The sequence below is a fragment of the Pelagicoccus sp. SDUM812005 genome, assembly GCF_031127875.1.
In the GTDB taxonomy this organism is placed as follows: Bacteria; Verrucomicrobiota; Verrucomicrobiia; order Opitutales; family Opitutaceae; genus Pelagicoccus.
Genome location: NZ_JARXIA010000004.1, coordinates 1 through 115,343 on the forward strand (window position 1 = coordinate 1; position 115,343 = coordinate 115,343).

The 115,343-nt window shown below is 53.4% G+C and carries 66 protein-coding genes and 1 pseudogene (1 of these 67 running past the window's edge); 43 read left to right on the forward strand and 24 right to left on the reverse strand.

Annotated features, from left to right (window positions below; genetic code table 11):
- Positions 1-570 (forward strand): helix-turn-helix transcriptional regulator (locus tag QEH57_RS06505; protein ID WP_309005887.1); only part of this gene is annotated, 570 nt, incomplete at its 5' end.
- Positions 571-760: 190 nt separating this feature from the next.
- A pseudogene (locus QEH57_RS06510) lies at positions 761-970 on the forward strand (transposase); the annotation flags it as partial.
- 200 nt (positions 971-1,170) lie between these two features.
- Here the strand turns inward: QEH57_RS06510 and QEH57_RS06515 are convergent.
- On the reverse strand, positions 1,171-2,082 hold the full coding sequence (locus QEH57_RS06515; RefSeq protein WP_309005888.1) for an IclR family transcriptional regulator C-terminal domain-containing protein: 912 nt from the start codon (positions 2,080-2,082) through the stop codon (positions 1,171-1,173).
- 383 nt (positions 2,083-2,465) lie between these two features.
- Here QEH57_RS06515 and QEH57_RS06520 point away from each other — a divergent pair, with 383 nt between their 5' ends.
- From QEH57_RS06520 to QEH57_RS06615, 20 genes are all read left to right on the forward strand, one after another.
- A complete protein-coding gene (locus QEH57_RS06520; RefSeq protein ID WP_309005889.1) occupies positions 2,466-3,611 on the forward strand; it encodes a mandelate racemase/muconate lactonizing enzyme family protein in 1,146 nt (381 codons plus the stop codon).
- A 2-nt stretch (positions 3,612-3,613) separates the two neighbouring features.
- Complete coding sequence (locus tag QEH57_RS06525; RefSeq protein ID WP_309005890.1) at positions 3,614-5,041, forward strand: aldehyde dehydrogenase family protein; 1,428 nt, start codon at positions 3,614-3,616, stop codon at positions 5,039-5,041.
- A 210-nt stretch (positions 5,042-5,251) separates the two neighbouring features.
- A complete protein-coding gene (locus QEH57_RS06530) occupies positions 5,252-6,700 on the forward strand; it encodes a sulfatase-like hydrolase/transferase (RefSeq protein WP_309005891.1) in 1,449 nt (482 codons plus the stop codon).
- 28 nt (positions 6,701-6,728) lie between these two features.
- A complete protein-coding gene (locus tag QEH57_RS06535) occupies positions 6,729-8,159 on the forward strand; it encodes a sulfatase-like hydrolase/transferase (protein ID WP_309005892.1) in 1,431 nt (476 codons plus the stop codon).
- A 200-nt stretch (positions 8,160-8,359) separates the two neighbouring features.
- Positions 8,360-9,928, forward strand: coding sequence for an MFS transporter (locus QEH57_RS06540; RefSeq protein WP_309005893.1), 1,569 nt, complete (start codon positions 8,360-8,362; stop codon positions 9,926-9,928).
- A gap of 24 nt (positions 9,929-9,952) precedes the next feature.
- Positions 9,953-11,929, forward strand: a complete 1,977-nt coding sequence (locus QEH57_RS06545) for a beta-L-arabinofuranosidase domain-containing protein (protein WP_309005894.1) — start codon at positions 9,953-9,955, stop codon at positions 11,927-11,929.
- Between the two features lie 497 nt (positions 11,930-12,426).
- Positions 12,427-16,188 carry a TonB-dependent receptor plug domain-containing protein gene (locus QEH57_RS06550; RefSeq protein ID WP_309005895.1) on the forward strand — a complete coding sequence of 1,254 codons (3,762 nt, stop codon included), beginning with the start codon at positions 12,427-12,429 and terminating at the stop codon, positions 16,186-16,188.
- Positions 16,189-16,314: 126 nt separating this feature from the next.
- Positions 16,315-17,961 carry a sulfatase gene (locus QEH57_RS06555; protein WP_309005896.1) on the forward strand — a complete coding sequence of 549 codons (1,647 nt, stop codon included), beginning with the start codon at positions 16,315-16,317 and terminating at the stop codon, positions 17,959-17,961.
- Positions 17,962-18,343: 382 nt separating this feature from the next.
- Positions 18,344-18,997 carry a bifunctional 4-hydroxy-2-oxoglutarate aldolase/2-dehydro-3-deoxy-phosphogluconate aldolase gene (eda, locus tag QEH57_RS06560; RefSeq protein ID WP_309005897.1) on the forward strand — a complete coding sequence of 218 codons (654 nt, stop codon included), beginning with the start codon at positions 18,344-18,346 and terminating at the stop codon, positions 18,995-18,997.
- A gap of 3 nt (positions 18,998-19,000) precedes the next feature.
- Complete coding sequence (locus tag QEH57_RS06565; RefSeq protein ID WP_309005898.1) at positions 19,001-20,092, forward strand: sugar kinase; 1,092 nt, start codon at positions 19,001-19,003, stop codon at positions 20,090-20,092.
- A 94-nt stretch (positions 20,093-20,186) separates the two neighbouring features.
- Entirely contained in the window at positions 20,187-21,761 is a 1,575-nt protein-coding gene (locus QEH57_RS06570; RefSeq protein ID WP_309005899.1) for an arylsulfatase, read from the forward strand.
- Positions 21,762-22,351: 590 nt separating this feature from the next.
- Positions 22,352-28,306, forward strand: a complete 5,955-nt coding sequence (locus tag QEH57_RS06575) for a putative Ig domain-containing protein (RefSeq protein WP_309005900.1) — start codon at positions 22,352-22,354, stop codon at positions 28,304-28,306.
- 41 nt (positions 28,307-28,347) lie between these two features.
- Positions 28,348-28,950, forward strand: coding sequence for a hypothetical protein (locus QEH57_RS06580; protein WP_309005901.1), 603 nt, complete (start codon positions 28,348-28,350; stop codon positions 28,948-28,950).
- 426 nt (positions 28,951-29,376) lie between these two features.
- Positions 29,377-30,663, forward strand: coding sequence for an alpha-L-fucosidase (locus tag QEH57_RS06585; protein ID WP_309005902.1), 1,287 nt, complete (start codon positions 29,377-29,379; stop codon positions 30,661-30,663).
- A gap of 381 nt (positions 30,664-31,044) precedes the next feature.
- Positions 31,045-32,526 (forward strand): sulfatase-like hydrolase/transferase, encoded by a 1,482-nt coding sequence (locus QEH57_RS06590; RefSeq protein WP_309005903.1) that lies wholly within the window; start codon positions 31,045-31,047, stop codon positions 32,524-32,526.
- Between the two features lie 184 nt (positions 32,527-32,710).
- A complete protein-coding gene (locus QEH57_RS06595; RefSeq protein ID WP_309005904.1) occupies positions 32,711-34,408 on the forward strand; it encodes a VCBS repeat-containing protein in 1,698 nt (565 codons plus the stop codon).
- A 60-nt stretch (positions 34,409-34,468) separates the two neighbouring features.
- Positions 34,469-35,518: an SMP-30/gluconolactonase/LRE family protein gene (locus QEH57_RS06600; RefSeq protein ID WP_309005905.1), complete on the forward strand. Its 1,050-nt coding sequence runs from the start codon at positions 34,469-34,471 to the stop codon at positions 35,516-35,518.
- Positions 35,519-35,531: 13 nt separating this feature from the next.
- The gene (locus tag QEH57_RS06605; protein ID WP_309005906.1) at positions 35,532-37,388 is read left to right on the forward strand and encodes a CRTAC1 family protein; all 1,857 of its coding nucleotides are present in this window, start codon (positions 35,532-35,534) and stop codon (positions 37,386-37,388) included.
- Between the two features lie 136 nt (positions 37,389-37,524).
- On the forward strand, positions 37,525-39,831 hold the full coding sequence (locus QEH57_RS06610) for a hypothetical protein (RefSeq protein ID WP_309005907.1): 2,307 nt from the start codon (positions 37,525-37,527) through the stop codon (positions 39,829-39,831).
- Positions 39,832-39,897: 66 nt separating this feature from the next.
- Positions 39,898-42,267, forward strand: coding sequence for a beta-galactosidase (locus tag QEH57_RS06615; RefSeq protein WP_309005908.1), 2,370 nt, complete (start codon positions 39,898-39,900; stop codon positions 42,265-42,267).
- Between the two features lie 461 nt (positions 42,268-42,728).
- Here QEH57_RS06615 and QEH57_RS06620 read toward each other — a convergent pair whose 3' ends face one another.
- The 3 genes from QEH57_RS06620 to QEH57_RS06630 all read right to left on the reverse strand — a co-directional run bounded on the left by QEH57_RS06620 (position 42,729) and on the right by QEH57_RS06630 (position 47,179).
- On the reverse strand, positions 42,729-42,917 hold the full coding sequence (locus QEH57_RS06620; protein WP_309005909.1) for a hypothetical protein: 189 nt from the start codon (positions 42,915-42,917) through the stop codon (positions 42,729-42,731).
- 311 nt (positions 42,918-43,228) lie between these two features.
- Positions 43,229-44,914 (reverse strand): glycoside hydrolase family 32 protein, encoded by a 1,686-nt coding sequence (locus QEH57_RS06625; RefSeq protein WP_309005910.1) that lies wholly within the window; start codon positions 44,912-44,914, stop codon positions 43,229-43,231.
- Positions 44,915-45,004: 90 nt separating this feature from the next.
- The gene (locus tag QEH57_RS06630) at positions 45,005-47,179 is read right to left on the reverse strand and encodes a sulfatase-like hydrolase/transferase (RefSeq protein ID WP_309005911.1); all 2,175 of its coding nucleotides are present in this window, start codon (positions 47,177-47,179) and stop codon (positions 45,005-45,007) included.
- 84 nt (positions 47,180-47,263) lie between these two features.
- On the opposite strand from QEH57_RS06630, the gene QEH57_RS06635 reads away from it, so the two are divergent.
- From QEH57_RS06635 to QEH57_RS06645, 3 genes are all read left to right on the forward strand, one after another.
- Complete coding sequence (locus QEH57_RS06635) at positions 47,264-48,280, forward strand: LacI family DNA-binding transcriptional regulator (protein WP_309005912.1); 1,017 nt, start codon at positions 47,264-47,266, stop codon at positions 48,278-48,280.
- A 334-nt stretch (positions 48,281-48,614) separates the two neighbouring features.
- Positions 48,615-50,195: a sulfatase gene (locus tag QEH57_RS06640; RefSeq protein WP_309005913.1), complete on the forward strand. Its 1,581-nt coding sequence runs from the start codon at positions 48,615-48,617 to the stop codon at positions 50,193-50,195.
- Positions 50,196-50,218: 23 nt separating this feature from the next.
- Entirely contained in the window at positions 50,219-51,811 is a 1,593-nt protein-coding gene (locus QEH57_RS06645) for a sulfatase-like hydrolase/transferase (RefSeq protein WP_309005914.1), read from the forward strand.
- Here QEH57_RS06645 and QEH57_RS06650 read toward each other — a convergent pair.
- Positions 51,801-53,018 (reverse strand): XylR family transcriptional regulator, encoded by a 1,218-nt coding sequence (locus QEH57_RS06650; protein WP_309005916.1) that lies wholly within the window; start codon positions 53,016-53,018, stop codon positions 51,801-51,803. The two genes, QEH57_RS06645 and QEH57_RS06650, sit on opposite strands and share 11 nt — an antisense overlap.
- 367 nt (positions 53,019-53,385) lie before the next feature.
- On the opposite strand from QEH57_RS06650, the gene QEH57_RS06655 reads away from it, so the two are divergent.
- From QEH57_RS06655 to QEH57_RS06680, 6 genes are all read left to right on the forward strand, one after another.
- Entirely contained in the window at positions 53,386-57,009 is a 3,624-nt protein-coding gene (locus tag QEH57_RS06655) for a TonB-dependent receptor plug domain-containing protein (RefSeq protein ID WP_309005917.1), read from the forward strand.
- A 168-nt stretch (positions 57,010-57,177) separates the two neighbouring features.
- A complete protein-coding gene (locus tag QEH57_RS06660) occupies positions 57,178-58,659 on the forward strand; it encodes a glycoside hydrolase family 5 protein (RefSeq protein WP_309005918.1) in 1,482 nt (493 codons plus the stop codon).
- Between the two features lie 516 nt (positions 58,660-59,175).
- A complete protein-coding gene (locus QEH57_RS06665; protein WP_309005919.1) occupies positions 59,176-60,228 on the forward strand; it encodes a hydroxyacid dehydrogenase in 1,053 nt (350 codons plus the stop codon).
- 58 nt (positions 60,229-60,286) lie between these two features.
- The gene (locus tag QEH57_RS06670) at positions 60,287-62,119 is read left to right on the forward strand and encodes a hypothetical protein (protein WP_309005920.1); all 1,833 of its coding nucleotides are present in this window, start codon (positions 60,287-60,289) and stop codon (positions 62,117-62,119) included.
- Positions 62,120-62,166: 47 nt separating this feature from the next.
- A complete protein-coding gene (locus QEH57_RS06675) occupies positions 62,167-63,672 on the forward strand; it encodes a DUF4955 domain-containing protein (protein WP_309005921.1) in 1,506 nt (501 codons plus the stop codon).
- A 34-nt stretch (positions 63,673-63,706) separates the two neighbouring features.
- Complete coding sequence (locus QEH57_RS06680) at positions 63,707-65,197, forward strand: sulfatase (protein ID WP_309005922.1); 1,491 nt, start codon at positions 63,707-63,709, stop codon at positions 65,195-65,197.
- A 132-nt stretch (positions 65,198-65,329) separates the two neighbouring features.
- On the opposite strand, the gene QEH57_RS06685 is transcribed toward QEH57_RS06680, so the two are convergent.
- Both QEH57_RS06685 and QEH57_RS06690 read right to left on the reverse strand, forming a co-directional pair.
- A complete protein-coding gene (locus QEH57_RS06685) occupies positions 65,330-65,881 on the reverse strand; it encodes an RbsD/FucU domain-containing protein (protein ID WP_309005923.1) in 552 nt (183 codons plus the stop codon).
- Positions 65,882-65,885: 4 nt separating this feature from the next.
- Entirely contained in the window at positions 65,886-69,038 is a 3,153-nt protein-coding gene (locus QEH57_RS06690) for a GH116 family glycosyl-hydrolase (RefSeq protein ID WP_309005924.1), read from the reverse strand.
- Positions 69,039-69,139: 101 nt separating this feature from the next.
- Here QEH57_RS06690 and QEH57_RS06695 point away from each other — a divergent pair, with 101 nt between their 5' ends.
- The 7 genes from QEH57_RS06695 (at position 69,140) to QEH57_RS06725 (ending at position 82,970) form a co-directional block, all read left to right on the forward strand.
- Positions 69,140-70,012 (forward strand): helix-turn-helix domain-containing protein, encoded by an 873-nt coding sequence (locus QEH57_RS06695; protein ID WP_309005925.1) that lies wholly within the window; start codon positions 69,140-69,142, stop codon positions 70,010-70,012.
- Positions 70,013-70,544: 532 nt separating this feature from the next.
- Complete coding sequence (locus tag QEH57_RS06700) at positions 70,545-72,761, forward strand: right-handed parallel beta-helix repeat-containing protein (RefSeq protein WP_309005926.1); 2,217 nt, start codon at positions 70,545-70,547, stop codon at positions 72,759-72,761.
- 26 nt (positions 72,762-72,787) lie between these two features.
- The gene (locus tag QEH57_RS06705; RefSeq protein ID WP_309005927.1) at positions 72,788-74,320 is read left to right on the forward strand and encodes an alpha-L-fucosidase; all 1,533 of its coding nucleotides are present in this window, start codon (positions 72,788-72,790) and stop codon (positions 74,318-74,320) included.
- 50 nt (positions 74,321-74,370) lie between these two features.
- Entirely contained in the window at positions 74,371-76,086 is a 1,716-nt protein-coding gene (locus QEH57_RS06710; RefSeq protein ID WP_309005928.1) for a sulfatase, read from the forward strand.
- Positions 76,061-77,767 (forward strand): DUF4955 domain-containing protein, encoded by a 1,707-nt coding sequence (locus QEH57_RS06715; protein WP_309005929.1) that lies wholly within the window; start codon positions 76,061-76,063, stop codon positions 77,765-77,767. The genes QEH57_RS06710 and QEH57_RS06715 overlap by 26 nt, the downstream gene beginning before the upstream one ends.
- Before the next feature lie 266 nt (positions 77,768-78,033).
- Positions 78,034-81,522, forward strand: coding sequence for a TonB-dependent receptor plug domain-containing protein (locus tag QEH57_RS06720; RefSeq protein ID WP_309005930.1), 3,489 nt, complete (start codon positions 78,034-78,036; stop codon positions 81,520-81,522).
- Positions 81,523-81,848: 326 nt separating this feature from the next.
- The gene (locus tag QEH57_RS06725; RefSeq protein WP_309005931.1) at positions 81,849-82,970 is read left to right on the forward strand and encodes a LacI family DNA-binding transcriptional regulator; all 1,122 of its coding nucleotides are present in this window, start codon (positions 81,849-81,851) and stop codon (positions 82,968-82,970) included.
- A 229-nt stretch (positions 82,971-83,199) separates the two neighbouring features.
- Here the strand turns inward: QEH57_RS06725 and QEH57_RS06730 are convergent, their stop codons facing one another.
- On the reverse strand, positions 83,200-84,474 hold the full coding sequence (locus tag QEH57_RS06730; protein WP_309005932.1) for a LacI family DNA-binding transcriptional regulator: 1,275 nt from the start codon (positions 84,472-84,474) through the stop codon (positions 83,200-83,202).
- A gap of 154 nt (positions 84,475-84,628) precedes the next feature.
- Between QEH57_RS06730 and QEH57_RS06735 the strand changes: the two genes are divergently transcribed.
- Both QEH57_RS06735 and QEH57_RS06740 read left to right on the forward strand, forming a co-directional pair.
- Positions 84,629-87,754 (forward strand): hypothetical protein, encoded by a 3,126-nt coding sequence (locus tag QEH57_RS06735; protein ID WP_309005933.1) that lies wholly within the window; start codon positions 84,629-84,631, stop codon positions 87,752-87,754.
- An 840-nt stretch (positions 87,755-88,594) separates the two neighbouring features.
- Positions 88,595-89,563 (forward strand): tetratricopeptide repeat protein, encoded by a 969-nt coding sequence (locus QEH57_RS06740; RefSeq protein ID WP_309005934.1) that lies wholly within the window; start codon positions 88,595-88,597, stop codon positions 89,561-89,563.
- Here the strand turns inward: QEH57_RS06740 and QEH57_RS06745 are convergent.
- The 8 genes from QEH57_RS06745 to QEH57_RS06780 form a co-directional block, all read right to left on the reverse strand.
- Complete coding sequence (locus QEH57_RS06745) at positions 89,560-90,852, reverse strand: VCBS repeat-containing protein (protein WP_309005935.1); 1,293 nt, start codon at positions 90,850-90,852, stop codon at positions 89,560-89,562. The two genes, QEH57_RS06740 and QEH57_RS06745, sit on opposite strands and share 4 nt — an antisense overlap.
- 412 nt (positions 90,853-91,264) lie before the next feature.
- Positions 91,265-93,133 (reverse strand): FAD-dependent oxidoreductase, encoded by a 1,869-nt coding sequence (locus QEH57_RS06750; RefSeq protein ID WP_309005936.1) that lies wholly within the window; start codon positions 93,131-93,133, stop codon positions 91,265-91,267.
- A 52-nt stretch (positions 93,134-93,185) separates the two neighbouring features.
- A complete protein-coding gene (locus tag QEH57_RS06755; protein ID WP_309005937.1) occupies positions 93,186-94,898 on the reverse strand; it encodes a hypothetical protein in 1,713 nt (570 codons plus the stop codon).
- Positions 94,899-94,976: 78 nt separating this feature from the next.
- Positions 94,977-98,321: a sulfatase-like hydrolase/transferase gene (locus tag QEH57_RS06760; protein ID WP_309005938.1), complete on the reverse strand. Its 3,345-nt coding sequence runs from the start codon at positions 98,319-98,321 to the stop codon at positions 94,977-94,979.
- Between the two features lie 448 nt (positions 98,322-98,769).
- Positions 98,770-99,711 carry a family 16 glycosylhydrolase gene (locus QEH57_RS06765; protein ID WP_343224763.1) on the reverse strand — a complete coding sequence of 314 codons (942 nt, stop codon included), beginning with the start codon at positions 99,709-99,711 and terminating at the stop codon, positions 98,770-98,772.
- A gap of 101 nt (positions 99,712-99,812) precedes the next feature.
- Positions 99,813-102,191 (reverse strand): hypothetical protein, encoded by a 2,379-nt coding sequence (locus tag QEH57_RS06770; protein ID WP_309005940.1) that lies wholly within the window; start codon positions 102,189-102,191, stop codon positions 99,813-99,815.
- A 587-nt stretch (positions 102,192-102,778) separates the two neighbouring features.
- Positions 102,779-103,309, reverse strand: a complete 531-nt coding sequence (locus QEH57_RS06775) for a hypothetical protein (RefSeq protein ID WP_309005941.1) — start codon at positions 103,307-103,309, stop codon at positions 102,779-102,781.
- Positions 103,302-103,850, reverse strand: coding sequence for a hypothetical protein (locus QEH57_RS06780; protein ID WP_309005942.1), 549 nt, complete (start codon positions 103,848-103,850; stop codon positions 103,302-103,304). Before QEH57_RS06780 ends, QEH57_RS06775 begins: the two co-directional genes overlap by 8 nt.
- Positions 103,851-104,685: 835 nt before the next feature.
- On the opposite strand from QEH57_RS06780, the gene QEH57_RS06785 reads away from it, so the two are divergent.
- Complete coding sequence (locus tag QEH57_RS06785; RefSeq protein ID WP_309005943.1) at positions 104,686-105,009, forward strand: hypothetical protein; 324 nt, start codon at positions 104,686-104,688, stop codon at positions 105,007-105,009.
- A 30-nt stretch (positions 105,010-105,039) separates the two neighbouring features.
- Here the strand turns inward: QEH57_RS06785 and QEH57_RS06790 are convergent, their stop codons facing one another.
- On the reverse strand, positions 105,040-105,582 hold the full coding sequence (locus tag QEH57_RS06790; RefSeq protein ID WP_309005944.1) for a hypothetical protein: 543 nt from the start codon (positions 105,580-105,582) through the stop codon (positions 105,040-105,042).
- Positions 105,583-105,791: 209 nt separating this feature from the next.
- Here QEH57_RS06790 and QEH57_RS06795 point away from each other — a divergent pair, with 209 nt between their 5' ends.
- Both QEH57_RS06795 and QEH57_RS06800 read left to right on the forward strand, forming a co-directional pair.
- Entirely contained in the window at positions 105,792-106,151 is a 360-nt protein-coding gene (locus QEH57_RS06795; protein WP_309005945.1) for a CHC2 zinc finger domain-containing protein, read from the forward strand.
- Positions 106,152-106,221: 70 nt separating this feature from the next.
- Complete coding sequence (locus QEH57_RS06800; RefSeq protein WP_309005946.1) at positions 106,222-106,845, forward strand: metallophosphoesterase; 624 nt, start codon at positions 106,222-106,224, stop codon at positions 106,843-106,845.
- Between the two features lie 794 nt (positions 106,846-107,639).
- Here QEH57_RS06800 and QEH57_RS06805 read toward each other — a convergent pair.
- From QEH57_RS06805 to QEH57_RS06835, 7 genes are all read right to left on the reverse strand, one after another.
- Entirely contained in the window at positions 107,640-108,356 is a 717-nt protein-coding gene (locus QEH57_RS06805) for a SprT family zinc-dependent metalloprotease (RefSeq protein ID WP_309005947.1), read from the reverse strand.
- Positions 108,356-111,475, reverse strand: a complete 3,120-nt coding sequence (locus QEH57_RS06810; RefSeq protein ID WP_309005948.1) for an HsdR family type I site-specific deoxyribonuclease — start codon at positions 111,473-111,475, stop codon at positions 108,356-108,358. The genes QEH57_RS06805 and QEH57_RS06810 overlap by 1 nt, the downstream gene beginning before the upstream one ends.
- Before the next feature lie 50 nt (positions 111,476-111,525).
- Positions 111,526-112,659: a Fic family protein gene (locus tag QEH57_RS06815; protein ID WP_309005950.1), complete on the reverse strand. Its 1,134-nt coding sequence runs from the start codon at positions 112,657-112,659 to the stop codon at positions 111,526-111,528.
- Positions 112,660-113,059: 400 nt separating this feature from the next.
- Positions 113,060-113,632: a hypothetical protein gene (locus QEH57_RS06820; RefSeq protein WP_309005951.1), complete on the reverse strand. Its 573-nt coding sequence runs from the start codon at positions 113,630-113,632 to the stop codon at positions 113,060-113,062.
- 8 nt (positions 113,633-113,640) lie between these two features.
- Entirely contained in the window at positions 113,641-113,970 is a 330-nt protein-coding gene (locus QEH57_RS06825; RefSeq protein WP_309005952.1) for a hypothetical protein, read from the reverse strand.
- A gap of 86 nt (positions 113,971-114,056) precedes the next feature.
- Positions 114,057-114,611: a DUF1643 domain-containing protein gene (locus QEH57_RS06830; protein ID WP_309005953.1), complete on the reverse strand. Its 555-nt coding sequence runs from the start codon at positions 114,609-114,611 to the stop codon at positions 114,057-114,059.
- An 8-nt stretch (positions 114,612-114,619) separates the two neighbouring features.
- Positions 114,620-115,343 carry the 3' portion of a hypothetical protein gene (locus QEH57_RS06835; RefSeq protein WP_309005954.1) on the reverse strand. 170 nt of this gene lie beyond the right edge of the window, so 724 of the gene's 894 nt are visible here — the last part of the coding sequence; its start codon lies beyond the right edge, outside the window; it ends in the stop codon at positions 114,620-114,622.

Genomic DNA, 115,343 nt, shown 5'->3' on the forward strand with positions numbered 1-115,343 from the left:
AAATACTTTGTCGACCTGCACGGGAGCGCGGCGGAGGCGCTTTTCGAGCGGAGCCCGCTGGGGGACTTGAGCGTGCTCGACTTTTCGGGAGTCCGGTGGGTGGAGGAAACGTTTCGGCAAATGGTGATGTTCGGCGCGCGCGCGGGAGCGAAGGCGCAGCGGTCCTGTTGCTTGCTGGCCGAGCTGCTGCTTTTGCAGCTCGAGGATTCGAAAGAGGGTGAGGGAGGAGGCGGGGCTGGGGCGTACCAGAGCTATCGAAAGTGTCGGGACTTGCTGGAGAAGGCCTATGTCCGACTCGATTCGATGGCCGAGCTGGCGGAGGAGGTGAAGCTCGACCAGGCCTACATCTCGCGGCTTTTCGCCCGCTACGACGAGGAGGCCCCTTACAAGAAGCTCATGCGCTTGAAGATGAACCATGCGGCCCGTCTGCTGTTTCGGGAGAACGTTCTCGTCAAGAATGCTGCGGCCGCGGTGGGCTTCGAGGACGCGGCCCATTTTTCGCGGGTCTTCAAAAAGTGCTACGGCGTGTCGCCGTTGAAGTTCGCGTCCTCGGTCGGCCGCAGCAGTTAGAGCTTACGGGGAGTGTCAGGGGAGCGGAACCGATCTCGCTGACATTTTGGCTGCGGCTCGCTGGTTGACCTGCTTCGGCGGGCGTGAGTGGGGTGGCGCGATGAAGGGAATGGAAGCGAAAGGCGAGAGGCGCGGCCATGAGGTTTGTTGCGAGCGCTTTGGGATATCCATGAGCGGGCGGAGCTGCCTGAAGTCCGGGCTGAAGCCCCTGCTGGCCTTCGCCCGCAAGCTGCTGCCCGACCTCAGGGGTATCCTGGCCTCGGCCAAGTATCCGCTAAACATCAGCGTGCCGGAGAGTGTGAACAACAGGATAAAGGTGATCAAGCGGATGGCCTACGGGTATCGGGACACCGAATACTTCTTCCTTAAGATAAGGCACGTGTTCCCCGCAAAATGGTGATGAACCTTTTTTTTGAGAATTGGCGGTTTGGTTAGGGCGACTTTGACCAGATTTCTTGGCGATGAATTGTCTTCAGGTTGTGAGCCTGTTTGGGTATATAGATGATCAGGTGGTTACAGAATGAGATTCTGAAACTTGGGCATCAGTTGGGTTTAGTTCGCAAGGGGAAGTGACAAATTCTCTGTGCGACTGAATTTTCGTTAACCCCCTGTTCGATATCTTTCTCGATACTGGATGGGGGAGACGCCTTCTTGGTTTTTGAAGGCGCGGGAAAAGTAGTTTTGGGTTTCGTAGTTCAACTGGAAGGCGATCTCCTTAATGCTGAGATTGGTTTTGGAGATAAGCTTGCGGGCGCGTTCGTGCAGCAGCTCTTGGCGGTACTTCATGGGGGCGATACCGTACTTGTCGCGGAAGAGCTTGCGGAACCAGCTGTAGCTTAGGCTGAGCCCGTCGAAGTAGTCTTGGATCTTTTCCGCGTTCACGTAGTGCAGCTCGATGAATTTCTTGGCTTCCTCGACGATGACATTGGCGTGGAAGTTTGGGTCTTCCTGAGCATTTTGCAGGCGCAGTTCCATGTCTTTCGCCGCACGAAGCACGGTTTGGGTGAACTCGCCGAGGCGATTGGTGGGCAGGTCGATGGAGAGAGCCGTGATCCAAACGGCGGCGAGCGGGGTGCCGTCGGGCGCGTGCACGCAACTGGCGGCGCAATTCACTCCGTCGACGTACTCTCCGACGTCGGTGGAAAAGCCTTGGGCATTTTCCTTCTTCAGGAGGGTGATGAAATCTTCCGTATTGGAAACGGTTTTTGAAGTGAAGGGTGTGTACTCGATCAGGTTGGCGATGCGTCGGCGCTCTGCCCTCGGTTGTGAGGCGAGCAAGGCTTTGCCTGGAGCCGTGGCATGGAGCTGGAAGTGGGAGCCGACGCGGGGAACGTAGCAGTGGTCGCTTGAACCGCCAAGGGATGCGAGGACGATTCCTTCGGTCTTGCTCTTGCTGAGCATGGCTACGGCGGAGGTCATGCCGGTGGAGTCGCGCAGGTTGGCGAGAATGTCGAGCGTGTTCTCCACGAGCAGAGATTGGTACTCAGGGTCTTGGATATCGATGTTTGGCACGTCTAGTGGGATAGGGGGGGTAAAAGTCGAAAAGTGTAGATCGACCGGGTTTGAAGCACTTGGTTGCTGAATGTACGCTACCCGCTTCCCTCGCTATTTAAAGTCGAAAAGTGCAAATCTTAGACAGATCCCTTAGACGGGCGGAGGAAGTGAGGTGGATTTACGAGTTCTGGGAAGCGTCCGCCGTATATTGCACATGCACGATTGAAAAGTGCATAGGAAGCGAGACGGACTTGTGATATTTTGTTACCACTCGGCGAGCGGTACCGTCCCGTCGAGGTGAATTACCCTATGGACCCTAACGAGCTGAAGCCGCGTAAGTGGAGGGAGGCTTTGACGACTGAAATGTATCACTTCAATAACTACGCAACCGCCCTGCCGCGATGATCGAGCGAATCCGCACTTACCGTCTCCAGCACAAGCTCGAGGAGTCCTTCGGATTTTCCCAGTGGCATTACGATACGCGCAATGCCCTTCTGGTGGAGCTCGTCGACAGTTCGGGAGCCAGCGGCTGGGGCGAGTGTTATGGCCCGGCTGAGGTGACGCAGTCCGCTATCAGCTCCTTTTATGCTCCTTTGCTCAAGGGGTGGGATCCTCTGAAAAACGAGGCGGCTTGGCAGCATTGCTGGCGAGCGTCCCTCGATTTTGCACGCAAGGGGGTCATGATGGGAGCCGTCTCCGGTTTGGACATGGCTATGCTAGACTTGAAAGGCAAGCTGCTGGGAGTTTCCGTTTCGGAGCTTATGGGGGGGCGGCAGCGTGACCGCGTTTTCTGCTATGCTACCGGCATGTACTTTCGAAAGGTTTCGGAGGAAGCGCTTTTGGAGATGATTTTGGAGGAGGCTTCGGGCTACGTAGATCGCGGCTTTGGAGCTCTTAAGATAAAGGTGGGCAAAAATTTAAAATTCGATGAGCTTCAGGTTCGATCGATGCGTAACCGTTTCTCGGATACGCAGTTGATGGCGGATTCTAATCACGCCTACGATCTGCCCGAGGCCGTGCGCATGGGCCGTGTTCTGGACGAGTGCGGATACGCTTGGTTCGAAGAGCCTTTGTCGCCTCAGCATGCGAGCCTTTTCCGGCAGTTGTCGGAGAAGGTGGATGTTCCGATCGCGACCGGAGAATGCGAGCAAACGCGCTGGGGATTCCAGGACTTGCTGTCGCTGGGCGGTGTCAACATTGCCCAACCGGATTTGGCGTACTGTGGCGGTCCGACGGAAGCTTTGAAGATTCGCGCGATCGCCTCCTCACATGGCGTGAACACGGTACCGCATGCTTGGGGCACGATGTTGAACCTTGCGAGCGCGACTCACTTTTTGGCCAGCGCCTACGTGGAGCCAGGAAGAGCGGAGCCGGCAGAGCCTCTGCTCGAGGTGGACAATACCCCGAACCCGATGCGCGACGAGATGTACGAGGTCGCCTTGGAAATTTCGAACGGAGTTGCCGTTGTCCCGGATGCTCCGGGTCTCGGCGTGAAACCCGACCTGAAGGCGATGGAAGCCTTCTGTGTCTACAAAACTGAATTATAGAGATGTCTGATATTACACTTCCAGAAACCAACACAATCTTCCCTGCTGTTATCGACGGACAGAAGGTGCAAGCGGAATCTTACTTCGATGTCGTCAACCCGCGTACAGGCAGGGCCTTTGCCTCCGTGCCCGATTTGAGCGCGGAGCAGATGCGGGGCAGCCTTTCGGCTGCGGAAAAAGGCTTCGAGCTCTGGTCCGCGACCTCGCCTGCCGAGCGCAAGGAGACGATTCTTTGTTACGCGGACATATTGGAGCAGAACCGGGAGCGATTAATCGCTCTGTTGATGGAAGAGACCGGCAAGCCTCGCGACAACGCTGAGTACGACTTCGGCATGTTGACGACCTGTTTGCGTTTTTTCGTGGAAGAGTTCGAACGATTGGACCAACCGGTGTTGCACGACCCTGAAGGTCGCTTCTTGCACTACGTGCAGCGTCAACCCCTTGGAGTGGTAGTTGGATTTCTCGCCTGGAACTTCCCGTTGTTGAATATTGGATACAAGATTGGTCCGGCTCTGGCAGCTGGATGTAGCGTGATCATCAAGCCGGCAGCCCTCACTCCACTGGCCTCCTTGGAGGTTGCCTACCTCGCAAAGGAAGCGGGAATTCCGGATGGGGTAGTGAATGTGGTAACGGCGAGTAATCACGTGGTGACCGAGGAGCTGCTCAAGAGTGATATTCCTTCTTTAGTGACGATGATTGGATCCACTCGTGGAGGCTTGGAGGTGATGAGCTCCTCCTGTACCAGCATCAAGCACTTCTCGGTGGAATTGGGCGGAAACGCTCCGGTAGTAGTGTATCCAGACGCTGACATACGCGACGCTGCGAACAAGGTCGTGGACTTGAAGTTCTCGAATAGCGGTCAGGTATGCGTCAGCCCTAATCGCTGTTTCGTACATGAGTCCGTCTACGAGAAATTTATCGAGTTTGCGAGGGAGCGTGCGGCCTCGGTGGAAATGGGACCGCTCATTTCGGATCGCGAAAGGGCTCGGGTTCTCGGTCTAGTGGAAGGTGCCTTGCAGGAAGGGGCCATGGCTGTCTGTGGCGGCGAAGCGGTCGAGGGAGAGGGGTTCTTTATGGAGCCAACGATTCTCGCAGGCGTTACCTCGGGAATGACGATCGCGAACACCGAGATCTTCGGACCTGTCTTGCCGGTGATTTCGTATTCGGACGACGATGACGAGATCGCTCTCGCGAACGGAACTGAGTTTGGCTTGGCCGCTTACGTGTTCACCAACAATCTCTCCAAGGGCTTGAAGGCAGCGAGGGATATCAAGTCAGGGAGCGTGTGCGTCAACGAGCCCCACTATTCCGTGCAGTTGCCGCATGGTGGGCTGAAGCAGAGCGGAACGGGCAAGGATTGTTCGCGCTACAGCTTGCAGGAGTACCTGACCTTGAAACGGATTTCGGTTTGCTTGGAAAGCGAGGATTGAGCGGCTGGTTTTGTTGATTTGACCAAACAGGTTAGGCGTCGCTTTCGCGACTACCGTATTGCCGATTTCAATAACCGGCGGCTCTCGCTGGAGAACAGGTCAAGGCTTCGTCTCTGATCCGGAGATCGAAGCTGCCAATTGATTTAGAATTAACTTTGATTAAGAATAGTGCCCGGTTGGAGGAGGAGTGGCCTCCTGCTCCTAGTTGAGATGAGACCCATTATTTCCAAAACCCTGATTTACCTCATTTCTGTCTGCGGTGTGGCCTGCTCAGCCGAGGAGCGACCCAACATTGTGGTCATTCTGTGCGATGACCTTGGATACGCCGATGTCGGTTTCAATGGGTCCACGGACATCCAGACCCCGGAGTTGGACGAATTGGCGGCAGCCGGAACTCGATTCTCGTCGGCTTACGTATCGCATCCGTTTTGCGGACCCAGCCGCATGTCGCTGCTCTCGGGGCGTTACCCGCATCCGATGGGAACTCCCTACAACCTTGCTCCCTTGAGTTACGACTTTCCTGAATCTTCCACCTTGGGCATCCCGGAGAGTGAAGTGCTCATTAGCAAAGTGCTTCAACAATCTGGATACAGAACCGGCATTGTTGGAAAGTGGCACTTGGGCTTCGAACCGCAATATCATCCCAACGTGCGCGGCTTCGACGACTTCTACGGATTTTTAGGAGGCGGGCATTTCTATTTTCCAGAGAAGTACAAGCCTATCTACGAGCGGCAAAAGAAGGCTGGGAAGAGTCCAATCGAGGAGTACCTGCTTCCGCTCGAACATAATGGCAAGGAGGTCGACGAAACCGAGTACATCACCGATGGATTGTCCCGCGAGGCGGTCCGCTTCGTAAAGGAGTCAGCGGAAATGGAGCAGCCCTTTTTCCTCTATCTGTCCTACAATGCCCCACATAGCCCGTTGGAAGCCAAGGAAGAAGACATGGAGCCGTATCGGCACATCAAGGACATCAAGCGTCGGAAGTACGCGGGCATGGTTGCGGCGGTGGACCGCGGCGTGGGCGAGCTGGTGGATGCCTTGCGGGAAGCAGGCGTGTTTGAAAATACTTTGATCGTTTTCACCAGTGACAATGGCGGTAAGACAACGCTTGGAGCGAACAACGCTCCGCTCAAGAAAGGCAAGGGGAGCGTATCGGAAGGGGGGATACGAGTTCCGATGTTTTTCCATTGGCCCAAGGTGGTCCCGAGCGGGCAACTGTTCGAGCATCCCGTGTCCACTTTGGACTTCTACCCGACTTTCGCGGATCTAGCTAGAGCTGAGATTCCAGCCGGCAAACTTCTCGATGGGGTGGCGCTCTTGGATGCAGTCAAGAAAAGAGAGTCTCCACGTCGCGGGGACATGGTTTATGCGGTGCGCCATCGGGATGGCTTCAGCGAGATCAGCGGACGTCGTGACAGCTGGAAAGCGATCTGGGACACGAAAGGTGGCAGCTGGCGCTTGTACAATGTCGACAAGGACATGGCCGAGAAGAACGATCTCAGCGCTCAGTATCCTGAACGCTTGGAAGAATTGAAGGCAGGGATTCGTCGTTGGACGGCTACCCACACCCAACCCCTCTGGTTCCATTCGGTCCAAGAGATGGAGGGATGGAAAGAGAACGAAATGCCGCGTTACGATGACGCCTTCGGCGCGAACTAAGAAACTTTGGAAAGGGAACGAACAAGCTATGAATCTTAATCGTATTTTTGGAACGAGTACAATCTGCAGTAGGTGGATCGCCCTGCTAGCCAGTATTCTAGGAAGCTCGCTGGCCCATGCTGCAGAGCAGCCGAACATCGTCCTGCTTTTCGCGGACGATGCTGGTTATGGAGACTTCGGTTTTCATGGCAGCCAGCACTTCAAGACGCCGCATCTAGACCGTTTGGCGGAGTCCGGCGTGCGGCTGACCAACTTTTACGTGACGGGAGCGACTTGCGGCCCCTCTCGAGCTGGCATGCTTGCGGGCAGGTACCAGCAGCGCTTCGGTTTCGAGGAGATCAACGTTCCGGGGATCATGAGCGAGAACGGCAAGCTCACTGGCGACGAGATGGGGTTGCCCACGGATTTCAAGACCATGGGCGATTACATGCAGGACCTGGGCTACCGAACCGCGATCTTTGGCAAATGGCACATGGGGGTGGCGGACCGTTACCACCCTTTGAAGCGTGGTTTCGATGAATTCTATGGATTCAGGGGCGGAGCCCGCGACTTTTGGCCCTACAAGAACACCAAGCGAATTGCCCACGAAAATTGGATCGAGCGAAACTTCGAGGAGTATGCGGAACACGAAGGCTACTTGACCGATGTGATTGCGGACGAAACCTGCGACTTTATCGAGCGGCACAAAGACCAGCCATTTTTCGCCTATGTATCCTTCACGGCAGTACACACTCCCATGCAGGCGGATCCGCAGGATGCGGACGAGTTCCCGCAGCTGGAAGGGGATCGTCGTACAGTGGCTCAGATGACCTTGTCGATGGATCGTGCTTGCGGGAAGATCATGGACAAGCTCGAGGAGCTGGGACTAGCGGAAAACACGATTGTGATTTTCAGCAACGACAATGGCGGTCCCATGGACAAGAATGGCTCGAGCAATTATCCGTTTAGTGGGGTGAAGGGAACTCAACTGGAAGGCGGTATCCGAGTGCCTGGCTTGATCTCATGGCCGGCGAAGCTGCCCAAAGGGGCGACCTACGACATGCCTATGATCACCTTGGACTTTATTCCTACCTTCATCAAGGCCGCTGGCGGCGATCCAGAAGCGATCGTGGAGCTGGATGGAGTCGATATGGTTCCGTACCTCACTGGCGAGGCGAAGGGGCGTCCTCACCAGACCTTGCACTGGAAGATGGAGACGCGTGGAGCGATTCGCGACGGAGATTGGAAGCTGCTGCGTTTCCCGGACCGTCCGGCAGAGCTCTTCAATTTGGCGGAGGATCCAGGCGAGCAGAACAATCTCGCAGGCGAGCATCCTTATTTGGTGAAGGAGCTCTTTCGCAAGCAGTTTGCTTGGGAGATGGAGCTGGAGCGTCCTCTGTTCTTGCTCAGGCGAGCGGAGGAAGCCTGGTCGTCGCGTCGAGCAGACCAATTTCGGAGCCCGCCCGCTGCCGATTATTGAATAGGAACGGCAGATTCTCTCCTTTCGAATATGAAACGGAGAGAATCAAAAAGTGCATAGGAAGCGATTTCGGATTCTGCTAAGCTATGTCCCCTAGGTCAGTGGAATGCGCCGTACGGTTGGCATTTCCGGAATATTCGCTTTACCCCTAACACTTCAAATTCCTCGCTGAGCGGTTGCCGGCGTTTCCCCAAAACACTATGAGTCCCTATCAGAAAAACGCGTTCCTTTACTCAACGATCGTGGCAATGGGAGGCCTGATTTTCGGCCTCGATGCCGCGTTGATCGCCGGAACGGTCGATGCGATCACCAAAGAGTTCTCGCTGAGCTCCCTTGAGTTAGGAACGGCCGTGAGCGCTCCTGCCTGGGGCGTGTTGGTGGCTTTGCCTTTTATGGGGATCATCTGCAACAATTTCGGTCGCAAGAAGGCGATTCTCTTGATCGCGATTCTCTATGTCGTTTCCGCGGTGGCCTCGGCCTTCGCTCCGAGCTACTGGGTGTTGGTGGCGGCTCGCTTTCTGGGGGGCCTCGCGTTCAGTTCGATCTCTCTCGCCTCGATGTATATCGGTGAAATCGCTCCCCCGAAGTTTCGCGGAAAGCTGGTATCCATGATTCAGATCAACATCGTGATCGGTCTCTCCGGTGCCTATTTCATCAACTACCTGATCTTCAGTTGGGCGAACTCGGGAGCAGACTGGACGGTTTCAATGGGGCTTGCGGACAACACATGGCGTTGGATGCTCGGTTCTGAAATTCCGTTTGCCCTGCTGTGGTTTTTCTTGCTCCTCGGGATCCCTGAAAGCCCTTCCTGGTTGTTCTTGAGAGGACGCGTCGAAGACGCGAAAGTAACCTTGCGCAACATTCTACCGGAAAACCAGGTCGAGCCGCACATAGCCGAGATGACGGCCAGTGTTCAGAAAAGCTCCAAAGATCATTCGATCCTTTCACAGCTGCTCGACTTGTTCAGCAAACGTATGCGTCTCATCTTCGTGATCGCGTTCGCCCTTGGCATCGCCCAGCAAACGACGGGGATCAACGCCATTCTCTTCTACGCTCAAACGGTCTTTAAGCAGCTCGGCATAGGTGAGAACGCCGCCTTTGCCCAATCGGTTTGGGTTGGTTTGACCAGTATTGTATTCACAGTTTTGGGACTGATGCTGGTGGATAAGTTCGGTCGTCGTCCGCTGATCATTTGGGGCATGGTTTGGATCATCGCGAGTCTGGGTGTTTGCTCCTATGCCTTCAAGCAAGCCCGCTACACGATTTCTCAAGAGACCATAGCTGAGATGTCTGAAGTGCCTAACATCGAAAAACTCAGCGCCATAGCCGGGATCGAGTACGCCAACGATATTGCATTCAAGAAAGCGGTGAAAGCGGCGCTCGGCGAAGAGGGGGCAGCTGCCCATATGGCGGGACTGCAGCAGTCGTCGACCGAGATGAATGCCGTTTTGGTCTTGATCGGTATCCTGAGCTTTGTCGCAGCGTTCCACTTTTCGGTAGGGCCGGTGATGTGGGTGCTCTTTTCGGAGATCTTTCCGATTTCGGTGCGAGCGATCGCAATTCCGTTTTTCACCATAATCACGAGCGTCACCAGCGCGGTGGTGCAGTGGTTCTTCCCCTGGCAGTTGGACAACATGGGGATGAGCTCAATTTTCCTGTTTTACGGGGCGACTGTCTTTGTTGGCCTCTTGGTCATGTTCTTTACGCTGATGGAGACCAAGGGCATGTCTATCGAAGAAATTGAAGCTTCCTACACGAACGCAGGTTAATAACCCCTAGCTCTGAATTTTGTCATGAATACTGTGTATCCAAAAACCAAAGCCGCGGTGGACAATCGTGAAAGCCCGCATGTCAAGTTGAAGAACATCGGTTTTAGCGACTGTCGCTGGACCGAGGGTTTCTGGGCGGATAAGTACAAGCTTTGCGAAGAAGTGATGGTGCCTCACATGGGCACCCTGTTGAAGGGCGACATCGGTCACGGCCTCAACAACTTTAAGATTGCTGCTGGTCTCAAAGAAGGGGAGCACCAGGGAGAGTTCTGGCATGATGCGGACTTTCTGAAGTGGGTAGAAGCTGCGGTTTACGTTTACGCAGGAAACAAGGACGAGACATTGCTGAAGGAACTGGATGCAATCATTGAGGTGATTGGCCAAGCCCAAGAGGAAGACGGGTACCTGCATACCTACATCCAAACCAAAGGGATCGAACACTTTTCGAACCGCAAGTACCATGAGATGTACAACTGCGGTCACCTCTACACCACGGCCTGCGTGCACCACCGTTTGACAGGTAAGACCAACCTTTTGCAGATCGCCCTGAAAAACGCGGAGCTGCTCTACAAGGTGTTCCAGCCGCAGGCCAAGCGCTACTGCCGTTTCGGTTTCAACCAGACTCAGATCATGGGCTTAGTTGAGTTGTATCGGACAACCCGGGACACGCGTTTCTTAGAACTAGCGGAGATCTTCATCAACAACCGCGGCAAGTCGCCGGTGGTAGAGGATTCAACGACCGAAGGCTACCCCATCGGCGACATGGTGCAGGAGCGAGTTCCATTGCGCGAAGAGGACGAAGCGGTAGGGCATGCGGTGCTGGCTCTCTACTACTACGCAGGGGCGGCTGACGTGTATGCGGAAACGGGCGAGCAAGCCTTGATCGATGCGTTGGACAGGCTTTGGGACAACGTGGTCAACAAGAAGATGTACGTGACCGGCGCGGTAGGGCAGACCCACTACGGCGCTTCCAGTCGTCACGATAAGATCGAGGAGGGCTTCCTCGACGAGTACATGATGCCGAACTTGACGGCTTACAACGAGACCTGCGCCAACATTTGCAATTCCATGTTCAGCTTCCGGATGCTCGGCTTGCGAGGAGAGTCGAAATTCGCGGATGTCATGGAGCTGGTCCTGCACAACAGTGGGTTGTCAGGGATTAGTATCGACGGTACGCACTACTGTTACGCGAATCCGCTGCGCAAGATCCATGGAGCTCGCGACTACTCCAAGATGAACACGGAAAGCCCCGATCGCTTGCCGTATCTCTACTGCTTTTGCTGTCCTCCTAATCTAGTTCGCACCGTAGCCCAGTCGGCCTCTTGGGCTTACAGTCTCTCCGAAAACGGTGTGTCCGTAAATTTGTATGGTGGAAACGAGCTTTCCACTGAGCTTTTAGATGGAACGGAACTCAAGTTGAAGCAATCGACCCAGTATCCATGGAATGGTGACGTTAAGATCAAAGTTGAGGCCTGCAAGGCTGAACCATTTGAGCTGTTGTTGCGCATTCCTGATTGGGCTGTCGGCAGTTCGGTCAAAGTGAATGGCGAAGAGGCTGGAGTTGCGGTCCAGCCGGGAAGCTTCTGCAGGATCGAGCGGACTTGGGCTGCGGGTGATATGGTCGAGTTGAGCATGCCAATGGAAATCGCTTTGATGGAAGGGCATCCTCGTATTGAGGAGGTGCGCAACCAGGCTGCCATCAAGCGTGGTCCCATCGTCTACTGCGTAGAGTCTCCCGACCTTCCGGAGGGTACCAGCATCACGGATGTGCACCTTCCTCTGGAAGGTGATCGGAAATTTGAATACAAACCTGATTTCCTTGGTGGCTTAGGTACCATCGAAACAGAAGTGGCGCTCCGCACCAACGTTTCCAATGGAATGTATCGCACCTTGAACAAACCCGCTTGGAAAAAGGATAAGGTCCAATTCGTTCCCTACTATGCGTGGAGCAATCGCGGAGATGCGGAAATGACAGTTTTCGTGCCGATCATTTGGCATTGAGTGAGATTGGAATTTGTCTCCCGGTCAGAGGGGGGAGTTTTCCGTCTCGAGACAAGGTCCGACCCATTCGTGAGTCGGGCCTTTTTTGTTGCAGCTCTCGGGGATTGTGCAATTTAAGCAACTTAGGGTTTCTTTTGATATGGTGTAAGTGGCTGATGGATAGGGGGAAGCGGGCGTATGTCGAAATCGATTCCGAATCAAAAAGTGCACTGCCCCAGTTGAAAGTTGCATAGCTAATCGTGGAGAGAAGTTCTATACTTGTGGCAGATTAGGAAAGTTCCCCTCTGAGCGTCGAGCCGACGCATTCTAGCCTAACTACCCTGTTAAATGAATTACCACACCCGACTCGGATGGATTGCCCCACTTGGCTTTTGTGCTATCCTTGCAAGCTGTCAGCTCGCATAAACGAGGTTCAGATTGTATCTCCAAATTGCAAGGCAGTGTAGCTGTTCGGTCGAGATGTTTACTAAAACCCATAAGCTACAATCCCAAGAATAATGAATAACAAACCAATTGATTTCAGCGGACTCAGAAAGTGGTCCCTGTTTGCGGCGGGGCTCTTGAGCGCTCTGCCTTTGGCGTATTCGCAAGACGAAGATGAGGAGATATTTGAATTGTCTCCCTTCACAGTCAGTGCAGATGACGATCAAGGTTATCGCGCGTCCCAAACTCTTGCTGGCGGACGTACTACGACCAACATCAAAGACGTTGGCACTTCGATCGAAGTCGTCACCAAAGACTTCTTAAACGACGTCGGTGCCAACAACGTCGAAGAGTTCCTGCAATACACGACTGGCGGCGAAGTGGGCGGGAGCCAAGGTAACTTCGTGGGCTTCAGCCAGGGAAGCGCGGACGGAAACGCCGACAGCACTGCGGCACGTCGCGCTCCCCATCAAAACACCCGTTTGCGCGGAATTGGCCGTCCGGACTACGTTCGTAACTACTACAAGACGAATATCCCGATGGACTCCTACAACACGGAGCGGGTGGACATCAACCGCGGGGCGAATTCCTTTCTCTTCGGCTTGGGATCGCCAGCTGGCTTGATCAACTCTAGCTACCAGCGGGCTGCCATGTCCGACACTTCCAAGGTGGACGTAGAGGTCAGCAACGAGGGTACCTTCCGGACTGCGTTCAATTTCAATCGTGAGTTGATCGAAGACAAGCTCGCGATCCGAGTGGCCGCTTTGATGGACTATTCCAAGTACCGCCAAAAACCCTCTTATCGCGATGACAACCGCTTGTATGGAGCGATCACCTACAAGCCCTTTGAGAAGACCACGATTCGCGCTCACTTCGAAGACGGGGAAGTTATGGGTAACGCCCCAGACACCTTGCTGCCGACGCAGGCCTTCGATACTTTCTTGCAGTACCGCACGCCGGTAGACCTGTACTACAATATGCAGCATTTCGGCGATTCGGAAGGTCCGGATGCGGCGCAGTGGGCTGCCCTGTCTCCTGAAGAGCAAGCAATGTTCGTGAACCGCGACAGCGGTCAAGGTTCTGCTTTGCACAATGGCGCGATGTGGGGTTACGCCATGGTCTACGATGGCAGCAACGGCGGCGATCCATCTTTTGGTTTCCAGCCAGAGGTAGCCAACAACCAGTATGAAGTTAATGGAGACCTGCCAGGCGATCCTTTCTGGGATCCAGCAGTGCTCGCAGATGGTTCTCCTGGCGGGATGGCCGATGGCGCGGCCCAGATGATCTTCTACCGCAACTCGGCCTACTCGGATGGTCGTTCCGGTGGCGCGCCTGCCCAGGGATTCACCAACTTGGATACCTTCGACTTCTCGCGTCAGAACTTTGGCGGCAACACCGACTACTACCTGCACGACTTCCAGACCTACAACGCTTCTATCGAGCAGCTGTTCTGGGAAAACCAAGCAGGTATCGAAATCGGTTTCGACCGCGAAACGCTCAACAACGACGCCGTTACCAACTTTAACGGCTGGAAGGGCGAGTTCCTCATCGACATCAACAAGACCTTGCCGCTACCCGCATTGAACGCGGACGGTTCGTTTAAGACCGACAGCAACGGAAATGTGGTTGCCGAAGCGATGGCCAATCCGAATTTCGGGCGTCCGTTCTACGTAACAGAGCCGACACGTTCGACAGACTACGAAGAGCGGGAAACGCTGCGCGCCACGGCCTTCGTCAAGTATGACTTCGCCGACAAGCACTCCGACTCGGTGCTCAAGTGGCTGGGCTCGCACACCCTGACTTTCCTAGGTGACAAGTACACCGAGCGTCGCCGTACAATGAATACGAGCCATCAAGCCTACTCCAACGACTTTAATCTGGGGTGGCAAGTAGGCAGCGATCAAGGTGACGATCCTGCGAGCGGATACCGCCGCCTTTCGAAGATGGTTTACATGGGACCAGCTATTCAGTCCTACATCGACGATCCGTTTAATCCCAATACGCCAATCAGCATGAGCGACATCCGAATCGACGCTTCGACGGCGAATCTGCTCAACGCGAATCCGCAAGCGCTCACCACATTCTGGAACCTCGGACCGGATGCGGAAGGCTCTGACTGGACGACCGTTGGCTACACCGATGCGGAGAGGCAAGTCCTTTTCACCAACACCAACTACGCGGACCCGCATTCCAACAACTTCGGCACCGAGCCGGATTGGTACACGGGTGACCGTCGCGAGTATTGGGATCGGGGAGTAGTGGACGCCCGTTGGACGCCGATGAACAACAACAGTACCCGCGAGACGGTAGTCGAATCCTATGCGGTTAACCTGCAGTCCATGTTCTTCAACGATCATCTTGTCGCCAATCTCGGTTACCGTGAAGACGTAGTTGAGAATTGGCTCAACACTTTGGCCCGCGAACGCCACCAGCTCGCACTCGCTGGGGAATTGCCGGACTCCTACCTTGGCGACCGCACCCTGGTTCTCGATCCGGAGTTCTTCGATCCAAAGGATGAAGAGCGGGCGATCCTTACGGAAATCGACAAAGGCCCAACCGGCGAAGGTTCCTTCGGCTACGGCGGTGTTTTCCACATGCCAAAGGATCTTGGTTTCATGCGTTTGCCAGAGGGTACCGGGTTGTCCTTCCACTACAACTACTCGAAGAACTTCGTACCGGATGCGAGCCGTAACACCTTCATTACTGGGGAGAACTACAGCTTCGAGGCGCTTTCTTCGCCGATCGGCGAGGGTGAGGATGTCGGCTTCACGCTCAACCTTGCGGACAACAAGTTCAGCGCTCGCTTCAACTGGTTCGAGTCTTCCATCCAGAACAACACTGCGACTGGCCTAGGCAATACGCTCAACCAGCTCGTAAACTGGGGTATTCGCGCTCGCCACTGGGCCTTGCAGGACATCGCTTCTGACGACCCGGATGGGAACGGTATCATTGATGTCAACGCGAATGGCGGTACACATCCTCGTGCCAACAACCCGCGCTTTGACATCTCCCGCACCTACAACGTGCTAGAAGCCACGCAATTCATCGTAGACGACGGCTGGGAGCAGGGTAAGCTCGACAACGGGCTAATGGCTATGCTCCCCAACGGAATCCAACAGTTCCAGCAATGGTATCCAGGTTTGGAGGACACTGAGGACCGTGTCGCGACTGGTTTCGAAACGAACCTGACCTATAACCCGACTCGGAACTGGCGCATCGCCGTTAACGCGACGAAGATCGAGTCCGTATCCAGCAACGTAGGACCATTGACCGAGCAGTTGATGAATTCCTTCTTTCCTCACTATAATACGATCAAGGACTACACGCTCTGGCAGTCGCACGACACCAATGGCGGCGCGCCATTCAGCAACTGGTTCGAGCCGCACGTCATGAACTACTTCCAGAAGAAGCTGCAAGAAGGTTCGGCAACCAATGAAACCCGCGAGTGGAGCGCGAACTTCGTTACCAACTACCGTTTCACCGATGGCAAGTACAAGGGCTTCTCGATCGGCGGCGCTGTTCGTTGGCAAAGTTCGGGAGCAATTGGGTATCCACTGATGGACTACGAAGTGTCGGAAGGCGTTATTCTGCAGGTGCCCGACGTATCTCGTCCTTGGGAGGGTAGCGACGCTCTGTACGTCGACCTCAATGCCGGTTTCACCAAGAAGATCGCCAACGACAAGGTTCGTTACAACGCGCGTCTGCACCTCAAGAATATCAACAACCTCGGTAGCGACAACCTAACTACGGTCCGTGCCGCTTGGGATGGTACCCCAGCGACGGTTCGTTGGGATCCGCCATTCGAAGTCTCTCTCTCAAACTCCTTCGAGTTTTAGAGTCTAGGGTATTATCACATTAACTTGGGCGTATCTGGTTTTCGTACCGGATACGCCCTTTAAGGTGTAAGCTGCCTCTCTTTAGAGCGGTGCAAGTGAAACCTTACCAGATGGGTTCCTGATTTTATGGTTAACAAGATTCGTTTTTCGCTAGTGCTCTCGGCCCTTGTCGGAATCGCTGCGACCTCCCAATCCGTCGGCGCCGAACGGCCGAACGTGCTCTTCATCGCGATCGACGACCTTCGTCCCGAGCTTGGCTGCTACGGATCTCCGGTAGCGATTTCTCCGCATCTCGACAAGTTAGCGAGCGAAGGGCTGCTATTCGAGCGGGCCTACTGTCAGCAGGCGATTTGCGGTCCCTCCCGGGCCAGCGTGATGGCTGGTGCCCGCCCGGACACGATAGGAGTGGTAGAAAATTCTGCGAAACTCCGCGAAGCGAGCCCGGATATCCTGACTCTCTCTCAGCATTTCATTGCCAATGGTTACGAAGCCGTGCAAGTGGGCAAGATCTACCATAACCTGGATCACTCGGATCGGGAGTTTTCTTGGAGTAGGGAACCCGCGCTTGATCGCTTGAATTTGAAGAAACCCTACTACCCCTATGCCCTGCCCGAGAACCGGGCTATTCAGCAAAAGAACAAGAAGGAACTGGAGGCCAAATACGGAGTTGGCATCGCCCGCACCGGGTTGGTGCAAGGTCCCGCTTACGAGTCGGCAGATGTAGAGGATTATGAATACAGGGATGGCTATAATGCCTTGTTGGCCATCGAGACGATGAAGGACATGTTGGAGGAGAACCCGGACAAGCCATTCTTCCTCGGTATGGGCTTCTACAAGCCTCATCTCGACTTGATCGCTCCCAAGAAATACTGGGATCTGTACGACCCTGCGGATATCAAGCTAGCAGCCCAGACTGAGGGGCCGGAAGGAGGCGCGGCGATGGGCTTGCACGCGTCTTTCGAGATGCGAGTGCGCGATGGCATTCCCAAGGAAGGCGATTTCGACGAGGATTTGGCCCGCACCCTCAAGCATGCCTACCTCGCATGCGTGAGCTACATCGACGCTCAGATTGGGCTGGTCATAGAGGCCTTGGAAGAGCAGGGACTACGCGACAACACGATCATCATCGTTTGGGGCGACCATGGCTGGCACCTGGGTGATATGGGAGTGTGGTGCAAAGCAACCAATTATGAGGTAGCGACCCGCGTGCCTATGATGATTTGGACTCCGGACATGGCTCCTGGTAGTCGCGGAAAAACTACAGATGCCCTGGTTGAACTGGTCGACATGTATCCCACGCTCTGTGAGCTTGCTGGCTTGCCGTTGCCGGATCACTTGGAGGGAACAAGTTTCAAGCCATTGCTGAAGAATCCCGATCAGCCATGGGAAACGGCTGCCTTTAGCCAATTCCCCAATCCCGCTCTGCGCGAGTGGGCGGCGAATCCTCTTTCGAAGGGTATGCGCGAGACTTTTTTCGGGCCGCTTATCGAAGAGGTCGAAGCTCGTGTCATCGCACAGCAGGGAGAAAAGTGGGATCGCGATCTCTTCGAGAACGATCTTATGGGCTACGCGATGCGGACGGATCGCTACCGACTTGTACTGTGGAAGGACGTGAAGCGTCCGGAGGCGGAACCCATCGATATCGAACTCTACGATTATCAGGACGGCGAGATGGAAACGAAGAACATTGCCGACGAGAATCCCGAGTTAGTGGCCGAGCTTATCGAGCAGTTCAATGTAGGTTGGCAGGGAAACCGCCCCCCATCGCTTTAAGCAGATCAAAGCGTAGCCGTATGCCGGTCATAATTGAAGAGTCCACATGGGCGCCCCTCGCAAGTGGGGCGCTTTTGTTTTAACTGGTTCATTTCCAATGGGATTCGATAAAGGGGCTCCCTTACCTGTGGCTATTGTGTTGAAGTCAGATTCTGCACACCTTCGGCCGTAAAGTGCATATCCACAGGGCTAGGTGTGATGCTATGATGGTTCACAGTTCCCCGTTTACCCATGAATATTTTTTCCCAGCTCCTTCTCTTGCTCCTGATTTCGGGACTCTTGCTCAGAGCAGCCGATTTGCTCCTGTCGCGCCAGCGAGCTCGCGTTCCCTCGCGATTGGAGGCGGGGAAAAGGTGGAAGGTGTAGTTAAGTTAAAAATACAATGAAACCATTTCCTGATGCTCTCCTCGACCGTTTGGCCCGATCTCGCGTGGTCGCCGGTTTTACGATTGAGAATGCCTCGCACGCCGTCCCGCTTTGCCGAGCCTTATTGGCTGGTGGCATTGATACTATCGAGTTAACGTTGCGTTCGTCGGCGGCGATGGGTGCAGTACGCAGGATTGCCGAAGAGGTTCCGGAGATTTGCTTGGGAGTGGGGACTATCCTGACTCCGGAGCAGGTTCTTGAGGTTAAGGAAGCGGGAGCCGCGTTTGGAGTTGCGCCTGGATTGAATTCTCGGGTGGTTAAGACGGCAGCTGAAGCCGGGTTGCCCTTTGCGCCTGGTGTTTGCACGCCTTCGGAATTGGAAGGCGCGATCGCATTAGGCTGCCGCTTCGTTAAGTTCTTTCCAGCGGAGGCGTCCGGAGGATTGAAGTATTTGAGAAGCATGGCTGCACCTTATCAGCACTTGGGGATCCAGTATTTCCCGCTGGGTGGCTTGAACGCTGTAAACATGCTGGATTACTTGCGTGAGCAGAACGTGCCCACCATCGGCGGCTCTTGGATCGTGCAAAGCGATCTAGTTGCCAATGGCGACTGGGCGGCTTTCACGCAGCGAGCGGCCGAAGTGGTGAAAACTTTAAATCAAGGAAACTGAGACATGGGCAATATCGTTGTAACATTTGGTGAGATCATGGGTCGCATGGCGGCCCCACAAAACTTGCGCCTGCGCCAGACGCGGGAGCTCGAGGTTACCTACGCGGGCGCGGAAGCCAGTGTGGCGGCTTCGATCTGCAACTTCGGAGGAACGGCTCGCTATGTGACGGCTCTGCCGAAGCACGCTTTGGCGGAAGCGACGATGGATGCGGTGCGTTCCGTGGGGATCGATACACGCTACGTGCTGCGCACAGATGAAGGTCGACTTGGTATCTATTATCTGGAGACGGGTGCGAATCAGCGTCCCAGTAACGTCATTTATGATCGGGCCGATTCTGCGATTTCGATCACCCCTGCTAACAAGTATGATTGGGAGTCGATATTTGAGGGTGCAGGCTGGCTGCATCTAAGCGGCATTACTCCTGCTCTTTCCAAAAATGCGGCGGAAGCCACTTTGGTAGCAGCCATGAAGGCCAAGGATGCGGGATGCCAAGTGTCGATAGATCTGAATTTCCGCGGGAAGCTCTGGAATTGGGACGCGGCGAAGTCTTCCCGTGAACTGGCTCAAGAAACGATGCGGACCATTCTGCCCTTTGTGGACGTGGTCATTGCGAACGAAGAGGATTGCCATGACGTGCTTGGTATACGAGCTGGGGATACGGATGTGCATTCCGGCGCTCTCGAGGTGGGACGTTATCCGGACGTCGCTTCCCAGGTTGTGGCGCAGTTTCCAAACATCAGCAAGGTGGCGATCACGCTACGTGAAAGCCTGTCGGCTACCCATAACAACTGGGGAGCCATGCTTTACAATGCTTCGACCGAAGAAGCCTTTTTCGCACCGCTAGACTCCGAGGGCAATTACCAGTCCTACGAGATCAAGAACATCGTGGACCGTGTGGGTGGCGGGGATTCCTTCGCGGGTGGGCTGATCTTTGCCCTGACGACCCCTGAGCTGAGCGCGCCGCAAACGGCGGTTAAGTACGCGGTCGCGGCCTCATGCTTGAAGCACTCGATCAAGGGCGACTTCAACTTCTCCACGCGAAGTGAGGTGGAAGCGCTCATGGGCGGTTCGGCTTCGGGACGGGTTGTGCGGTAGCTGCTTTTAAGGTGTTCCAAGGAACGGTCGGTCGCGATATTTCGCGGCTGCCCGCCGCCCTTTTTTCATAAGCCTTTCTAGCCCCCATTATAGAATGCTTTGCCAAAATTCCCATTTTTTCTCGATTCGATTTATCGCTTGCTCGATTTTCGCGATTGCCTTCGCAATCAGCGTTCGCGGAGCTGAACGCCCCAACATTGTCATTATTTATGGAGACGATGTCGGATTCGCTGACGTGAGCGTTAATGTTGATGATCAGGGCGACGCTTCGCTTCCCAGGATAGAGACCCCTAACTTAGATAAGTTAGCTGGAGAGGGGTTGAACTTCACGGATGCCCATTGTTCTGCCTCGACCTGCACCCCTTCGCGCTACTCTTTGCTAACGGGGGTGCACGCCTTCCGTAAGGGAGTGTCCATCGCTCCTCCGAACGCTCCTTCGCTGATTACGACGGATATGTTGACCTTGCCGGCTATGTTGAAGCGAGCGGACTATCGTACGGGCTTGGTTGGAAAGTGGCATCTCGGTCTCGGGGAAGAGGGGGTTGGCCCTGATTGGAATGGCATGCTGAAGCCCGGGCCGCTAGAGTTGGGGTTTGATTCGGCTTACATTTTGCCGACGACAAACGACAGAGTTCCTTGTGTGTATGTGGATGGTCACTACGTAGAGAATCTTGATCTTAATGATCCGATTTACGTGGGAGATACTCTGGCTGAAGTGGAAAAGCCGGGTAGTACCCAGTATCCTGATGCCCGCGCCCTCAATCCAGAGGAGAAGTTTTATAAGAGCATCGTCAATGAAATCGGTCGTATTGGATACATGTCGGGAGGAAAGGTGGCCTTGTGGGACGATTATACTTCGACTGAGGTTTTTGTAGGAAAGGCTCTCGATTTTATCGATGAAAACAAAGGAGAGCCGTTTTTTCTTCTCTACTCTGCTCAGGATATACACATTCCGAATGCCCCGAATGAGCGTTTCCAAGGTAAGACCACATTGGGGGATCGTGGTGATGCGATGGTGCAACTCGATTGGGCAGTGGGCGAGATCGTTGAAAGCCTGGAGCGAAATGGCCTACGGGAAAACACTATTCTGATTTTTACCAGTGACAACGGTCCGACCCACCATGCTGATACGTATCCGCAAACTGACATTATTTCGTTGTATTCGCCACATGCGGGAAATGGCCATGATGCATCTGGCAAATGGCGAGGCGGCAAGTATGAGATATACGAAGGTGGAACTCGGGTACCGCTAATGATCCGTTGGCCAGGACGTATTGAGGCGAGTACTACAGATGCGATGGTTAATCAGATCGATTTTCTCGCATCGTTCGCAAGGCTTCTGGGTGTTGATCTAGAGGATCACGAAGCGGGCGACAGCCGCGATACGCTGAATGCCTTCTTGGGGGAGGATTCCAAAGGCCTAACCTATATGTTGGAAGAAGCTCGTGGGCTTGCGTTGCGTTTTAACGATTGGAAATACATACCGACGATTGGGATGAAGGGGAACAAGGGATTCTGGCCAGAGGAAGAGAGCTTGTTTAACCTAAGCGAAGACCCTGGAGAGCAAGTAAATGTAATAAGTCAGTTTCCGGAAATTGGTGGCGAGATGGCGACGCGATTGAATGAGATCAGAAAGTCAAAGAGTGTGCGCTCTCTCGACATACCGTAGGTTTCGTGTTCGCTTCGGTACCTAATATGGGTTCCTCGATGACTCTGATTATAGATGAAGTATCGCTACCTAAGAACACTAGTGATCCTTCAAGTTGAAAAAGCCGATTGGTTCTGGATTCACTATCAGAATACAGATTTGAGATTGGTTGGAGAGTCGCTCTACTTTAATTTCACTACGATTCGAAGAGACTGTGCAATAAGTCGGTTTTTGTAGGGGTGGATCTTGGTCCGGACCGCTTCGTGCTGTGAAAGGGATTACGCTGTGGTCTGCAGCAGACTGCGACCCTGCCCGGGGGAGGGGTGTATGTTTTGTTGGACTTTCTCTAGAGGGTATCTGGGCGAAAATGCCATCTCGTTATCTGCAATCGAAATGTTACGGTATCCGAGCACTCATCGCGGGTGCGGGGGCACCAAGGTAGAGAAATCAAAAAATGGTAAAGGTGAGTTGGTAAGTGCATATACCTTCAAGGTCTTGTCTCATATTCTCTGTCTACCCACTACTGACGTCCAAAGGACGTGATTGAATAACGGTTACATACCGTTTTCTGGCATTCCCAATTGTACCTGTATATCCCCAACCCAATGTATATGAAGAATACGCTAATCGGCATTTCCGTCGGCTTGTGCCTGACGTTAACCCCATCTACTCCGCTGTTTGCGGATTCGGTCTACGATGGACCCACGACAGACGAAGTTTTCCAGCAATTACTCTCCGATGTCGACGTGCGTGCAAGCATACTGGCGGACAAGATTGCCCAGGCTCGGGCGGCTGGCTTGAGCACCGACTACGCTCGTGTGTCGCAAATAACAATAGATAACTATCGCCACGGTATCTCCCTTTGGGACAGGGAGAACAACGAGGTCGTCCAAGAAGCGTATGCACGGCTTGGCGGTAGTCAAAATGATCCGGTCGGTCCGGTCGGATTGCCTTTCGATCAGTTGGCCGATGCGGTTAAGTTGGCGGACGACGCCATCGCAGAACTCGATAGGCAGCTCAGTGGCGAAATCTTCTTAAGGCGCCCTAAAGACTTATCTGAATCGTCCGCTAAATTCGTAGGGCCGCTTCTCGTGCAGGACGGGCAGCCAATCTATCAGAGCAAGTTCTTTTGGGGAAAGAATGGCGATTCCGAAGGTGACTTTCATGAAGCCTACGGCTATATGGGGGAGCACTACTTGGCGGTCATCGATCTACTAGATCCCAATTCGGAAGAGCCAACGAACCCGACGGCTATTGCCCCGTGGCGTGAGAGTTTTCTCAGGAATTCATTCGAAACGGTGATCGACCAGAAACGCGCGCCGATCCAGGTATTTCTTGGGCATGTCGTTCCGAACAATCACTTCTTGCGCGAGGATTTTCCGGAAGCGTTCGAGGCTGGAGATCGCCTTTTCACGGAGTATGACTTTGACAATCCGAATGTGCGTGAGTGGTTGGATACGCTGCTGACGAATCAGTTGGCCACAGCGCGCGAGGTTGCTGGCGATGACGTCGAAATAATGACGATGCTCGCCAACGAGCCCAACTACGCGATTAGTCAAGGAGGGCGTTATGTCGGATCCGGTGTCTCGTCGTACACGATGGAAAAATACGCTGCGTGGTTGGAAGCCAAATACGGTAGCATTGCGGGGCTGAACGCAGTCTACGGCACTTCCCACGCTGATTTCGAAGAGGTCAAAGCGACCTACACCATTCCTCTGCGGACGAGCTATCGTGGCGGGCCCGTGTGGTATGATTGGATGCGATTCAATATGGACCGGACCAACGAATGGTTTCAGTTTTTGCACGATACTGCCAAAGAAGCAGATCCGCTCAACAAGACCCATATCAAAATGTGGGGCGAAGGGGCTATGTTCACAGACTTCGCGGACGAGGGTATCGATTTCGAGTATGTCATCAACATGGTGGACGTCCCCGGTTTCGACAATCATGCTGTTCCTTTTGGTGCAGAGTGGGACGTTCGTTTCGATCAAGCGTGGCGTGGCCGATACATCATGGATTGGCGTGCCCAGTCGCTAAACATCGAATTCACGAAGTCCTTGGCTCCCGACAAACCGTTTTTCGATTCCGAATACCATGGTTTCACCGGTGGACGCTTTATCGATTTCCACGCGGAGCCCGAATATGTCAGGGCGGCCTTGTGGGGATCCGCTCTTGATGGCGTCAACCTTTTGAATGCATGGCTCTACAACCGGGAATATGGAAGCGATGCGATTCGCACTACAGCCTACGTCGGTACCTCTGATTCGCAGCCGATTCAGATGGATGCGTTCGGTCGCACGTTCAAAGAGCTCAACGCTTTCGGCGCGGAAGTTTCTCAGCTCGTACCGAACGAGCGTTACAACTTAGTCTACTACAGCCGTGATGCATCGATTCAAGACGGCGAGTATCCCGAAAAGATGGCTGATACATGGGAAGCGGTTCGCATCCTGAATATACCTTCAGGTTTCGTAACCGCGAATACGTTGCCGAATGTCGGTACTGCCCAAACCGTGATCGTTCCGCCGACTGCTCACATTTCGGATGAGGATCTGGCGGCGTTGGAGGCGTTCAATTCCTCTGGCGGCAGCGTTGTGGTTGTCGATCCGGACCATACGTTTGCCTTCGATGAAATGGGTTATCCTCAGGATGGCATTGCTGGCCTGACGCCGCTTGCAACTGTCGAGTACGGCGAAGTCTTCGACATGGCGGATGCCCTCGCTCCTGTGCTCGAGAGCCGAGCTCCGGCGATGCCTCTCGACATAACGATCGAGGATGCATTCTACGACGAGTCCTATGGTGTCCTCACTTACCAGTACGAGGATGTGGATACAGGTGAAGCAGTTGTTGCTCTGCTCAATGTCAGCCAAGGCAAGCGCTGGGCAATCCTTCGCCAGGAAGATGGCGTTCCGCAACGGGTCGATGACTTGATTTCCGGCAATTCAGCCAGCCATTTGATTGAAATGAAGCCTTATGACATGCGTCTCTTGCGGGCTTCCGTCGCTACAGTCGAGGAACCCGCGGATCCGGGTAACCGCGGCGGTGGAGAGCTGAATCCGCCCATCGAATTCACCTACGACTTTTCGGAAGCTCCCTACCTCGACGGCCCAATTGACGGGCAGGATGGTTGGGCTGGCCGCCATTTCGTTGATGGAGATTCGCTTCTCCTCGACCAGTCCGGCAACTTCCTCTTCGCTCGACAGTCACAGGGGCTAAATGCGAGCGAGTACGATGAATTCTGCGTATCGACAGTATTCTCGTTCTCCGAGGACGGTGCCTGGAGAAACAATCGCCAGTTTTACAGCATCGTGCTGAGTGATGAAGCCGGTGGCGGTGATCAAATTCGGGCACGCATCAGTCGCTCTGCGGATGATAGTTACCAAGTTTCCATTTTCACGGCTCCGGGAGCGCCTCAGGTCGCATTCAGCAATTTTAGTGACAGCCTTCTAGGGTTCGATGGAGCCGCGAATACGATCGTTGATAGCGACCTTCTGGAGATGTCGCTCACGCTTACGCGTGGGGCGACGGCCGCAGATTGGACGTACACCTTTAGAATCGATAACCTGACTGTAGGGGAAAATGCCTTCTTGTCCTCTGGAACCTTGGTCTCGACTCAAGGCTTCTACGATTCGGATTTCTACTATGGCGGAATCACCAACGCCCAGGACAATGTGGCGATCAACAATGTTCGTGTCTATGAAACCAAGTTGTGTGGTGCTCAGACGACGATTGTCGACCCAGATAACCAAGCTCCCTATTGGACATTCTCTGAACTGACAAAACTAAATGCGAATGTCGATTCGGACTATTCAGGCTATATCGCAGTTGATGCTCGCGACCCAGAATCCGACGCCCTGAATTTCAGGAAACTGTCCGGTCCAGACTGGTTGGTCCTTGAGCCGAATGGTACGCTCTCTGGCACGCCAAGCGTCGACGATCTCGGTCTCAATGTCTTCCAGGTGGAGGTATCGGCGACTGGTGGAAATGATATTGCGACGCTTAACATCACGGTTGATGAGGCATTACCGCCTGAACCCGATCACGATTACGGTACGGCACCAGCTATGTTATATGATTTTGGCGACACCGATGTGTACTCTGATGGTGCAGTTGCGGGCCAGGACGGTTGGATCGGAGGCAATCTCCACCTTATCGACGATGGCAAGCTGCGTCTCACGCAAGGTACGGACTGGGTCTATTCCTTCCAAGGCGAGGGAGTGGGTACAGCTGGAAAGAACGCATTCACTGTGTCTGTCGCCTTTGGCTTTGCTGAAGAGGGTGGATTCGTGAACGCGAAACAGTTCATGAATGTCGTGCTGAACGATGAAAACAACAACAGCAACTCGCAGATCAGGGCTGCTTTCAGACGAGCTTCGAACAACGACTACGCGATTAGCTTGTTCAATGAATTGGGTGCAGTCGGAGATAGCTACATTCCTTTCAAGGCCGACCTAATCGGATTGGACATCGACAGCAACCAGGACCTATACAGCGACATCTTGATCTTGTCCCTGACCGTAGTGAAGGGGGCGACTCCGGAAGATTGGGTTTACCTCATCGAGGTTGATAATGCCACTACGGGTGAAAATGTAGCAAGACGTACTGGATCCATGGCTACGGGCGAGGACTTGTTCAACGCTTCTAGGCTCTATGGTGGCATCAACGGTGGTCAAATCGTCGATGCCGGAGTCGAAGAGCGTGTTGTCTTTGGTGTGACAGTCGAAGCGGATACGCTGAATGCCCCTCCGACCTTTTTGGCGGATCCGATCTACGGTGCGGATGCGACGGAAGTGACGGATTACGTCGGATCTTTGGCGGGCACCGCACAAGATCCAGACGGAGACGACCTGACCTACAGCAAGGTCTCTGGTCCGGACTGGCTTCAAGTCGCTCCTGACGGTACGCTCTCGGGATTGCCGGTCTGCGATGATGTGGGTGAAAACGAATTCGTAGTGCGGGTTGAAGCAACCGGCGGCAGCTCTACTGCGACCCTAAACATTACCGTGGGATCGTTGCCCTTTGCGCCTTATATGACCTACGACTTTTCGACTGGCTATGATGATGGTCCGCTGGAAGGACAACGGTGTTGGGAAGGCGTTCGCGGCACCCATGCGATCGATTCAGGCGTTCTCGTGATGAGCGATGCGAATAACGGCATCTCGAACTTTCAGTCGCGGGGACTCTCCTCAGCAGTTTACGATAGCTACTTCCTTTCCGCGCAGTTCAGCTTCTCGGAAACAGGTGACTATCGCCTTAGGAAACAGTTCTTCAGTATCTTGCTGAACGATGGCATTACCAATGGTACTCCATTCCGTATTCGCTACTTCCGTATCAATGATAATGAGTACGAAATGCTTCTCGGGAATGACCTTCAGGACACGGTCGGAAATATTAGATTCAGCGCCGCTGAACTTGGTCTTGATGTAGACGCAAACGACGACCTGGATAGTGATGTCTTGGAGATGATGCTGGAACTGAAGAAAGCGGGTATCACAGATACGCCAACGGGACCTGTCTATAACTGGACCTTCGAAATGGCGATGTATAATGTCTCCCAGGGTGGAGTGCTTGTCGCGAAGTCCACTGGTGAAATCACTTCTGGGGAAGGCTTATATAATGCACCCGTTCTCTACGGAGGAATCCAAGGTACCCAAGTCGACACGACACAGGTCGTAAACCGCAAGGTCTACAGCGTGACGATCGGTGGAGACATCGATTCCGACGGTGACGGTGTGCCTGACGCGGAAGACGCATTCCCGAACGATCCGTCAGAGACTCAGGATACAGACAGCGACGGCGTGGGCGACAATGCGGACGCCTTTCCCAACGATCCCACGGAAACGACGGATACGGATGGTGACGGAGTTGGCGACAACAGCGACGCCTTCCCGAATGATCCGAACGAAAGCGTTGACACCGACGAAGATGGGATCGGCGACAATGCGGATAACTGTCCGACCATTGCCAACGATGCTCAGATCGACGTTAATGGAGACGGTTATGGCGACGACTGTGTCGGCACCGACCTGAAGGTGGCAGAAGGCGTTGTGATTGGCTACGCTCCCGTTATCGGCCAGGGCGTTTCAATCCACAAAAACACCATAATCGGTGACCATGTCGTTCTCGCCGATGGCGTGTCGATCCACAAGGATGTTACTACTGGCGATTTCCTAACAGTGGGCGAGGGCACGACCATCAAAAAGGACGTCGTTCTAGGCGATGGCGTCGTCATAGGTGACGATACCTCGATCGAGCACGGTGTTTTGATCGGCTCCGAGGTGCTCATCGGAAGCGGCGTCAAGATCGGTCACGGCAGTGTGATTGAGAGCGGCGCCAAGATCGGCGATGGAGTACAGATCGCTCCAAATACAACAGTACCCGCGGGTATACCAGGCGACGTATCTGGGGATGGTGTAGTCGATAGAGCTGACCTTAATGTGGTGCGTGGCGCCCTCGGAAGCAGGGTGGGCGATGCGAACTACATTGCCGAAATCGACTACGATGAAGACGGCGTGGTTACCCGTGGTGACTACGCGACCTGGTACCGAATCGCTCGGAGAAGCCTATGAGGATAGCCAAGCGAGAAATGGAGCAAAACAATATGACTAAAATGAAACTTGATATGATAACGAAATTTGGTTCGCGTGCATTCTTAGGTGCAGCTTCGTTATTCTGTGTGTCGACGGCGCAAGCGATCTCCTATAGCTTCACCATTCAGGAGTCCGATATAAAGGTTGGGGAAACTTTCGACGTAGCCTTCACGGCGACCTTTGACGCCGACTATTTCCTCGACTACTTCGCGTTCGATGTCGGAGTCGATCCTGTCACCCTGACAAGCTCAAGTGGCATGGTTCGATACCTAGGCGCGTCAGTAAACGGTTCGCTATTCGATACCTCCTTCCTGTCTGAGGTCAGTGCTCTGGGGGATACGCCGGCGTTCGCAGGAGGTACGGATCTACTGCTGGCGACCCTTAGTTTTGAAGCTCTTGCTCCGGGCTCCGAGAGTGTCTCGCTTTCGGGGGCGTTGAATGACTTCGCCGGCATCGTCGTTTCCAAGGAAGCTGGGCCAGGCCTGTTCGATTTCAACGTTATCGAATCCGATATCGAGGCTCGTTTGGACGTACGGGTAAGCGCGGTGCCTGACTCTCCGCTGTACGGCGCCGTGCCCGTTCTGCTGATCGGAATGCTTGCCTTTCATCGGAAGCGATCTTAGGCCGCGATTGACTTGATACAGTCGATATAACTTAAGACCGGTCCACTCGAAAGGGTGGACCGGTTTTTTTAGAGATTCTTCGAGTGTGCTTAGCTTAAAAACGAGAGAACCGGGCAATAAATACCCCTCCGAACTCGAGAATGCAGCTATGCGATTCTTATACTTTTGAAAAAGTTACTCCCGTCACTTCGTTGATTGGTGGATGGAGCTGCTTGTCAGCTCCTCCAGCCGGCGGCCAAAGGTATCTTATATCGTTGCGACGATTTCATGCATAGGAAAGGTCAAAATGTGCATAGCTAGTTGTTGTGAGGGTGGCTATGATAGACGGGTATGTTTAAAGCCAAATCGTCTTATGTACGACTACGAGATCTGTCCTTGGTTGCAGTCTTGGCGGTTGTTTGTACCCAGTCCCTCGCGCGTAGAGCCATGGCCAACGATGTTGTACGTGACTTTCTGAACCTGAAGTTCGGCATGTTCATTCATTACAATATGGGCACCTATCATGCGGAGCAATGGGCCAATCCGGGGCATGATCCCAAATCTTTTGCGCCCGCCGGTTTGGATTGTTCTCAATGGGCGAAGGCGGCCAAGTCGGCGAAGATGAACTATGCGGTCTTTACTACCAAGCATCATGACGGGTTTTGCCTTTGGGATACTGAGGTGACTAACTACGACATCGCGAGTAGCGCCTATTCAGGCGACATCGTGCAGGAGTATGCGGATGCATTTCGAGCGGAGGGGATCGCGGTTGGTTTGTACTTCTCGGTTTGGGATCGTCAGCACCAGATCGAGCATGGTGCGATTACGCCTGAGAAGGTTGAATTTACGAAGCGCCAGCTAACCGAACTGCTTACGAACTACGGCGAAATCGTTTGTATTGTGATCGATGGCTGGGGGTCGCGTTGGGGCCGTGGACCCAACTTCGAGGAATTGCCGTTTGAGGTGCTCGCTGACCACATTCAATCGATTCAGCCGGATTGCCTGGTCATTAACCACAGCTGCCGGGCGGATTTGGCCTTCACGGACGTCGTTCATTACGAAGCGACGCATGGGCAGCATATTCCATACGATAATACCTTCCCCTCCCAGCAGGGGCCAACGCTGCAACCCTCTTGGTTCTGGGAGAAGCACTTCGCGGATCTCGAACTGAAGTCAGTCGAGTCGGTTCTGCAGGAGCTGAAGTTTTCGAACTCGCACTTGAGTAACTACTTGTTGAACGCGGCGCCAAATGACGAAGGTCTGATGGATGAGAATGTGCTTCGTCGACTGGCGGAAATAGGAGAAGCGATTGAGTTCACGCCACCATTGCAGTCTCTTCCTGAGCTGCAGCCGACGAATAAGAATGTAACGGCGAGGGTTTCGAGTCGATCGAATGGAACAGCTACGGATCCTGCGAATGTTTTGGACAGTAACCTATTCACTGGCTGGAAGGCATCCGCGGAGGATGATTCTGCTTGGATCGAGCTCGATTTCTCCAAGCCAGAACGTTTCAACTTTCTGTCCATGCACGGTGGATACAAAAAGGCTATCCAGAGATATGTTGTGGAAGCTTTGATCGAAGGCGAGTGGAAGGAGCTTTACAGAGCAGGTCCGATTACCTTCCACGAGAAGCATCACTTCGGAGACGTGACCGCTCAGAAGTATCGGCTGCGAGTTCTCGAAAAGGCGGGGACACCTGAAATCGTGGAGATGACCTTCGTGCGTTACGAGTAGGGTAGCGCAAATTGTGCAAGTGAAAGCTCTTGAAAATCTTCGGCTGATCCAGCGTCCTTCGTGGGAGGTGGGTATTCGCGTTCGTCCGACAGTTCTTATCCCCCTTGAGTGCGCCAACGATTCTCGTATCTGATTCGCAGGTACACGGATCTGTGCATACTCGCGGTCCGGATCGTGAATGAAAAAACGACTTGCCTATAAAGTGCGAGGGAGCGAACGCGTTTTTGAGAAGTCGTTTTCTGAATAAGCAAGAGCGTAAAGTGCATAGCGTAAAGCGCGTCAGTTCTGCTAGTATACCATGCCCCAAAAGCCCGCGCCTCCGCAAACGCCATACCGCGTCGATGAACTGCGGCGCTTGCGGTCGAGTGGTCCGTTGACAAGATGAAAGTTCCTGCAGTTTTTTTTACCAGATCCCTCGCTAAGCTCTTGATTGGGCTTGTTGTTCTTTCGATCGCGGCTGTCTCGAGATTGTACGGCGAGGAGCGGCCGAATATCTTGCTTATCCTCGCCGACGACCTTGGCTATGGAGATGTAGGCTTCAACGGATCGGAAGACATTGTAACGCCAGAGTTGGACCGGCTCGCGAAAGAGGGCACTGTATTCTCCTCCGCGTATGCGGTGCACCCGTTTTGCGGGCCGAGTCGGATGGCCCTTTTGACAGGCCGTTATCCTCACGCAATCGGAGTACCATACAATCTTCCGAGCTACAGTTCGGGACGTCACAGGGACAAAGGTGTCCCGACGGCTGAGGTCTTACTGAGTTCCGTTTTGAAGAACGCCGGCTATGCGACAGGCCTAATGGGCAAATGGCACCTAGGACATGCTCCCGAGTTTCATCCGAACCAGCGAGGGTTTGACGAATTCTATGGCTTTCTAGGTGGGGGTATTCTCTATTTCGGTCCGTATCAGGCTCAGAACGAGGAAGGTACAGTTTGGGATTATCGCGTGTATCCAGAATACAATGGCGTTTCTGATAAAACCCTCGGCAAGGACGACTACATGACGGATATCTTGAGCGATAAGGGCGTCGAATTCATTCGCAAACAGTCGAAAAGTGATGCCCCGTTCTTCCTATTCATGTCCTACAACGCTCCGCACACGCTGCTCGCAGCGAAGCAGGATGACTTGGATCGTTTTCCAGCGCTGGAGGGAAAGCGAAAGATCTATGCCGCGATGGTGTATGCTCTCGATCGCGGGGTGGGGCGCTTAGTCGACGCTCTGGAGGAAACCAAGGAACTAGAGAATACCCTGATCGTGTTCTTCAGCGACAATGGGGGGCGTCTCGACCAAGGCGCTTCGAATGGAGAGTTGAGGGGTGCAAAGGGTGATGTGCAGGAAGGTGGCTTTCGGACGCCGATGTTCATGCATTGGCCTGAGGGAATCGAGCGTCGCCAGATCATAGATACACCAGTCAGCGCTTTGGATTTGTTTCCGAGCTTCGCACGGATTGCGAATGCAGAACTCGCTGAAAACGAAATCTTGGATGGGGTCGATATCTTGCCTCTGCTGCGTGGAGAGCCTTCTGAGGCTGATGATAGGGCGATCTTTGCGGCTCGACACCGGATGGTTCATACCGAGGTCAGCGGACGCAACGATCGTTGGAAGCTGATTTGGGAAAGCGAGGAAGGTCCGTGGCGGCTCTACGATCTTGAAACGGATATTTCCGAACAACATGACCTGAGCGATGTGTATCCAGCTCAAGTAAGTGCCCTCCTCGATGACATCGGCAGTTGGTTGTCAGAACATATTGAACCGCTCTGGTTTTATTCTGAAGAGGAAGCGGAAGCTTGGGCTCGCGAAGACATGCCGAAATATGAAGAAATGCTATCCGGTGATTCGGATGCGTCGGAAGTTGCCCATTAGTATTAGATTTATGTTAACCCCATTTTATCAAATCGCTAAACTGGCGGTACTTTGCTGTGCCCCTTTTACCTTGAACAGTCAGTGTTCTGCGTCCGGTGCTGTCCCTGGAAATACGTCTTTCGTTTCCGCGGGAAATGACTTTCCGAGAGTCGAAAAGAACCTGCGTAAATGGGAATCACCCATTGTGGCCGACCTCGACCAGGATGGTTGGGTTGACATGATTCTAAACGAGCATGGCTATGCCATTCAGATCGTTTGGAATAATGAGGGGACTTATGCAAAGCCTTGGGACCTGCTAATGGGCGATGCTCATGGCATTACGGTCGGTGACTACGATCAGGACGGCTTGTACGAGATGGTCGTTTCTCGCGGTGGAGGTTCTGGCAGCAATGCCCGCAATTCGATCGTCTACAAGGTTGGCAAGGATCGGAGCTTTGAGCGATTGCCTGAGTTTGACGAACCGCTGGCATTCATGAGGGGGCGCACCGTCGTTTTTCTGGATGGTGACAAAGACGGAGATTTGGATCTTTTGAACTTCGCTTTTCCTTCCCGGGAGAAGAAAGGCTCGAGCGAGAATTACGTGTACGGAAACGATGGTGTCGGAGGACTGACGGTTCGATCAATGTTGCCGTTCACGCCCCGAAATGGACAAAAAGTAGCGGTTACGGATTTCGACAGCGATGCCATCGATGATCTGGTATTGTACGGGGATGGACCAATTCGCGCTTTTCAGGGAAAAGGAAATTTGAGCTACGAGGAAGTGGGGGATCGTGTATTTGACGGAAAGATACATGATGTTACCGGTATTGTCGAAATCGACTACGATAACGACGGAGACTTCGACCTGTTCTTGTCTCGTGGGAAAGAGTTCGAATCGGGAAGCACCTTCTACGATCCCGAAGGTCAGGTTTGGGGCTTTTACGCGCTGCGGGAAAACGTCTGGTTCGATGAGCTAACGATCGGGGATGTATTGTTCCTCGAGAACTACCAGTCGCCGTGGCCCAACAAGAAAATTTTCACGGGCGAGCCTGCCCATTCGTACGAGTTCGAGGGCGAGACGCATTCGGGTAAAGACATACGTTTTGTGAACAGCGATACACTCGGCTGGCCTGACCACCTTACGCACCGAGGGTTGTATCTTGGTTTTGTGGGCAACGAAAAATGGCGCTTCGTCGCTCAAGCCGGTTCTCCAATGTCAGCAGTGGTACATGGTGTGAAGAACCTGCCTGCTTCATTAGGTGAGGAAGGACCAGAAGATATTTTGTTGGAGAATCGCGATGGCAAATACGTCGATGTGAGCCGAGACGCTGGCCTATCTATTCAAGGGCACTCGTTTGGTGTTGCGGCGGGTGATTTCGACAACAACGGATTTCAAGACCTCTTGGTGATCCGTCGTGGAAACTTGGTGACAGCGAACGAGTCCGTTCTTTGGTTGAATCAAGGTGACGGCAAGTTCAAGCAATCAAGTTCGCATGGCGTGATTTCTCCCGAGCTGGGAGCGATCGGATTCGGGGCGATCGCCTACGATTACAATAAGGATGGGAAACTCGATATCCTGCTCGGAAACGAGCGCGGCAAGTGGCATCTGTTTCGCAACGAAGCTCTCGTGGTTGGCAATTACCTGACTGTCGATGTCGGAGCACCAGGCAAGGGTAGAGCCACGGCGCTCGGAGCAATCGTTACCGTAGAGGCAGGCGACCTCGTGCAAAGCAAAAGAGTCGGTTCCGATGGAGCTCCGTATTCAAGAGGCTACGACAGGTACGTGTATTTCGGATTGGGGGCCTTCGAGGGCTCTGCGAAGGTAACGGTTACGCTCAGTAACGGAGAAACGTTCGAACGAGTCGTTAAATCCGGGAACCGGACTGTGGAGATCGAGCGGTAAGCGATTTCGTTTTGGTGGACTGTTTTCAATTAGGATAAATAAAAACCCATAGACTTCGTTATGCGCGGATTATTGCGGCCTTTTCTTCAAGGTGCCCTTCATCTTGTAATACTTACTTGCATACATGCTTCGCACGCCAATGCGCAGCCGCAGCCCGCCCGGCTCTTTGTCGAGCTTCCCGAGTATTGTCCAACGCCAGACGCCTTCGACATCGCTCCGGACGGGAGCCTTACGCTTTCTTGTCCCAATTTCGCAGACCGCGATTCGCCCAGCGTGCTCATGCGGATCACCCCCGATGGAACTGTATCCAAAATCTGCGAGATTCCCGGATTGTCCGAAGGTCAAAAGGGTATCGCCATGGGGATCGCCTACGGCCCGGAGGGCGAACTCTACGTGTGCAATCCCAAGGGTGGCGACCGTGGGAGGATCTTGCGAATGACCTTTACCAGGGACGGATCTTTGGCCCGGACGGAGGTCGTGGCTGAGGGCATGGCCTGTCCTAACGGGATTCGCTATCACGAGGGCGCGGTTTACGTTACTCAACCGCAGTTGCCGAAGTTTGGAACCGAGAAGAACACCGGCGGGCTGTATCGTTTTTTGGTTACCGATCGCAATGTACAGGTCAATAACGACGCCAGTGATACGAACCTGGTTTTCACCGCTGAAACGCAGAATCCGGAAAAGCAATTCGGCTTGGATGGTCTGGTATTTACGGCCGCTGGAAGTCTGTTGGTGGGGGATCTCGGTGATGGAACGATCTACGAACTGAAATTCGAGGCAGACGGTTCGCTCGACAGCTCAAGCTTGTACGCCCAGCTGCCGCGTGACGCTGGGATCGATGGGATTCATATTGATGACAAGGGGAACGTCTACGCGGCTGGCCTTCGCCAGAACCAGATCCTAAAAGTGGATACGAAAGGGCAGGTCCATGTGATTGCCCAGTATCCGGATAACGACGGATCCAATGGTCAGATCGACCAGCCTTCAGATCTCTTTGTCTACGGGAACAAGCTGGTTATAGCCAACTTCGATTTGATGACGGGTGCTGATATGGTGAATACAAAACACGAGGCACCGTTCACGCTATCGTATATCGAACTAGAGGATTAGAGGCTATCAAACTATGATCGCTAAGTCTCTCTCCCTTCTTTGCCTCGCCCCATTTGTCGGTTTCGAATTGATGGCTGACGATGCGATCTCATTTTTGGAAGCCTCGAACGAAATCATTCCTTTGGAGGATCGTTCGCGGCGGAAATGGGACACGCCGATCCTCGCCGATCTGGATCAGGACGGGCTGATGGATATTATTCTCACCGACCATTCCTATCGAGTGAACCTGCATTGGAACTTGGGCGGACGGTTTTCGGAAGCCGTCGTGGTCGAGGCGGGCGATATCCACGGAGCGACCGCGGGCGACTACGATCGCGATGGCAAGCTGGACTTGGTCATCTATCCCGGTGGCGGCAACGGCAGCAATCCACGCCAGCCCAAAGTGTTCCACTTCGACGGTCGTCAGATAGAGGAGGGCAAGACGTTCGATACGATGGTGCCGACGCGTGGACGGGTGGTGAAGCTGGTCGACTTTAATCAGGATGGGCAGCTCGAGCTGCTGGCCAATGGCTTCGGGCAGGCCAAGACCGATCAGATTCAGAAAGGGGCCAATTTCGTCTACGCGCTTAACGAGGTCGGCGAGTTCCAGCTCGCGGCGCGGCTGACCCATAGCGACCGGCTCACCTATCGCATGTTGGTCACCGACACCAACAACGATCGCGAGTTCGATGTCGTGATCTACGGCGGGCGGGGACCGGTGGCCTTGGCCCATGGTGGCGTGGGCTTGGCGTTTTCAGCCGCGAGCGATGAGACGCTAGGCGATTTGAAGGCATTGTCCGACGCCTCCGCTATCGTCGAAATCGATTTTGACAACGATGGCGACCTCGACCTGTTCGTAACCCGATCCGAGCACCCCTTCCACAACCATAGCTACCTCGATGAAGAATGTGGTTGTTTCGCCTTTTTCTCCCGTTTCAATCCCTTGGAAATCGAGGAGCTGAAGATCGAAGGCGACATGGTCTTCGAGAATCTGCAGATGGCGTTTCCGCACTTCGATGTATTGGTGGGCGAGGAGAAACGTTTGCTCGAGTTCGAGGTGGATAGGCACGGACACAAGGACTTCCGTTTGACTCCTGAGGAAGCGGCAGGCTGGCCGGAGGAACGGGACCGCAAGGCCTTGTATATCGGTTATCTCGGAGAGCAGAATTGGCGTATCCTCTCCGATACGAATTCGCCCACCTCCGGTGTCATTCGCAACGTGATATCCATGCCTGATACGCTGCCTCCCGAGCCGATGCCAGCGGCTTTGCTGGAAAATCGTGACGGAACGTTTGTCGACGTATCGGAAGCGATGGGAATTTCCATCGCGGAGCAAACCACAGGCTGCGCGGTTGGGGATTTCGACAATGATGGTTGGTCCGACCTTTTCATTGTTCGCTACGGGAACTCAGCTTCTACGAACGAGCAGCTCTTGTATCGAAATAATGGAGGTAAAGGCTTCGAACGGGTTGAGAGTCATGGAATCGTGTCGCAGGAGCTAGGAGCCACCGGTATGGCGGCGGAAGCCTTCGACTACGATATGGATGGCGATCTCGATATCATGTACAGCAACGAGCGCGGCCGCTGGCACTTGTTCACCAACGAGCTGGAGCCAAGCGGAAACCGCTTCCTCAAAGTCAGCGTGGGCGATTCGCCATCGGGCGCGGCCACCGCTTTGGGCGCTGAATTGGAGGTCCGCGTTGGCGACAAGATCTATAAGCGCCGCGTCGGCCAAACCTCTTCGTCCTATGGACAGCCGCTTAATACCGTCTTGCACGTAGGTCTAGGAGCGGTCGAGAGCGTCGATGCGGCGACTGTGCGGTGGACCAACGGCGAGACCCAAACGCTCAAGGTAGAGAGCCTCGACGTCGTGGTGAATGCCGGCGAATAGCAAACTCAACTTCAACCTTCCCCTTTTTATGGAATCCCTAGTTAAGGCTCTCTCAGCATTGCTGCTGACACTCACTTTTGTTGCTTGCTCGCATGGGCCAGCCGCAAGCACTGCTTTATCTTTACCGGGAACGGAAATGAGCGACTACGAACGGAAAGCTCGGGTGAAGCAGCAGACTCTGCTGGGGATGATGGAGGAGGCGAAGGCCAAGGGGGTAGACGTGACGCGAGAGGAGACGGTGGTCTGGTTTTCGGAGCAGTTTCTGAAGTTCGCGAATTGGGATGAAGAGAACGTGGAAGCGGTTGAAAGGCTTTTTGGATACGAACGCTATTATGCTCAGGACAAGGAGCGGCTTGCTGCGGAGCTGCCTGACTTTGAGCGAAAGAAGGTTATCGAGATTCTGGAGAAGGGGATCGAGACGCTGGGCAAAGAGTTGCGGGGCGAGATCAAGCGACGGCCCGTGAACAAGGTCGATTGGCAGAACACAGTCGCGGGGGATAACATGTTCGTCAGCAATGGTAAGCCCATCTTTCCCTACGACTATTTTTCCAAAACGGTAGGGCAGCCGCTGACCAACACCGATATCTACAACGACCACTTGGGCGCGATCTACCACGGCGGCGAGAATCTGTATCCAGTGGATCACGACCGAGCGATCAATTCGTTTCTGCTGAAGGAAGACGGCACCTTCGATGAAGAGTTGCTGAAAGAGCTGACCGGAATTCCGGATACGAATATCGGTTTTCTGATCTATTGGAAGATGGGGATCCCGAAGTGGGTGGAAGAGCGTGAACCTGAGGTGCGTAAAGGGCGCTCTCTCTTCACTGGTTTCGACATTGATAACCCGTTGGTTCGGGAAGTATGGGGAAAGATTATCCGTCATACTGGCGAGCTCACCAAAGGGAAGAAGGTCACCGAATTGGGCTATATCTTTTCCAATGAACCACACTGGTTCGCAGAAAAGGGTGGCCCGTTCGAGCGTCAAGACGAGATGACCTCCCTTTCGTCCTACACGATCAGGAAATTCCAGGATTGGCTGAGGAAAAAGTATCAGGGCGACATCGACGCTTTGAATGCGAATTGGGAGCGTTCGTTCGAAGACTTCTCCGATGTCGAGATCGAGATACGCATGGACACGGCTTTGCGTGGAAAACCGATTTGGTATGACTTCTGTCGATACAATATGGACCGCAGCACCGAGTGGTTCACGTTTGTGCAGGATGAGCTGCATTCGGTGAATCCTGAAGCCGATACCCATATCAAGATCTGGCCGCGCTCGTTCATTGAGGACTGGCGTTCGCACGGTATCGATGTGGAAGCGCTCACCGAGCTGACAACCATGATCGGACACGACGCGAAGGCTTTGGGTAGTCCGAGTATTAGGCCTAGGTTTTCCTCAGAGTGGAACGAAAAATACGCTTATTACTGGTCGGGCATGGGCTTCCTGCACGATTTCCTCGAATCGGTCTCGCCTGATAAGATCAATGTAAACTCCGAGTCGCACTTTCTGTCTTCCGGCATGTGGCGCGACATGGATCCTCGCACGAGCTACGTACGCAGTGTCTACTGGCTGGCGACGCTGCAAGGCATGGACGCCAACATGGGTTGGTTTTGGGCCCGCGATCCAGACGGCTCTCCGGAAGATCGACTGGAGGGCGAACTCAACTTTTTCGATCCCGGCCTAGGTGGAGCCTTTGCAGGGTCGAACAACCAGCAACCGCATGTGGCCAACGAAGTGACTCAGGTGATGTTCGACTTGAACAGTTTCTCGGAAGAAATCATTGCCTTGCGTGAACAGCGTCGCCCGCTGCGTCTCTTTTATTCGGAGACGTCGGCTATCAACATGCCGGACTATGTAACCAAGACCAAGAAACTCTACGACGAGTGCTTCTTCGAGGGCTTCCCGCTCGGCTTCGTTACGAAGAAAATCCTCCAGAAGCAGGATCATGAAAACTGGGATGTGGTTGTTGTATCCAATAATAAATACGTTACGGATGCCGAGTTTGCGACATTGCAGTCCTATTTGGATGAGGGAGGCACCGTTGTCCTAGCTGGTAAGGAGAGCTTGTCGCTCAACGAATATGGCCAGCCGCGCTCAAAGAAACTGGTGGCTGGCGCGGGAAAGCTGGTACAGCTGGAATCAGGTTCTGACCTGAGGCGCATCAGGCAGGCAGCCCTTGAGGAAGTCGTTGAGATGCCCGCGGTGATGATCACCGAAAAGAACGGCAAACCATTCAAGACCGTCACGTGGCGCGTGATTGAGCAGCCCAAGGGCAACTATCTCGTGAACATCTTCAACCTCGGTCACGATGCTGCTCAGCTGCGCTTGTCGCTCGAAGGTGAGGCGCCTTCGAAGATCACCGACCTGATGACGAGCAATCTGATCGACGCTGACTTCGAATTGGAGAGCGAAGGGGTGTTGCTGCTCGAGGTGAAACGCTAAGCTGGCTTCGCTCTAAACAGTGATTTGTGCACTGAAGCCCTGCGTGGCTGTCTTTCGAGAAACGATATGAATTTCAAGAAAACCGTACTTCTTGTTCCGTGGCTAACGGCGATCAAACCCTGTTTGGTTTTCGCTCAAGCACACATCAGCGCGTTTGCGGCATCGGATGATCTCGAAGAGTTAGCGAGCCAACGAATCGCTGAACTCGAGGCCTTGATGCGTACTGCCGAAAGTCGATCTTTTGATGTGACTCGTGAGGAGACGATCCTTTGGTTCGCGAAGAATTTTTTGAAGTTCGCGGACTGGGATGAGGCGCATAAGCCCAAGGTTCGAGTTTTTTTTGAAAACTACAGGCCGTTTGCGGAAGAGGCAGAATTGTACGCTGAGAATCTGCCAAGTTTTCAGCGACAGAAAGTGATCGATATCCTCGAAGGGGGGATCGGTAACTTGAAGGATGTGATAGAGGGTGATATCATTCGTAGGCCGGTCTCCAAAGTGGATTGGGAAGGTATTGATGTCGGGGAAAACTACTTTTTGAGTCACGGTAAACCAGTTTTCTTGTACGACTATTTTTCGAAGTCGATGGGCATTCCCCGAACGGATGAAAGTATCTACAATGACCACCTCGGCAATATTGTGTCTTTGCCCAGCGTGAATCCTTTCTGGGTTAAATCCGATGGTGAGCTTCGCAGTGACCTGCTCGATTCGATTCGCGAGATGGATGACGCCCGAGTCGGATACGCTCTTTTGTGGAATAGTAATGTTCCTGATTGGGTCAAGGAGGAGGAACCAGAGGTTGAGAAAGGGCGTTCCCTCTTTACCGGATTCGATGTAGATAACCCTTTGATGCGCGATATCTGGGGCGAGATCGTGAGGAAAGTCGGAGAAGTATCAAAGGGGATGAATGCCATCAAGATGGGCTTTATCCTTTCGAACGAGCCGCACTGGTTCTCGGAGAAGGGGCATTGGACGCAGGGGTTTAGGGAAATGACGGAAATCTCGTCCTACACGGTAGCCAAGTTTCGTAGATGGCTTGAGGCGAAGTACGGTGGAGATCTCTCGGAGGTGAACCTGAACTGGCGAACCGACTTTGACTCGTTTTCGGCGATCACGGTTGAGATACCCCTCGACCCTGAGATACGCGGCGAGCCGCTCTGGTATGACTGGTGTCGGTTCAATATGGACCGGGGAATTGATTGGTTCACCTATTTGCAGGGCGAGCTCTTGAGAGGGAATCCGCAAGCGGATACCAGCATCAAGATCATGCCTGACCTGTTCACGGAAAACAATCGTTCTCATGGCATTGACCTGGAGGCGTTGACGGAATTGACGACGATGATTGGCGATGATGCGAAGACCCGGGGGAGAGATTTGCGTCGAAGTCAGCCTGAAGAGTGGGAGGAACGATACGCGTATTTCTGGGAAGAACTAGCGGTGAGCTACGACTTCATGGAGTCGGTCGCTCCGGACAAAATTCATATCAATTCCGAAACTCATTTCCTATCAAGTTCGTGGTGGCGTGAGTTGGATACTTCGGTGGACTATGTACGGAGCAGTTTCTGGTTGGCAACCTTGATGGGGATGGACGCGGGGCTGACTTGGTTTTGGGCCCGGGATCCGGATGGCTCACCCGAGGATCGTCTGGAGGGAGACTTGGATTTCTTCGATCCTGCGATGGCGGGGGCGTATGCGGCATCAACGGCGATGCAGCCGCAAGTAGCTAACGAGCTAACTCAAGTGATGTTCGACCTAAACAGTTTCTCGGAAGAGATCGTCGCCCTGCGGGAACAGCGTCGCCCCCTGCGCTTCTTCTATTCGGAGACCTCGGCCATCAATACCAGAGACTACATGACGAAGCTCAACAAGCTCTACGAAGAGTGCTTCTTCGAAGGCTTCCCGCTCGGTTTCGTTACCGAGAACATACTTAAGAAGCAGGACCAAAGCAGCTGGGATGTGGTGGTTGTCTCCAACAATAAATACGTGACGGATGCCGAGTTCGCAGCCTTGCAGTCCTATTTGGATGAAGGGGGCACCGTTGTGCTCGCGGACAGGGAGAGCTTGTCGCTCAACGAATATGGTCATCCGCGCTCAGAGAAATTGTTGGTCGGTAGTGGAAAACTGGTACAGCTGGAAGCAGGATCTGACTTGAGGCGCATCAAACAGGCGGCCCTCGAGGAAGTCGCCGAGATGCCGACGGTGATTATCACCGAAAAGAACGGCAAGCCCTTCAAGACCGTCACTTGGCGCGTCGTGCAACAGCCCAACGGCAACTACCTGGTGAATCTCTTAAACCTCGGTCACACTGAAACTCAGCTGCACTTGTCTGTCAAAGGCGGTACCACCGCACTGATTACCGACCTGATGACAAGTAATGCGGTCGATGCTAATTTCAAATTGGAGCCTTTAGGCGTGCTGCTGCTTGAGGTGAAAGAGTAGACGATGCTCTAGAATACAGGATATACTTTAAGAGTAGCGATAACTCTTTTAGTTGGTCTGCTTTGCTACCTGTTAATAGTAGCTAGGTCTAGCTGTACGAAGGTATGGGACAGCTTCTGTTTCGTTAGGGAAGGGGAGAGGTTTGTTTGCTGGAGCGTCCGATGTCCAGTTTGCTTGAACTTGCAAACGTGGGTGAGGGTTGAATACGTTTGTCGCATGAAGTGTGGCGCGGGGCAGCCTTTTTCTCTACCTCGCGAACACATTGCAGCATCTACTGCTATTCGCTTCGGCGAAAGTTGCGCGGTGAGCGTACTTCGGAGCTTTGGGAGATCGTTCGAAGGGGTCGTTTTCCGCACTGCCCGGATCACTCGTCTTTTGTCTGTCTGGCAGAATCGTATGCCTCTTTGCTCGGGCAGATTTTCGAGAAGATTCTGTAGCGCGAAGTAAGCGGGTTTGGCGTTTTAGTCTCGCTTGAAGAAGACAACCTTGGAGGTTCTCGTCGCTTCGCCAGGCGTCGGCGTCGCTGATATCCAGACGTTCCAGCCCACGGCGCCGTTCTCCCGATGCTCGAGCAAGGTTGTTAAAACCGCTGCGAAGGTCTCAGCTTGCTGCTCTAGGTCTTCGTTTTCCTCGGTGAGCCACGCGTTCATCTCGGTGACGTGGAAGGAAAGCTCGTTGGCGTGAGCCTATTCGATGAGATCGTGTAGACGCTCAAGGTTTTCGGAGTTATGTAGTTGAACTCGATTCAGAATGACGCCTGGTTTGCGTGATATTCGTTCCCAGCCTGTTGTATCACCGATGTGAATACGATAATCAGTGTATTTGTCAGCCATGATTTCGCGAATACGGCGACCTTCCGGTTCGGAGAGTCTCGAGAAGTCGCTGCAAGCTGACGCAAGTAGCGACATCATAGGAATAGAGGCAGCTTTTTTGTTGGGAGTAGAGGGATTGCGACCGGAGTCTATTTCCAGATGGAATTCATTTCGTAAATCTCCAGCTTGCGTAGGAGGTTCTGCGAATCGTTTGACCAATCGGGAGAGCGGGAGAAGGCTTTTACGTGCAGATTTTCCGTATCCGATATGTGGTGATCTACAATGTAGGCACGCCCGTCGTTGCCGAAAATTTCTATGCTGGTTCGGTCAACGATGACCTCAAGGGTTATCTTGTTGTCGATGGGCCGAAGGTAGGCGTTTTGTAGGTAGTAATCGAGGGCATTGTACTTCAGCTCGTATCCGTTTATGACGAGTCCGAAATCGAAGTCGCCAAGGAGCTCAAACTCCGCCTTTATGTGTAGTTCTCTCGCTTGGACGCCGGTATCGAGAGGGATTCCTGTTTTCAGGACTTGGTTTGTCCAAGTGTGCTTTTTGCCATGCAGCAATTCGATCTCCTCGATGGGGCGAGGCAGCATGCGGATGCCATCTGGAGTCGTGACGAGCCTCAGTTCACATGGAAAGAGCATGAGCTGGTTGAAGGGCATTCCTGGCGAAGCGATCCCGCGTCCCCATGCGACCTGGATACGGCGTCCGTCGGGCGTGTTGTTGTAGGTTTGGGAAGCGTGGAATTTTCCTTTGAAGAAGAGCTGGCGCTCCGTTTGTGGAGTAAAGGTCTTTCCGTCAAAGGCGCCGAGACGGTATTGACCGTTTCCTCCGTATATAACCCAGAGCTTGTGGTTCGGGTCGTTGTCGACCGCTAGTTCAAACAGTTCAGGGCACTCGAAGAACTCGGAGACTTTGGATTGGTATTGCCAGCTCTTGAGGTCGGAGGAGGTGTAGATCTGCAGGGCGCGGTCGTGGTGGTCGTAGCCATCTGAGGTTTGTTTCAAGGTCTCGTCGTAGAGGACCATGACCCAGTGTTGGCCCTGCTCGTACCAAAAAATCTTGGGGTCACGCCCTTGGTGTTCGATGACGGGGTTGCCTTCGTATTGCTGAAAAGTAATGCCGCCATCGAGGCTGTAAGCGATGCATTCGCCTCTGCCGGTGCTGGTGTAGGCGATGACGAGCGGCGGGTTGTCGGGGGATCCGAAGCCGGAGGTATTCTTTTTGTCGATGACCGCAGCTCCAGAATACGCCATGTCTCCGTATGTGGGAGGGGATAGAGCGATGGGGAGTTCCTCCCAGTGTATCAGGTCTTTGCTCACTGCATGCCCCCAATGCATGTTGCCCCAATTCCATCCATAGGGGTTGTGCTGGTAGTAGAGGTGGTAGGTGCCGTCTTGATACACCAGTCCATTAGGGTCATTGAGCCAGCCCCGTTTGGAAGTGAAGTGGAGCTGGGGTCGAAGGCTTTCGCTATAGACTGTATCCGCATTTTGGATCTCTTGGGAAAGGTAAGGTTTTGCGTGTTCCTGCTGCAGCGTTTTTTCGAAGAAGATCTCGAGGGTTTTTCCTTGGTGGCCCGACAGGTCGTAGGGGACCCAAAAATCAGGTTCAGTGGATCCCATCTGTATATCGAACTCGCTGAGCGTTGTCCCCTCCACTTCGAGTCGAACGCGTTGGGTCGGAAGCTCGTTGTCGACAGGGAGGTTGACGATGGGGTGGTCTATTGAATAGGTTAGTTTTTCTTGAGCCGTAAGCGTTCCAGTGAGGACCGCTGCAAAGAGAATGAAAGCTCGATTCCGTGTTTGTGGGACATTGCGAGAACGAAACATGTTGAGATCTATTGAGGTTGGTGTTGGTGGCTCGGAACGGGCTTTGTTGCCTGTCTCGCGTCGCCTCTCTGCCGACTGCGATCAGCCGGATCAATTTGTAGCAATTAGTTCGATACGAGAGGTGCTGGTTGAGCCGGTTTCACTGATAAACTCGAGGGTTAGGGAATGGCGGCCGGGAGTGTTGATGTCGAAGGTAGTGGGGGCGAGGTCTCTTGAGGTTTGAATAAGGTCGAAACCGAGCCAGATCTTGAGTTGGGCGACGCTTTCTGGATTGGCGGCGTAAGGGGAGATTTCGAGGGGATATCCGGTTTTGATCTGTCCGGTGGGAATGGTGTCGCTTGAGCGGAGAAATTCGCGGGTTTCAAAGGTTTGTTCGCCTAGGGCAATCTCTTGACCGTTCTTTGACGAGGATAGGGTGAAGCCAATTTCGCGGGGAATGTCAGGCGTATCTAAGTTTGGAATGCGGTGGACGACGAGAAGCCTGAGCCACTCCAGCGGTGCTTCATCGTTTCCTGGGTCGGTTAGAGTGAGGCGTAGCGTTTGAAGCCCTGCTTGCAAGGAAGCTGGGGTGGAGAGTGATTGGGTTCCGGAGGTAATTTGGCAGGTAGAAACGGCGTCGCCGGCGGCAATCTCGAAGCGAGAGCCGGCGTTGTCAGGAGAGTGATCGAGCTCGAAGCGATATGTGCCTGCTTCTATGACGTCGATATTGAAGTGAAGGGCGTTGCCGACTTGGGTCCAGCCGGTGAAGTGGAAGCCGGATCCGGGGCGTTGCAGGGAGCCGACTATTTTGGTGGTGGCGTCGAGGTTGATGGGAGTAGCAGTTTCATTCCAATTGCCGACTGGAAATACGGTTTCTTGAAAGCCTCGACCGCTCACTAGGATGGATGTGAACCACAGTTCGGTGCTGGTTTTGAGCAGTCCGGCGATGTCGGGATGCGCGTCGAAGCAGTTGTTGGATTCCGTGGGATCGGTATCCAGATTATAGAGTTTGTGGGTGAACGCGTCCTTGCCGCCGTGGATGTATTGGTCTTCGCGGATATATTTCCAGTTTTTGTAGTGAGCGGAAAGCTGGCGGATGCGCGGTTGGCCGTCCTTGAACGAACGCTCTCTTTCTAAGAGGTAGAGGTTTGTACCATCAAAGAGAATACGATCTGGCTTGGGATTTTGTTTACCTAGAAGGCTCGGCTTCAAGCTCGTCCCGCGAAGGGGAAGTTGGCTTTCTGGATACGGGATGGCGGCGATATCGGCTAGGGTTGGATAGATGTCTATGATGCTGGAGAGGGCATCGGATGAGCTGCCGGGTTCTATCACTCCGGGCCAGCGGGCGTAGAACGGACTTATTTGCCCTCCTTCCCAGATGTTGGCTTTGGTGCCGCGGAGCTCGCGGGCCCAGCCTTGGCGTCTTTCCGATTGTTCCGCTTTGTTCATGCGTCGGGTCTGGTAGCTATTCAGAAAGCCGGGCGAACTGCCGTCATCGACGAGGAACAACACCAGTGTGTTTTCCGTCAGGCCAAGCGAATCGATGGTGTCCAGGAGCTGGCCAACGTTGTTGTCGAGCACTTCGATCATACCATAAAGGGCGGCGACGTGATTGCTGTATCCTAGGTCCTTGTACTTCTCGAAGAGCGGCTCAGGGCAGTTGAAGGATTCGTGTACGGCTTGGAAGGGCACGTAGCAGAAGAAGGGCTGGTCTGCGTTGGATGCGATGAAGGCTGCGGCGCGATCACCGACGACATCAGTGATCGGACGATCCACTGTGACGAGTCGCCGGTCGGCGAGAATGCGATTTTCGTGGTATTGGTAAAGTTCGGTGTGGACGCTGGTATCGAATCCGCGCGACCAGCCAAAGTAGGCGTCGGTCTTGCCGCTGTGCCACTTTCCGAATACGCCGGTGCGGTAGCCGGCGGAATGCATGAGGTCGCCTAAGGTGTGCTCGTCGCGGTTCAGGAAATCGCGTCCCCAATGCACGCCCCAAACGCCCGTTTCGTAATAGTAGCGTCCCGTCAGTAGGGAGGCTCGGGTGGGGGCGCAGGCTCCGGCGCTTTGGTAGAAGCGGGAGAAGCGCATGCCTTCGTGAGCGATGCGGTCGATGTTGGGGGTTGCTATTTGAGTGTTCCCTTCGGCGCTGATGTCCGCGTAGCCGTAGTCGTCGACTAGGATGAGAAGCACGTTAGGCTTTTCGCTGGCCGCTAGCGAGGAGACAAGGGCTAGTATTGCGAGAGCGAAGCTTGGTAGGCGAACGAGGGGCTGTATGGAGTTTAGCATAGGGGGCGATGTTGATTTTGGGAATGGAGGAGAACGGAATTCCAGTCTCGCCACGACCCGTGCTTTACGCACACAGTTGCATTAATGAGCGGAGAAAGAGGCGAACGCGTGACGTTGCGAGATGTGGCGAAAGCAGCTGGTGTTTCGCATTCGACGGTCTCGCGTGCTTTGCGGGGATCTGAAATCATTAGCAACCAGGTCCGCGATCGGATCAGGGAGGTGGCGGACAGCTTGGGGTATCGTCCGGATCCCATGCTTTCAGCGCTCGCCAAGTACCGTAGCGACAAGCAAACGCGGGCCCAGGCTTCGCAGCTAGCCTTGGTGGTCGGACCTCACCTGAAGCGCCGCTATGCAGCGTTCGCAGAGGCGGCGGAGCGGCATTCGCTGGCCTTGGGCTACGGGTTTGAAGTTTATGTCTGGGATTCCGATATTTCCGCCCGGCGGCACTCTCAGATCCTGAAGTCGAGAGGCGTGCGAGGTCTTGTCTTGGGTCCGTTGATACAGCAGTTAGAAGTGTCGCATCCGGAATTAGAATGGGATGCCTTCTCGCTTATTACTTTTGGGCGGTTCTCGGCTCAGCCGAAACTCGATAGCGTATCCGAAAACCAATTTCAGGCGGTGCGGTTGTGTCTCGCAAAAGCGTATGAGAATGGCTACAAACGTCCAGGTTTGGTGACTCTGGAGCGAACGAACACGCGCGTGGGCGACCGCTACAGGGCAGCTTTCGATTCTCACATGGTTACTCTACCTAGAGCGGATCGGGTTCGGGCCTTGATTGCGGAGCAGAACATTGCGGTGAAAGCAGAGAGGTGGATCGAGGACGAGCGGGTCGACGCGGTGATCGGGCATGAGTTTTTCGGAGATGCCTTGAAGGCGAACGGTTTTCGATTTCCGGAGGATCTCGCTTTTTTGGCCCTCGATAAGCAAGGCTCTGATGTCGGATTGACGAGCTACGCTGGCGCGACGCATGATGACCATGAAATTGCTCGTCTGGCCATTGTCTCGCTGAACGATCAAATTACCAACGGTTTGAGTGGTGTACCTGTTTCGCCCAAGACCGTGCTCCTCGACACGTATTGGACGAATGGTGACACTCTATGATACTATCTAACTGCAACTAACCCCAACAAGGTCGGAGAGGGGGATGTCGCTGTGCTAAGCATCGCCACCATGTAGGGTTTTGCGGTCGAACAGGATGAGTCCTAGGTTTAACCCCCGAGAAAGTTCACTCTTTTCGAATCGTTGACGGATAGGTCGCAACAGGCTTATGTGTCTGTCGCGATTGTGTATAGACAGTAGTTCGACGGACGAATTGGTCTGAGGTTTGTGTTCTGAAGGTGGTCCAGCGCGAAATATATCTCAATCGCTTGGTTAGGGATCCCCTTGCGTGAATCGGGAGGTTACGATAATTTAAAGGGGCGTCTATTGATTTAGGATGAACCGTAACACAGATACCCCTTTGCTCTTTGTCCGCCTCGTCGGGCTTTTTCTTGTTTTGTTCACTAGCCCGCTGCGGGGGGTGGTGCCAGTGCCGGAGACCGTCGAGGTGAGGCCGGTGGAAGGAGCGAAGAAGCGGAATGTAGTATTCATTTTGTCCGACGACCATCGCTATGACGCGATGAGTTTTATGGGGCATCCTTTTGCCGAAACGCCGCATATGGACAGCCTCGCGCAAAACGGCGTGCACTTGAAGAACGCCTTTGTTACGACATCGCTTTGTTCCCCGAGTCGAGCCTCCATCCTGACAGGACTTTATACCTTTCGCCATCGGGTGATTGACAACCAGCGACAAGTGCCGGAAGGGACGCTCTATTTTCCGCAGTATCTGCAAAAAGCGGGTTATGCGACTGGTTTCGTCGGTAAGTGGCATATGGGGGACGACAACGACGACCCGCGGCCTGGCTTCGACCACTGGGTGAGTTTCCGGGGGCAGGGCGTCTATCTTCCTCCCGATCCAGACTACACGCTCAATGTGAACGGAAAGCGGGTGAAGCAGAGAGGATACATCACGAGCGAACTGACTGACTACGCCCTTGAGTTTCTCGAGCAACAGGAAGGCAGTGAGAAGCCATTCTTCCTTTATTTGTCGCACAAGGCGGTGCACTCGAATTTTACGCCGGAAGAGCGCTACGACGGGGCATTTCGCGACAAAGCTTTTGTAAAGCCGGCCAGCGAGGAGGCGGTAGAAGGAAATGACTTGAATCGTCCCCGATGGCTTCTCGACCAGAGAAACAGCTGGCATGGCGTTGACTTTCCGTATCACAGCGATCGTGACCTAGAGTATCTCTACAAACGCTACTGCGAAGCCTTGAGTTCGGTGGACGATAGTATCGGAGCGGTTCTCGGTCGCCTGAAGGAGATGGGGGTCTACGACGAGACCTTGGTGATCTACATGGGCGACAACGGCTTTATGTTTGGAGAGCATGGTTTGATCGACAAGCGAGTGGCATACGAGACCTCGATCCGAGTTCCTATGCTGATGCAGTGCCCGGAGTTGTTCGAAGGGGGACAGGTGGTCGAGGAGGTCGTAGCGAATATCGATATTGCTCCCACGGTGATGCAGGCGATGGGCCTGGAGGCACCGGACCACTTTGACGGGGCTAGTTTTATTCCCTTGGCTCAAGGTGAGGAGGTTCCGTGGCGCGACTATTTTCTCTATGTCTATTATTGGGAAAAGAATTTCCCTCAGTCGCCTACGCAATTTGCACTGCGTGGTGATCGCTTCAAGTACATCACGTACTATGGTCTCTGGGATACTGACGAGTTTTTTGACATCCATTCGGATCCGATGGAGCAGAACAACCTGATAAATGACCCTGCGTATCGGGAAAAGGTCCAAGAGATGGAAGACCGTCTCTACTCGATGATGGCCGACATGGGAGGGGAGTATATTCCTTTAGTCCAGCCAAAGAACCGGTTTCATAATAAGCGCTTGCGTTCCAAAGGAGGTGACCGGGCAGCAGATTTCCCTGCTTCTATGGTACTTGACGAGCCGGAACATCGTGAAGCGAAGTAGAGTTAATGTATTTGATTGTGAAAATGAATTATCGTAGTAAGAGTCTAGTAACCCTGTTTGTACTGTTTGGCCTCACCCTTGCACGGGGTACTGAAGGTCAGCCCCCGAATATCATCTTTTTTATCGCGGACGATATGTATAAGGAGATGTTCAACTGCTTGAATGAAGAAGTGGATCAATATCTAACTCCCAATATCGATCGCTTAGCACGTGAAGGGACTGTGATGGTCAATCAGAACGTCGTTTCACCGGTTTGCACTCCAAGTCGTTATAACTGCATGGCCGGCCAGTATGCGAGCCGCGCAGTTAATCGGGAATTTATCAATCGGACAGCGACCGAAGGCAATCAGACTGTGATACAATGGAACACCTTCATCGTGCCAGGTCAGAAGATCTTGCCTCACTATTTGAAAGAGGCGGGCTACACAACTGGGATGGTTGGAAAAAACCACGTGATCGAGGCAAAGGGGTTGTATCAGTTTGAGGACTACTGGGCGGATTCGCGTAATCCTGCGATAGTCGAAAAAGTACAGGAAAACTACCGTAAGACTGAGGATGCGATCCGAAACGCAGGTTTCGACTACGCTGGTAGCATTTATTTCGATAATCCTAACTTCATTGGGCTCGGAGAGTTGGCGGTACAGAATATGGATTGGATCGCGGAGAGCGGATTGGAGTTCATCGAGCAAAACGCGGAAAATCCCTTTTTTCTCTATTTTGCGACCACCTTGCCACATGCTCCGAATCAGCCGGAACGCTCCTGGAAAGCGGATCCGCTGATAACGGCGAATGGCTACTTGGAGTCGCCACCGAAAGGACTGCCAGCTCGAGAAACTTTGCCTGAGCGCGTCCGGAAGGCCGGTGTCAAGGGGCGAAATGCGGAGAACGTGCTGTGGTTGGACGACGCCCTAGGTGCCCTGATTAGTAAGCTGGAAGAAAAGGGAGTCTTGGACAACACGGTCATTTTCTTTTTCAACGATCATGGCCAGCGTGCGAAGGGTACTCTCTATCGTGGGGGTACGGAGACGCCGGTGATCGTGTGGAAGCAAGGCGGCTTTGAGGTCGGAAATCGCAGTGAAGCCTACGTGCAGAATATCGACTTCGCCCCGACTATTCTCGATTTCGCTGGGGCTTCTTACAAGGAGCAGGACTTTGATGGAAGATCTTTCAAAAAAGTGCTGCAGGCCGAGACTAATCAGTCTCGAAAGTCGACGTACCATGAACTGGGATACGCACGAGCTGTCGTAATGGATGGATTTAAATACTATGCGATTCGTTACCCGGAGTATGCCGAGAATTGGTCTTGGGAAGAAAGGGGCGCTGCTCTAGAAGCGTACAACGAAGGACGACGGATGCGTAAGATGAATGTGGTCAATGAGGATCCTGCAGCTCCCTTTAGTCACTTCTCCAACGTGCCTGGGGGTGAGGCGGCAGAGCATGAAAGCTACGGGAAACTGCCTTTCTACTTTGATCGAGACCAGCTTTACGATTTGGAGAATGATCCGGGAGAAACCAAGAACCTAGCCGAAGATCCGCGCTTTGCGAAGAAACTGTGGAGGCTCAAAAAGGAGTTGCGGCGTTACATCAACGATCTCCCCGGGGAGTTTAAGTTGTAGCTTGTTGGCTTGCATTATGCACTGTGTCCGAAGTCCGGATACGGAATTGACCTGGGGTTTCTCCGGTTAGCTTTTTGAATACAACGTTCATGTATTCCGGGTGCTTGAAGCCGGTGACCGTAGCAATTTCGTTTATGGGCAGGTTCGTTGTTAACAGGAGTTCCTTCACGTATGCGGATTGTGCGAGGCGTATTTCGGTTTGCGGCGAATGACCGAGGTGCTTGCGGAAGCCACGTTCCAATTGGCTGCGGGAGCTATGAACCTGTTTCGCTAATCCAGGCACGTCGACCTCGATGCCATGGCGATTCCGAATGAGGAGAGTTGCCCTTGCTATGGTAGGATCGGAGATTGCTAGCGCGTCCGAAGACTGGCGTGTTACGACATCGAGCGGTTCTACTCTTTTCTCCACAAACGGAACGGCGTTGCCTGCTATGAGGCCGTTCATGGTGTCGACGGTGAGCTTGGCCATCGCCTTGGCGTTGATGGGTATGCTTGAGATGGAAGGCTGTCGGAGTTCGCAACGAAGCGTATTGTCATTCGCGCCTACAATAGCGATGTCGTTGGGTACGTTTATGCCCAATTCGCTGCAGGCGTCTATAAGTTGAGTTGCTCGATGATCGTTGGCCGCCATGATTGCAATGGGTTGAGGGAGTGCTTTAAGCCATTGCTTGATCCTTTCCCGTTCTTGATGCTCCCAATCGGGTACGAGGTCGGGATGCAGCGTCTTGTGTTCATCTCGGTATATTGTTTCAAAGTCGAAACACTTGTACCCCAGTAGGGTCACCGCCTCTATGAAGCCGCGCTTTCTCTCTTCGGACCAGTGTTGATCGGAGAAGCCGCAGAAGGCGAAGCGGCGGTAGCCGCGTTCTTTGTAGTGCTCTGCTACGAGGTGTCCCATCGCTTCGTTGTCCGGACGAATTTTCGGTACGCCGGGGACGATGTCGGATTCGTCGTTGAGATCGATGCAGGGGATGCCTCGCTGCTTGCAACCCAAGACGATGGATGGATCGAATATGTTGACTAGGATGCCATCCCATTGCTTTGAAAACAGCCAGGCTTGGTTGTTTACGGAGCGAAGGTCGTCATCGACGAGAATGCTCCAGGGCTGGGATTGGTTGCAGTAGGCGCCAATGGATCTCAAGAGGCGACGTGAATCTTCGCTGCGGGTGGAGGTGATTGCGATAATCTGTTTGGGAGACGAAGGCATGTTGTATTCGGGGAATTGATGAATGCGAAAATGAAAAACAGCAAGCGTGTGGAATGGTATCGAGCTGAGGTTCAGCCGCTTTTCGTAGACTAGCCCCCTCGGCTGGGATCTGCCTGTGGCTATTTGTATGGGAGTTCTTGATTTAGCTGTAAATCGTTTTCCAGCGGAAAGGTGGTGCGAAAATAGTTTAAATTATAGGGCAATCAGCCTCATTGATTGAAGCCTTTTGAATTGATAAAGTGGATACGAGTCCCTTGCCGTACCCCCAAAAATACGCGTCTTCAAGCAGAAGAGTTTCGGTTTCTTTGTGTTTAGTCGCTGTTCCTCAGCTTGGAGAAGGACTGTCAAACTAGAATCAAACCCATCTATGAATAGATCTACCCTCCCCAATCGCTGCAAGAGCAGTGCGTGGATTGAAAGCGTTCGCTCGCTTCCCATCCTTTCTGCTCTTTTTCTGACTCCACTACTCTCCTCGCAAGATTCGAACGAAGAGGAGGTTTTCGAGCTTTCACCGTTTACGGTAGACGGCTCTCAAGATGATGGGTACCGTGCTACCAGTACCTTGGCCGGTTCCCGTATTCGCACTGAATTGAAAGACGTCGGAGCTGCGGTCACTGTAATTACCAAGGAGTTCCTCGAGGACCTCGGAGCGGTCGACAACGAAACCTTGCTCGCTTACACGCCGAGCATGGAAGTGGGTGGAACCTTTGGAAACTTTAGCGGCGCCAGCGGTGACAGTAGTCTCAGCGAACGCGATACTTTTAACAATCCAAATGGCAACACGCGTGTGCGCGGCTTAGCACAGGCGGACAATACGAGAAACTTCTTTCTCTCTGACGTTCCGTGGGATGGATACGTCGTTGATCGTGTAGATATGTCTCGAGGCCCGAGCGCTATCCTGTTCGGTCTTGGAAGTCCGGCTGGTGTCATCAATGCGACTACTCAGGACGCGACCTTCAACGACGAAAGGAAGCTTGAAATCAGGGTTGGCAGCTACGGGAGCATGAGAGCCGTGGCCAAGGCCAATGTCGTTTTGATCGAGGATCAACTCGCTACCAAGGTCGCGGTGGTAAGCGATCGTCAGAAGTTTCGGCAAGACCCTGCGTTCGATGATCGCGAACGCATTTATCTCGCCGCAAAGTGGAAGCCGAAGTTCCTAAATGGCGAAGGGAAGCGGTTTACTTTCAATGCCAACTTTGAACACGGCAATGTGAGAAGTAACCGTCCGCGCGTGCTGACGCCGAGGGATAATATCACTCCGTTCTTCAATCCGGTCGGTCGCGACGAGAACGGTAATTACCCGGAGGTTCGAGGGATTGGAAAAGGTACCTTCGATCCTGCGATCGTTCGCCTGGGCGAGTTTGACGAGCTTGGTCTAGGTGGCCAGCTGAACAAAAACCTTACCATTGACGGCGTGCAGGGAGTTCCGAATCCGCTGTGGACGCCGGCTCTCGGAAATTTTGCCCAAGTCTTCGGAGGTCCTATCTTCGTGTATGGTTCTGGTAATGGAGGGCTTGATCGCGTAATCCTGACGGAGCCGCATTTTGAAGGAGCTCTCGGAGTCGATGATGACACTGGTGAGGTTGTAGTTGATAACGCTTTCGACAACTATCCGTATACACGGATGACCTCTATTGGTGGTTTCGTAGGCTATGCAAATGCAATCAAGCTGCCGGGACACGAATTTGGTCTCTACAAGGACAAGCATTTGACTGATTCTTCTATATTCAATTTCTACGACAAATTGATTGATGGTGACAACAAGAACGAGTGGGCTGATTGGGATGCGCTCAACATTTCTATCGAGCAAACGTTTCTGAACGATAAGATTGGTTTTGAGGTCTCGTATTACGATCAGCAGTATTCGTCGGGTCAGGTGAGCCTGTTTGTGAACGACGCGATTTATGTGGATACCAATAGTCATCTTGCGGATGGCAATGTGAATCCGAATGCGGGACGACCGTTTGTCTCTGATGCATTTCAGAGTGGAAACAATTTCTCTGTAAGGGATCGCGATTCCTACCGCGTTAGTGCTTTCGCTGAATACGACTTCCGCGATCGCTCTGAAGGGATGCTTGCTCGTGTATTCGGCAAGCATCGAGTAAATCTTGTTAGCTCTGAGGAAAATCTATTCGTAGATGGACGTGGCTTCCACCGTTTTCGTATGGAAAATGCCTACGCTGATTACACGGGGGCTGAACGATATTCTGATAACGCCAATCAACCTAACTTCGTGCATTATATTGGGCCGGCTCTGTTCGACTATGATTCTGCTGCGGGCTTGAACCTCTCGAACCTTGCTCCTTTGGGGCTTCTGCCAAGCACTGCAGATGTCCGTTACTTCGACACGACCTGGACTGCCACTGGCGTAGATCCAGCTGCCGAGTGGATCAATGCAGATGGCGATGTGAGCACTCAGTCTGAAAACTGGGATAACTACCTTGGTTGGACAACTCGAAGCTTTAATGTACTCGATGCGCTTGAAGGTGACAACATGGACCAAATGAGCGGTAGCGGTAATTTGTCGGACCTTAACATCCAATCCAAAGCGGCCGTTTGGCAGGGATGGTTTCTAGACGATTCTATCGTCGGAATGTATGGTGTTCGGGAAGACTCTGCTCAGAACTATGTCGCGGTGGCTCAAAGAATCGAACCGGATTCTGAGTACGCCCTCGAAGGAGGGCCTACTGGTTACGTTGATGTCAGGCCTTCGACGTATAAGCTGCCTACGGAACCGAACTTGGATATCACTGAATCGTCGACCAGCTACAGCGTCGTTGCTCACCTTGACGCGCTTCCCGGTATGGACTGGATGCCCTTGAATGTGAGCGTCAGCTACAACGAGTCAGAGAATTTCATGCCTGCGGGATATCGGGCCGACATGTTCGGTCACCAGCTTGATCTTCCCACGGGTGAAACCGTGGATAGGGCGATCAGCATCTCCACCAAAGACAAGAAATACTCTTTGAAGATTACGGACTACGAGACCTCGTCTAACCTGTCCGATTCATCTTACATCCCTGGAACTTGGATGGTAGGCCGTTTTGTTGCTTGGGGCGAAAACTGGAAAAACGTCTACAAGCATCAACTAGCTAGTGGTTGGGATCTGAGCGGCGTGGGAGACCACAACAGCTGGCGTTGGACCATGAAGGATCCAGATGGGAACAACAATCCAGAGTTCATGCAAAAGGCGGTCTCTGACTGGGAGGATTTCGTATCCGCGATTCATGAGACGTTCCCAGATTACGGCGCTGCATGGAGCCTAGATGATGTAGGTGGTGAGCCCAAGTTCTACAACACCATCGACCCAGCTGGTCTCACTTATACCCAAGACGCGGTTTCTAAGGGAAGAGAGTATGAGTTTTACGGCCGGATCACTGAGAATTGGAATCTGACTTTCAATGCTGCCCAGACCCATGCCGTTCGTAGTAATGTGGGTGGTGAAGCAATGATCCAGTGGGTTGAGTTCGTAGACAAGTGGTTCAACACAACCAATGCAGGCGACATCCGTATTTGGTCTGGAGGTGGTCCAACCATCAATGAGACTTGGCAGGGCGCTTTCCGTTCAAACTACGCTCTAACAGAACTCCTCGAGTCGACTGCCAGCTCCGAGTTGCGGGAATGGCGTTTTAATGCGGTCACGCGGTATGCCTTCAAGGACGGTCGATTTAAGGGGTTGAATCTCGGTGGAGCTGTTCGCTGGGGAGATGAAGCTATCCTCGGATATCCGCCGATAGTGTTAGAGGACGGTAGCTTGAGCTACGATTTGGATAACCCGTACTTAGGACCGGACGATACTCAGTTCGACTTCTTTGCCAACTACACGAGGAAGCTGGGGAACGGCACCAGGTGGAAGATACAGCTCAACGTGCGAGACCTGTTCGCAGACGACGATCTGATTCCATTGAACGTGCAACCGGACGGAACGCCGGCTGGTTACCGGATTCCTTCGGATCGCACCTGGTCGATTACCAATTCGTTTGAGTTCTAGCCCTTATCGTCAGCCTGATGCCCAAGTTCATTTTGGGTTGTTATAAAATCAGGCCGCCTCGGAATGGGGGCGGCCTGTTAACGTTTTAGGAGATTTTTGTAAGGTGCGAGTGATTCTCCGCTTAGCCTTGTTCGTATCCTGTTTCTTTAGGGAGCTTTTTGTGATGCTATGATGAAGCGTTTCGTGTGTGCTATAACTTTTGTAGTTGGATTGCTTAATGCTGTTTTGGTTGAGGCTGGAAGACCTAGGTCTCCTGAGCCGATGCGTGGCTTAACGCCTCAAGAGGTTGTTGACGAGATGGGGATCGGAATAAACCTCGGCAATACCCTCGATGTCAGGAACGTCAACAAGACGTACTGGGGTAACCCCGAGACAACTGAGGAGATTGTAGACGGTATATTATCGGCTGGTTTTACTACTTTGCGGTTGCCGGTGACGTGGTATCCAAACATGGGGGAGGGGCCTGATTATGTTGTCGATACGGAATACCTAAAACGGGTTGAGGAAATCGTAAGCTGGGCTTTGGATAGAGGCGTCTATGTAATTCTCAACACCCATCACGAAGGGCACTGGGTCATTCCGAACTACGAGAATATCGATGCGACGAGCGAACGGCTTGAAAAGGTTTGGACCCAAATCGCGAACCACTTCAAGAACTACGGCGATCGCTTAATTTTTGAAACGCTCAACGAGCCGCGAGTTGAAGGCGGTGGGACGCTATGGGGTGAATGGAGTGGGGGCACTGCTGAAACGAGGGATTGTGTCAATCGGGCGAACAAAGCTTGTGTAAGTGCCATTCGAGCGACCGGTAGCAACAATTCTGTCCGCATGCTAATGGTCCCGACCCACGCAGCGAGCGCCGATGTGAAGGCGATGGCTGACTGGGAGGCTCCTAACAACGACCCTAACGTTATCGTTTCGGTTCACGCTTATGCGCCCTATCAATTCTGCCTGACGAACCAGGATGCGGATTGGGGAACCGATACGGACAAGCGGGCCCTGGATAACCTTTTTGAACAGATCCACGAAACGATTGTGGTAGGTATGGGGCGTGCGGTCGTAATGGGAGAATGGGGTTCTCAAAATAATGGGCTCGGCAACGAGTTAGACCGAATACGGCATGCCGACTACTATGCCAATCGTTGTGTTGATTACGGCATCAGCCCGGTTGTGTGGGATGACGGAGGGAAGTTTAAGTTGTTTGATCGTCGCGAACTGAATTGGTCGTCTCGCGTCCAAGCCGACACCGTTTTGGTTCCTCTCTTTGGACAGAGTTTCGCTCTTTTTCAGGAAACTGCTTCGCTTTCCACGGGGGCGGAAGGAGATGAAGATGGAGATGGGCAAGCCAATATCCTAGAGTATGCGTTTGGAAGTGACCCGAATGACGCGGGTGATTTGTCCCTTATGCCTAGACTGGAAGTGGTGGGTGGTTCGTTAACGATCGTTTCGCAACGCGCTGATGTGAATGTGCAGTACATTGTAGAGTGCTCTGAAAATTTGGCGAGCGATTCGTGGAGGTCGCTTTTACCGATTGCCTTGAAAACGAGTGTGTTGTCTGGGATTGGGGGGCGCAATGAAGTCAGGCAAGAAATTGAGGTCGATAAGGAGCAAAGCTATAGCACATTCCTGCGGCTCCGTATTGAAGACTAAGTCCGTCGCGATTAGAGGCGAGAGTTCGGTTGTAATGTTCAAGGTGAGGATCTGGGAATTGTTGGGAAGGCGAAAAGGATAATACCTTTACTAGCAATCCCCAGAGAACGTGGCGCGTCGAGCAGGCAGTCAGGTGTTTACACGTTTTTATTTGAACAAACTGTATATGCTTCGATTTGGCGTTTAGCGCCGCTTCGTTCGGAGTTGATTTTGGATCCCGGCTTGAGGGTTCCTGATCTGCTTGTGAGGAGCCAGTATTCTTGTCGTAGGCTCTATTCCGCTTGCAGGATTAAATTAAAGGACCAGCGCCTAGGCGCTCGTGTCCACAGAATGTCCGAAAAGGTTTCTCTGCGATTTTTGAGCCGCATTGATCGACGAAGGATTTGTTTGGCGAACTGTTCGACCCTGGATATCTTGGGCTATGGGACTGGGCTTAGGAGAGTCGGTAAGTGCCGACTCCCTTACTTGGGGGTGAAGTGGTTTCCTTTCGGGCGGCGCTTGTTTTTACCTTAGGCGATGAAAAAGAGTTACCCCACTGCAATGAACGGCGGACGAGAAAGGCCGCTCAAGGCTGCCCTGATAGGCGAGAAATCGGAGCGGATGGTCGACGCTGTGTATGGCGAGGAGGCGAGGCGCCGCATTGAGGAAAGCTTCGACCTGTTGCCTTATACTCTGACTGCGGAGCAACTTCGAGCGAATCCTGAAATCGCACGGGGGATCGACGTTCTGTTTGGTACTTGGGGCTTCCCTGTTCTCGACGAGAGGGAAGTTGCTTGGTTCGAGAACCTGAAGCATATTTTCTACGCGGCTGGGTCGGTGCGTTCCTTTGCCTTGCCTTTCCTCAAGGCGGGAGTGCCGATTTCGTCGTCCAAGCTGACGAATGCTCGTGTGGTGGCGGACTTTTGTCTCGGGCAGATCCTTTTGAGCGCCAAGCGATTCTTTCAAAACGTATCCCAATTTCGGAACTTCGGTCCTGCAGTGTCACCGGTTGACCCCCGCTTCTGTTTCGACGGCTATGCCGGAACCAAGGTGGGCCTTATTGGTTGTGGGCGGGTAAGTCGGCGCCTGATCGATTTGCTGCGTCCGCGTGGGTTCGAAATCCTCGTTGTAGATCCTTACCTCTCCTTAGCGGATTGCGAAGCGATGGGAGTGGCCAAGGCGGAGTTGGGGGAGGTGTTTGCTACTTGCGACATTGTGTCTAACCATCTGCCGAATCTACCAGAGCTTGAGCATTGCATCGGCGAAGCTCAGTTTGAGAGGATGCGGCAAGGGGCAACGTTCCTCAATACCGGACGGGGCGCCCAGGTTGACGAGGAGGGGCTTGTATCCATTTTAACGAGACGGAGCGACATTGTTGCCCTTTTGGATGTGACGGATCCGGAACCACCGACGGATGGGTCCGCTCTCTACTGTTTGCCGAACGTTTGGCTGAGCTCGCACATCGCAGGATGCGTGGGGGGAGAGGTTAAGCTGCTGGTCGAGGAGGCAATCGCTTCGGCCGAGCGTTGGTTGAAGGGCGAACCGCTAGAAAATTTGGAAGACCTTTTGTTATTCGAGCAAATGGCCTAGGGATTTGTTTTCTTCCGTCTGTGGAGCGTCCCTTGTTTTGACCTTTTGAGTTTCAGATATGTTATACCCCATTCTTTTGGCCTCGGCCCCCCACAATCTTACTGCCTTCGTTGTTATAGGAGTCTATTTTTGCTTCCTAATTGGAGTAGGTGTTGTATTCGGACGGTTGGTACGAAATAGCGAAGACTATTTCAAGGCTGGCGGGCAGGCGAGCTGGTGGCTAGTGGGACTGAGCATTTTCATGAGCGGCATCAGCACCTACACGTTCGTGGGGAACGCGGCTGGCATCTTCAAGTCCGGCTGGAGCCCGATGGCGATTTACGCTGCGAATGTGGCATCCTCGGTGGTGTGCGCCTTGTTCATGGCAGCATGGTACCGCCAGATGAGAGTGGTTACGGTCGCGGAGGCGATTCGGGTGCGTTTCGGCAAGCGGTCGGAGATCGTCTTGGCCTCGCTCATGGTGCTAAACGGCTTGGTTTGGACGGGGGCCGTTTTGTATGGGCTTTCCGTGTTCTTTACGCTGCTGCTTCCCGGGGTGCCACAAACCATGGTTATCCTATCGGTAGGGGTGGTAGTGATCGGCTATTGTACGATCGGTGGAAACTGGGCGGTAATGGCGAACGATTTTGTGCAAGGGCTAATCCTTGTCTCAGTCACGGTCTTGATCACTGTCTTGTGCTTTCAAGAGGCTGGTGGCGTTGCCGCGTTTTTTGAGGCGATTGCCGCAAGCTCTGCGGCGGAGGAGTTGCAGTTCGTAACTCCTCTTGCAGAAGGCGTCGACTCGATGGAATCGCCCTATGGCTTGAGTTGGATCGTAGTGACCTTCGTGGTGCAGTTTTTCAATATGATCAGCCTTTTTCAGGGGATCCGTTACTTCTCGGCAAAGGATGGGATGGAAGCAGTGAAGGCGTCATGGTTATCGGCGGGGTTGATGGTTGTGGGTTGTCTCGTGTTTTTTGTGCCTCCCATCTTCAGTCGAATTTTTATGTATGAGGAGGTGATGGCGATGCATGCCGACCCCGCGAAGGCGCCAGAGTTTGCCTTCGCGGTTGTGAGCCAGAAGCTGCTGCCAGCAGGGGCCTTTAGTCTAATGCTGGTATCCATGCTGGCTGCTGCGATCAGTTCTTTGGATACGGGGTTGAACCGTAATTCCGGCTTGATCGTGCGGGATCTATTGCCCGCGTTTTTGCGTGCGATTCGAGCTCCTCAGATCCCGCAAGGAAGAGAGGTGCTCGCTGGTAAGGTCGCAACGATGCTGATGGGAGTGATGATCGTAGGTTTTGCTTTGTTCTACGCGCAACTTCAAGGAGTCACGCTGTTCGACTTGATGTTGAGCATAGGCAATATGCTGATGCTGCCGCAGTTTATTCCGCTGGTGCTGTTTCTTTTTATTCGAAACGTCCCGGGATGGTCCGCCCTCGCGTCGATGTTTGCCGGGTTTGTACCGAGCTTCGTCGATTTGGCGTTTGGTCTCGGCTGGTCCTATCAAGAGAAGTCTTTGGCTATCGTGAGCAGTAGTACTCTAGTCTTTGTGCTTTCCACTTTCTTCTACCGCTTTGTATCCAACGAGGAACGTCAGGCTCATGCGGACTTTTACGCGACGATGCTGCGGAAGATCGATTATGCTGCGGAGGTGGGCGCGAACAGCGATGCCTTTCAGAAGAAGCAGATCGGAGTCTTCTCTATCGCTTTGGGTTGTTTGGTTTTGCTGCTCCTGTTCTTGGACAATCCCTTGAGCGGCCGTATCAGCATTTTGGTAATCGCCGCCTTCGTGCTAAGTGTCGGGTTCTTGATGTATTGGCTTTCCCAGCGCGACCAAAAGGAGGAGCTGGTCGAGGTGAATGACTCCACTGTCCTGGAGTACGAGCGAGAGAAGAAAGAACACGCGTAGCGTCGTTAGCCAGAGCTTAACGTTTCACCTTTTACCCCTTTTATCCTATGAGAACCCTGTTTGCCTTTGCCGTCATCTGTTCCCAGTGCTCGCTCCTTCTTGGGGCGAGCGAGATCGAGAAGCTGGAGCAGTCGTTGTCGCTGCCTGATTATTCCTATGCGGGCTACCATCGTTCGGAGCGTCCCATCCCGCATGTGGAGGGGCCGGTGTTTGACGTGGTAGCCTATGGAGCCGTACCCGACGACGAAAAGTCCGACCGCGCCGCGATCCAGGCTGCGGTGGACGCGGCTCAAGAGGCCGGGGGCGGGGTCGTGCTTTTTCCTCCCGGTCGCTTCGAGCTCAATGCCATCGGGGATGTGGATAGCCTGCGTGTGAGCGGTAGCAAGATCGTGTTCCGTGGCGCTGGGGCGGAGAAGGGCGGCAGCATATTGTCAATGAAGGAGGCGATGCCCCCGCCTCCGCCGATGAAGCTATGGATGAGTCCTTACGCCATCGAGGTCGGCGATCGGAGCGAAGACGAGCGGATCGGCAAGATTCTCGCGAATGCAGAGGCCGGCGAACGTCGCATCCAAGTCGAGAATGCATCCGCTTTGCGGGTGGGGGATTGGATAGCACTGAGGCTGTTGGAGAACGATCCGGATTTCGTGCGTAGCGAGCTCTCGGGCTTCGACCATCCCGAGACGCGTTGGACAAGCATCTGGCAAAACGGCGTATCCATTTGGGAGAGACATCAGGTCGAGTCGGTTGCCGGAAATGAGGTGGTTCTGACGAGTCCGATCTTCAAGCCGATCGACAGTCGTTACGATTGGTCGGTAGTGCGGTTGTATCCGCTTTCCGAAATCGGATTCGAGTCCTTGCGCTTTGAGGGCTCCTGGACGGAACCCTTCGATCACCACCGGTCCTGGCTGGACGATGGCGGGTATTCCATCCTGAAGCTGAACAATGTGGCTAACTCGTGGATACGCGATTGCGTGTTCGTGAACCTGAACCGAGTCTGTGTCATCGTTAACTCCGTGCAGGTGACGGTAGCGGACTGTCGCCTTGAGGGTAACCCCGGTCACAATGCGATCAACTTCCAGAGAAGTTCGTTTTGCTTTATGACTAGGACGCAGGATCTGGCTTCGCATTGGCACAGTCTGGGGGTGTCGAACGAATCGATCGCGAACGTGTTTCTCGACTGTTTTTGGAATTCGGATACTTGTTTCGAGTCACACTCGTCCCAACCCCGCTACACTCTATTCGACTCCTGTTTTGGCGGATTCATGAAGGGAAGGGGCGGAGGCGCGGCCTTCAATTTGCCCACCCACATGGAGGGGCTGCTGCTGTGGAACCATCTCAAGACGAATCCAGGCTTGGAGGACTTCCAGTTCGAGCCTTACGGAGAGACCTACTGGAGAGTTCTGCAGCCAACGATCGTGGGCATGCATGGAACGCCGATCTCCTTTCGGGAGGGACAAGGAGTCGTGGCGGCGCACGGAGCTCCGGTGGATGGGGGGGCGTTGTTCGAATACCAGTTGGCCCGAAGGCTCGGGCAGAGCGCCGAGCGTGATTGAAGAGCGAAGTGTATAGAAAGGTAGGATACGTGAGATGAATCGACGAGGTTTCATAAGTAGCGCGGGCGCCTTGACTGCATTGGGCGCGGTATCGACATTGCCGCAACCCGTGGTGGCGGATCAGGAAAAGGGCAAACGTCGACCTAATCTCGTGTACGTCTTTCCGGACCAGATGCGCCGTCATGCGATGGGTTTCATGAAGCAGGATCCGGTTCAGACGCCGAATCTCGATGCCTTCGCCAAGCGCAGCGTGGTGTTGAGCAACGCCTGCAGCACCTATCCCGTGTGCAGCCCCCATCGCGCGTCTCTGCTAACGGGACAGTATCCGCAAACGACCGGGTTCTATACGAATTGTCGAGGGGATCGCCCTGACCTTTATTTGAAGCCTGAATCGAGATGTCTGACGGATGTCTTGCACGATAGCGGGTACCATGTCGGTTATATCGGAAAGTGGCACCTGGAGCGGGGCGCTCCGGGCATGGGCTATGCGTCGCCCTGGGTATCCAAGGGGCGGAGACATAGCATCGACTTTTGGCACAGCTGGTGCGACATGCATAGGAATGAAGCCGGCGAACGGATTCCTTGGGAAACCTCGCATTTCCATTTTGGTTACTGGACGAACGAAGCGGGGCCGGAGGACAGGCTGTTTCCGGGGCCGATCTGGTCGCCCATTTACGAGACCAACGTGGCGATCGACTACATCAACAACCGCAACGGCGAGCGCGACCCGAGCAAGCCTTTTGCCTTGTTCGTGTCGTGGAATCCTCCCCATAACCCCTACGACAGCGTGCCGAAAAACTATGTCGACAAGTATGACGGGGCGACGATCGAGGAACTGCTGAATCGTCCCAACGTTCGTTTCGAAGGGGCAGGCGCGGATAGCCTCAAATATGCCAAGAGCTATTTCGCATCGGTGACCGGCGTCGACGATCAGTTCGGGCGCATTTTGAAGGCGATCGAGAAAGCGGGGATCGAGGAGGAGACGGTGATCGTTTTCACCTCGGATCATGGTGAGATGATGGGGAGCCACGGCGAGATGGGGAAACCCTACTTCTGGGAGGAGGCCTATGGCGTGCCTTTCATGATTTCGTGGAAAGGGCAGCTGCAGCCGCGCGAGGAAAAGCTGTTGCTTGGAACCCCGGACATCATGCCGACCTTGCTCGGCTTGTTGGGCTTGGGCGGCGCGATTCCGGATTCGGTAGAAGGCTCCAATTATGTAGACGCCTTGTTTGATCGGCCCCAAGCGGCGCGGCCGGAGTTCGCCTGGTACTACAATGCCTGGAACGCCCGTGGTGTCAGAACGGATACGGAGTGCTGCTATTTTTATCGTGGTCAAGGTAGAGGGAATCAGGACCTGTTCTTCGACCTGAAAAATGACCCTTTCCAGCTGGAAAATCTCTCGGCAAAGAACCTCAATCGCATGCGCGAACTGGGAAGGGAAACGAAAGCCTGGTTAGCAGGTCTGGACGATCGTTTCGTAGATCGGAAAACGGGCCTCAGCTATTTCGACAGCATTCCCGGCTGAGGATTCAGCGTGGCTTAATCCTGTCGAGGGCTGGGCCATCGTGCCGATCGCCGTTGAGCAACGTAACTTTTTTGCGCATCCGGGACAGAGACGAAGCTATGAAGAGCTCCAAAAGCAATGGGACGATTCGATTCACTTCCTCATGCTTTTGCCGGAAAGTTCTCGCAGGTCTGCTTCGCGTTTTTTGTCCCAGTACCCGCAGTCGAGTTCCAAGAAAACTGAGGTATAGGGGATCGTGAGATCTGTCTTGAGAAGTAAGACGTTGAAGCGTTCCGATGCTCTATCGAGTTGGGCGATGATTTCGTCATGTGGCATTGCGTTTACAGGGCGACTGCCCAGTAGCTGCTTCAACTGGGCTCGATATTCCTCTACTCCTGGCGAAGCTGATTCGGTAACCAGGTCGAGCTCTTCGTCGAGCATCGTTACGGCTTGAATGTGCTCAGCTTGGTCGATCTTTTCTAAAACAAATCGAAGGACCTCGATTTGGCCTTCATGGGTGTGAATGGTTTCAATTCCCGCCGCGCTTTGTTTCGGGTAAGCGGAATCAGCAACGACGATCCAGTTTCGGTGACCGAATTCGTGAAGTCGTTCACCGAATTCGCTTTTCCAGTCAGGGCTTTGGGGTTCGTTGCAACCGGAAAGCGTTAGCAGGCTGAGGATAACAACGGGAATGAATCGTCTCATTTGTTTAAAGTTTGATGGTTACGTTTAGGGACTGCTCTGCCGAAAAGGAAAGTGTCTTGTCTAGCGCGATGAAAACCCGTTCGCCTTCTTGCGTGTATGAGAAGGGAACACTTTTTTTATCGAGGCGGACTGTAACTGATTTCGCTTTCCGATTTTTGGATACATCAAAGGCAAGCGACTGAACCTCTAGTTTGCCGTGAACAATGCTTAGGGTTTCGCTTTGTTCGGAATCGCCCACGTTTTGCGAGAAACTCCCCCATGCTCCTGCGGTTACGAAAGGGGCTTTGAAATTGGAAGGAGTGACCTTTGGCGAAAATGCGATGTAGTTTCGGGGACCGTGGTATTCGAACCCGGATACGCCTACAAAGTGACCGTAGCTTGCCATGGAGCGAGAGTAGTGGATTCCCCATTCTACTTCTGACCAAGGGTTTCTTTTTGAGCCATGGTAGCGGTTGTTATGCATGTACCAAATGTGAGCTAGGGACCGGTATGGCATGTCATGCCACATCATCAAGGAGGAGAGTGCGTATTCGTAGCCATTTTGTGACTCGTTGTTATATGCGGCAAAACGCGGATCCCCGTGCTCGAGCACTTCCGAGCCTCCGTTTGGCCAGGTACATGCGATAAATCCTCCTTCGCCCGGCATGGCGTACCAACGTCCGCTTTCATGAACTTCTCGAAAGGGCCCGACGTCGGTAGTGAAGTTGTATTTCCAGAGTGAGTCGAGAGCTGCCGTTGCTTTCTTAGGGTCGATGATCTCTCCCATGCCGACATGGTAGGCCCAGCTTTGCCCGAGGAGTTGGCTGTATTCGTTTCCTGAGAACACACCGGGTGAGTTCGGGTGATCTGGGTCCGGCTCGTGAATGAAATACTCGCCATTGAAGAGTTCGTTTTCGATGTAGTCTCGGCCTCTGTCGGCAATTTCGCGGCAGAAAGAAGCGTATTCGCGGTCTCCCATTTCGTCGGCCATTTCGGCCATGGCCCGTAGCGAAGCTCCGTAGTAGAGGCTGAGCCAAGTGATCTTTCCGTACCACTTTGCGTCGAGTGTGTTGTGTTGCGGCCCAGTTAGGATGCCGTCGTGGTCGGCGTCGTTGAGTTGGGTCAAGCCTTGCATCGCCTTTTTGAGCCCGCCGTAGTTGGCTATCAGGAAGCTGTTGTCTTTGGACATTTGGTGGGCGAGGTAACTGCGAAAAATAATGCCCGCTTGCCCGTCGACTGCGAGGCCATGTTTAAACCATCGGTACTTGATCGTTCCGTCTTCCTGGAGGGCGCCGCCTTGGGAGACTGGGAGCAGGTCCGTTTTTTCGCGGAGGTTAATCTCAAGCTCCGGGAAGAGACGCCCCATTGCCTGTACGTAGCTCCAAACGTGCGTACAGGTGCCTTCCCCTTGGTACCCTCCTTCGAACCCGTAGAAGTGGCGTCCTTCCAAAAGGTGTGAGGTGCTGCTTGCGAGGATCGATGTGTTTAAGAACGTGCGGTCGAGAAACCAGTAGGGCAGGGTCGAATCGTACCACGTGTCCCTCCAGAGATTCGTTTTGGTTGAAAGCTCTTCGTAGTTGTCGATTACATACTGTGAAACCTCTCTCGCATCCTTGAATTTTTCCGCGTAGTGACGCGTTTGTCCAGCTATGTCGAGAACGGCGGTCGTGGGGAAGTGCCAGCTCAGCACGAATGTGATTTCTTTCTCTTGGCCTGGCTCAAGCTGGATAGAGCTCGTGAGGCTCCCGATGAGTTGAGCGTCGGACGCGAGGTCTACCTTAGCTTCGCTTTGGGGCGAAGATTGAGGCGACTTTGCAGGGAGGGCTGCTTGAGCGTCGCCTTGTGCTTTGCCTCCAATAACGGTGAGGGCCATGCTGCCGTTGTCTCCGACCCGCGTGCGGTCTTCGCCTCTATCGGTAAATGTTATGTCATCGACTGAGATGTAGGTCCCCCAAGTGTTTGAAAGCTTGTCGTAAATCTCTATATGAGCTTCCTTCCCTTGGTAGGCTCTCAAGTCGAGCCAGACGGGTTTTAGCGATGAGGTGGAGGATCCTCCCGCTGCATCGACGGTTTTGCCATCAACGACGGCCCGGATGCCAACGCTTTGAGGATCGGTGTACCCTCCCGTATTTGCTCGAATGTACTTACGTTCAACGAGGAAGGGCTGGGAGACGAGGGATCCTGTTGGTTCGCCTTGTTTTAGCTCAGGGCCTTCTCCATCGTACCGACGGGAGTCTGCAAGGCGTTCACCGCCTAGATGGCGGATGTAGCTGTCCCAATAATTGTAATACGGCTTGCCCTCGTGCCCAAACGCTCGGCCTGAGCGCGTCCAACCCGCGTAGCCGTCTTCAAAATCTTCGAAAAGGATGTCGGGGCGAGGCGAATCGTCTTCGACACTTTGCTCGATTTCTGCGTAGCTGACCAGTCGAGTGGCTACTTTATCCAAATTTTCGATACGATTTACGAGTTTTCCTGAGATTGGATTCTTGGAGCGTTTACGAGATTCAGTGAGCACTGCGTTTTCAAGCCAGCCAGCCAGTTCGACCTCGGTTGGATGGGAAGAGCGGTTGTGGATCTTGAAATTGAGTATGGTGGCTGGAAGCATCGACTGATCAAGATTCAGCGGGACAAAGGGCGAGTAGGCTTGCAGGTCGACATCGACTGGAAGCTCTGGATCGCGGTATCGAACTTCCCCGATTGGGTATTGCCCAAGGAACTCGATGTGTTCGATTCCGTTGCGATCAAGGATCCTGCTGACGGTTTTTCCGCCACCTCGTGTTTGAACGCGAAAGCCATGCTCGACCATGCGAGCGCCCTTCTCGTTCGGTTTACTGCGGACGTAGGGGAACTCATAGGCTTCTTCCCCTTTTAATTGCCCCATCTTAAAGTTGAGATTGAATATGTCCCAGAACCAGAGTTTGCCGTCGCCCCCGAGGTAGAGCTGGCCCGCAGCGATCCCGCCTACAGGCATGCCGATGTATTCGAAGTTCTTCGAGTTCTCCTTGGTGTAAATCAGCGGAGCGCCGCGATCGATAAGAGTTTGGGCGAAGCCCTCTGGGAAGTGTTTGACGGTCTCGGTTTTGTTGCTGTCGAGCTTGAGTCGTTCCATAATGTCGACTTGGGGTTCGGCAACGATTTCCGATGCGAGCATCAGGGACGCGAAAAGCAGTGATTTCATTTTGGATTGTTGAGTGAGGCGTAGGGGAATCCTGCTAGTAAATCACAGATTTGGTGTTTTGTCTTGTTGGATTATGGAGCGTAGGATAGTGCACAATCTTCATGTTGAAGACACACCATGCGCATCTTGCTCTTTGGGGGCAGGAGCTTGCAATGCCGATGATCACCCACATGGGAACCAACAATTATCGCCATGCGGTAAAACTGGAGGAGCATTCGCACGTCGGTTTCGAGCTGGTCTTTGCCTTGAAAGGATCGTTGGCGTATGAGTTGGCGAGTGGAGAATGCATCGAAATTCGTGGCGGCCAGTTTTCCTTTATGCCCCCCAGCGTTGCTCACAGGGGGAGGGGCGGCTACGAGGCTCCTTGCCAATTTTGTTGGATGATTTTTAACCCGAGACACAGGCAGGCCATAAAAGGGACTCCGTTTACGCGAGAGGAGCTAGGCGAGATTCAGCGGAGGTATTCGTCGTTCGAAACATCAGTGGTCGATTACTCGACTAATACGCGAAATGCGCTGCACCGCTTCCGCATGGCGTTTTATGATCATTTCGCGCCGACCCGATCAGCCTTGTCACTTCCCTTGTTACGTTCGCTGGCGTGCGAGCTGATTATAGATTCATCGCGTCATCTGGAGCAATTCAGCGTGTCCAAAAAGTCCGAATACGGAAAGGCTGCCGCAGAGTATGTGGAAGCGAGGCTTTTTGAACCGGTTTCAGTCAATGAAATTGCCGCGTACTTGGGGTTTAGTGTCAGCCGTACGCATGAGCTTTTTAAGGATTATACGGGGCAATCTCCAATCGATTACCATATGCGCCTCCGAGTCCGGGCGGCGCAGAAACGATTGCTCGCCGAATCGGTTGCTGTCACGCGGATTGCCCATGAATGCGGATTCAGCAGCAGCCAATATTTTTCCAGAATATTTCGACGGTACGTGGGGTTGAGCCCGAGGGAGTACAGGCGGCAAGGGGATTGACTTTGTTCTAAAAGACTGTCCAACAAGTCGAATTCTTGTTGGGTTGGACCTTGGTCCAGTCCGCGTCGTGCTGACAAGCGGTTTGCACGCTTGACGAGGTCCTGAAACAGTGGATTCCACTTCGCCATGCTTATGGGATATGTTGTGGCGAAATGCTGTCCGCCAATGTTCGATTTGTCCTGAAGGTGGATCTGCTATTTGACCTACCCAAGGCTGGTTGGGAGTGGATGGGGCATACGTAATCCTGCGGTAGAAGGCTACTTTCAAGCTTTGTCATACTGGCAATTCCAGCTGGAACAGCTTCCAGTTTTGTGGCGTTGTTCTGGAGCGAGCGGTTTGATTGGGTGGCCATTGTTCGGAGATTTTCGTTGAGCTGGGCTGTTGCTTATATCGGTGTTCCAGTTCTGCAAAAATCGGAAGCCGGAAGAATGCAACGAGCTGAATCAGGATATGAAGTACTCATTACAGTTTATGATATGAGAGCACAGCAGCTATGGCTGTTTTCGGAGCGTCGAAAGAGTCGATTACGCTAATGAAGAAGATATATGTTTCGCAAGATGGGTGTGACGAAAACCGGGGTACTTCTCTCGCTGAGGCTTTTGCGACTCTGGAAAGAGCAAAGCTCGAGGCTCGAAGATTTCCGGAAGCGGATGTCACCGTCCTCGTTTCTGGTGGTTTGTACCAAGTAGAAAAAACCTTGCTTTTTTCGCTTAGAGATTCGCGTGAAAAAGGGAGGCTGATATTCAAGTCAATGGAGGGGGAAACCGCAATTATAAGTAGCGGAAAAGCGGTTGCCGGATGGGAACGTGTAAGGACTTTGCCAGCGGGTATGTCTTCCGATCTGATTGGAAAGCTTTGGATGGCTCCGATACCTGATGGAATAGGTGATTTTAAGGTAATGTTTCGTGACGGAAAACGTTTAAGGCGAGCGAGGGGGGCAGGCTTTGATCCATTGCCCTATTCGGGGGATCACGCTTCGGAGTCTTACTATGAATGGAGGAAGCAGAATTTTTACTATCCAGAGGGCGTTCTTCGTGAATGGAAGAACTTGCGTGATGTCGAGATAATCGTTCGCCCGCGATTTCACTGGATGATGAATCTGTTGACTTTGTCGCACGTTGATGAACAGCGAGGTGTAGCAAGAACCCAAGTGAAAGCGACTTATGACATGCAAGCGATTCGCAACGGGCCTTCAATGTGGATAGAAAACGCACCAGAGTGTTTGACAGATCCAGGTGAGTGGATCGTGGATACGGAGACTCGGACAATATACTATTATCCGGAAGACGAAATCGGATTGGAGGGAAGCGTGACTGTCCCTTCGCTTCGCGTTCTGGTGAAAGTAGAAGGTAGCGTCGATCTCGATGGGCCAAGTGACAAGCCGGTGAAGGGGATCGTCTTCGATGGAATCGAGTTTACGCAAGCGGATCGGGGGATGTGGCGAGAGGGGGATCTGGGAATGCAGCATGATTGGGAGATGCTCGATGCAGATGATTCTCTCTTGCGTTTTCGTGGTGTTGAGGGCTGCAAGGTTCTCAACTGCAAGTTCTACGAGACTGGCGGGTCTGCTGTGCGCTTTGATCTTCATGCAAGGAAAAACCTCGTTCAAGGAAACGAGATTCGCGATATTGGCGGTGCAGGTATTGCTTTTATTGGATACGGTCCTGGAAAGAAGGATCTAAACCAGAGAAATACTGTTTGCAATAATCACATATTCCGGATCGGTCAGATTATGTGGCACTCGCATGGCGTAATTCTCTGGCAGAGCGGGGATAATAAGGTGTTCAATAACCTGATCCATGATGTGCCGCGAAAAGCGGTCTGCATGAGTGGAGTTAGGCTATGGTTCTTCGACAAGGAGGACCGGAGAAGTTCGTGGCGCGAGTGTGGCCAGACAATCCGCTGGCATGAAATCGATGGCCCCACTCGAACTTGGGCAGATGTGCTGCCGTATTTGCACACGCGGAACAACATCGTGGAAAACAACGAAGCCTATCATTGTCTCTCGTTGCTCGGAGATGGTGGTGTCATGAACATATCTGGTGCGGGAAGAGGAAATGTCATACGGCGCAACTTTATCCATGATATTGAAACCAAGGAGTGGACCGATGGCACGATTCGCACCGACGATTATCAGGAAGGATCGGTGATCGAGGAGAATATCGTGTGGCGTACCGACAACAGCGGACTCGTATTGAAAGGGGAGAACGTTGCGCGAAACAACTATTTTATCGATGTGGCAAGACGCGAGAACGCGGCGATTCGTATATGCGAGAACAATAAAAAGGCAAGGGTATGCAGAAATGTGATTATCAAGGGCGAAACGCTTGCGGATGTACGAGATGAATTTCATAATCAATATGGATGGGCAAACCTGCTCTATGCCCCGATCGCTCCAGCTGGAACGAAGGATCTTGCATGCCCGACGCTTGAGGCTCTGAAGGATTGCTGTTTGGATTTTAATCTATTCTACAGCTATGCTGAGGGAGGCATGACTTCTGAGATGGTTGACTATCTGGCAGCTGGGCACGAGTCGAATAGCGAATTCAGTCTTCCCCTGTTTGAACATTGGGAGAAAGGGGACTTTCGGACAAGAGAAGGGTCGCCTGTTTACAGCTTGGGAATAAGACCGCTAACGATAGAGGAGGTGGGGCTGACGGAAGATTTTCCAGTTTGGTTCCGTGCTTATTCTTATTCTAGGCGTTGGCGAGACAATCTAGGTATGCTTCAAGGTTCTTTTGCTGTTTAATAAAAATAAACGAATAATGTTAAAATATGTTTGTAGATATTCTAAAAAATAGAAAACCCCGTTTTGCGTTTTTCGCCATTGCACTGTCGAGCGCTCAGTTTTTCGATGCTAGTATGGTAGAAGGTGGTGACGAACGCTATGAGCCGAATTGGTCCTCGCTTTCCAGGCATAATGATGAGCCGGAATGGCTGTCCGATGCAAAGCTTGGAATCTATTTCCACTGGGGCGTCTATACTGTCCCCGCCTATGGTAGCGAGTGGTATCCGTTTCACATGTACCGACCAGGCACTAACGACGTAAAGGAATACCATCGAACGAACTACGGGGACCCTTCGGAATTCAATTACCATGATTTTGTACCTATGTTCACTGGCGAGCATTTTGATGCGGATGAATGGGCACAGCTCTTCAAGGAAAGTGGCGCTCGGTTTGCGGGGCCTTGCGCTCAGCATCACGACGGATTTGCGATGTGGAAGAGCTCTGTGAATCCGTGGAATTCGTTCGATAAGGGGCCGAAGAAAGACATTACGGGAGAGTTGGGAACAGCGTTGCGGAAACGTGGGATGAAGCTTATTACGACCTTTCACCATGCCCGTAATAGGCAACGGCATGATGGGAATGAGGAACTGTGGCACAACTTCGGCAGTCACTATACCTATCATCCTGATTATGCGACCTCATCGGAGGACCCTGAGTTGGCGAAACTCTATGGGAACCTTGGGGAAGACGAGTTTAACGAGTATTGGCACGAGCAGCTCGTGGAGGTGATAGATCAATATTCCCCAGATATTATGTGGTTTGACTCTTGGTTGAACTATATTCCGGAGAGCAAGCGTCAGGAGTTTGTCGCCTATTATTTGAATGAAGCGAAAAAGAAAGGGCAGGACGTTGTTTTGGCTTATAAGCACAATGACCTGCCAGATGAGCTGGGTGTTTTAGACATCGAGCAAGGCGGAAAAAAGGATTTGTCGGAATCCGTGTGGATGACTGACGTGACTCTAAGTCTAAAGTCTTGGAGTTACATAGAAGGGCAAAAATATAAAACGGCAGACATGGTCGTTCGCAATATGATCGATGTCTGGAGCAAGAACGGAATTGTCTTGCTTAATATCTCTCCCACTGCCCGTGGGGAGATTAACGCGGAGCAGAGAGACGTTTTGCGCGAAATTGGAGCGTGGATGAAAAAGCACGCAGAAGCGGTTTATGAAACGCGTCCTTTCGAGTTTATGGGGTTTGGCGACGCGGTTGCAGGCGAGGGCAAATATGGAGGGCAGACTGCGACGGTGCGGTATTCTGCGTCCGACGGGAGGTTGCTTCAGTCCAAGGATGGAAAGACGCTGTATTTGTTCCTTTTAGGGAAACCAGAGGTTGGACGTCAATATGCCTTGAAGAAGCTCGGGCGCCACAGCTTTTATCCTAAGGAAGGTGTTAAGAGAGTAACGATTTTAGGCTCCGAGGTGGAAGTGCCTTGGAAACTCGGTTTCAGAGATTTCGAGTTTACGATTCCAGATGCCGAGCTGGATGAGATCGCTACAGTTTTGAAGTTGGAGCTGAACTAGTCCGCTGAGCGTTTTTCGTAGCGTCAATAACTTCAGGAATGTGCAGATTTATGAAAATGAATGTATCCGAAAACTGGGGATTAGAAACGAAGGGTTGGCTTCTGACGTTCCTGTTCGTCTTTCTCGTTGATGCTTCGACTATAAATGCAAGCGGGAAACCTAATGTGTTGTTCATTATGTCGGACGACCATACGTCGCAGGCAGTTGGGGCGTATGGTAGTCGTTTGGCGAAGCTGAACCCCACCCCGACTCTCGATGCGCTCGCGGAGGAAGGTGTCGTAATGCTGAACGCGTTCTGCCAAAACGCGATTTGCACTCCTAGCCGTGCGTCCATTATGACGGGGCAAAGCAGCGCCACGAACGGTGTTCCTACTTTGTGGGAGGGCTTGCCGCCCGAGCGTCAGTATCTTGCCTTGGAAATGAAGAAAGCCGGTTATCAAACAGCAGTGATCGGAAAGTGGCACCTCAAGAAGCTCCCACTAGCGTTTGACTACTACAAAGTTTTAGATGGTCAGGGGGATTATTTTGATCCCATTTTCTACGAAACCGGGGCGAAGGAGACGCAGTCGCGTTATTACAACAAGTGGGGGCGCGAGTGGACTCAGGAATTCGAAGGTGCTGTAATGATGAAGGGGCATTCGAGTGATTGCATCGCTGACTCTGCGCTCGAGTGGTTTCGAGAGAAAAGGGATCCGAACAAGCCATTCTTTCTCAAGCTTCATTTCAAGGCGCCGCACGACTATTTTGAATACGCTCCACGCTACGAATCCTATCTAGCGGGTGTGGAAATTCCAGAGCCTGAAAATATGTGGGATCGCAAGAACAACGGGTCCCTGGCGACTCGGGGTGTCGATGATAGCTTGGCGCCCTATATCGGCACTTCAGTGGGTGGAAGGAATCTGAGGAGAAACTATGTGAACGACGAAGAAACCCCGTGGGCTGGGAGGATTGACCCAAGTTTAAGCGAGGTAGAGCAGAAGCGGCAGGCGTATCAATTGTACCTGAAGGCGTACTTGAGATGTGTAAAGGGCGTGGACGACAACCTCGCTCGCGTCTTTGCCTATTTGAAGGAGGAGGGACTGCTCGATAACACGGTCGTCGTTTACACCGGCGATCAAGGGTTTTATCTGGGGGAGCACGACTACATTGATAAACGCTGGGCCTACGAGGAATCGATGCGGATGCCGTTGATTATCCGTTATCCAGATACAGTCAAAAAGGGGGCTCGAATAGATTCGATCGTTGAAAACGTGGATTTCGCGCCAACTCTGCTCGACTTTGCAGGCGTGGATACCCCCGTATACATGCAAGGGGCTTCCTTCAGGGAAATCTTGGAAACGGGGAGGGAGCCGACAGATTGGAAGCAGGCGGCGTACTACCACTATTGGATGCATATGAAACATCACGACAATCCCGCTCACATCGCGATACGGACAAAGCGGTACAAATTGATCTTGTTTTACGGTACGGGATGGCAAGGGGAGACGGAGCCGACGACTCCTCCAGCCTGGGAACTGTACGACCTTAAGCTCGATCCGAGTGAGGATCGAAACGTGTATGGAAATCCAGAATACAAGGAAGTTGTCGCCTGCCTAAAAGAGCAGCTCAGGGAGCTCAGAAGTAAGTACGGAGAAAACGATTCCAAGTTTGCGTTTAACAAGGCGATAGAGGCGTTTTGGGACTACGATGAGAATGCGAGGTTGCAAGCGATTGAAATCTCGGTTGACTTGCTGAACGCTTATGAAAACGGGAAAGCGGTTCATTGATGTGGCTCTCGTTTCGGACAAAATGAATGAACTACCGATGAAGAATGTCTTCTCTCTGTTAATTGCCTTTTTGATTTCCTCCACCGGCGCGACTGCCAGGAAGGTAGCCCCTATTTGGGAGGAACAGTTGGCGGCGGTGGAGAATGGGGAACCAGCTCCATTGGTCGATTATTCGTATGCAGGTTACAGGTATGGGACGACAGCAATCCCGCAAAGCTTTGATTTGCCGGTATTCAAAGTAGATGACTTCGGGGCTGTGCCTGATGATGGGAAGTCCGACCGAGCTGCCATCGAGGCCGCTATCGCTAAGGCGAGCCAGGAAAAGGGCGGGATCGTCCTGTTCTCTTCGGGGAGGTACTTGTTGAACGAGAAGCCGGGATCCAATCGAGGAATCCGCATTGGAGAATCGAATATTATTCTCAAAGGCCAAGGAGCTGGACCCGGAGGAACCCGACTGTTCATGAGGCACTACTTGCATCCGGAAGATCCTGAAAGGGGATGGACGGTGCCGTTCATGTTTACTTTTGCGCCCGGGGATTTCGAAGCAAACAGCAAAGCTGTACTAGATGACAGGGGGGGAGCTAAAGAACGAGTCGTCGGGACTGGCGCGGGTGGTTCGTTCAGCTTAGAGGTTGAGGACGCTTCGGGTTTTAAAGTGGGGGAAGTCGTGACGCTTGCGGCAGAGTCGAAAGCGCTTGTCCCGGAGATTGTAGGGGAAAGGAAGCTCCGTACGCTCTGGAGTCGTATCCACCAAAGAGGGGTGGCAGTCTCAGAGAAACTAGAGATTGCCCGCATCGATGGCAACCGACTTACGTTCAAAGCTCCGTTTCTCAACAACGTGACCGAAAATGTTGAATGGTGGGTTATCCATTATCCGGTTTTGGAGAATTGTGGTTTCGAAGATATTCATTTCGAAGGGAATTTTCGAGATGAGTTCGTACATCACAAGAACAGGGAGCATAGTACTGGATATAGCGCGGTTAGAATGCTCGCTTGTAAGGACTCCTGGGTGAGGCGATGCCTGATGACGAACACTGGTTGCGCGGTTTCTTTGACGGGTTCAATCAGTTCGACCGCGATGATGGTCGTGATTGGCGGAAATCGCAGTCACAATGGAATGGCGATTACGTTTGGCTCCCGTAATCTTGTAGGGCTGACGAGGGACGTTGCAGGGCAGTTTCATGGTCCGGCGATGTCTCACTTGGCAGTAGGCAATGTGTATTGGAGAAACGTTACAAGTAAGCCGTCTGGTCCCGATTTTCATGGGACCTTCGTTAGTCATTCGCTCTATGATCTGAATACGGCCGCATCCCTAAGTAATCACGGCGCGAATTTCCGCGACTTGCCGAATCATTTAGCTGGCGCGGTTTTTTGGAATTTTCACTACACGGGTGTTGGGGAGGTCGGTAGGAACTACTGGGATTTGTTGCCAGATGAGCCAGATCGCAACTATGGTCAAATGGCAGTGATCGATCCGGTGATCGTTGGATTGCATGGTGGAGAAGTCTCCTTCGTTGAGTCCTCGGTCGGACGCTTGGAACTCAAGGGTGAGAAAGTGTATCCAGAATCATTGTACGAAGCTCAGTTGGAGTTGCGTCTCAAAAGACGTCCACGGTGGATCGAGGAAGCCCAGGAAGAATGGGTTAACTTTCAGAAAATGCTTGGTCTAGAGTTGAACTAGGTCATTTCCAGTTGTTCTTGTTGCTTTCGGGTATTCCGATCGGCTTGGGATTCGAGCAAGAGGGGATGGAACAGGTTCCGGTTCGGCGGTGTGGCGTGTCCAGGGAGATTGGGTGATCCTTCTGGAAGCATTGATTATCACCCCATTCAATGGCTACCCCAGGTACCCTGCAGTGCAGGGGCCTGTACCTGCGCCTGAGTCGCGAGGCTACTTGATTGGCGGATGATAGTCCCTCTGCAAACAGATGAACAAACTCAAATATCCCTATGAAAAACCAACCCGCGAAAGCGTTTAAGGGTCGGCCGCATTTTATTGCGATGCTGACCTTGGGCACATTGACAACTGCCCCGTCGATCTTCTCTCAAGGTGCTCAAGCCAATGGTGGAGAAGAAGATCTTTTTGAAGTGAGCCCGTTTGAGGTGAAGGCGGAAGAGAATAATGGATACAGAGCAACCAGCACACTTGCTGGCACGCGTATCAAGACAAACCTAAAGGACGTCGGCTCTGCTATCTCCGTTGTTACCACCGAGATGATGCGTGATCTTGGTGCCAACAACAGTGAAGAGCTCCTTGTTTACACCCTCGGTACCGAAGTCGGTGGAGCAGTGGGCAACTTCGGCGGAGCTGCAATCGCTGCTGGTGATGAGAGCGGAAACCGCGACGCGAGAGCGAATCCGGAATCAAACAACCGAGTGCGTGGACTCAGTCGAGCTCAGTCGACTCGAGACTACTTCCTTACGGCCTTTGGCTTCGATTCCTACAACTCGACGGGAGTGACAGTTAGTCGTGGACCAAACTCGATTCTGTTCGGAATTGGCGAGCCCGGGGGGATCATCGAGAACTCGCTCAAGAAGGCTCAGCTGAATGAAGACGAAGGCGAAGTCAGTCTTCGCTTCGGAAAGCGTGATTCGCATCGAGAAACCTTCGATTACAACAAGGTCCTTGTTGAGGGCCGTCTCGCTATTCGTTTGATGGGGGTTAACGAGACCGTTAACTTTAAGCAACAGCCGACCTTCGAGGATGACCAGAGATTTACGGTCGCAGCGACTTGGAAGGCCCTCAAGAACGAGAACGTTTCTTGGCTGAATCCGACCTTGATTCGCGCCAATTATGAAGAAGCCGAGATACGTTCTACTCCGCCTAACACGATGCCTCCGGGTGACGCGTTTCATTATTGGTGGCATCCCGAAGCGAGTGTGGCGGCTGATAGCATCATTGGCGAAGACCGGACCGAATATCGAGAGGATTACGCCCCGCAGTGGGTGATCGACGACATGTTTCGTCAAGACACGACTTCAGGCACTAAGCGCGTGGGTCGTGCGGGCGTTTGGAATACCTACGCGTTTGTTTTTCCTGATATTGCAACAGGCTCTGCAGGTGTCGGTACTTCGCAAAATGATGTTCAGGTTATGGATCCTGCCGTTGGCAGCCATACTGTGACGCTCGAAGATGGAACTGAATACAGCACATTCGCATGGGGAGGATTTCGTGGTACAAGTCGCTACGAATTCAACCCATTGTATCCAGGTTTCAAGGATAAGGTGCTAATGAATTCGGAGATCTTCGATTATAACAATTACTTCTATCCCGGACGTATCCAGTATTCGAATCATGACTTCAAAGCTCAGAATTTCAGTATCGAACAAAACTTGTTCGATAACAAGTTGGGCTTTCAACTTTCCTTCGATAAGCAGGAAAAGGACTCGGAGCGAAGCTTCTCCTTTGGCCGCTTCAACTACCACAAAATCTACATTGATACGCAGCTGTACAATTCTAACGGAGAGCGGAACCCTAATGTAGGTCGTCCAATGCTCTCTGGACGCCTTGATGGAAGGGACTTCAATGAGGATACGCGAGAGTCCACCCGTTTGACGGCATATTACAATCTAGATTTCACAAACAGAGACGGTTGGGCGAAGTGGCTTGGCAACAATACCGTAACTGGACTTGTGAACAAGTGGGAGAACGACAGAAGAGGATTCTCGCTAAACCCTGCACCAGATGATTCGCACGATCCAGAGCAGCGCTTTGTCACCAACCATGCCAAGTATGGCCACGGTAATGCCGCGTTCGCTTTGATGGCCTACATCGGTGATCCGCTATTCGATGTAACTCGTCCAGAAGACGTGCGCTTGTATAACGGGTACTTGAATATCGAGAAGCCTCAGGTGGGCCAGCGGTATACGAATTATTACTACGACAAGGTGTCACAGACTTTGAACTACAGCACGATCGGAGTTCAGGAAGGGCTTGTAAATCCATCCGGTACCTATCAGGAAATCGATTCTGAAGCGCTTACCTGGCAAGGGAAGTTCTTCGAGGACCATGTCGTTTTGACTTATGGTTGGCGTGAGGATTCTACGGATACATGGAGAATTCGAAACAACAGTTTCAGGGACCCGGATACATTTTTCTATGACCGAGACGTTTTCTTAGATGGCTGGGGACAAGAAGATGGTTCGGTGGGGCCGCGTTCCGATGCGGATGTTGTTCTCAGCGAGTCTGGGCAGACCACGACGAAGCAAGCGGTCGTGCACATGCCAAAGGCTTGGCTGGAATGGTCAAGCGGCGCTATTTCATCAGTCAGCGCGCATTTCGCTCAATCAGAGAACTTTAACCCAGCTTCGGTGCGTCATGATTTCCGTGGGGATTTGATTGGAAGCCCATCTGGCGAGACCGATGAGTTCGGGTTTTCGTTTGGCCTTTTCGAAGACAAAGCTCATGCGCGTTTCACTTGGTACGAGACCTCTAGCCTGAATGCTACGAACACCAACATCAATGGTAGGCTCTGGGAATTCCGTGGGCTGTTGCCGATGGCTCAACGCTGGGTGAGCGCGAAGAACAACTCCTTCAATGAGGGTGGATTGCAGTTCGAAGATATTGCTTGGTACGGCCCAAATGGAGCGGGTCCAGACAGGGAGGGGGCAGAGTATCGTCCCGAACTAATCGGTTCGTTTCAGTCTTTCGATGAGGTAATTGATGCTTTGCTTTCTGCTTGGACGCCCGAGATGGTCGATGACTGGGAAGTGACCCTTGATGGGGAAGAAGGTTCGCAGTCGATCAGCTACACCCAACCATCTGGCTTGTCCTCGGTTGCGGGAGCGTTCTCGAAAGGTTTCGAAGCCGAAGTCGTTTTCAACCCGACTCAAAACTGGAGAGTAGCATTCAACGCTTCGAAGACCGAAAGCTCCTTTGGTGGTGGGCTCCAGGTGATCGAGCCGGTGTATAACGAGCTGGTTCAGAATCTGAAAAATGAAGGCCTGTGGGAAGTCGCCTCTCGGCCTGGCAGCTCGTCGACAGACGTGGGCACGCAGTACAGCAACGGAGCGGGGCTCCATCTTGCTGCAGCGAAGGCAAAGGAAGATAACGTCGTGGCAGAGCTCAGGAAGTGGCGGTGGAATCTTGTCACCAACTATCGTTTTTCCGAGGGTCCCCTGAAGGGTTTTGGGATTGGAGGCGCGATGCGTTGGCTGGATAAGGTGGCCACTGGCTATCCGCTCGTGCGGAATTCGGAGGGTGTTCTCGCTCCGGACTTGGCTAATCCATTCTACGGAGACGCCCGTTTGAAAGGAGACGTGTGGTTCAGCTACAAGACGAAAGTCTTCGACATGCCCGTTCGCTTTCAGCTAAATCTCCAGAATTACCTCGGTGATGACGGGGATATCCCGGTAGCGACTAACCCGGATGGCGAGCTTGCTATCGTCCGGACCGCTGAGGAGAAGAGAGCGTTCTTCACTACCACCATTTCGTTCTAGCGAGCGTTCCCGATTGCCAGCTCTCCTGGTTTCCTAAGCCCGCTTGGAGGTTTTGTGAGCCTGGTGAAACGGTCCCCGTTCTGATTTGAGCCTCACCGGTTACGGTGGGGCTTTTTCGGCGTTCGTAGCGGCCATTTGCACACTGTTAGAGAAGTGAGAGCGTTATGGGGAGAGTGGAGCGTTTTTGCCCGAGCAGCCGAATTGTTGGCGAACTGTTCGACGATATGTGGATTGGGTGCTGCGGTTGTGTTTGCTAGCTTGTTAGGGTGTCGGTTCTTTCGCCCCAAAGATGCGTTCAGGCCGAATTCTTTACCCCAACAAGCCATATGGAAAGACGAAGAATCACGATCAGGGATATTTCACGGGAAGTTGGTTTGGGAATCGCGACCGTTTCACGGGCTTTGAATAACGAAGTGGATGTGAAGGAGGGTACGCGCTTGAAGGTTTTGGAGGTCGCTCATCGGATGGGCTATCAGAAGGATGCGATGCTAAGTGCTCTTGCCCAGATGCGATGGAAACAGGGGAAGAAGGGGATCGCTCAGACCATTGCTTGGATCGACTGTTGGCCTCAAGGGGATGCTTCGGGCACGATTCGAGAGGGGGAATTCTACGAGTCGATCTATAAGGGGGCAGTGAGTCGTGGGGAGGAATTGGGTTATCGAATCGCCTTTTACAAGGCGAGGAAGGGAAATATGAGTGACGCCCGTTTGTCGCAGATTCTCGAAGCGAGAGGTACCTTAGGAGTAATCTTGCCTCCTTCCCCGCTATGTTCAGATGACCTGGGGATGGAGTTTGGGAAGGCCTGCCGGGTTGACCTCGATTGGGACAAGTTTTGCGCAGTACGAATCGGTTACAGCTACAGCGCTCATCCGTTCAATGTTGTTGTAAGCTCACAGTTCGAGTGTGCCGAATTGGCAATAAAGTCAATGATCGACCGCGGCTATCGGAGAATTGGATATTTAACGAGTGGGAATCAAGTCAGGCGATACCGGGGGCGGTTTTTGGGTGCAGTACTGTATTGTGGGGTTCGTTACAAACCTTCGGGTATTTCAATTACCGAGCATGTTGTTGAGGGGGATATCTGTGATGCAGATGGGCCAAATGTTCGCGGATGGATAGAGGAGAACAGAATAGAGGGGGTGCTTGGCAATAGTTACGAGGTCATGGATCTGCTTCGAGAAGAAGGTTATTCAATTCCGGAGGATATCGGCTACGCTCATGTTGGAGGAGGAAATGGCGAACGTGAAGTATCCTTGGTAGATCAAAATGGAAAAGAGATTGGCAGAAACTGCGTCGATGTGCTTAATTCGATGATTAAGAACAACGAGAAAGGCGTCCCCGGCATCGTTCGGGAAGTGCAAATCCAACCTAGCTGGGTTGCTGGTAGATCGTTGCGCGAGGTCGGCGAGGGGGATTCCTCTTTCCCTCTCCGTTGGGGCTCGGCTTGAAAGCGTCGAGATTGGGCAGGAGCCGTCCGATCTCGACTATAAAGATTGCACCTGTCTGGAGAGCGAGTTCATCGAGAAGTGGAGATAAAGGTGCTTTACTTGTTCGCAAGTGGTGGAGTCTGCTGTTCAAATCAAGATAGCGCTCATCGATGGAACTCATAGCTCGTATGGCTCCTCAATCTCGAGGGTTGCAGGGTGATCAAATCGTGGCGAAATTGGAGACATTCGCTTAGAAGGACTCGATGGTATTGAGCGTCGGTCCGTCGTGCCAATCGCCGTTTATCAGGGTAACTTTTGGTACCCTAGGGAACCCCCTCAAGTTGAGGGCGATCTCCTGGGCAAGGAGCTCTACAGCATATCTGCCGGTGTAGTGGGAATTTTGATGCAGTCCGGCCGCATCCTTGAAGCGACTTGCGAGTTTGGGGCAAGAGAGCTTGGCGTTCTCGACTTTAGCGGAGTCAAGGGATAGACTGGCAAATCCGTAGTCTTTCCCACAGAGGAGACCTTCCTCGTATAGGAACTCGGCCCAGTCGACCCGTTGGCTGAGAATGGCGGTGGGTTTGTGTTCAAAGAACCAATTCAAAAAAGCCTCTTTAGTATATTTTTGCTCGATCGGAGGTATCTTGTATTGATCTTTGTACAAATCTATGAACATCAGGTAAGCTGCCTTCCATCTGAACTGTACGCGTTCCTTCATTCCATCCATTACGAACCCGATGCGCCGGTGCCCTTTTGATGCCATCTTTTCGAGGGAATGCAGGACGGCGCTAAAGTGGTCCAGCGATACGCGATTGATATTTTTTGCATCGAAGCTATAGCCGAAGGTTATGCTAGCGAACTTATCGAAATCGATGTCGAGTTGATCGTGAATCGTATAGACAGGTGGGACGATGATGCCTTCGATACCCCGGCTTTCGAGGACTGTCGTGAGGCGCTTGCCGCTAAGTCCCTCGCGCATCATGTTGAAGTATTCGAGATTGTAACCCAACTCTCTCGCTCGTTCCCGCGAGCCCAGTAAGTAGTTGTGGTATATGGGGTGCTTCTCCAGCTGCACCTCTTCGGGATATTTGGTGACGAAGGCGAGGGATGCTCCTGGGTTCTCGCTCCGATTTGCCTTCAGGTACCCCATTACGTTTGAAATGCGAGGGTCGGGGACGTAACCCATCCGGTCTGCCGTATCCCTGACTCGCTTTCGAGTCGCTTCTGAGATTTTGGGATTGTCCTTGAGGGCCAAGGATATGGTGCTGAGCGACAGATTGAGCTCTCTTTTGAGATCGCGTAGTGTGGGACGCTTTTCGGGCATGGTTGGAGGGCTTGAAGTTTCGCTGAGCGGCTCGCAAAGCGAACGGGCGAACTGTTCGCTAGTGGTCGTGTTGAGGCAACAAAAAAGCTGAGCGAAGATTCTTTCATATTCAGCAGAGTGCCCGTTCCAATACCCCAAAAGTAACAGCGCGAGAGATCGAGTATATTGATTTAGGATCCAGCCTACATCCGAGCTGCCCATCCCTGTTGGGATACGGCTTGGAGCCGCTCTTCGTTTCGATCGATTTTGCCGTCGTATGCTTCAGCTTTCGTGCTGGGTAGTGGTTTGTAGCTCGGCTTTTCGAACAAACCTTACAACTAGTTTTGCACTAGATAAAAACTTGTTAAATCAAAAGATGAATATCCCTAAAAACCTAATTCGTACCCCGCTCTTGTGTTTAACGGCGATAACGCCTTTGGCGCTCGTATGCGGACAAGAGGACTTATCTTCCGAAGAGGAAGTTTTCGAACTCTCTCCATTCACCGTTGGTTCGAGTGAAAACGATGGCTACCGGGCGACGAACACCCTGGCCGGAACTCGATTGCGCAGCAGCCTCAAGGATGTTGCGGCGCCCCTCTCTGTTTTCACCAAGGAACTGATGAACGATGTCGGAGCGGACGATCTGCAGGAGGCTCTCTTGTACTCGGTCAACACCGAAAACGAGGAGGAGTACGCCCCGGATGACGGAGAAGGCTTGAGCATCGGCAGCACCACGCAAACCCGCGTGCGCGGCATTAGCTCGCCGGCTGCTCAATCCAGAAACTTTTTCAGAACTGAGATCCGAGGAGACGGTTACAATACCGAATCATTCACGATCGCTCGTGGCCCTAACTCGGTTCTGTTTGGTTTGGGGAGTCCGTCTGGAGTGATGGACCAATCGCTCAAGCGCGCGTCTGTTGGCAAAGCATTCGGCTCCTTCGACTTGAAGTTCGATTCCAATGACGGCCATCGCGAAACCTTTGATCTCAATCAAACCGTAATCAAGGACACCTTGGCTGTTCGTGTAGCCGCCATGAATCAAGATCGCAGGACGTATCGAGATCCAGACTACAACAAGGAGAATCGGTTCTATGTGGCGAGTACCTTGAAGTTAGGCGATAAAACGGAAATACGTGCCAACTTTGAGGATATGGAAAACGACATTGTGCGGGGTCGTTCAACGCTTACCAATGACTATATTAGCGACCATGCTCGAGCGGGTAGTCCGATATTCAACAATGGAGCCGGCGACAATGCGGGCCTCTGGAGTTGGGATAATGGCACAACGTGGAGAGAGCCTGATGCAAACGATCCGAATGAAGCTTGGCTTATTGACGATGTCGCGGCCACTACCACGAATCGATTGTATATGGCCGGAGGCGCTCTCGGTGGCGAGGCTCTTCAAGGCCTGCGCTGGGTAGGCAGCCGAAAGTCTGTGCTGAGCGATGGATCAGAATCGAAAACGTTTACCGATTCGTCTATCGTGCCAGCTGATTTCAATGTGCGCGGGCTCGCCTCGTCGACTGACCTTACCGGTGATGTATTCGGTTTTACGATTCAGCACAAGTTCGCTGAGAACTTTTACCTTGAGGGTGCATACAACAAGGAAAAGACGCATCGTTCTTCGGTAGATCCACTCAGGTCAGGGGCAGGGATCGAGAGGGATGTGAATGCCTTTATTCCTGGAACGACAAGTGAGAACCCCAATCTCGGACGCTACTTTGTGGAAAGCGCTTTCCTTGGATGGGACATACGGAACACCTTCGAGACAAAGCGTTTGACTGCCTCTTACGAACTGGATTTCAGCGAACGCAACAAGTGGCTTGGAAAGCACAACTTGGGTTTGATGTATCAGGACGACGAGTTCGACGTCCTGAGAATAAAGACGCGATTGATGAATCAGGGAGACGAGGTGGATGTCCGTCCCGGAAACGACTATTTGGGTGAAGTTTCGCAGGGACGAAATAACATCGAGGTGCGTTATTACCTGGATATCCCTGGGCTAGGGGGCGACTCCGATGGGCTTGCCTATCCGGGGACTTTTGTGATGCCCCCATGGAACTCGATAGTTGGGGGAATCCAAGGCGATGGGAGACCGTCTCGTACGAAACAGGATGTCGAGGGTACCATGTTCGTAACCCAGAGCAGGTTCTTGAATGACAACTTAGTGGTCACGTTCGGGTATCGTGAAGACGAGGAAGCGACTCGTGTAGTGACCATAACGGACGATGACCGCAACCCGCAGACAGGCGAATATATCTGGGAAGGCGTTCCCTTTGATGATGACGCCGTTGTGGAGTCTGGCACCACGCGCACCCACGGATTCGTCTACCATACTCCGGTCAAGGGGCTTAGCGTTTTCGCGAATAAATCTGACACCTTCCAGCCTCAGGGTATTTTGCAGGACTGGTTTGGGAATCCCTTTGGGTCCAGCACCGGCGAAGGCGAAGACTACGGTATCAGTTTCGAGTTGATGGAAGGAAAGCTCGGTGGGCGGATATCGAAGTACGAGGCAAGCGCCTTGAACAACTCGGAGGTGGATTGGTTTTTCGAAATAACCAAGTGGCGAGTTGTCAATCACATGGAAGGTTGGATCGAAACTTATCATGAAGACATCTTCCCTCTGTTGGGAATCGATTCTTCCGATGATGTGTTTGCCGAACGACCTCCAGTCGGTGACCAAATTCGAGTAGACCGTTCCTACACCTCGAAAGGGTACGAACTTGAGTTGTATGCGCGTCCCGTCGAAAACCTTGATATTCGTCTCACTGTCGCGCAATCGGAAACCACCAATTCTGACATCAATAGCAAGATGGTGGACTACATCGAATGGCGTAGCCCTGTCTGGGAAAAATACTATGGGTTACCAGAGCCAAGGGATGTGATGGCTAGTATCAGCGATCAATTGGCAGCTAATCCGGATGCGACTCCAGACCCGCTCCAGTATCATTTCTTCGATAGTAATGGAAATCGAGTAGATGTGCTCAATCCGACTGACGATTTCTTGAACACGGATACCATCGGTGCTCAAATGTACCTCAATCCATTCCGATTCCCGCGCATCGAAGCGCAGAAAGCGGTGAACGGATTGAAATCGAACCGCAGCCGTGAATGGCGTGCAAACTTGATTGCCACTTACCGCATCAAGGAAGGCGCTTTCAAGGGTACGAAGGTCGGTGGTGCCTACCGCTGGCGGTCTAAAGCGGCGATCGGCTACGGCGGAAAAGAAAACCCCCTCGGCTCGAACTTTCCGCTTGTGGATGATCTCGATAAACCCTTCTACGGACCTGAGATTAGTGAATATGACTTTTGGGTTGGCTACAGCCGCCCGATCAACCTAGGCGGAAGGGACTTGAAATGGAACGTCCAACTCAATGTGCAAAACGCGTTTACTGGCGATGGGGACCTCTACGTTGTTGACGTTGATCTCGAAGGGAACCCGCTCGCTTATGCACAGAATGCGCCGCGGGTATTCTCTCTAAGCAATAGCATCGAATTCTAAAAGTGTTTCGCTAAGGACTTTCCTAAACATAGCTCTCGCCTCGATCGGCGGGGGCTATCATTGTATTGTGTGACCATGGCTATTGCGTACCGATTAAGGATTGGGATTTTGCTGTTGCTCGGGTTCGTGCTTGCCGCTTGCGAAAGAGGCGGTGGGGAAAAGGATCTGGAGCGGCCGAATTTGCGAGCTGGGTTACCGGACTCGTTCTACCGCCAACACGAGCGCCTCTTTGAGGCGCGTGAGAATGGTGAAGCGGTCTTGGGCTCCTTAGCCAAGCTCTATCACGCCAATGGTTTTTTGCAGGAGGCCAAGGAATGCTACGAAGCATTGGCCAATATGGAAACTGCCGCTGCGAAATGGCCATACCTCGCTCACAGGGTTTCCGCCGATTTAGGGGATGCGGAATCGGCGATTTTGTACTTGCAAGAAACGTTGAAGAGGGACGGGAGCCACGCCCTTGCAGCCCTTCGTTTGGCGGACCTTTGGGTCAAGTCGGGGAAAAGTAACGAAGCAGTCGCACTGTACCAGCAATGTCTCGGACTGTATCAGTATCGAGAATACGCATATCTGGGCCTGGCTCGCGTCTCGATGAACGAAAAGAACTATGCCCAAGCTCGCTCGTATTTGGCGAGATCGATCGAAGCGGACCCGTCGCTGGCGACGGGGTATCTGTTGCTGGCGAGTGTGAGCGAAGCTTTGGGCGAGCCGGAACTTGCCCGTTTGGCTCGCGAGAATGGAAGGAAACTTTCCAAGCACCGGGACCCCGTAGATCCATGGGTAGACAGCTTGTACGAGTATTGTTACGACTCCTATTCGCTAAGGGTGGCGGCGGCGGTCTATTTGGATACTCATCGCCCTGAGCTTGCCTTGCCCCGCTTGCAGCGAGCATTGGCGGTGGACGGGTCTGATCCGCATACCTTGCTCGAAATGGGCCAGTGGCACTTGAAATTTGGCGAAAAGCCTGAGGGCTATGCTTATCTTCGATCGGCTGTCGAAGCAGATGTCGCTTTTGAAGATCCATACTACGTAATTGCATCAGAGCTACAGTTGGAGGGTGATTATCGTCGCTCCCTTGAAGCAGCGAAGGTGGCGATTGACCTTTTTCCACGTTCAAGTCGATTTTATCGCCTGGCAGGAATCGCTTACGGGAAGCTCAAAGCTTACCAGAAAGAAGTAGAGTACCTCCAGAAAGCCGTCGATTTGGCTCCGCACGATTCTCGCGCTCTTATCGCGTTGGGGAATTTCTATTGGCGTAATCAAGAAAGGGATACGGCTGCCACCTACTACGAACGTGCGCGTGCCATCTCCCCGGCTGAACTGGATGTTCGTGTGCTCCTGGCGGGATACTATTTCGAGGAAGGAAGGCTGAGTGAAATGAAGGCCTGCATCGACGAAGCCGTATTGCTCGCACCGGAGTCGAGCGTGATCACTGAGCTCTTTGCGAACTATTCTTTAGAGATGGGGAATCGGGCTTTTCGAAGCTCCGAGTTTGGCAAGGCGGAAGGCTTCTATCTCGATAGCTTGGAAAACGCTCCGGAAGCGATGGAGGCCAATGTGAACTTGACCATGCTTCAGCTGAAGACACGCCAGCTGGACAAGGCCCGAGCGAGGCTCGAGGGCTTAATAGAGCACAATAAGGAGCTGGATTTTGCCTACCCTTTGCTGGCAGCGGTTGCGCTTGAAGCGGGGAAGGTGGACTATGCTCGGGAGCTGATCCGCGTGGGGATGGGCCTTGTGGACTTCCGATCGGAAGCCCGAAGCAAGGTGCTCTTCGACACGGTGAACCGTCAGTTGACCGCGATCGACTAGTCCCGTTTCCAGAGCGTGATGCGGTTCAATTGATCGTATGGCGGGTAGGCATGGAAAGAGCCAGTGACGAATTCGACTTGTCCATCGCCATTGATATCGGCGGCTTCCACGACCGCGAGGTGGGTGGGAGCGTAAGCGATAGGAAGCTCTGTGAAATTTTGCTCCCCGTCGTTGAGGAAGGAGGTGACGGCAACCGAACCTTCGTCGGTCCAGTGGTTGAAGCAACTCACGGCCAACACATCGAGATCACCATCGCCATCGAGGTCGCTCGCGAAAGGGCTGAATGCTCCCGGAAAGGTGCCAATCCGGTGGTATTCAAAAGAGAGTTCTCCTTGGTTTTCTAGCCACTGGACTCCGTGCCATGGACGCGGTCCTGGGGTTGCATAGTCGAAAGTGTCGCCGTTTGTGTAGAGGATATCGGGGTCTCCGTCTTGATCGAGATCGACGACCGAGATGCCGCTGCTGCCAAAATCTTCGTTTGTCGAACCGTAGAGGCTGCGCTGTTTGAAGCTGTGCTGGCCGGTGTTTTCAAACAGGTGGACTTCCTCCCACTCCTGCGATACCAAGGCTGCGATGTCTAGGTCCCCGTCGCCATCGAAGTCGGCCGTAGGAGAGTGGATCGCCCCGGGGAGTTGAAGGAGAATGTGAGATTTGAACTGAAGGTTTCCGAGGTTCTCCATCCAGCGAATCTCGCCTTGCTCGTACCCAAATTGGGCAAGAACGAGGTCCAGGTCTCCGTCGTCGTCTAAGTCGGCAGCTTGTGCATCGGTAACTCTGGCAACGCTATCGATTAAGATGTGTTTCTTGAAGCTTCGGTCTTGTAGTTGCTCCAGGAATACGACGGAGCCGATTCGGCTGTTGTTCGGAAAGATCACTCCCATGGAGGCGACGAGTAGATCGGTGTCCCCGTCACCGTCGAAGTCAAGGGCTTCCAGGTGTGCTGGACCTTTGACCTCGCTCGAGGCAAGCTTCTCGATATAGGCGTCCGGCTCGTATTGGTAGAGTATCCGGACCTCATGCAGCCGCCCTTCGGTGAAAACGATATCCAAGCGACCGTCCTGGTCGATATCCTCGATATCGATATCGGTGATCCATGGTGGATCGCCGGGCGCGTCGCCGATTTTTAAAGGCGAAAAGGAGAGCGGCTTTTCTGTCTTTTGGTTTCTATCTAAAGGCTCGGTGCAAGCGCTTAGAAGTATCAGGATTATGGGCACGAACACCTCTCGCTTGCGTGATGCGTGCGCAAACAACGGAAAGAGGAGATTATTGAACTTGGGGAAGCGTTTCACGGTTTCTATGTGTGGCTCCGCACGGAAGAGGGAGATTCGACTTAGACAAATGCGACTAGGGCAGAGTCAAGAATGGAGCGAGGGCTGAGGAAGCGAACAGTTCGTTCGGAGAGTTCGGTCATTCGCTCAGTGTCGAAGCCAGCCAGTCTCTCGCTTGTTTGCGACTGGGCTTGTGCCTCCAGAGGTCGGTGTGAGCGTGGGCGACGTGGCCTCAAGGGATTTTGAACAAGAAATGCGTTGGCACGACGAGGAAGGGGCGGTCGTCGATGCGACATAGTCGCTGAAGGGCAGAGTTGCGTTTGCCATGAGCGGAACTGGGACTGGCTGGTAGGGTAGTCAGAAGCGCAGTGCAGGTTGCGAAGAATGAGCAAGTGCTTTTCATCGGTGAGAGAATTCGGGTTTCTCCTGTCGCTTAATTGTAGCAGCGGACCTCGAAGAGCTTTATGTTGGAGGATCCGTATGTATCTTTAAGATGAATACGGATTGCTGGCGTTCGTATCTTCGAGAATCGAAATCTAACGAGACGAGCTTGATTGTGTTCGACACTTGCCACTTTCTTCCAATCTCCATTCTGAAAGGCCAAAACCTTGGCGGACTTGAGCAGTTCCTGTGGAATAGCCGGAGCGTAGTTCTCTGTGTCGCGGGGGGTCTTTAGCATCATAATATTTCGCTGCAGGTTGCTATCGCACTTGAGGTGGACCTCTGAGAGCCCAACGGGCTCGTCCCACTCCAAGTTTAGCGTGGCAGCGTGGCCGTCGGAAGCCCAATGGTGAACCTCACCATGTTCGTCTCGTGGAACCCCGTCGAGCAGGAGTTTCGGGTCGCCGGAAGAAGTACTGCTCGCGGTAATCTGTTTTGCTTGTTGAGCGAGGTCCCCGGGACGTGAAGCCGGTCGATTGGGGATGTAGGCGTCGTCGCGCAGCAGCTGTTCTTGGAGCGTATGGATATGTTGGATCGCGAGCTCGCGAGGGGAGATCCCTTTAGCGATGCAGAGGGCCGCAGCGGTGCCGACGGCTTGCCCCATAGTGGCGCAGGTCCCCATGACGCGGGTCGAAGAGAGTGCGACGTGAGTGACGCTGACATTGCGGCCAGCGAATTGAAGATTGGATACGTTTTTTGAGTAGAGGCTCCGATAGGGGATTTCGTAGACCTTGTCGAAGTGGGAGTGCCAAAAGCTCGGGGGATCTTGAAGGTTTTCAATGCCGCCCGGATTGTGTTCGTCGAGGGGCCAGCCGCCGAAGGCGACCGCATCTTCGAAGTGGCGGTGCTCTAGCAGATCGGATTCGCAGAGAATGTGATCACCGATGAAGCGACGGGATTCGCGCCGACCGGGGACGGAGCCGACCCAACCGAGTGCGTAGTTGTCAGCCTCCGGATATTTGCCAGAGTTTTTGACGTAGTCCCAAACTCCATACGCATAGCCCATCAGCTTGTGGCGGATGGTGTCGAAGTCGCCTACGATGTCGAAGTCGCTACCGACCTCGACCCACCAGAAACCTTCTTGGAAGGGAATAATGCTCCGGTCGTCGTGTCCTTTGTTGGAATATTTTGCGTCGCCCTCGTAGGGGATCGCGAAAGAGGGGGCTTTGAAGGGCATGGGCTTTCCCTTGTCGTCGGAGGAGAGTAGAATGGTGGCTCCGAGCGTCCAACCATCGGCTTTCTCTGGGGCGAACTTTTCGTTGAACTCAGAGCGGGCTTCGCGTCCTGAACGGTATTCAGCCCCAGATGTCGCAGCGAGAAGCCCGTCACCGGAGCAGTCGATGAACTGTTTGGCTTCGATGGTGATCTCGGTCTCGGTGGGACCTTGCCAGCAGCGGGCGGAGGCGATGCGATCGCCGTCCATGTTGGCCTTTATCGCTTGTGTGTCAAAGAGCAGAGTAATGTTTGGCTCGCGTACTACGAAGTCGTAGAGAACGTGGTCCCACACTGTGAAAGATTCCTGCGGGTTCATGAAGCGATTGTGCAGGAGGATCTCCTCGATGATGCCGGTCTCGCGATCGGCCAGCCCATTGGTGAGTTTGGTGACGCCGTGTACGATAACGCGGATTTCGCTGGAAGCGTTTCCACCGAGGACGGATCGATCTTGCACGAGTACGACTTTTGCTCCGTTGCGGGCGGCGGAAACGGCGGCGCAAATACCTGCCATGCCTCCACCGATTACAGCGACGTCTGTCGTGATCCTTTTTCTACGTTGAGGCGTTTGGTTTTCGCCTGTGCCCATTTGCAACCATTGGTCTGGAGAACGATCCCCAAGATCGATGACGTTAACGTTTTGATTCATGTTGAAAAGTGTATTGGATGAAGAGATGCTTGGCGGATCGGCCGTGCCGCCTTTAGGCTGTTCGCTTGCGTATCGAGACGGTGACTACGCCGACGATGGCAAAGAGGATGAGGGAGAAGCCGAGCATGACGGCTCGTTCCTTCGTGTCGAAGATCGAGAGGACGCTCATGACGATGCCGATGCCAGCGAGGGTGATGGCTACCATCTTGGCGGGTAGAGTGGATGAATGAACCTCTTCCGCTTCGTGGAAACTGAGTTTCGAGGCCTCGACTCGTTGCCAGCCGGGGTGCTCGTTTTTCATGATGAGCTCTAATAAGACGAGCACGACTACGGGAACGAGAATACCTGAGCAAAGATCAGCGATCCGCTGGTGTCCGGGCACCCAATCGGAAAGAAATGAAAGCCAGCCAATATCAGAAAGGAAGCCATTGGCAGAGAAACCGAACTTAACGAGAGCTGCTGCGACGAACCCAACGAGCGTGGTACTCCAAACGGCTTTGATACCAATTTTCTTCGAGAAGAGTCCCCATATGGTGGGGAGGACAAGCGGCCCGGTCAGCAGGGTGGTAATGTCTAGGATGAAACTCGTGTATCCATAACGAGGAATGAGTAAAGAACCGCCGATGACTACGAGTCCGAGGATTGCGGTGAGTATACGTCCTACGAATACGAGTTGGGTTTCCGAGGCCTCCTGGTTTATGAGTCGATGATAGACTTCCGTCGTAAAGGCCGCCGCGAATACATTGAGTTGCGAGGTGGCGGCGCTGGCAGTTGCGGACGCCATCGCGGCCACCATGAGCCCCATCATGCCTGCGGGCAGAACCAGTTGGCAGGCGAGTATGTAGGCTTGCTCGGTGTCGGCTTCTGCGTTGAGGGTGCGAAAGACGAGGGCAGGTAGCATCCAGAAAAGGGGGCTTACCAAGTACATGGCGCCGAAGATGAAGGCTGCCTTTTTTGCGTCCTTGGCACTGGGAACGCAGGTGTAGCGCTGTACGAAACTCCATTCCCCGCCGATCTTGAAGAAATGAATGACGATCCAGCCGGTGAGGAACCACCAGGTAAAGTCGCCTGCAATGGGCGAGGTGAAGCCCTCGGGAACCTTAGAAATAAATGCGTTCCAACCTCCCGCTTCGATGAGGATGAGCGGCACGACGAATGTCACCGAAACGACCAGTATCACAAATTGCAATACATCGGTCATGAGCACGGCCCAGAGCCCGCCGGAAAATGTGACGATGATGACGATGAGGCAAAGTGCGATGGAGGTGAGTGGAACGGAAAGGAGTCCAGTCTCGGCGTCCGCCAGGAGGTGACCCTCAGGCAATGGGATCAAAGCGCAGATGACTTTGGCAAGGGCGTAGATGGCGCCTCCCACAGCGAAGATGCCAACGGTGCCCTGGAACCACGTGTAGAACTGGACGATGGAGCTGCCGAAGCGTAGCTGCAGGAATTCGGAAGCTGAATTGACGCCGAGCTTTCGCCAGTAGCCGGCCAGAAACCAGCCGACCAGTAAAGCGGCGACGCCGTAGCACATGTTGATGACCACGGCGACAAAACCGTAGCGATAGGCCACGCCTCCCCAGACCACGAAGGTTCCGGCGGAAAACATGGTCATGAAGCCAGACAACCCGGATACCCACCATGGGGATTGTCCGCCGGCGGCGAACATGTCTTTGGAATTCTTGACCTTGCTGGCGAAGACCATGCCGGCTCCTATGACACCGGCGATGTATAGGAAGATCACAATATAGTCGGCTGTTTGCATGGGGATTTTGAATGGTAGATCGACTTCTCGGAAGGCGATCGGGACATCTTCGGAGAAGCCGTCCCACCATAAAAATTACTAGTTCGGTTGGTTGCCTCTCCAGCCGGATTGGAGTTGCGCTAAGAGCTTGGATACAATCCGCGGCTTTTGGGCTGCGATGTTCCGGGTCTCGGACGGGTCTTTCTTGTGGTCGTAGAGTTCCGTGGCGATGGGAGGGGCTTCGGGACTAGCCGTATCAATCCAGGCGATAAAACGGTAGCGGTCGGTGCGCATGGCGTAGCCCATGAGTCGGTTTTCGAATAGGTCACGATCCCACTGCTCGCCGAACTGCTGCTTGATGCGTCCTTCGACTTCGGTGATGAGGGGACCGAAAAAGGTTTCGCGCATGGCAGGGCGCAGAGGAAAGGCTCCCCACTCGCGCAGGGCGGGATTTGGGAATTGGCTGAAAGCGGCTTTCTTCCAATTGCGGTTTGGATTTTGGAGCAGCGGCTTGAGGCTGAAGCCTTCGAGGTGTTCGGGTTGTTCAATGTCCGCGAGGTCGCAGAGAGTTGGATACATGTCTACGAGCTCGACGAGGGCATCGGTCGACGCTCCTTGGGCTGCTTCAGACATGTTAGGAGCCCAGACGATAAAGGGAACTCGGGTAGCGATCTCGTAGTTGGTGGCTTTGCCCCAGACTCCCATGTCGCCCAGATGAAAACCGTGGTCGCTCCAGAGTATGATGATGGTATTGTCACGCACGCCGGATTCGTCGAGGGCTTGGATCATGCGACCGATTTGGGCATCGATGTAGCTTGTGCAAGCGAGGTAGGCATGCTTGAGGGTGCGAGCGAGTTCGGGATCGAAATCGCCTGCATTGGGGATGCCGTGACGTACTCGTAATTCGAAGGAAGCATGCAGTCCCATGGCGGCTCCGTTTTGGGGCGCTTCGGTGTGGCTTGCCATGGGGATCGATTCGCGATCGTAGAGGTCCCAGTAGCGTTGCGGGGCGATCCAGTTGAGGTGAGGCTTGTTCATGCCAAGGGCGAGAAAGAAGGGCTTTCCTTCTCCCGACTTCTGTTCGGCGACCAGATCCTGCAGAGTCGCTATGGCGAGGTCTGTATGATACCCGTCAATGTATTCGTTATCCGGAACATCTGCCGCTTCGACTGCTGGCCCCATCGCTAGGCCGAAGCGCGAGACGGGGCCGTATTTCTCGAACATTTCCTGCTTGGACTTTGCAGTTATTTCGCGGTTTTCTTCTAGAGCGAAGCCTTTGAGCTCGCTGATCTCCTTGGGCTGAACCTTGTTGTAGGATGGTTGGCGATTCCAGGTGTCGTCCAGCATGTCGCCGTGATGGTAGATTTTCCCGCAGTAGACAGTTTCGTAGCCGTTATTGCTGAAGTGCTCAGGTAGGGTGAGGATGTCCGGATTGAAGTCGCGGATTTTTACATAGTTGTGAGTGATCCCAATGGTGTCGGGCCGGGCTCCGGTGAGGATGCTTGCACGGGATGGACCGCATATGGCCTGTTGGCAATAGGCCCGATCGAAGCGCAATCCTTGGGCGGCAAGTGCGTCAATGTTGGGCGTGACCGCTATATCCGAACCGTAGCATCCGAGCTCCGTACGAAGGTCATCCACAGCGAGGAAAAGAATGTTCGGTTTCGACAGGTTCGACGCAGGTGGTTCCTCTAGGGCGAGTTCCTCTGTTGCTCTCCGGTAGGTCAAGGTGAGGATGGGGCGTAGGTGAGCGGGGGACTCGTTGGAAGCGAAGCGGGCGTAGGCGTTTTGCCCGTTCTCCGTCTCGGGAGAGATTAGGGCGAAGTTTAAGGGCGCCCCAGAGTTCAGAGCCTTCTGGGCGTACTCGACGAATCTGTTCGAACTCGGAAATGTTTTTCGGACTGGGGACGTTACAGTGTATCCGTCGATTTTGGACAGGATTGCAGTTCCGATGTCTCCACCTGGAGTGTCCCATTCGTTTGATCCATCGTTGGTAAGCCAAGAAGCGCCGCTGCCGATTTCTGGAAGGCGCCAGCCGTCGCCTGTGCCTTCCTTAAAGTGCTTAGGAAGGGGACGTATCTCAATTGAACCAATGTTATCCCCCAAGCCTTCGTCGCTCCAGAAGCTGAGCTCGACTTTCTCGATAACGCTTCCCTCTGGGATGGGCTCGAGATCGAAGGAGAGAAGGGCGCGGCTGCGTTTCCCCTGCCATTTGCCAATCATGAGATGGTTGTCTTGTCCGGCGTTGTGCTGGGGATCGGTTTCGCGGATGTGGGTGTCGGCTCCGGTGTAGCCGTATCGTTTGTGGCTGAGCCTGTGAACGACCGGGGCAGCGACGGTTACGTCGAAGGTCGAAGTGTTTGCGACGTCGTCCACGGTAGCGGAGCAGGTGATTTGATACTGGCCTGGCCGCGAGAAGCTCACCTTCGTGTCGAGTGATTTAGGGCTCATGAAGGAGACAGATCCGGGACCACTTAGCTTTTCCCACTGGAAGGTGGCTTGTTGGTCGGGATGACTGTAGCTCGCATTGGCCTTTAGGTGAATTGTCTCCACTGTAGTTGGAATGTAGATACCGTTCAACGGGTTTGGAGAGACCAACTGGACTGTTGCGTGCGGCTTCTTTTCGAAGAAGCGGAAGTACTGGTACTGGGTTTGAGCGGGGAGTTGAGTGTCGTCGACGCCGGTCGTCTTTTTGCCGAGCTTGCCGGCCAGACAGGTGAGCCAGACATTCACGTCATTGTGGGCGAAGATCGATGCATCGGTCTCGCTGACGAGTTCTCCATTGAAGAAGTAGCGCAGGACTTCTGGCGTAAATTCTAGCCCATAGACGTTGAACTCTGTGAGCGGCTTGTCGGTATGGATTTGCTTGGTCCCGTACTTGCGGTGGTCCCCTGGCAACCAGCGGTGGGCGTCGGTCTGAAAATGATAAGGGTCGGACGAATCGTTTTCGGCGGGGTCGAGCTCGATGTGAGTGGTGCCAAGCGGAAGTTCCTCGAGAACGGCGTCGCGCATCATCCAGAAGGAGGAGTGCCAACCTTGGCCAGTTGGCACCTTCATCGTGGCCTCGTAGTAACCGTAACGGAACTGTTTGTGGGTAATAATTCCGCCGCCGGTATAGTCGGTATCGTTCTCTTCGACCCTCTCCTTCTTTAGATGGATGCGGAAAAGGCCGTCGGACACGGAATTGTTGGCGGGGAGCTGGGTACTCCAGAGCTTCGATCCGGTGCGATAGTACCACTTGGATTCGTCGATCTCGGTTCCCTCGAACTCGTCGGAGAAAGTGAGTTTGTAGTCGCGTACATCGGTGCCCTCGTAGGGCTGTACGTTTGGATCGCTAGCGGGATCGATGCCTTGAGCGGCGAGCGCGGCAATCGTGAGAATTGATAGGGAAGCAAGGGTGAAGACCTTTTTTAGGGTGAAGGGCGTTGGGTATTTGTTGGGCATGGTTTTGCGAGATCCTTGTTAAAGTGTGCGGGTGCACGATTCATCGGGGACGTGTGAGGATACCCCCGGTATTGCCGAAGTGTCGAAAGCGACCCTTCGCTTAGCAGGCGTAGCTGCTGAGAGTGGCTTTGGCGGTTAGCGGGCCGCGCCTGAGGCGCGTGCTTCCTATAGCGGGATGCCGATGGCCATGCCTTTTAGCTTCACGCTCAGCATCATGATTTGTCGCCCGTTAGAAGGTGACGTGTTCGACGCTGGATGGAGGTGCGCTACAAGGTTTTCGGATACGCGAGGCATGGGGTTTTGAGGTGACGGGTTGTCTTGCTTAGGCTCACCCTTTACCGGCACAGTATAGCAGTGCTTGCTGGACCAAGGCTATGCACTTTTTGATCGCTCTTCTGTCTGAATTGATCCGAGGCCGCCATTCGAACGTTGTTAGGTGAGACTGGCTCTACTTTTGCCAGACGCGGACGTATTCAATTTCGAATTCAACGATTCCGTCTTCTTGCTCGCCTTCAGGACTGTTCTTCTCGAGGTCTTCTTTGGTTTCGGGGATGCCGTGCCAGGGGAAGATCTCCATGTCGAGCCAGAGGTTGATAGGAACAGTGGCCACATAGCCGTCATAGTCCTCAGGCACGTCTCGATTGGCTCTCGCCCATTCAGAGGCTTCTTCAGCCGTGACGGAGGTGAAGAGTTTTCCGTCTACGAAATACTTGATGCCGGTTTCGTCCCACTCGATGCCGTAGACGTGGAAATCGTCGGCGACGCGGAATCCGAGATCTTTACGCTCGGTGTAAGAAGGTTTTCCTTTGAGCTCCTTCCAGTCGCGGATCGACCACCAAAGCTCGCTGTCGAGGTGCTCCTTGTCTTCTCCACGTCCGTCGCCGTACTGTTCGAAGAAGTCGAATTCGATCCCGAGTCCCATGGACCAGAATGCGCTGGTGACCTGTGCGTCGGCTGCCTTGCTCTTGATTTCCACGTATCCGTATTTGAAGGCTTTGCGGGAAATGAAGCAAGCGGTGGTGATGTTTTCGTAAGGTAGTGCGTCTCCGAATACGGGTTTGTGAATCTCGTCGCTAAAAGGAAAGTCGGGCTCCCATTTCGCTTGGAGTTTCAGCATGCCGTCGTCGAGTCGGTAGTTGCGGCCGGAAAACTGGGAAGGGGCGCGACCTTTCCATACCTTTTTCTCTGGCTTGTCAGGATGTCGGTAGAACGGTTTTCCGTCTTCGAACTTGCCCACGATATACCAACGATCCTCGTTGATGGTATCAGCTTCGAACTCGTCGCTGACCTCGGTATTGTAGACCCAGTTGCCTGTGTTCTCCGGATCGGAGAAGGGGAGGGGGAATTCTTCCTCGGCGAATGCGAGTGTTGAGAGAGAGGACGAGAGCAGGAGTAAGCTAATGTTTTTTATTCGCACGGCAGTTTGTAGGAGCGACCTTGGTCGCGAATCGTGAGGTCGCAGAATCGTGCCCTCGAGCGCTCTCCTACACTTTATTTCACTTCCAGAAGCAGCACGCCGTTTGGCGCGAGTTCGAAGGATTTCCCGACTTTTTGGCCGGTAAGCATGTTGGTCGATTTCAGGCTCTTGCCATCGGAATCTTTCAGGGAGAGTTTCGCAGTGTTTTTTCCCAGATTGAGAATGTTCACCAAGATGGAGCCCTCTGGGCCTTCGGCCACCCGCCAGGTGCAGCCTTTGTGCTGGGTACCGTTTTCCTCGACAAGGACGAGCTCGGGCAAGCCCTCACTGACCGCGTTCAAGGCGGCTGATTTTATATTCTCGAGAGAGGCCCCTTTTTCGAGGGCGATGAGCTTTCCTTTCCCGCTTGTCAGTTTCTTGTTTCGCGCTTGTCCGTACTGGTTCTTGGCGAGGCTGGATGGGCTATCTAGCAGGACTGTGCCTCCTTCGTGTAAGTAATCTTGCAGGGCTTCGAATTCCTCGTCGGTGACGTATTCAGTTTTGTAGACGAGGATCGCGTCCCACGCGGAGTGCTCTTGCTTTCTTATTATTTTTTCGGTGGCGAATCCCATGGGGAAGCCTTCGAAGAAGAGGGATTCATAGGCTTTGAATTGTTGGCTCATGTGAGAGCTCTTGTTGATCGCCGAAGTTTCCGAGTAAAAGAGGCGGATGGGGCGACGCTGTTTGCGAATGGCCATGATCTCCTCAGAGAAGCTGTTCAGGTCGTACATCACCTGCGTGACTTCATTGGCGATGTGGGGCTGTTGGTTGACCGATGCTGCATAGGAACCGGCGAGAGCGGGGTCGAAGAAGTTCAACTCTCCTTCCATGCGGTCTTCAGGGGATCCGTCCGGGTCGCGCGCCCACCACCATGCGAGGTTGGCATCCATGCCTTGGATGGTCGCCAGCCAGTAGACGTTTCTCACATAGTCAGCTGGCATGTCCAGTTCACGTACCCACGAGGCGGAAAGGAAGTGGTTCTCTGAGTTGAAGTGTATCTTATTTGGGGATACGGACTCGAGGAAGTCGTAGGTCATGCTGAGCTCTTCCCAGAAGTAGGAGTAGTGTTCCTCCCAAGGCTCTGATCCCTTCGCATTGAGGTTGCGTACCCATTTTGTTTTCGCGTCGTCTCCGATGATAGATGTCAGTTCGGTCAAGGCTTCCATGTCGATGCCGTGTGAACGGTAATTCTCGGAGAAGAGGTTGGGTTGCAGCTTGATGCTGGTGTCCGCCTCTGGGTTGCCTTTGCGCAATTCTCCTTGAATGTAAGTGAACCAGTCGGTGCTACGGTCCATATTGTAGCGGCACCAGTCGTACCAGATTGGCTGTCCGAGTAGTTTGCGTGGAAGAGGGAAGGGATAGGTGACGGAATCAAAATCGGCGAAGGAGGTGTCCCAGTTTTTGTTGAGCGCTTTGATGTCGCCCTCGTAGTTGCTCTTCAGCCATGCTTTGAAGTTTGCATCGGTGTAGGAAGAGATGGAGTTCATCTCCTTGTAGCGCTGGGTCCAATGGCTTGCAGAGGCGTACCAGTGGGGTTCGTTAGAAAGGATGTAACCGAGCTGGGTAACTTTTTTCCCGCGGGTGAGCTCGCCGGACTTGCGGGCGATTTTGCCCCAGAGATCTCGCACGAGGGGATTGTCTATGTCGAACCCCGTGAAGAGGCTACGACCCTTGTTGGCTTCCGGTTCCTGCTTCAGTACCCAATCAGGAAGGCCTCCATTCCAGAAGAGCAAGAATCCGACGTTGGTGTCGGGAATACCTGTGATCTCGCTAAGTAGATCTTGATCCCATGATCCATCTTCGTTTAGGAGGAAAGAGTTGATCGCCCGGTCGTGGTCGACTGGATACAGGTTTTCTCCTCCGTGAAAGATCGCGCCGAGGTGGTCGTTGTAAACCTCGGTGTCGGTGAGAGGTCTGCCAACGGACTTAGAGAAGTAGTCGTAGAGGAAGATAGGGCGTCCGTTGCTCAGGAGTGTGTCCTCGACAACTTCGATGTTTTCCCAGTCAACTTTGTTGACCGGTCGGCGGACGATTTTCCCAGACAGGACCCTTTTGAGGGTGTCAATTCCCGTATCCAAGATTTCGATTACTTTCTGACGCTCGAAATCGGGGAGTTCAGCGGCGAGCTGTTCCTTCTGGCTCCTGAAAGGCTCGTGATAGACTCCGAAGAGGTACTCGTTGGCCTCCGTGTTCTGCTCGTCCCAATGGGCGAACTTGAGGAATTCCCGCGAAAACCACAGGACGGTTTCTTCCCGCGTGACGTCGATGGATCGCTCTTGGGCCGAAGCCATCAAGGCTTCCAGCTCTTCGATCTTGCTCTGCGCTTGGCGTTCCAAGTCGCTTGCGGAGTTCAGCTGAGCAAGGCAGAGGCTTAGGCATAGAATCGTAGATTTAATGATGCTGTCGGGGCGCATGGAGTGTTGGGGAGTTCGTTTTCCTGTTGCAGTCGCGAGTGCGTGACTGGGTAGCCATAGGTTGATGGCGTCCCTACGGAAGTCGGAGTGACGCCAGCAAGCTTAGCAGTTAGCAATCTGTCTGGATATGCACTTTTTGCTTTTCTGAGTGGCAAAAAAGACAGTGTAGAGGCCAAGTGGGCTCATTCCATCCAGGATGATGGAATAACTTGCTTCAGACAACCTATCGCTTTCAGAAGCGAAAGCGGTGAGGCTAAGGGGCGTTCAACCGGAAAGAGTTCCGGGTGGAAGTGTAGGGCCGGATTGCCCTCCGGTTCCAAGTCTGAGGAGAGCCATTGAGCGTAAGGTAGGTGTGTAGAGGTGGGTGCAGGAACGGGGGTACTCGAATGTTGCCGCTCAAATTGTGATTGGATCAGTTGAGTTCATTGCAATGTGAAGACCTCGTTGGTTTAGATGGCTTTCGGGCGAGGATCCATTAGGCAGGAACTGTTCAATCGAATAGCTGGGAAGGATTCTCTGAAAGTAAGGCAGCTAAGGAAACATCAACGCCGCGCCATCTACATCTGACTCTCCATCGGTTAGATTGCTTACTTGGCCTCTGCCGCGCGGGCTTTTTCGACAAGGGCTTTAATCCGTTTGCGGTAAGCCCTTTGACGCTGGATCGATTTCTGTCGTTTCGATTCAGCTGACACGCGCGGTCGGCCTTTGCGGGGTCTGAAGATGTTGTCGGGAACGGTGAACAGGCCGCGTTTCTTGAAGCTGTCAGGGGCGAGTCGCTCCAATTGACTGCGATTCGAGTCTGCATACCAAGCGGTGGATGCCGTCCTAGTCTTTTCCTGGGACCAAGCAGGCGCGTCGATGTCGGCTGATAGGGCGAGCCATTCGGCGTAGGCGGCAAGGTATGCATCGGCGACGTCCCCGTGGGCAAACTTGCTGGAAAGGACAGGGGGCGCTTCTTCGATTCTGCCTGATAGCTGCTTTCGGCTTGTAACGAGTCGAGAGACCTCATGCTGCCAGTCGCGAAGATTGTACCCGAACTCTTCGAGGTTTTGGGACTGGACGGAAACGTCCTTCAGGGTCGCGGGGCGTCGTAGCTGGTCTGGGGGTGGCTCACTCATCGTTCGCCTCCTTGATTAGGGATTCTAGGACTTCTCTTTTTTCTTCTGAGATCACCTCATCGTGGAAGAACTGGTCGATGCGCGCCTGGATTTCATCTACGTTTCGTATCCCAATCTTTTTGATGAGGAAAACGAGGTCGTCATGGTCGCCGCGGTATCCAGGAAGGGGGCGACGGCAGGCAATGGCCTTCATGGCGAGAAGGTAGTTGGCAGTAGCCACGAAGACCCTGAGTCCTGGAATTTCAATCGAAAGCTTCCGTCTTCCTTTAGTTGGATCGGGCGAAAGGAACTGGCGCACGTCGTCGTTGAGCCAGTCCTCGTGAAGCTGGAGGTCTTTGGCTATTTTTGCGGCTAGCCGCTTTCCCGCATCGACTGGCTTGATTACGGCGTCGACGTCTTTGGTTGCAGCGCGAGAGTCGTAGGCCAAGAGCATGGCCGATCCGCCATACAGGCAGATCTCCAATTCGAGACCTTCCTCCAGGGCGGCCCTGCCGAGGTATGAAAGCGCCTCGCGTAAAGAATCTCTATCCAGCCATTTCACCTTAAATCATAACGTTATGATTAAATGGATGAATGTCGAGCGTAGAGGTCTTGGGCATTCGATGCTTGAAGGGAAGCTGGAGTCGAAAAAGGAGTAGAGCGGGCTCGTCGTGTCCTTTATGCAACATTGGCAGACGTTGCCAGAAAACGACTGGGAATTGCTGCATCGGGTTGGTCTGCGAAGGGCTCAAGAGATCGGGTGCGCCTTTTTCCGAGTGCTGGTGCAGTAGCTCGCTGACTGAAGCTCTTCATTGTATGGATCCTCTTCAACCCAACTTCGTGGGGCTGGTCGGATCCTGATGGGGCCTTTCTTATGAATGGGCAGGAGAGGTTTCTGTTCAGGCAGTTGCCTGTGGGATTCGCCGAGTGCGAATCTTTCATAGGATGTGTCGGTTGGATTGTCTGTATCGCGATATAGAATACGTTCCGATCGTTAGGCTGAGCTGTCGCTAGCTTCCAAGAAGAAAAATAGTATGTGTAACGAATATGTGGTTACGAAAATGGATGCCCCGGAGCGTTCTAGAAAATTAAGACATGAGCACGATCATGATTCTCGCCGACAAACGCTGGTTATAATGGGGCGGTGCCTCGGGAATGGAATAGGGGAGGGAGAGCGACGAAGTCTTTCGATGCATTGTTGGAACGTGTAAGCAAGGGCCTGTCCGAATGCTTTGGCGGCTAGCGGATTGAGATCGGCCGAGATCGTCGGTATCGCTCTGGATATGGCCCGTAGGTCGGCTCTCGATGCTGGGAACGATCGTTCGACGAACCTCTGGGTCGCTGTCTTCTTTCGTCTAGTCCAGTCGAGCGCAGTCGGGAGACCTGGCTTGGGGCTGATGCTTTCCAAGGCTGAGTTTGCCGAGGAAGCAGGTCTTCGTTTTTACGAGATAGATGAGCTTGAAGGGCTAGGAAAACTGCTGGCCTTCGAAGCTGATTTGGGAAGAATGTATCCAATATTTCAAACTTGGCGGGGAAGTCTGCTGCCTGGGGTGCTGGATGTTAACTCGATCTTGGCGAGCGAGGAACTGAGCATGGAAACCCGAGCCCTGTTTTACCTCTTTCCGCTATTCGCCAGCGCAAACGTGCTCGAAGCCCTGCGGAGTGGTCAGCGCGAGCATGCCATGCATCTCGCCCGCGGCTTCCGTGGTTTTTTCATATAGGCATAGCTTCCGACGCTCCCTTTCTTCGCCTCACGCGGCCACGGATCGAGGGAAGCTACGCCTTCCGGCATTGGCCTCCGTAACGCCCGCCTTGAACAGTTGGAGCGGCACGTAGCAGTGCACGCTGTGGTAGGTCGTTCCGTCCCGCATTCGAGTCTTTTGCGGGGACTCGGCTCGCCAGAAGTGCCAATAGTCCCAGTTGGCGTCGTAGCATTTTTTGAAGCTTTGGAAATCTATCATGACCGCTCGACCCGTTGGCTTGAACAGCCAGATGAGGTAGTCGGCCTTCCGGTTTTGGTAGCCGCGTATTCGCTTCTCGAACACGCTGTAGAGTTCGACGGCAAGATCGTCTGCGCCCCAGAGCCGCGGGTCCTCGTCCCGAACCTTTAAGTCGGCGAAGTCGTGTCCGCTTTTTCGAAAGATCTCTATGTCGGCGCCTGCACGATCGTTCGCCTTCGAGGTTTCTCGAGAACAAAGGTAGTCTGGGAATAGCTGGGCGAGGCAGTCGTCCAGCGGAAAATTCTTCGTGTCGGAAATCGAGCGGGAAAGGTCTTCTGAAAAGTGATTCGCCATGCCTCGATAGTGGCCAGTTTACGGTCTCTTTTCAAACATAAAGTAATTAAAAAGCGGATACTAATTAGTCATTTCTGGGCTGCTGCTAGAAGCATCAGCCCGGTCCCCAAAACACAAAAGACGGCGAACGCTTCCCGCCGCCTTGGACCCTGCATTGCTGCAGGGTCTTTTTATTGGAGGCCAAATCTACACTAACCCAAATAAAAAAAATGAAGAAAATCATTAAAAAGAGCAGCATTGAAGCGCTTAAGCAGGTCGTAAGTTTGACGGACCTGATATCCGAAGACACGCAACTGACGCGCGTGGGCGACTACTACGTCGCCCCGAGCCCGTTCGTTTCAACCCGCCCGATGACTCTTTGCATCAATCCCGACGTCAATCGCTGGCGCTGTAAGGCCACAGGCAAGCACGGAGACGTGATCGAGTACTTCAAGCTTGCTTACCGTCTTCCGTTCATTGTCGCGGTCGAATGGATCGCGAAGCGTTGTGGCTTCCGGCTCGAATACGAAGGTCCCACTGGACCGTTTGGAGGCTTTCCCCAAGCGGAACTGCCTCTTGAGGCTGCGTAGTAGCAAGAAACGAAAATAGCGGCGTCCATACTCTGGGCGCCGCTTAATCCTAAATAGCAAGGAATTTGAAATGAACGTTACAGTGATATCAGACACCCACACGATGGATGACATGCTCGCTCCGCTTTCGGGTGATGTGCTCATCCATGCGGGGGATTTCTACGATACATCCGAATGTAGAGACAGAAAATTGAAGCGGCTCAATGCTTGGTTCGCCAAACAGGACTTCAAGGCAAAGCTGTTCGTCCCCGGCGACCACGACGTACCCGTCTTTGCAAGCTGGCGCTCCAAAAAGAATTATTTGAGCGAGGCGACGCTACTCGTGGATTCAGTTTACGAATACGAGGACGTGCTCTTTTATGGGGCGCCATGGGTGCCCAATGCTGATGGGGACCCATTCAGCATGGAGGAGGAGCGAATCGACGAGACCTGGAGTAAAATCCCGGTCGATACCGACGTTCTGGTTACCCATGTGCCGCCGTATGGTGTACTTGATGACGGTCCCTTTGACCAGGGCCTAGGTTGCCGTGTTCTGCGACGGAGAGTTCGCGAAGTGAAGCCGCGTTATCACCTTTTTGGCCACGTACATTGGAGCGGTGGTTACAGAAGCCTTGGTGGAACAGAATTTATCAACGCAAGTTACGTGAACCAGTTGCGATTCAACCCACCTCGGGTCTTCGAGATTAAAGGCTGAAGGGAACGGTTGGATGCCGCCTCCTTTGAAGCGACGCGAGAGATGGCGCCTTCAGTTTCATCGCAACCCGAAGCTCCACATAGGGCTTTTCGGTGCCGTAATGTTCGGGTGGACCGAGGCGGCGGGCTTGGGCTAAACAGCGGGGAGCCCAGTCGTCGCCAAGGGTATCCCAGCCTCGGGGTAACAATAGTGGGTTCCTCCATCTACGCCTAGCACTGTCGCGAAACGAACACCAAACGTGGTGACGTGGTCGAGTGCTTAAGGCTGGAGCGAGCATTTTTTCGTTTGGTCCGACGTTGAAATCTGCGTTACAAGGATGCTCCGCACGGACTGGAGTGGTTCGCTTTGCGACCGGTTGAACGAAAAACGTTTCAGTAGGGTTGTATTACGCTTGATGGAGAGAGACCTTGCTCCTTTAATTTCCCGAAAATCTAGTCGCTCAAAATGTTGTAAGTTTGTGAGTAGATGATGGCAAGTAAGCCAATTCCCCCCACCCCGACTTACGCGAAAAGCCACGTTTTCAGGGCACGATAGAAATCGACTCTTGCAGGGGAGGGGGAGGCTCTTTCGTTCCGAGCGTTTCAAGGAAAAGATTCACGTGCGCTCGAGCGGCGGTCGTGATGAATCATTTACTTGGTGGCGTGGTCGGTAAGCCCGACTCGATGCCGCTCGTGGTAGGGAGTGAGCGCGCACGTTCAGGATCGCGACTGGCGAAACGAAATCGTCTTAGACCGTTTCCGTCGCTCGCAGCTACGGATCCTTTTCCGAGTACCTCTCCTAAGTCCCGCTGCGAATCAGTAGCTCCATTCCCGGTGGCTGACGGGGATCCGGTTCAACACTTTGCGGTGCTCTCTCCACTGCGGGACGAAGAGGTTCATCAGGGACTTGAAGCGCTCGTTGTGGGTTGGCTCGAGCAGGTGAACGATTTCGTGGGCGACGATGTAATCGAGGCATTCCTTCGGCTTCTTAGCGAGCTCGAGGTTCACGATGATTTTATCGTTCTGCGGGATGCACGAGCCCCACTTCGTTTTCATCTTGCGGACCTGCCAATCGGATACCTTAGCGCCGATCACGGTTTCCCATTTGAATATGACGGCGGGCAACGCTTCCAATAGCTGCTGGCGGTACCATTCTTCCATGATTTGCCGACGCTTGCTCTCGCTCGCTCCGGGACGTGTCGTTAAGACGATTTTACGGTGCTTGAGTTCTACCTTTGGCTTGGCCTCTTCTTCAGCAAGCGAGAGCAGGTAGCGCCTCCCCCAGAGGTAATGGCTTTCGCGTTCGAGAAACTCTCGTTTGGGCTCCCGTTTCTGGGCAAGCTGTTTGCGCTGCTGCCTTCGGATCCAGGGGAGCTTGTTCGCCGCAAAGGCACGGATCGTTTCCAGATTCATCTCCTCCGGAGCCGCGATGCGGACTCGTCCTGTTGGCGGGTAGACGGAGAGGTGCACGTTCTTGATTCGTTTGCGAACCAAGTCCACCGAAAGGTCTTTCAGCTTCAACTGCTCGACCATCAGTATTCGCTTTGCTGCTTCAGGATCGGGAAGATCTTTTCGACTTCGCCTTCGTCCTGCAGGATCGCGAAGAGGGCGGCTTTGATTGTCCGCTCTTTCGCTTCATGCCCTCGCCAGCCATGCGGACTAACTTGCTTGATCGTCTTGTCGATGGCTACTGCCAGATCGGCCGTCGGATCGTTCGAGTCCGCTCCTGCGTACCGGCCTGCGGCTTCCGCTGCTGCGTCCGATTGAAGATTGTTGTAGATCGCTCGTTGCCCGGCGGTTTTGACCGTCGATGGGGTCGAGTCGTCCGCGCCGCGTCCAACATCCTTGGCGAGATCCGCGATGCGGCGCAGGTACTCTTCGTACTCGATTGCTCGTCGTCTGCGAGCGGCGATGATTTCGTCGAGCAGGGCGGACATGCGCTCGTAGTACGCGGGATCGTTCAGGTGCTCGCGAATGATGGTGCTGCGAACGTTGTTCTCTATCGTTTCGGCAACCGACTCCGGATTGTTCCGCATCTCTTTGGGCAAGCTTTCTACCGCTTCGTCGATGCCGGACGAAACGATGAGATCGACCAGCGGCGTTTCGTCGAAGGAAGAAATTTTCCGGGACTCGTTGGCCTCGATGTAGGTGTCGATCAAATGCCGCATGTCGGCCTCGTAGGCTTTCAGGTCGATCGTCTCTCCGCTGGCGCGACGGATGATTTCTCGCAGCTTCAGGTAGCGGTCGATCTCGCCCTTGATGCGATCCGCCTCTCCCTCATTGAAGCCGGCAGCGTCCAGCTCATCCGATACGCTGGCGAAGGCTCGCACGAGGGACGCCACGCTGCGGTAAAGAGCGACCCGTCGCGGCTCTCTTTCTTCGAGGTCGGAGGCGATCTCCGTATTGCCACAAAAATACTGGATATGCTCCAACTCGCCGCGCGGACTTCTGACCGGCTCGCACAGGGCGGCGAGCGATTCCAGGGCGTCTTCAAGCCGTTGGCGTCCGCGCTCCAGTCGATCTTGCAAGAGGATCTCGGAGTTCCCTTCGGTGCACTCGTCCTTGTCGAGTTCGGAGGTGTAGACTTGGAGGGCTCCCGTCTGCTGGTCGTTGACCAGGTTTTGGAAGAGGTCCTTGTAGTCGACGATGTATCCAAAATCCTTGTCCTCTCCGTCGAGGCGGTTCGTGCGGCAGATCGCCTGGAAAAGTCCGTGGTCTCGCATCGACTTATCGATGTAAAGGTAGGTGCAGCTTGGCGCGTCGAAGCCGGTCAGCAACTTGTCTACCACGATGAGCAGCTTCATGCGTGCGGGCTCCTCCACGAATAATTGCTTGGATCGGTCCTCGTAGGCTTCCGTCTTGGTTTTGCTGCCTTGCGGCTTCACGTCCTTCAGGAGCTTTTGGTAAAGGTGGTAGATGAACTCCTTTTCCGTTTTCGTGTTCTCTCCGGTATCCTCTTGGTTGATGTCGCTGACCTGAGGATTGTAGGAGGTGATGACGGCGCACTTCCCCTTGAATGGGGTGTGCTGGAAGCGCTCGAAGTATTTGCACGCTTCGTGGATGCTAGAGGCCACCAGGATCGCGTTTCCGCGTTGGTTGCTTAGGCGAGGCTTCACGTTGAAGTCGAAGATGATATCGCTCACCACGCGGTCCATGCGGGACCGGGAGCTTAGTACCTTCTGCTTGGTTCCCCATTGCTCGCGCAGGGCGGCGCGCTGCCAATCGTTCAGGCCGCGCGTTTTCGCGTCGAACCAAGCGTCCACCTTTTCGGGCGACCCAAGGCGTTGGTCAATGTCTCGAGCCTCGTATACCAGGTCCAGAACCACCTCGTCCTCGACGGCTTCTCCGAAGCGATAAGTGTGTATGTACCGTTCGAATACTTCCAGCGTAGTCTGCTTGTCGCGACGGAGCAGGGGAGTCCCGGTAAATCCGATGAAGATCGCTTGCGGGATGAGGGCTTTCATCGTCCGGTGCAGCTTTCCGCTTTGCGTACGGTGGCACTCGTCCACGAATACGTACAGCTCGCCCACCGCGGCGCTGGGTTGCGACTCCAGTTCCCGAATGAAGCGGTCAAAGTCGTCCACCCCCTTTTTACCGAACTTGTGGACCAGCGAGCAGAGCAGACGAGGCTTCGCTTGCGAAAGCTGGCTCATCAGGTCGCGGCCACTTCGGGTTCGGTGAATCTTTTCGCCGGAGCTGGAGAAAACGCCTTCGATCTGCTTGTCGAGTTCGTCGCGGTCGGTGACCACTACGACGCGCGCTTCCGGATTGTTTTCCAGGATCCACTTGGCGAGCAGCACCATGACGATGCTCTTTCCGCTGCCTTGCGTGTGCCAGATGATGCCGCCTTGCTTCAGGGCGATGCGCTCCTGGGCAGCTTTGATTCCAAAGTACTGGTGATGCCGCGGGACCTTCTTGATTCCGCCATCGAAGAGCACGAAGTCGTACACGATTTCCAAGAAACGTTTCTTGTCGCAGAGCTTCAGCAGGTACTTGTCCAGCTTGAGGCGAGCATTGTCCTCCTCGTCTTCCTTCCATTTCAGGTAATACTTCTCCGGCGTCCCGATTGTCCCGTAGCGCAGCCCCTCCGAGTCGTTGCCCGCCATCACTAGCTGCTGGGTAGCGAAAAAGTCCCCGATAAACTCCGGTTTCTGGTTGTTGATGTTCTGCCGTATCCCGTCGCCGATCGACTTGCGGCTGTTTTTCAGTTCCAGCACGCCGAGTGCGATCCCGTTTACGTAGAGGACTACATCCGGTCGCTTCTCGTGCTGGCCATGCACGGTCACTTCCTCGGCGATGCCGAAGTCGTTGGCCTCGGGGGATTCCCAGTTGATAAGCTGAATGCTCTCCGTGTTTTCGCCAGCTTCAGCCTTTACCGGTACTCCGTAGCGCAGGAGTGAATACACGGCCTTGTTGTTTTCGTAGAGCGTGCGGCTGCGATTGCTCGCTTCGACCTTTAGCGAGTGGATGGCCCGGCTGATCTGATCGTTTCGATAGCCCGCCTTGTACAGATAGTCGCCCAGAACTGCCTCCTCGACGTTGCTGTTGCCAGTTCGATCCTGCCAATGGCCGAGGTAGCGATATTTCAGTTCGTCGACGAACAAGGCGACGACTCGATTCTGGGTAACGCGTTCCGCTTGGCCGATTGTCATGAGGAGAGGGGAGGAGGATTCAAGAGTTGGAGGGATTGGATACTGCAGTTCTAGTCGCGTTGCTTGAAAAGCTTTAGGTAAGGTTCGAAAAGGAAAAGCCGTCCACGCTTGGCCCCGGTCATCTCCCGCAACAGTCCGCAATCGACGAAGCGCTCTATCAGCTTGTAAGCGGTGGGTTGAGACACTTCAGTCGCTTTGGACACGATCTGTGCATTGACCCAAATATTTGTGAATAGGAACTGGAAGAGAGCCAAGCCCGAGGCTGCTTGAGGCTTCCAAGAGGAAATTTCAGCTTCCCAGTGGGTTTTGAACTTCAGGATCTGGCTGAAGGTCTCCACGCCTCTCGCCGCTGTTTCGCTGAGGCCATCGAGGAAAAAATGAAGCCAGTCATCGATCGCATTTTCGCTTCGCACGCGAGTCAGGCGCTCGTAGTACTCTTCCCGATTTCGCTCCAGATAGTCCGAGAGATAGAGCACCGGCTTCTTCAAGATGCCTTGGGAAACGAGATAGAGAGGCACCATCAAGCGCCCGATACGTCCGTTGCCGTCAAGGAACGGGTGAATCGTTTCGAATTGGTAATGCATGATCGCCACCTTCAATAGAGGCGGGAGGTGAAGCTCTCCGTTGTGGGCAAACAAGTCCAGGTCCCCCATCAACTCAGGCACATTTTCTTGAATCGGAGGAACGAAGCGGGCGTTCCCCGGGTTGGATCCGCCGATCCAATTTTGGCTACGACGAAATTCGCCCGGTGTCTTGTGCTCGCCTCTTACCCCGGACATCAGAGTCGCGTGGGCTCTCTTCAGCAAACGAGTGGAGAAAGGCAATTCAGCTAAGGCTGAAATGGCATCGTCCATGGCGGAGATGTAGTTATTTACTTCGCGCCAGTCGTCTCGCCGCTCTTCGAGAATTTCTTCCTCGGGCAGTAACGCCTCCTCCATTTCCGTCTGCGTATCCTCGATGCGGCTAGACTCTGTCGCTTCCTTCGCTACGTGCATGCGAACGAACAGGTCGAGGTTTGGAACGTATTCCGAAAACATGTCCAGGCGGCCCAGATTCCGGTCCGCGCGACTCAGCGCTTCGAGAACGCGGGGTTCGTCGATCCGCCACGGCCGATTGATGGGGCTTGGTTCGAAACTACGAAAGCCGGTCTGCATCAACCATTTGCCTGCTTCAAAATCACGCATTTTTTTCTTCTACCGAACTTTTTTTAATTAAGAAAGGGTCTTATTTAAAAAAATGCCCGTTTTTTTAATTAAGACCTCTCGCTAATTAAATTTCGAAACCTACGGGAAGGAACGACCAATCTGACGGTTGAACTGTTTTGGAGAAGATCTCGACCCCTTCGTTCGGAATGAATCACATTAAGTGGCTGAGATACAAAGGGTAGACTCGAGTGTGGGTGACTCGTTTTGTGGGAAAAACGACCCCTTTTTCCCATAAAGCAAGGACCGTCCTGGGAGCGTCCAATTGCGGCATGGACCAGCGTCCAATTGCGGATTCGGGCCAGGCATTGTCCCGCTTATTTAAATTTTGAGCCTATTTTTTAAATAAGGCCTGCCGCTAATTAAATTTCCGAAACTACGATTATTCGTTACCGAAATCACTAGCCAACTGCGAGACTACGTCGGAAACGTAGTCGTGGAAGCCCCAGCCGATTCCGTCGGTTTCTCGTTCGACTGTGGCCAATCGCTTGCTGAACTTGCGGTAAAGCGGCACTCCTTCTTCGCGAAGCAGGTCGGCTAGTTCGTCTAGGGCCGACTCGATGCTGGAGTAAAACCGTTCGTCGATATCGCCGTATTCGTTGGTGAACGCCACGCCGTTCTCCACGTAGGTCATTAGAAGCTCGGCGGTGCCGGGAAGATCGCCGGTCGCTCGGCGGTATTGGCGGATGGCCTTGCGAGCCTCGCCCAGCTTCAGCTTGGCCTCGCCGCGCTTGGGATAGAAGGGTTCGATGGCCTTTTGCCGATAGGATTCGAATGCGGCTTCGCCGCCGCACGAAGCCAAGCAACGGACGTGGAGAAAGTCCTTGTTCGAGGCGCTCGTTTGGTAGAGATCTTTGACTAGATCGAGAAGGGCCGTCTTCTCCAGTTGGGAAAGCTGTTTGCGGACGGCGCTCCAGCTCGGTTTGTTCGCTGAGGTTTTCGTGTTGCTCGGCATGGCGACGGTCAGGATCGTTTGCTCGCTTTGAAGGCGCTGCGGTCGCCTAGGTGGAACGCGAAATTGCCGAGCAAGTGCTCTCCCTCGAGCTTGACGCTCCCGCGACCGCAAACCGGAGTACCCTCGTCGCCGCCTTCGAAGCTGAAATGGAGTATCTCCTGCGGGCTCCAGGCATCCGGCTCGCAGTCGATTTCCGTCTCCACGCAGCCAAAGCGGAAGCGTCCCATTCCATCGGGATGGATCTCGATCTTAGCTGTCTCCACCATGTGAAGAAAGTCAGCATCCCATTCGCTGGTTTCGTCGATGGTCCAGTTTCCGACAAATTTCTTGGGTATCATAGCAGTAGTGGAATTCTCCGGGGGCTTTGGTTGAAAGATTTTTTAACCACAGATTTCACAGAGGACACAGATTGAGAGAATGGAGATTAGAGTTTAGCCTGTTTTCGGTACGGAAGCGGAATCAGATTTTTGGGGAGATAGAGCGGATGCTCCGGCATGCCGTCTTTCGTGAGTCTGAGGTACGATACAGAAGGATGATCGGCCAGAAGAGATTCAACCTCCTTGCTGCGACGGCGAAGACGTTTCGGAGGCAGGCCGTAGGCCAGAACCACGGTCTCCGCCTGGTTTGCCATCTCCAAAATTGCTTCATCATTGGCGGGGCCAACGGGATCATCGACTTTCAACAGCTCCTTCTTGTCCGTTGCTCGATACGCGTGCACGTTACCTACCAACTGACCTCCATAGCCCCAGTCGCGACTGAACGTACCTGTCCTCTTGAGAGTTGGATCGCTATAGTCCAAGCAAGCAACGCTCGGGTTCATCAATATCCAAAGCACAATCGGTTTGCCTGCGTCCCAGACCTCTCGGAGTTGATAGCGGTAGCACTGGCAATCGGAAAACACCGCCGTCACCTTCGAATCCGAAGGCCAAGGCGGGCGAGATTTACCACCTGGATCATGCACTGAATCTGCCACCTGCATTCGAATTCTTAAGATTGCGATATCTGATTTGGTCCTGTTGGCATTCCGGGCTTACCTCGCATTTCGGGATCGTGCTCCCAGAGTTTCTCGATAACACTCCAGCCAAGTTTTGTGGCATGGAGACCATAGCTGTCGATGCTTCGAGCACTTTCAGAAGTGTAGTGCGTCCAAAATAGCCGCCGCTCGAGGAGTTCACGAAGTGCCTGATGAAACGCTACTCGTCCGCCTTCTCCCATAAACTCGTTGTAAGTTCCTATAACCTTTTCTCTGTAGATCGAAGGTTGAGAGTCGCCTTGTATCCAATTTTTCCACAGCCTTCCATAGAAATTCAACAGTAGGATGGCTTCAGGTGTGAGCTGGCTAGAGACCAACCTTATGTAGCGGTCAGCCTCTTCTTCGAAACACTTCGCAGCAGTCACCAGAGCAGTTGCAGCCTTCTCCACGAGATTGTCTTCATTGTACCTATTCACATTGGTAACCTTGAGGTCAAAATGGAGAGAAGCCGTATCGTCTTGAGTGAAGAGAATTACACGTTTGTTTGGCTTCAGTGCCAGGGCGATTCCGGTCTCAATTACAACGCCAAAGTTGCAACCCGTAAGGTCTCCTACGAAAAAGTGGCAGTTGAGGATATCGGCAGCGATTTGGTCCGTAATAGTGATTGCTCCACCGGGTCCTCCGTCTACTCGCTTGAGAGGTGCAAATCGCCTGCCATTGCCATCATCAGGTAGCAAA

Excerpts from the sequence above, each read along its gene's own strand:
- QEH57_RS06830 (WP_309005953.1), bottom strand. The coding sequence starts at position 114,611 with ATGCAGGTGGCAGATTCAGTGCATGATCCAGGTGGTAAATCTCGCCCG.
- QEH57_RS06605 (WP_309005906.1), top strand. The coding sequence starts at position 35,532 with ATGATCGCTAAGTCTCTCTCCCTTCTTTGCCTCGCCCCATTTGTCGGT.
- QEH57_RS06715 (WP_309005929.1), top strand. The coding sequence starts at position 76,061 with ATGAAAACGGGAAAGCGGTTCATTGATGTGGCTCTCGTTTCGGACAAA.
- QEH57_RS06750 (WP_309005936.1), bottom strand. The coding sequence starts at position 93,133 with ATGAATCAAAACGTTAACGTCATCGATCTTGGGGATCGTTCTCCAGAC.
- QEH57_RS06790 (WP_309005944.1), bottom strand. The coding sequence starts at position 105,582 with ATGGCGAATCACTTTTCAGAAGACCTTTCCCGCTCGATTTCCGACACG.
- QEH57_RS06770 (WP_309005940.1), bottom strand. The coding sequence starts at position 102,191 with ATGCGCCCCGACAGCATCATTAAATCTACGATTCTATGCCTAAGCCTC.
- QEH57_RS06805 (WP_309005947.1), bottom strand. The coding sequence starts at position 108,356 with ATGGTCGAGCAGTTGAAGCTGAAAGACCTTTCGGTGGACTTGGTTCGC.
- QEH57_RS06760 (WP_309005938.1), bottom strand. The coding sequence starts at position 98,321 with ATGCCCAACAAATACCCAACGCCCTTCACCCTAAAAAAGGTCTTCACC.
- QEH57_RS06525 (WP_309005890.1), top strand. The coding sequence starts at position 3,614 with ATGTCTGATATTACACTTCCAGAAACCAACACAATCTTCCCTGCTGTT.
- QEH57_RS06640 (WP_309005913.1), top strand. The coding sequence starts at position 48,615 with ATGAACCGTAACACAGATACCCCTTTGCTCTTTGTCCGCCTCGTCGGG.
- QEH57_RS06520 (WP_309005889.1), top strand. The coding sequence starts at position 2,466 with ATGATCGAGCGAATCCGCACTTACCGTCTCCAGCACAAGCTCGAGGAG.
- QEH57_RS06785 (WP_309005943.1), top strand. The coding sequence starts at position 104,686 with ATGCTTTCCAAGGCTGAGTTTGCCGAGGAAGCAGGTCTTCGTTTTTAC.
- QEH57_RS06700 (WP_309005926.1), top strand. The coding sequence starts at position 70,545 with ATGAAGAAGATATATGTTTCGCAAGATGGGTGTGACGAAAACCGGGGT.
- QEH57_RS06660 (WP_309005918.1), top strand. The coding sequence starts at position 57,178 with ATGATGAAGCGTTTCGTGTGTGCTATAACTTTTGTAGTTGGATTGCTT.
- QEH57_RS06670 (WP_309005920.1), top strand. The coding sequence starts at position 60,287 with ATGTTATACCCCATTCTTTTGGCCTCGGCCCCCCACAATCTTACTGCC.
- QEH57_RS06820 (WP_309005951.1), bottom strand. The coding sequence starts at position 113,632 with ATGCCGAGCAACACGAAAACCTCAGCGAACAAACCGAGCTGGAGCGCC.
- QEH57_RS06655 (WP_309005917.1), top strand. The coding sequence starts at position 53,386 with ATGAATAGATCTACCCTCCCCAATCGCTGCAAGAGCAGTGCGTGGATT.
- QEH57_RS06680 (WP_309005922.1), top strand. The coding sequence starts at position 63,707 with ATGAATCGACGAGGTTTCATAAGTAGCGCGGGCGCCTTGACTGCATTG.
- QEH57_RS06600 (WP_309005905.1), top strand. The coding sequence starts at position 34,469 with ATGCGCGGATTATTGCGGCCTTTTCTTCAAGGTGCCCTTCATCTTGTA.
- QEH57_RS06735 (WP_309005933.1), top strand. The coding sequence starts at position 84,629 with ATGAATATCCCTAAAAACCTAATTCGTACCCCGCTCTTGTGTTTAACG.
- eda (WP_309005897.1), top strand. The coding sequence starts at position 18,344 with ATGAAACCATTTCCTGATGCTCTCCTCGACCGTTTGGCCCGATCTCGC.
- QEH57_RS06580 (WP_309005901.1), top strand. The coding sequence starts at position 28,348 with ATGAAACTTGATATGATAACGAAATTTGGTTCGCGTGCATTCTTAGGT.
- QEH57_RS06810 (WP_309005948.1), bottom strand. The coding sequence starts at position 111,475 with ATGACAATCGGCCAAGCGGAACGCGTTACCCAGAATCGAGTCGTCGCC.
- QEH57_RS06800 (WP_309005946.1), top strand. The coding sequence starts at position 106,222 with ATGAACGTTACAGTGATATCAGACACCCACACGATGGATGACATGCTC.
- QEH57_RS06645 (WP_309005914.1), top strand. The coding sequence starts at position 50,219 with ATGAATTATCGTAGTAAGAGTCTAGTAACCCTGTTTGTACTGTTTGGC.
- QEH57_RS06825 (WP_309005952.1), bottom strand. The coding sequence starts at position 113,970 with ATGATACCCAAGAAATTTGTCGGAAACTGGACCATCGACGAAACCAGC.
- QEH57_RS06545 (WP_309005894.1), top strand. The coding sequence starts at position 9,953 with ATGAATACTGTGTATCCAAAAACCAAAGCCGCGGTGGACAATCGTGAA.
- QEH57_RS06535 (WP_309005892.1), top strand. The coding sequence starts at position 6,729 with ATGAATCTTAATCGTATTTTTGGAACGAGTACAATCTGCAGTAGGTGG.
- QEH57_RS06540 (WP_309005893.1), top strand. The coding sequence starts at position 8,360 with ATGAGTCCCTATCAGAAAAACGCGTTCCTTTACTCAACGATCGTGGCA.
- QEH57_RS06675 (WP_309005921.1), top strand. The coding sequence starts at position 62,167 with ATGAGAACCCTGTTTGCCTTTGCCGTCATCTGTTCCCAGTGCTCGCTC.
- QEH57_RS06630 (WP_309005911.1), bottom strand. The coding sequence starts at position 47,179 with ATGCTAAACTCCATACAGCCCCTCGTTCGCCTACCAAGCTTCGCTCTC.
- QEH57_RS06815 (WP_309005950.1), bottom strand. The coding sequence starts at position 112,659 with ATGCGTGATTTTGAAGCAGGCAAATGGTTGATGCAGACCGGCTTTCGT.
- QEH57_RS06625 (WP_309005910.1), bottom strand. The coding sequence starts at position 44,914 with ATGTTTCGTTCTCGCAATGTCCCACAAACACGGAATCGAGCTTTCATT.
- QEH57_RS06575 (WP_309005900.1), top strand. The coding sequence starts at position 22,352 with ATGAAGAATACGCTAATCGGCATTTCCGTCGGCTTGTGCCTGACGTTA.
- QEH57_RS06620 (WP_309005909.1), bottom strand. The coding sequence starts at position 42,917 with ATGAACGCGTGGCTCACCGAGGAAAACGAAGACCTAGAGCAGCAAGCT.
- QEH57_RS06585 (WP_309005902.1), top strand. The coding sequence starts at position 29,377 with ATGGCCAACGATGTTGTACGTGACTTTCTGAACCTGAAGTTCGGCATG.
- QEH57_RS06665 (WP_309005919.1), top strand. The coding sequence starts at position 59,176 with ATGAAAAAGAGTTACCCCACTGCAATGAACGGCGGACGAGAAAGGCCG.
- QEH57_RS06720 (WP_309005930.1), top strand. The coding sequence starts at position 78,034 with ATGAAAAACCAACCCGCGAAAGCGTTTAAGGGTCGGCCGCATTTTATT.
- QEH57_RS06690 (WP_309005924.1), bottom strand. The coding sequence starts at position 69,038 with ATGAAATCACTGCTTTTCGCGTCCCTGATGCTCGCATCGGAAATCGTT.
- QEH57_RS06755 (WP_309005937.1), bottom strand. The coding sequence starts at position 94,898 with ATGCAAACAGCCGACTATATTGTGATCTTCCTATACATCGCCGGTGTC.
- QEH57_RS06730 (WP_309005932.1), bottom strand. The coding sequence starts at position 84,474 with ATGGGCAGCTCGGATGTAGGCTGGATCCTAAATCAATATACTCGATCT.
- QEH57_RS06590 (WP_309005903.1), top strand. The coding sequence starts at position 31,045 with ATGAAAGTTCCTGCAGTTTTTTTTACCAGATCCCTCGCTAAGCTCTTG.
- QEH57_RS06550 (WP_309005895.1), top strand. The coding sequence starts at position 12,427 with ATGAATAACAAACCAATTGATTTCAGCGGACTCAGAAAGTGGTCCCTG.
- QEH57_RS06710 (WP_309005928.1), top strand. The coding sequence starts at position 74,371 with ATGAAAATGAATGTATCCGAAAACTGGGGATTAGAAACGAAGGGTTGG.
- QEH57_RS06705 (WP_309005927.1), top strand. The coding sequence starts at position 72,788 with ATGTTTGTAGATATTCTAAAAAATAGAAAACCCCGTTTTGCGTTTTTC.
- QEH57_RS06610 (WP_309005907.1), top strand. The coding sequence starts at position 37,525 with ATGAGCGACTACGAACGGAAAGCTCGGGTGAAGCAGCAGACTCTGCTG.
- QEH57_RS06775 (WP_309005941.1), bottom strand. The coding sequence starts at position 103,309 with ATGAGTGAGCCACCCCCAGACCAGCTACGACGCCCCGCGACCCTGAAG.
- QEH57_RS06530 (WP_309005891.1), top strand. The coding sequence starts at position 5,252 with ATGAGACCCATTATTTCCAAAACCCTGATTTACCTCATTTCTGTCTGC.
- QEH57_RS06615 (WP_309005908.1), top strand. The coding sequence starts at position 39,898 with ATGAATTTCAAGAAAACCGTACTTCTTGTTCCGTGGCTAACGGCGATC.
- QEH57_RS06725 (WP_309005931.1), top strand. The coding sequence starts at position 81,849 with ATGGAAAGACGAAGAATCACGATCAGGGATATTTCACGGGAAGTTGGT.
- QEH57_RS06795 (WP_309005945.1), top strand. The coding sequence starts at position 105,792 with ATGAAGAAAATCATTAAAAAGAGCAGCATTGAAGCGCTTAAGCAGGTC.
- QEH57_RS06650 (WP_309005916.1), bottom strand. The coding sequence starts at position 53,018 with ATGCCTTCGTCTCCCAAACAGATTATCGCAATCACCTCCACCCGCAGC.
- QEH57_RS06555 (WP_309005896.1), top strand. The coding sequence starts at position 16,315 with ATGGTTAACAAGATTCGTTTTTCGCTAGTGCTCTCGGCCCTTGTCGGA.
- QEH57_RS06685 (WP_309005923.1), bottom strand. The coding sequence starts at position 65,881 with ATGAGACGATTCATTCCCGTTGTTATCCTCAGCCTGCTAACGCTTTCC.
- QEH57_RS06565 (WP_309005898.1), top strand. The coding sequence starts at position 19,001 with ATGGGCAATATCGTTGTAACATTTGGTGAGATCATGGGTCGCATGGCG.
- QEH57_RS06635 (WP_309005912.1), top strand. The coding sequence starts at position 47,264 with ATGAGCGGAGAAAGAGGCGAACGCGTGACGTTGCGAGATGTGGCGAAA.
- QEH57_RS06695 (WP_309005925.1), top strand. The coding sequence starts at position 69,140 with ATGTTGAAGACACACCATGCGCATCTTGCTCTTTGGGGGCAGGAGCTT.
- QEH57_RS06570 (WP_309005899.1), top strand. The coding sequence starts at position 20,187 with ATGCTTTGCCAAAATTCCCATTTTTTCTCGATTCGATTTATCGCTTGC.